This is a genomic window from Brachybacterium hainanense (genome assembly GCF_042434575.1).
GTDB lineage: Bacteria > Actinomycetota > Actinomycetes > Actinomycetales > Dermabacteraceae > Brachybacterium > Brachybacterium hainanense.
On record NZ_JBHLSV010000002.1, the window covers coordinates 56008 to 167173 of the forward strand.

Here is a 111166-nt window from a genome sequence, read left to right on the forward strand (position 1 = left end):
GCTCCGCCGGGGTCAGGCGCGAGAGGCGGTCCTCGCCCACGTGGGCGCGGATCCCGATCCGCCCCAGCGGCAGCATGTCGAGGTCCGCGAAGCCGCCCTCGTGGTCGACGGCGGCCCAGCGCGCGGCCCGCTGGAACTGCTCGCGCAGATCCGCCCACGTGTCCCACAGGTCATCGGAGACGCGCCAGGCATCGGCGGAGCGGGCGAGGAAGGGAGCGTGGACGGTCGAGAGCTCCTTGCCCGGGGAGAGGCTGAGCAGCATCGGCCGCCCGGAGCGGTCGATCGCGGTGCGCATCATGGCGATGTCGGCGCGCTGGATGGGCGGGTAGAGGACGTCGTCGACCTTCACGTAGTCCACTCCCCACTGCGCGAGCAGCGCGAACACCGAGTCGTACCAGGCCTGCGCGGCCGGGTGGTCGGTGCGCACGCCCTCGAAGTCGGGGTTCCAGGGGCAGCGGTTGCCGGGGTCGGCGAGGTCGCGGGCCGTGGCATCGGCTCCCAGGACCGGGGTGTCCAGCTCGACGGCGCGGCGAGGGATGCCGCGCATGAGGTGCACGCCGAAGCGCAGGCCCAGGGCATGGACGCGGGCGGCGAGCGGGGCGAAGCCGGCGCCGCCGGAGGCGGAGGGGAAGCGGCCCGGGGCCGGAAGGGGACGGCCGTGGGCGTCGACGACGGCGGCGGAGACCTCCGCGTAGTCGGAGCTGCCGGGCTCCGGCTCGTACCACTGGATGTCGACGACGACCGTGTCCCAGCCCTGCGGGAGGAGATGGCGGGCCATGTGCTCGGCGTTGTCGAGCACCTCCTGCTCGGTGACGCTCCCGCCGAAGCAGTCCCAGGAGTTCCAGCCGCGCGGTGGTGCCGAGGAGGGGGCGGGCAGGGACGGAGCGGTCATCGGGGTCCTCTCGAGGGGGTGGGGGCACCCGGCACGGCCCAGGCGGCCCGGTGCTCGGTGCGGTCGATCGCCGGCGGGGCCGGCAGGCTGCTGGGGCTGGGTAGGCCCACCTGCTCGAGGAAGCCCTCGAGGGCGAGCACGGCCATGCCGAGGCTCACGGACTCGCCGGCGGTCTCCGTGAACTCGAGGCTCACGCCGCTGCCGGGCCCAGGCAGGCATTCCTGCTGGATGCGGGTGCGGACACGCTCGCGCAGATCCGTCCCGGCATAGCGCGTGATCCAGCCGAGCACCGAGACGTGCTCGGGGTTCAGGAGGTTGATGAGGTTGCCGAGGCCGGCAGCCAGATGGTCTCCGGTGCGCTGGACGGCCTCCCGGGCCGCCGCATCGCCCGCGGCCTCGGCCCGCATGAGCTGCTCGATGAAGGCTCGGTGGTGGACAACCTCGAGGAGGGGATGATCGGACCGGATCTCCTCGAGCGTGCGGCGCATGCCCTCGACGCCGACGTAGGACTCGATGCATCCCTGTCGTCCGCAGCGGCAGGCGCGCCCCTGCCAGACGAGGGTCGTGTGGCCCCACTCCCCGGCGGAGTTGCCGCGGCCGCGCAGCAGCTGCCCGTCCAGGATGATCCCGGCGCCGACCCCGGTGCCGAGGTTCACGGCGATGAAGTCGCGGAAGCGACGGCCGGCGCCGAACCACAGCTCGCCCGTCGCGAGGGCCATCAGCGGGTTGTCGACGCGGACCCGACCGCCGACGGCCTCCTCGAGCACGTCGACGACGGGCACGTCGCGCCAGCCCCAGTTGGGGGCGAAGACGTCGACGCCGCGGGCGGTGTCGACCTGGCCGGGAAGCGAGGCCCCGGTGAACAGGATGTCGCGGTCGGCGAGGGCCTCCCGGCGGCGCAGCGCCGTCAGCGCCCCGCCGATGACCTCCCCGACCGAGGCGATGGTCTGCGCCCCCGGGGCGAGCTCGACCTGCTCCTGGTCGAGACGGGCCAGGGCGAGGTCGTACACGTCCAGCCGTACGTACGTCTCCGCCACGTCGATCGCGAGCAGCCTCCCCCGCTGCGGGTTGGCCTGGAAGGTGGAGGTGGGTCGACCGCCCTGGGAGGAGATGCGCCCGGCCTCACGCAGCACGCCCTCCTCGACGAGCTCCCCGACGAGAGTCGCGACGGTCGCGGGGCTCAGCCCCGTCTCCGTCGCGACCTGCGCCCGGGTCACGGTCCCGCCCGCGTAGACGGCGCGCAGGACCATGAACCGGGACTCGTTGCGGATGTCCCGGGACGTCTTCATGGCCATGGCTCCCCCTTCGGGCGTCGATGCGGTCGGGTCAGCTGATCGCGTCGGACCAGGACGCGCCCTCGAAGATACCGCCTTGCGGGGAGAGCGCCTCGACCAGGAGCTCCACGTGGGAGACGTCCTCGCCGAGGTAGGAGGCGGGGACCCAGGACCGGTGCGCGTCGCCGCCGGCGACGGCCGGGGAGCCCAGCACGTGCCGGGACACGGGCCGGCCCGCGGCCACCACCGTGACCTGGACGTCCGCTCCCATGAGCTGCAGCTGGACACCCACCGCGGGGCTGCGCGGGGTCCATGCCCGCACGTGCACGGGGCGTCCCGCGGCGATGCGCACGGGTGCGGTGGCCGCGACGAGGGGCGCAGGGTCCGCGATCTGCGCGGTGATCGCGCCGCGGTCCACGGTGCGCAGGCCACGCAGGGACGGGGGGACGGCAGCGAGCAGCTCGGCCCGGGAGACGAAGCCGTCCGGCACGTGGGGCGCCCGGATCGCGACCTCGACGGAGCCTCCGGCGCCCAGATCGAGGACCGGCGCCTCCGGGGACAGCAGGACCTCGGCCCCGCCGTCGAGGCTCACGTGCACCGGGCGGGTGAGGCCCACCAGACGAAGCAGCGCATTCCCCTCCTCCGGCCGGTCCAGGCGACGCACGTACACGGCGTCCTCTCCGAGCCGCGGGCTCGACCATCCGCCCAGCGGACGGATCGGCGGCTGCGCGCGGTCGCCCCGGGCGCCGCGGGCATCGGGGATCCGGCGCACCCGCCAGAGCTCGGTCACGTCCGTAGCCGCGGTGACGACGTGCACGGCGCCGAGACCGCGTCCGGCGCCGAGGGCGAGGGCGGGCCGACGGGCGTCGTCGAAGTTCGCCCTCCCCCAGGTCTCGGTGATGACCGTGACCTCGTGGGCGGTCGCCGGGCCGAGCGGCACGGACAGCGGGGCGCCGTGCGGGACCGCGGTGCCCTGCTCGGCCCCGTCGACGATCACCCGGACGAGGTCCGCGGCACCGAGCAGCAGCAGCTCCCGGGCGCCGGCCGGGATGGCGAGGTCCGCACGCAGGCGCCCGTCGCGCAGGCCCAGCGCCTCCGTGGCCGGTACGGCGCCGTCCGCGGGCAGGGGGTGCTCGGTGCCCGGAGCCTCGGTGGGCTCCGCAGCGGGGCCGACCTCGAGGGCCGCCCGGCACAGGACGGGCTCGGCGTCGGCCGCGCCCGCGGGGACGGGGCGCAGGACGATGCGCACTCCCCCGGCCTCGGCCTCGCCGTGGCCGTCCACGACGAGCTCCCCCTGCGCGGTCGCGAGCACGACGCGGGCATCGGCCGGGCCCTCGAGGAGGAGGGTGAGCGGGCCGCCGGCGGCCTCGGCGCGCACGACGTCCACGAGCTCCGCGGTCGCGAGGACGAGGGACGCCTCGGCGCCCCAGGGCTCGAGCGGCACCTGCACGGACCAGAAGGGACAGGTGCTCGCGGGCACCCGCGCCGCATGGGCGCCGATGCGGACCGTCGCGTCCGTGCCGTGGACCTCGGCCGGACCGATCACATGGCCGCCTCCGGGCAGGGCGAGCGCACCTCCTGCGTCGATCCCGGCCACCCCCGCCTCCGCGAGGGGGACGGGGCGAGCGGTCGCGAGGCGCTCGCCCCAGGCCTCGAGGGTGCGGGCGAGACGCACGGCCTCGTCGTACTCCGGCCGGCGACGCCCGTCCGGGGACATGTACCCGCCGAAGTCATAGTCATGGGTCATGAGGTTCCCCGGATCCCCCCAGTTCCCCGCCGAGGGCAGCAGGAGGTGGTTGAAGCCCGAGGTCTGCAGGTAGGGGGCCACCAGCCGCGCTCCCGCGAGGATCTCCCGACGCAGGGTCCGGTGCAGTCGATTGGTCTCGGTGACCAGCAGCGGCAGGCCCCGTGCGGCCAGCTCCTCGTACCCGGCGCGCGCCTCCTCGTCGAAGGCCGTCGAGGCGTCCGAGGGGTAGAGGTTCATGGTCGGCACCACGCCGGGCACGTCGCCGCCCGCCCCGGAGAGGTCGCCCTGGCCGGCGCAGGCGATGATCGGCACCTCGATCCCGTGCTCGCGCGCGGACGCGGCCAGATGCTCCTGGTAGGCCGTGGGATCCGGGCAGTCGAAGAAGTCGAGCTCGTTCTCGATCTGCACGAGCGCGACCGGGCCGCCGCGCGTGGTCTGGGCGGCGGCGAGGACGGGCAGAACGGCCGCGAACCAGCGGTCGACCGCGGCGAGGTACCCGGGGTCCGTGCTGCGCAGCGCGAGACCGCGTCCGTGCAGCCACCACGGCAGGCCGCCCCCGTCCGTCTCCGAGCAGATGTACGGCCCCGGGCGCGCCATCACCAGCAGATCCTCCGCGGCGGCGAGATCCAGGAAGCGGGCCAGGTCCCGATCCGGGGAGCTCAAGTCGATGCAGCCCTCGACCTCCTCGTGGAAGCCCCAGTGCACGTACAGGTCGACCATCCGGTATCCGCTCTCGCGGACACGGCGCAGACGGTGGGCCCATTGGTCCGCGGGGAGGCGGAAGGGGAAGACGGACGAGCACAGGAGGACCGCGGGTCGGCCGCCCAGCTCGAGGCTCCCGGGCGACAGGGTCAGCTCGGGCATCACTTCACCCCCGCGCTTCCGGCCGACAGGTTCATCTCGTACATGTACTTCTGGCCGAAGTAGTAGATGACGATCATCGGCAGGGACAGGAATATCGATCCGACCATGATGAGGTTCCATGGGGGCGTCTGCAGCTCCTGGCTCGTCGAGGTCAGGTACTGCACGCCGAGGGCCAGCGGCATCTTGTCCTCGCTGTTGATGTAGATGAGGGGACCCATGAAGTCGCCCCACATGGCGGTGAGCGTGAAGATCCCGATCGCGATGAGGATCGGCGTCATCATGGGCAGGACGAGGCGCGCATAGATCCCGAAGTATCCGAGCCCGTCGATCGAGGCGGCCTCGTCCATCTCGTAGGGGATGCGGGTGATGAACTGGCGGACCAGGAAGATGTTGAAGGCGTTCGAGAAGAACTGCGGGACGATGAGCGGAAGGAACGTGTCGACCCAGCCCAGCTCGCTGAAGATCCAGAACTGCGGGATCATCGTGATCTGCCCGGGGATCATCATCGTCGCGATCACCACGAGGAACAGCGCCTTCTTCCCCGGGGCGCGCAGCCGCGCGAAGGCGTAGCCGACCAGCGAGCTCGAGAGCACCTGCCCGATCGCGCTGGTCACGGAGATGATCACCGAGTTCACGAGGAAGCTGCCCACCGGCAGGCTGGTGCGGAAGATGTCCACGAAGTTCGCAAAGCGCCAGTCCCGCGGGAAGATGGTCAGCTGGCCCGTGGAGACGGTCGTGTCGCTCGCGAGCGCGATCGAGATGACGAAGACCAGCGGCACCATGAAGATCGCCGAGAGGATCACCAGCATGCCGTAGGTGAGCGGTCCGGCGCGGAAGGCGTGGAGGACGGGCCTGCGGGAGCTCATGAGCGCACCTCCGACTCGTAGAACACCCAGCGGCCCGAGGTCGCGAACGCGAGGGCGGTGAAGAGCATGATGACGACGAACAGGATCCACGCGATCGCCGATCCGTAGCCCATGTGGTAGAAGCGGAACGCCTCGTCGAACAGCATGGGCACCGCCATCTGGCTCGCGTTGTCGGGGCCGCCTCCGGTGAGGATGAAGACCTGCGCGAACACCTGGAACGAGCCGATGATCCCCATGATGAGGTTGAAGAAGATGACCGGCGTCAGCTGTGGGAACGTGACCGCCCAGAACTGGCGCATCGATGAGGCCCCGTCGATCTCCGCGGCCTCGTACAGCTCCTTCGGGATGCCGTTCATCCCGGCCAGAAGCAGGATCGTGCCGCCGCCCGCCTGCCACAGCGACATGAGGATCAGGGCCGGCTTGACCCAGGCCGCGTCCATGAGCCAGTGGGGTCCGGTGATGCCGAACAGGGCGAGGAACTGGTTCAGAGGTCCCGCCTCCGGGGCGAACACCATCTGGAAGATGAGCGCCACGGCGACGATCGGGATCAGGTGAGGGAGGTACACGAGCGTCCGGAACAGCTTGCGGAACCTCACCCGCTTGTTCAGAAGATTCGCGATGAACAGCGACACCACCATGCCGAGGGGGACGGAGATGATCGCGTAGTACGCGGTGTTCCCCATGACCTTCCAGAAGATGGGGTCATCGGTCAGCAGGGTGATGTAGTTCTGCAGCCCCACCCACTGCGGAGCGGTAAAGGAGTCCCATTCCGTGAACGAGAGGTAGATCGAGAACAGCATCGGCCCCAGCAGGAACACGAGGAATCCGATCACCCACGGCGAGATGAACAGATAGAAGAGCAGGGCCTCCCTGCGGCGGTGCGGCGGCATCGTCGCACGGGGCTGTCGGCCCCCCGGGGCGGGGATGCGCCCCGGTCCCGGCGGGGCAGCGGCGTCGAGGACGGTCATGATCGGATCACCCGGCCGGCTTGATGACCCGCTCGAGGCGACTCTGGAGGTCGTCGGCCGTGGTCTTCGCATCGGACTCGCCCAGCCAGAAGGAGGCCATGGCGTCGTCGATCGCCTTCTGCATCTCGTTCCACTCCGGGATGAACCTCGGGGTGAAGATCATCTCCGCGGAGTCGGGGAAGGCCTGCAGGGCGACATCGGCCTCGAGCCAATCCGGGTCGAGGAAGGCCTCGCTCTGCTGCAGCTCGAGGTTCGCCGGCACGTCCTGGCCCAGATCCGCGATCGGGGTCTGCCCCTCGGCAGAGGTGAGGAACTGGATGATCTCGAAGGAGGCCTTCGGGTTCTTCGCCGCGGTCGGGATCACGAGGGCGGAGCCGAAGGCGCTCACGGCGCTCTGCGCCCCGTGGAAGAACGGGGCTATGTCCCAGTTCAGCCCCTCGATGTCCGCATTTCCGCCCACGGCCCAGAAGCCGGTGGCGTTCATCGCGAAAAGCCCCTGCTGGAAGGCGCCGTCGGCCCCCATCTCCGGCCCCATGTTCGAGTAGTCCACGGCGGTCGGCGCGACCTTGTGGGTGAAGTAGAGGTCGTAGCACCACTGGAGGGCCTCGACGGCCTCCGGGGAGTTCACGCCCGGCGCCCCCGTCTCCGGGTCGATCACGTGCCCGCCGTTCTGCTCGACGAGGGAGAACCACTGCGGCCACCAGCCCACGCCGCCGAAGCCGAACTGCTTCTTCGCCGGATCGGTGAGGGCCTTGGCAGCCTCGAGGAAGTCATCCCAGCTCCAGTCGATGCTCGGGTACCCGATGCCCGCCGCGTCGAAGAGGTCCTTGTTGTAGTAGAGCACCATCGCGCCGGAGCGGTCGGGGATGCCGTAGACCCTGTCCTCCCAGACATAGTTCGCTCCGACCGGGCCGAAGGCCTTCTCGAGGTCGAGGCCGGATTCGGCGATGTAGTCGTCGAGGGCGACGAGCTGCCTCTTGGAGGAGTAGACGTTGACGTTCTCCGCGACCTGCATGATGTCCGGGCCGGTCTTCGACGAGATCATCGTCTGGACCTTCTGCTCGTAGTTCTCCGAGGGGATCAGCTGGAGCGTGATCGTGTAGTCGGGGAACTTCTCCTTCGCGAGGTCGATGCGGGCCTGGTACGCCTCCTTGTCGCTCTCGCCTCCCCAGACCGTCATGACGAGGTCCTTGTGGTTCTCATCGGACTCGGGCGTCGCACCGTCATCGGGTCCACCCGTGCAGGCAGCGAGTCCCAGTCCGGCGCCGGCGAGGCCCGCACCGGCGAGGATCCCACGCCGGGAGATACCGCGATCCGGATGCACCGGGCCGGGGCGAGACGGAAGCGAAAGGGTCGTGCGGCTCATCATCGTGCCTTTCGTCGGGCGCGACGTCCTGTCCCCGGCTGCTCCCGGGGCGGCGGGCTTCCCTGCCCGCCCGTCGCGACATGCCTTAACGTAACGGTTGCGATAAGGGGTGTCCAGCGTGAGGGGTCACAGAAGCGTCACAGCCCCGGTCCGGAACTGCCGGGGCCGGACCCGGGAGGCGCGCGGCGACGAGGCGACGGATCCGTGGCTCGGCACGGCCTCCCTGCACTCAGCACCCGGCAGGCATCCCACCCCTGTCAGGCAGAGCGCACCGCGCCGCCCCGCACCCCCGCGCACGCGGGGGGCACCCCCGCTCCCGTCTCACGCCGCCGGCGCGTGGCCGTCCGGAGCGATCCTCATCGCCTCGGCGGCGACCAGGGAGAGATCCAGGGCGCGATGCTCGTCCCCCGCCTCCCAGGACACCGCGAGCACTCCTGCACCCTCGGACCGGGCGTCGATGCGCAGGTGCGTCCCCAGACCGATCCCGCGCGCATCGAGATACCGCAGCAGCTCCGGATCACGGTCGGAGATCCGCACGACGAGGCCGCACCGTCCGCGCGCCAGATCGCTCAGGCGGTGCGACTCCGGCCGGGAGACCGAGCCGTCCGGACCCGGGATCGGGTCCCCATGCGGGTCCGCCGCCGGGTGCCCGAGGTCCGCGTCCATCCGCGCGAGCAGCCGGTCGGAGATCGCATGCTCGAGCTGATCGGCCTCCTCATGCACCTCGTCCCAGGTGTAGCCGAGCCGCTCGACGAGGAAGGCCTCCAGCAGCCGATGCCGCCGGACCATGCGCAGCGCCTCACAGCGTCCGGAATCGCTGAGCTCGATCGCGCCGTAGGGCTCGTACTCGATCAGCCCGTCCCGGGCCAGACGCTTGAGATTTCCGGAGACGGAGGAGGGGGCGACCCCGAGACGTTCCGCGATCGCGCTCGTCGAGATGGATCCGCCGTCCCACTCCTGGGCGCTCCAGATGACCTTGAGGTAGTCCTGGACCATGGCGCTGGGGCGATCGGCGGGCATGGGACCGATCGTACCCGCGCGGCCCGACCGGCCTCCGCCCCGGCTTTGCAGCGATGAAAACTGCGCATTCGCCCTCCCTTCGATCACGAGGAGGTCACGCGAGGGCAACACGATGCAACTTCTGCGGGCTCAGGCGGGGAAGGCGGTTACCTCGGAGCAGACACGGAGTCCGCGAACGTGCGGATCGACACGTCGGAAAGCGGTTGCTAGTCTCGGGCGCGCAGAAGAGCCCTGACGAGCACCCCGATTGTCCACCGGGCGCGAGGACGCGTCAGGGAACAACGAGAGGACCACCATGAAGCTGTCGCGCAGATCCATCCTCGCCGCCTCCGGCGCAGGAGCCATCGGACTCACCGCCGCCGCCTGCGGAAGCGGCGGCGGAGGGGACGAGGACGCCCCCATCGACCTCGACGCCGAGGCCACCGACCTCTCCGGCGAGATCACGCTGCTGACCCCCGACTTCGTGGGCGACCAGCGGCCCGTCCTGGACAACGACATCATCGCCCCCTTCGCGGAGGAGACGGGCGTCAAGGTCACCGTCGACCAGGTCGACTGGGACAAGCTCAACGAGAAGCTCACGACCTCGATCGCCGGGGGCGTCATCGCCGACGTCATCATGACGGGCGTGGGCTGGACCCCGCCCTTCGCCAACAAGGGCGTCTTCGCGCAGCTGCCCACCGACTACGTCGAGACCCTGAAGTTCGACGAGACGGTGCTCATCTCCGCGAAGTACGACGACGACTACTACTCGCTGCCCCAGGGGCTGGACCTCCGCTTCCTCTCCTACCACCCCGAGTTCTTCGAGGCCGCGGGGATCACCGAGCCCCCGGCCACCATCGAAGAGCTGGGCCAGGTCGCCGATGAGCTCACCAAGGACGGGGTCATCGGCTTCGACCTGTTCTCCACGACCCTCCGCCAGGCCTGGATCTTCCTGCTCTACGCGCACGGCGGCACCCTGTTCAGCGAGGACGGCCTCACGCCGAAGCTCCACGAGGAGCCGGGCCGCAAGGCGACCGAGTGGATCCTCGAGCGGATGAAGAACGGCTCGGTGGACTACAACCTCCAGGCCGCGGAGGGGCAGCCCACCCCGTTCCAGCAGAAGAAGTCCGCGATCGCGATCACCAGCACCGGCGTGTGGCCCAGCTGGCTGGACATGACCCCGGAGCTCACGAAGGAGGGCGCCGTGGGCACCTTCCTCATGCCGACCACCGACGGCGGCCAGCTCATGTTCCAGGGCGGCACCCTGATCTCGGTCTCCAAGCGCTCGCAGAACCAGGCGGCCGCGATCGCCCTGGTCAAGCACTTCATGAAGCCGGAGATCCTCGGCATCGCCAACGGCGCGACCGGCAAGGTGCCGCCGACGGCCGACATCCCCGACAACGAGGACATCAAGAGCAACCTGCTGGCCTCCTTCGCGCTCGAGAACCTCGACAAGGCCGGTGCGGCCGAGGGCGGCACCGCGGCGTGGATGGAGATCCGCGGCAACCTCCAGCCCCTCATCGAGGCCTGCCTCACCGGCAAGTCGACCGTCGACCAGATGCTCGACGAGATGAAGAAGCTCTGCGACGACGCCATCGGGCGGCTCTGACCTGATGTCGGCCACCGCATCTGCAGCGACCTCGCCTCCGGCGCCGGCCACGGCCGGCCCCGGGGGCGGGGGACGCCGTCATTCCCCGCGCGCAGCCGAGGCCCGATGGGGCACGATCCTGGCCGCGCCCGCGGCCCTGCACACGCTGATCTGGATCGGCATCCCCATCGTCGTCGCGATCGGCCTCAGCTTCACCAAGTACGACGTCATCAACGCCCCGGAGTTCATCGGGTTCGGGAACTACGCGACGATCTTCCAGGACGGGATCTTCTGGACGTCGGTCCTGCACAACGTGATCATCGCCGGGATCGGCATCCCGGTCTCGATGTTCCTCGCCCTGGTCTTCGCGGTGCTCCTGAACCGGGCGATCCCCGGACAGGGCATCTTCCGCACCATGGTGTTCCTCCCCCACATCACCGCGACCGTCGCCGTCGCCATGATCTGGCTGTGGATCTACAACCCCTCCGGCAGCGGACTGATGAACACCGTCCTCGGCCTGATCGGGATCGGCCCGCTGCCGTTCCTCACCTCCCCCAGCCTCGCCCTCGGCTCGGTCATCCTCGTGACCATCTGGCAGGGCATCGGTCTGAAGATGCTCATCTACCTGGCATCCCTCCAGGGCGTGGACACGCAGCTGTACGAGGCGGCGGACATCGACGGCGCGAACTTCGTCCAGAAGTTCTTCCGGATCACGGTCCCGATGCTGAAGCCCGCCACATTCTTCATCCTCGTGACCTCGCTGATCGCGAACTTCCAGACCTTCGACCTCATCTACATCCTCACCGAGGGCGGACCGGCGAACGCCACCTCCGTGGTGACCTACCGGATCTACCAGACCGCATTCCAGGAGTTCCGCATGGGCCTCGCGAGCGCCCAGAGCGTGATCCTGCTGCTCATGCTGGTGGGCCTGACCTTCCTGTCCCGCCGCATCGTGGGAGGCACCGATGGCGACTGACACCCGTGCGTCCTCGCACCGCAGCACCCGCAGCCTGCGCACCCAGAAGAAGGCCGCGAACGTCGCGATCTTTGTCTTCCTGCTGGTGGCGGCGATCATCATGGCCGCACCGTTCCTGTGGATGGCGCTGTCCTCGATCCGCGACCCCACGGAGCTCGCCCGGGTCCCGATGCCGTTCATCCCCGAGAAGGTCCGCCTCGAGAACTACTCGGAGGCGCTGTCCAAGGCACCCTTCGCGATCTACGCGCGCAACAGCCTCATCCTCGCGGCATCGGCGGCGATCCTCAACGTCATCTTCGCCTCCGCCTGCGGCTACGCCCTGGCGAAGCTCGACTTCCGGCTGCGGAAGTTCGTGTTCGGCTGGATCGTCGCCTGCATCATGATCCCGTTCTACGCGACCGTGATCCCCGTGTTCCTCATGGTCCGCCATGTGCCGCTCTTCGGCGGGAACTCGATCCTCGGCACCGGCGGCATCGGCTGGATCGACTCCTGGTGGGCGCTCATCGTCCCCGGCGCGGTCTCGCCCTTCATGGTCTTCCTGTTCCGCCAGTTCTACGTGGGCACCCCCACCGAGCTGATGGAGGCCGCCCGCCTGGACGGGCTGAGCGAGCTGGGGATCTTCACCCGGATCATGACGCCGCTGATCAAGCCCGGCATCCTCACCGTCGCGCTGCTCAGCTTCGAGGGCGGCTGGAACAACTTCCTGTGGCCGCTGCTGGTGACGACCTCGCAGAACCTGCGGGTCATCCAGGTGGGCATCTCCGTGTTCCGGCAGGAGGCGACCACCGACTGGCATCTGCTGATGGCCGGGACCACCCTGGCCGCGGTGCCGATGATCATCCTGTTCCTGATCTTCCAGCGCTACTTCGTCCAGGGCTTCGCCGCCTCGGGCATCAAGTGAGCCGGCAGGTCGTGCAGGAGACGATGCCCCGATGACCACGTCATCGGGCGACTACCGCCCCGGGGGCTGGCTGCGTGCCTTCGCCATCCCCGGGGCGGTCATCGCGTCCAACGCCGCCGCGCTGCTGGGGGCGCTCAGCATCATCGGCCTCGCCCCCGGCCTCTCCGGCAGCGCTCGCGTCCTGGGCTCCCTGGCCGAGCACGGCGACGAGGCCTTCCGCACCGTGCTGCGGCACCTGCGCGCCACCTGGCTGCGGGACCTGCCCGTGACCGCGGGGATCTGGCTGGTGCTCCTCGCCGTCGCGGGGAACATCCTCGTCCTCCCGGTCATGGATCCCTCGCTGCGCACCTTCGCCGTCGGTGCGATGCTCCCCCTCGGCTGGGTGCTCGTCGCCTTCGCGAGCGCGTACGTCACCCTCGCCGCGGATCCGGAGGCGGCCCGCGCGGACCTCGTGCTGGGCGCCGGCCGTCTGCTGGTGACCCGTCCGCTGCGGGCGCTGCTCGCCCCCGCTGCCGTGATCGCCCTGTCCCCGCTGTGGCTGCTGGCACCGCTGACGATCGCCTGCGGCCTCGCCGTGCCGCCGTACCTGCTGACGGCGCTGTGGGGCGGAGGACCATCCCCCGACCAGCCCGCCGATCCCGCCACCCGAACCGGAGATGACCCCCTCTGATGTCCGAACCCACCGCGTCCTCGCCCCCCGATCCCGCCTCGGAGCAGGAGGCCCGCAGGCCCTCGGCTCTGCTGGCCATGTCCGCGCAGCTGCCGCCGCTGCTGATGACACCCGCGCAGCGGTCCCGCCTCGAGGAGCTCGTGGACCTGCTCGTGCCCGAGCCCGTCCCCGACTGGGGCGCCGCTCGCGCCGAGGATCTCGCCCGCACGGAGGTGCTCGTCACCGGCTGGGGCGCTCCCCTCATCGACGAGGATGCGCTCGCCCGGATGCCGCGCCTGCGCGCCGTGATCCACACCGCCGGCACCGTGCAGCATCTCATCGGCCCGGCCGTCTGGGACCGGGGCGGAATCGTCGTGACGACCGCCGCGCAGGCCAACGCCGTGCCGGTGGCCGAGTTCTCCCTCGCCCAGATCCTTCTCGCCGGGAAGCGGACCCTCGCCCGCACCGCCGAGCATCGACGCGGCCGCGGCACGACGGCGGCCTGGCGCTCGGACGCCCCGGGAGGGAACTACGGGTCCGTGGTGGGGCTGATCGGCGCCTCCCGCATCGGCCGTCTGGTCGCGCAGATGCTCGCGCCCTTCGACGTGCACGTCCTGATCTCGGATCCCTTCCTGTCCGTCGCGGACGCCGACGGGCTCGGAGCGGAGAAGGTCGAGCTGCCGGAGCTGTTCTCCCGCTCCGACGTCGTGAGCCTCCACGCCCCGGACGTCCCCTCCACTCGTGGGATGATCACGGGCGAGCTGCTGGCGCTCATGGCCGACGGCACGACCTTCATCAACACGGCCCGGCCGGCCCTCGTCGACGAGGACGCGCTGCGGGCGGAGCTGCTGACCGGTCGGATCAGCGCCGTCCTGGACGTGCATGACCGTCTCGCGCCCGATGACCCGCTGTGGGAGGTGCCGACCGTCGAGATCACCCCGCACATCGCCGGCTCCCTCGGGAACGAGCTGCACCGCATGGCGCAGACGGCGCTCGAGGACCTCGAGCTCCTCCTCGCCGGCCGCCCGCCCCGCTACCCGGTGGACCCCTCGCTCGTGGCGATCACCGCCTGATCGGGCCCGCTCCGTCCGGAGGGATCGCGAGGAACGAGCGGCCCCGCAGGACGGTGCGGACCCGATCGGACAGACCAGCACCGCCTGATCGGGCCCGCGGCGGGCGGTCACCGGAATCTTCTGGAGCCGGAGAGCCATCTGGTGGAGAAGATGCCGCTTTCCGGCCGTGAGGCTCCGGATTCTTCCGATCCGCGGGGCGGGAGCGGGCTGACGGGCCCGAGGGTGACAGATCAGGACAGGTGGAAGTACTGCGGCAGGATCTCCTTGTCGCCGCCGGGGGTGCCGTCCGCAGCGGGGGCGAAGTACTCGGCCATCGCGGCCTCCCAGCGCGGAGCGATCGCCGCCTCCGCGATGGACCGTTGCGCGGCGTCGACGTCGTCGGCCTCGAAGTAGCCCACGACCAGGCCGTCCTCCGCCCGCAGGAACAGGGAGTAGTTGCGCCATCCGGCCTCGGTGAGAGCCTCGCGCATCTCCTCCCACACGTGCTGGTGCGCCTCGACGTACTCGGGAAGCTTCTCCGGCTTCACGTGGAGCAGGAAGCAGCAGCGTCCGGGACTGCGGGCATCGGTGCTCGCGAGCAGCTGGTCGAGATCGGGGGCGGTCATGGGGGTCTCCTTCGGGGCGGGAGCGGATCACCGCGGTATCGGGCAGAACGGAGGGCTCGGCGGCGGGTCGTCCGATGCCGGCAGTCTGGGCCGGCGTGCAGCTCGGATCGGCGATCCGCGACCGTCATCCCGCTGACACCACGTGCCACCCGTGCTACATTACGGGGCATTGAGTCGTTTCAACAACTCCGACATGCAGCGCTGCCGGTCGGCCACCCGTCGAAGGAGCATCCCATGCCCACTCCCGCCGTCCTGCCGGATCAGGTCGCCCGCGACCTGCGCGAGTTCTCGATCGAGGTGCCCAGCTGGGCGTACGGGAACTCCGGCACCCGCTTCAAGGTGTTCGGGACCCCGGGCACCCCGCGCGATCCCTTCGAGAAGATCGCCGACGCCGCGCAGACGCACGCGGTGACGGGCCTCGCCCCGCGCGTGTCCCTGCACTACCCCTGGGATCGGGTCGAGGACGTCGACGCACTGCGCGCGCACGCCGAGGACCTCGGCGTGCGCATCGGCATGATCAACTCGAACACCTTCCAGGACGACGAGTACAAGTGGGGGTCTCTCACCGCGGGCGACAAGACCGTGCGCCGCCGCGCGATCGACCACCACCTCGAGTGCCTGGACGTCATGCGCGCCACGGGCTCCAAGGAGCTGAAGATCTGGCTGGCCGATGGCACCAACTACGCCGGCCAGGACTCGATCCGCGCCCGCCAGGACCGTCTGGCCGAGTCCCTCGCGGAGGTCTACCAGGGCCTCGCCGATGATGAGCGCCTCGTGCTCGAGTACAAGTTCTTCGAGCCGGCGTTCTACCACACGGACGTCCCGGACTGGGGCACGAGCCTGCTGCACTGCCTGGCCCTCGGCGAGAAGGCACTGGTCGTCCTGGACACGGGCCATCACGCGCCCGGCACGAACATCGAGTTCATCGTCGCGCAGCTGCTGCGCCAGAACCGCCTGGGCGCCTTCGACTTCAACTCCCGCAACTACGCCGACGACGATCTCATCGTGGGACTGGCCGATCCGTTCCAGCTGTTCCGGATCCTCTTCGAGATCGTCCAGCAGGACGCGCACCGCCCCGCCTCCGGGGTGAACTTCATGCTCGACCAGTGCCACAACATCGAGTCGAAGATCCAGGGGCAGATCCGCTCCGTCCTGAACGTCCAGGAGACGCTCGCCAAGGCGCTGCTCGTGGACCGGGAGGCGCTTGCCGACGCCCAGGAGCGCAATGATGTGCTGGAGGCCAACGGCATCCTCATGGATGCCTTCTGGACCGATGTCCGCCCGGCGCTGGCCGCCTTCCGCGAGGAGCAGGGGCTGCCGGCGGACCCGTTCGAGGCCTTCCGCGCCTCGGGCTACGAGGAGAAGGTCGCCGCCGAGCGCGTCGGCGGGAACCAGATGGGATGGGGAGCCTGAGATGAGCACCGCTGAGGAGACGATCGCCGCGCTGCTGCGGCGCTCGAACGAGCTGGGCTCGGACCCGGTGAACACCAACTATGCCGGGGGCAACACCTCGGCGAAGGGCACCGCGACCGACCCGGTCACCGGGGCGGAGACGGAGCTGCTGTGGGTCAAGGGATCCGGCGGCGACCTCGGGACGCTGCAGGAGAAGGGCCTGGCGGTGCTGCGCCTGGACCGCGTGCGCGCCCTGCGGGACGTGTATCCGGGCGTCGAGCGCGAGGACGAGATGGTCGCCGCCTTCGACCACTGCCTGTTCGGCAAGGGCGGCGCCGCCCCCTCGATCGACACCGCCATGCACGCCCTGGTCGACGCCGCCCACGTGGACCACCTCCATCCCGACGCCGGGATCGCCCTCGCGACCGCGGCCGATGGCGAGCGCCTCACCCGCGAGGTCTTCGGCGACGCCGTCGTGTGGGTTCCGTGGCGCCGCCCCGGCTTCCAGCTGGGCCTGGACATCGCCGCGATCACGGAGGAGAACCCTCAGGCCATCGGCTGCATCCTGGGCGGACACGGGATCACCGCCTGGGGCGAGACATCGCAGCAGGCGCAGGAGAACTCCCTGCGGATCATCCGCGAGGCGCAGGCATATCTCGACGCGCACGGCTCCGCCGAGCCCTTCGGCGCCCACGACGCCGCCCGCGCCGCCCTGCCCGAGGCCGAGCGCCGCGCGAAGGCCTCCGCCCTGTTCCCCGTGATCCGCGGCCTCGCCTCCACCGACGCGCCGATGGTGGGCCACTGGACCGATTCCGAGGACGTCCACGAGTTCCTCGCCTCGCAGAAGCTCGCCGCGCTCGCGGAGCTGGGCACCTCCTGCCCCGACCACTTCCTGCGCACCAAGGTCAAGCCCCTCGTCCTGGACCTGCCCTCCGATGCCTCGGTCGAGGACTCCGTGGCCCGCCTGAAGGAGCTGCACGAGGCCTACCGCGCGGACTACACCGCCTACTACGACCGTCACGCCGACGCCGACTCCCCCGCGATCCGCGGGGCGGACCCGGCGATCGTCCTGGTCCCGGGCGTGGGCATGTTCTCCTTCGGCAAGGACAAGCAGACCGCGCGCGTGGCCGGGGAGTTCTACGTCAACGCCATCCACGTGATGCGCGGGGCGGAGTCCGTGTCCACGTACGCGCCCATCGACGAGGCGGAGAAGTTCCGCATCGAGTACTGGGCGCTGGAGGAGGCGAAGCTGCAGCGCATGCCGGCGGAGAAGCCCCTGGCCCGCCGCGTCGCCTTCGTCACCGGCGGCGGCTCCGGCATCGGGAAGGCCACCGCGCAGCGCCTGGTCGCCGAGGGCGCCCACGTCGTCATCGCCGACCTCAACCTCGAGAACGCGCAGAAGGTCGCCGAGGAGCTGGGCGGCCCGGACAAGGCCGCCGCGCTGCGCGCCGACGTCTCCGACGAGCAGGCCGTGATCGATGCGGTCCACGAGGCGGTGCTGTTCTTCGGGGGCCTGGACCTCATCGTCAACAACGCCGGGCTCTCGCTGTCCAAGCCGCTGCTGGAGACCACCGCGAAGGACTGGGACCTCCAGCACGACGTCATGGCCCGCGGCTCGTTCCTCGTCTCCCGCGAGACGGCCCGCGTCATGCTCGATCAGGACATGGGCGGGGACATCATCTACATCTCCTCGAAGAACTCCGTCTTCGCCGGGCCCAACAACATCGCCTACTCGGCGACCAAGGCCGATCAGGCCCACCAGGTGCGCCTGCTCGCCGCCGAGCTCGGCGGGCACCAGATCCGCGTCAACGGCATCAACCCCGACGGCGTGGTGCGCGGCTCGGGCATCTTCGCCGGCGGCTGGGGCGCCTCCCGGGCCAAGGTGTACGGGGTCGAGGAGGAGAAGCTGGGCGAGTTCTACGCGCAGCGCACCCTGCTGGGGCGCGAGGTGCTGCCCGAGAACGTCGCCAATGCCGTCTTCGCGCTGACCGCGGGGGACCTCTCCCACACCACGGGCCTGCACATCCCCGTGGATGCCGGCGTGGCCGCCGCCTTCCTGCGATGAGGAAGCAGATGAGCCCGGAGGCCGGCGGCGCGCCGGCGGGAGGCGACGGGTCGATCGCGGTCGCGGCGATCGACCTCGGCGCGACCTCGGGTCGGGTCATGCTCGGCATCGTCCACCCGGGCGCTCCGGCGCGGCTCGAGCTGCACGAGGCGCGGCGCTTCCCGAACGTCCTCGGCGAGCGCGAGGGGCACCTGAGCTGGGACGTCGACGCGCTGTGGGAGCACATCCGCGCAGGGCTGGTCGCCGCCGGCGAGCTCGCTCGGCAGATGGACCTGGAGGGCATCTCCTCGATCGGTATCGACTCCTGGGCGGTGGACTACGCCCTGGTGGGGCCGGACGGCACGCGCATCGGCGAGGTGATCGCCTACCGCGACGCCCGCACCGACGGCGTGGCCGACTCCGTGGCACGGACGGTGCCGCGCGAGCGCCAGTTCGCGCTCACCGGCATCGCCCAGCAGCCCTTCAACACGCTCTACCAGCTCGCGGCCGATGACCGCCTGGCGGGGCTCCCCGAGGGCTCGCACCTGCTGATGGTCCCCGACCTCGTCGCCTTCCTGCTCACCGGGCAGCGGTGCACCGAGATCACGAATGCCTCGAGCACCGGAATGCTCGAGGCCGCGGCCCCCGTCTGGTCCCCCGAGCTGCTCGCCGCCGCCCGGGTGCCGGAGAGGACGGCGCCCGATGCCGCGGCATCCGGGAACGCGGGCGGCTCCGGCGCGGCCGGGATCGACCCCTCGGTGCTGGCGCCGCTGGTCGCCCCGGGCGAGCAGATCGGCACGGTGCTGCCGGATCTCGCAGCGGAGCTCGGCATCGGCGAGGTCCCGGTGATCGCCGCGGCTTCGCACGACACGGCCTCGGCCGTGGTCGCGGTGCCGGCCCCGGAGGACGGCCCCGTCGCCTACATCTCCTCGGGCACGTGGTCGCTGATCGGCCTCGAGCTGTCCGCCCCGATCACCACGGAAGCCGCCCGCGAGGCGGGCTTCACGAGCGAGCGCGGCGTGGACGGGACCTTCCGCTTCCTCAAGAACGTCGCCGGGATGTGGCTGGTCAGCGAGTCGATCCGCCAGTGGGAGGAGGACGGTGCGCACGTCGAGCTGGACGGGCTGCTGGCCGCTGCGGCCGCGGTGCCCGGCGGACAGTTCCGCATCGACCCGACGGACCCGCAGTTCCTGGCACCGGGCCGGATGGCGGACCGCGTGGCGGCCGCGGCGGAGGTCCTCAGCGGCGACCAGGAGTTCCCGCGCACGCCCGCGCAGCTGGTGCGCTGCATCCTCGAGTCGCTCGCACAGACGTATCGGGACGAGCTCCACGCGGCCTGTCGCCTTGCACGGCAGCCGCTGCCGGAGCGTCTGCACGTGGTCGGCGGCGGCAGCCGCAACGCCCTGCTGAACCAGCTCACGGCCGATGCGCTGGGCATCGAGATGATCGCCGGCCCGATGGAGGCGACAGCGCTGGGCAACGTCGCGGTGCAGGCCCGCGCACTCGGGGCGATCGCCGACGTCCCGGGCGCGATGCGTGCCGCGGTGCGGGCGAGCGTCACGCTGGAGACGTTCGCGCCGACCCTCCCCTGAGCTGCCGAGCGCCGGTCTGCGGGGGAACGGTCAGGCGCCCTCGGCGTCCAGGGGATCCGCGGCATCGGGATCGGTCGAACGGCGGACCACGAGCTCGGGCCGGAAGGTGACGTGGCGGTGCACGTGGCCGCCGCCGTGGACGACCTCCTCCTCCAGCAGGGCATAGGCGGTCCGGCCCATCATCTCCGCGGCCTGCGAGACCGAGCTGAGGGGCACGATCGTGCTGCGGGAGAAGGCGATGTCGTCGTAGCCGATGAGCGCGATGTCCTCGGGCATGCGGATCCGGTCCTGGAAGGCGAAGGCCTGCATGGCCCCGGCGGCCATGAGGTCGTTGATGCAGAAGACGCCGTCGGGGCGCTTGCCCGCGGGCCGGGAGGCGATCCGGGAGCCGGCCGCACGGCCCGCGAGGACGGTGAGGTCGTCCGCCTCGATGATCTCGAGGCTGGCGCCGGGGACCTCGGCGACGGCGGCGCTCGCCCCGGCGATGCGCGCGGCGACCTGGCGCAGCTCGAGCTTCGCAGCGATCACGGCGATGCGGCGACGGCCCTGCTCGAGCAGGTGCGCGACGGCCATCCGGCCGCCCGCCGCGTCATCGGTCGAGACCGAGCAGAAGGACTCCACGTGCTCATCGGTCTCCATGAGGATGATGGGCGTGCCGCGGTCGTGGATCGCACGCACCAGCTCCTCGGTGCCGCCTCGCGAGGCCAGCAGGATTCCCCGCACCCGCTGCTCCTCGAAGAGGGACAGCTGGAGGCGCTCGCGGGAGGTCCGATGCCCCGAGTTCCCGGTCAGCACCCCGATCCCGGAGGCCTCCGCGGCGAGCTCCGCGCCGGCGGCGAGCTGGGCGTAGAAGGGGTTCGAGATGTCCAGCACGATGCATCCGACCGTGAGGGAGCGCCCCGCCTTCAGCTGCCGGGCCGCATCGTTGCGCACGTACCCGAGCTCCGCGATCGCGGTCTCCACGGCGCTGCGACGGGACGGCGAGACGATCTCCGGGCGGTTCAGGACGTTGGAGACGGTCCCGATGGAGACGCCCGCGGCGCGCGCGACGTCCTTGATGCTGGCCATGGGCGTCCTTCCCCTCGAGAGCTCCGGGACCCGATCCTACTCGGGCCCCCTCCTCACCTCCGGCAGCTACCCCTTGACCGACCCGGAGGTCATGCCCGCGACGATCTGCCGGTTGAAGAAGAGGAAGACCAGCAGCGGCGGGATCGTGATCAGCAGGATGTTCATGAACAGCAGGTTCCACTGCGTCGAGTACTGGCTCATGAAGTTGTACAGGGTCAGCTGGACGATCGCGTTCTCGTCCCCCGGCAGGAAGTACAGGGGGTTGGTGAAGTCGTTGAAGACGTTCACGGACTGCACCACGATGACGGTCACCACGGTCGGCTTCAGCAGCGGCAGGATCACCTGGAAGAACAGGCGCAGCGGCCCGCAGCCGTCGATGATCGCCGCCTCGTCGAGCTCCTTCGGGACGGTGCCCATGAACGCGCGGAACAGGATCACGCAGAAGGCGATGCCGTAGGCGACCTCCACGAGGATGAGGCCGGGCAGGGTCTTGAACAGCCCCAGGCTCTGCAGCACCCACACGGTCGGCACGACCGCGGGCGGGACGATGAGCCCCATCAGCACCATCGCGTTCACGAGGCCGTTGACCCGGCTTCGGCGGCGCTGGAGGGTGAAGCCGACCATCGCGGAGACGATCACCATCGCCGTCACGGACACGACCGTGAGGATCGTGGAGTTGATCATCGCGGTGATGAGCATGTAGTCCCGCGCCTCGAGGACCTCGAGGAAGTTCGAGGCGAATCGGAAGGTGGTGGGCCAGGAGAGGTCCAGCTTCGCGGACTCCTGACGGTCCTTCATCGCGTTGATCACGACCAGGGCGAAGGGGACGACGAAGACGAGGAGGAACAGGACGAACGTCAGCGCGCTGACGAGGGTGACGCGGATCTTCGACCTCATCGGTCCACCTCCGCCTTTCTCATGAGGACGTTGAGCGGGAGGACGATCGCCATCACGACCACGAACATGACGACGTTGCCGGCGGTCGACAGGCCGTAGAACCCGGCCTGGTACTGCTTGTAGACGACGGATGCGATCACGTCGGAGGCGAATCCGGGGCCTCCCTTGGTCATCGCCCAGATGAGGTCGAAGGACCGCAGGCCCCCGATGAGGGAGAGGAGGATGACCGTGAAGGTCGCGGGCCGGGCCAGCGGCAGCGTGATGTGCCAGAAGGAGCTGAACGCGCTGGACCCGTCGACGCGGGCGGCCTCGTAGTACTCGGTGGGGATCGCGGTGATGCCGGCCATGTAGATGACCGTCGCGAGACCCACGCCCTTCCAGATGTCGACGAAGGCGACGGAGATCAGCGCCAGCTGCGGGTTCGCGAGCCACTTCGGCCCCTCGATCCCGATGACCCCCAGGGTCGCGTTGATGAGCCCGTCGGTCGGATGCATCATCGTCGTGAACATGATCCCGACCCCGATCGTCGAGACGATCACGGGGAAGAACACCATCGAGCGCAGCAGGCCGCGGGCCCGGATCTGCGTGGTCAGCAGCAGCCCCAGCGCCATGCCGAGGACGACCTTCGCCCCGCTGGTGAGGACCGCGTACACGACGGTGTTGCGCAGGGAGCCGATCATCTGCGGCTCGGTGAGGAACTGGATGTAGTTGTCCAGCCCGATGAACTCCCAGTCGAACAGGCTCCACCGGGTGAGGCTGAAGAAGAACGAGGCGAGCGTCGGGACGACGAAGAAGACGAGGAACAGCACTCCGGCGGGGATGTAGTACCACAGCGGGTAGGTCCGATGGAGATAGCTGCGGCCGGGACGGCCGCGGGAGCGCCCCGCGGCCGGGGCCGCGGAGGACGGGGCGGTCAGCGCGGTCATCGGATCACCAGCCCTCCAGACCCAGCTGCTGGGCCTGCTTCTCGACGTCCTTGTCGTAGTTCTGCGCGGCGGTCTTCGCGTCGATGCTGCCGGTGCCCAGCTCGATGAGGATGTTCTCGAGGTTCGGGCCCTTGATGGGCGAGGAGAACTCGAGGGCTGGGGTGGTCGCGCCGTCCTTCTCGAAGTACGCCTGGAGATCCTTGACGGCGCCGGGCACCTCCGCGGGGAGCTCGACGTCGGAGACCATGTACGGGCCGGTGGGCTGGGAGACCGTCGCCATGGCGGCGAGCCCCTCCTTGCTGGTCACGAAGGCGACGAGGGCCTTGGCGGCCTCGACGTTCTCCGCGAAGGCCGGGACGTACATGCCGTCGGGGAGCCAGACGGTGAGGCCGTTGGTGGCCGCATCGTCGCCCGGCAGGGCGAAGAAGCCGACGTCCTCGATCGCGTCGGGATTCGAGGCCTGGATCTCGGTGACAGCGCTGGCGAAGATCGGGTAGTGCGCCCCGGCGCCGGTGGCGACGTAGCCGACGGCCTGCTGGTAGGTCGCGGAGACGTAGTCCTCGTTGATGAAGTCTGAGCTCGTGACCTGCTGATACCGCTCGAAGGCGCGGAAGGCGGTGGGGTCGTCGGCGAAGCCGATCTCGTGGGCCGTGTACTGCGCGGCGAAGTCAGGGTTCACGGCGGCGACGTTGTGGAAGTCGGCGAGGACGATGAACTGCGAGGTCCAGGTCTCCCCGTAGGACTGGATGATGCCGTCGATCCCCGATGCCTTCGCCGCCTCGCAGTTGGCCACGAAGTCGTCCCAGGTCAGCGGTACCTCGAGGCCGAGCTTCTCGTAGGTCGGGCGGTGGTAGAGGACGCCGCCGGCGTTGGAGCCGCCGTAGGGGGCGCCGTAGATCTTGTCCTCGGCCGTGACGGCGGGCTTGTAGGTGTCGACCACCCGGGAGACCCACTCCTGGTCGGAGAGGTCCGTGAGGTTCACGGCGGGGCTGATCGCCTGGAACAGCGAGCCGGAGTTGTAGTTGAAGGCGTCCGCGATGTCCTTCGTGCTCAGACGGGTCTTGATGAGATTGTCGCCCTCGGTGCCCCCGGGCCGGGAGTCGACTCTGAAGGTGAAGGCCTCCTGCGACTCGTTGAAGGCCTTCACGAGCGCCTCTGCCGCGGCGATGTTGTTGGGATCGTTGCCCGTGAGGAAGGTGACCTCGCCGCCTCCCCCGCCGCGGTTGCAGCCGGTGATCGCGAGGGCGGAGGCGGCGGCGCCGGCCGCGCCGAGGAATGAGCGACGAGAGAGGTCCATGGGTTCCACATCCACTTCGTTGTCCGGATGAGCCCCCGCACCATCGGCGGAGGAGCAGCGTTGTTGAAACGCTCCAAGCTGGAGCCGAGAGTAGGGCGCCCTCCCAGGGCATGTCAACGCCTCGATGTCGATTCGTGACCATCGGGCACAGTCGACGATTTTCTCGGCACGACCAGGGGAAACGCTTACCTGCAGGTCAGGCACCGGTTTTCATTGATGCGCTTCAAAGCCGCCGAGGCGTCCCTGCCGCACGACCCCTTGTCGCCCCCGAAGCGGCCGTGCTAGCGTCCGTTGAGTCGTTTCACGACCGGGAGGGCCATCGGGAAGGTCGGCGCCCCGCAGCACCGCGGCTGCACCCCGCACGCCGTCCTCGCTCGCGGACTCCGCCGCCCCGCCCGCCGCCGCTCCCACCCGCCCTCTGCCCCTCCCGCTCTCTGCTCGACGCAGCACCTGCCGCGCGCATCCCGGCACCGGGCCGCCGCCGAGCCCCCGACCACGAGGTGACCACGCCATGACCACCGCCCCCGCCCCGTCCCCCGCCCTCGACGCCGTCGGCCTCGACGTGCTCGACGGTGCCCTCGCCATCACCGCCCCCGACTCCCTCCCCCATGCGGTGACCGACGTGCACGCCCTGTCCCGGACCGTCACCCTCGACCAGGACGCCACGCAGATCGCCTCCGCACAGCTGCTCGCCACCGCTCACGGCGTCTACGAGCCCAGCATCGACGGCGAGCCGGCGACGACCTCGGTCCTGAACCCCGGCTGGACCGTGTACGAATCCCGCCTCCAGGTCCAGCGCTTCGACGTCACCGAGCTCGCCCGAGCGGCGGGCGCCGAGCTCACCCTGCGCGCCGACCTCGCCGGCGGCTGGTGGCGCGGCAACATGGGCTTCCGCGGCGGCGTCAACTACGGCGAGCGCACCGCCTTCCTCGCCGCACTCGTGCTCACCTACCGCGACGGCGCCGTCCAGACCGTCCTCACCGACGAGACCTGGACCGCGACCACCACCGCCGTCACGTTCGTCAGCATCTACCAGGGCCAGCACGAGGACCGTCGCCGCGAAGCCGGGGCCCCTCGCCCCGTCGCCGTCGCCGAGATCGACCGCGGAACCCTCATCGAGCAGTCCTCCCCGCTGATCGTCCGCCACGAGTCCCGGGCAGTCGAGCAGGTGATCACCACGGCGTCCGGGAAGACGATCCTCGACTTCGGCCAGAACCTCGTGGGCTGGCTGCGTTTCACCGTCACCGGACCCGCCGGCACCGAGATCACCCTGCGCCACGCCGAGGTGCTCGAGGACGGCGAGCTGGGCGTTCGGCCTCTGCGCAGCGCCGCCGCGACGGACCGCCTGATCCTCTCCGGCGACCCTGCGGGCGAGACCTTCGAGCCCACCTTCACCTTCCACGGCTTCCGCTACGCCGAGGTCACCGGCTGGCCCGGCCAGCTCGACCCGGCCGCGATCGAAGCCGTCGTCGTGCACTCCGACATCCATCGCACCGGCTGGTTCGAGAGCTCCCACGCCGGGGTGAACCAGCTGGTCTCCAACTCGGTCTGGTCCCAGCGCGGGAACTTCCTGGCCGTCCCGACCGACTGTCCGCAGCGGGACGAGCGGCTGGGCTGGACCGGAGACATCGCCGCCTACGCCGCGACCGCCGCCTACCAGTTCGACGTCGACGCCTTCCTGCACTCCTGGCTGCTGGACCTCGCCGCGGAGACCGCCGCGAACCCCCGGGGCTTCGTCCCGTTCGTCGTCCCCGACATCCTCAAGTTCTCCGAGGTCCCGAAGCAGGAGAACCCGGAGGACGAGTGGTCCGGAGCCACCGCCGTCTGGGGCGACGCCGCGGTCTGGGTCGCCGAGGCGCTGTGGACCGCATACGGCGACCTCGATCATCTGCGGGCCCAGTACCCCGGCATGGTCCTGCACCTCGAATCCGTGGAGCGCGCCCTGTCCGGATCGGGCCTCTGGGACCGGGGCTTCCAGTTCGGCGACTGGCTGGACCCCGATGCCTCCCCGCACGCCCCCGCCGATGCGAAGGCCGACAAGGGCGTGGTCGCGACCGCGTGCCTGATCCGCTCCGCCCGCTTCGCCGCCCGCGCCGCGGAGCTCATCGGCGAGGAGGACGGAGCCCGGCGCTGGCAGGAGCTCGCGGATCGGACCCGCGCCGCCTTCCTGGAGGCCTACGTCGAGCAGGACGGACGGATCCTCTCCGACTGCGCGACCGTCTACTCCCTCGCGATCGCCTTCGACCTGCTGCCGGAGGATCTGCGGGAGAAGTCCGCGGCCCGCCTCGCCGAGGTCGTCGCGGAGGCCGGGTACCGCGTCTCCACCGGTTTCGCCGGCACCCCCTTCGTCACCTGGGCGCTGTCGGAGACGGGACATGTCCAGGACGCCTACCGGCTGCTGCTCGAGAAGGGGAACCCCTCCTGGCTCTACCCGGTCTCGATGGGGGCGACCACGATCTGGGAGCGCTGGGACTCGATGCTCGAGGACGGCTCGATCAACCCGGGCGAGATGACGAGCTTCAACCACTACGCGCTGGGTGCCGTGGCGGACTGGATCTACCAGGTCGTGCTCGGGATCCGCCCGGCTGCGCCGGGCTACGCGGAGATCCTGATCCAGCCCGTCCCGGGCCCGGGGATCGACTGGGCCCGCGGCGCCTATGACTCGGTCGCAGGCCGCATCGAGGTCTCCTGGTCCGCTCCGGCCGAAGGCCCCTTCTCGCTCGAGACCACGATCCCGGAGGGCACCCGCGCCTCCGTCGTGCTCCCGGACGGGACGCGTCACGAGGTCGGCCCCGGCAGCCACCGGTTCTGAGGCGGAGGGCGCGCCGGGCGGCTCCGCCGCGGGTCTCCGCCCGGCGCGGATCAGGAGCGAATCCCTCGACCCCTCTCCCAGAGGCGGAATCGCTGCTTGATCGCACGTCCTCAGCAGGTCCATACTCGGCGATGAGAACCTCCCTCGACGAGGATCCTGAGGCCCGAAGGAGTCGTGGATGGCCGTCGCCGCCGATGCCGCCCCGCGCGGGGGCGTCCTCGACTGGGTCGAGAAGGTCGGGAACAAGGTTCCCGACCCGACCATCATGTTCGTGTACTTGATCGGAGTGATCGCGGTCCTCTCCGCGATCCTCTCGTGGGCGGGCGTCTCCGTCACCGACGAGGTCGTCACCCCCGTTCCACACGACGAGTTCCAGCAGGTGAACGAGCACTTCGGCGGAACCTGGGGGATCTACGACTCGACCACCGGAGCGCCGGCGTCGGTTCCCGACTACATCATCACCGAGCAGACCTTCGAGGTCCGCAACCTCCTCTCGATCGAGGGGCTGCGCTTCTTCTTCGAATCGTTCGTCGATAACTTCGCCGGCTTCGGAGTGGTCGCGGTGGTCCTCATCGCGATGGCCGGTGTGGGCGTCGCGGAGCATGCCGGTCTCATGGGCGCGCTGATCCGCAAGGTCGTCAAGGTCGCCCCGCCACGCTGGCTGGCGCTCATCCTGATCTTCGTGGGCGTGCTGTCGTCCGTCGCCACCGACGCCGGCTACCTGATCCTCGTGCCGCTCGCCGCGGCCGCATTCCTCACGGTCGGCCGGCACCCGCTGGCCGGTCTGGCAGGGGCCTTCGCCGCGGTGGGCGCGGTGTTCGGCGTGAACCTGCTGATCACACCGAGCGACTCGATGCTCACCGAGATCACCAACGAGGTCCTCACCTCCGCCGGCATGGCGCCCATCGAGGTCACGCAGAACTACTACTTCGCGATCGCCTCCTCGATCGTCCTGACGTTCGTGGTCCTCGGGGTGACCGTGCTGGTGACCGAGAAGCGTCTGGGCGCCTACGACCGCGCGGAGCTCGCGTCCGATGCCGCGGACGAGCCGGCGGTGGACGACGCCGCGGAGGCCCGCGGCCTGCGCTTCACGCTGTGGGCGCTGCTCGCCTTCATCGGACTCGTGGCCCTGCTCGTGGCACCGCCCGGGGCGCCGCTGCGCGACCCCGAGACCGGGGACATCATCGGCACGACCCCGTTCATGGCGAGCCTCGTGTTCCTCATCTCGCTCGCGTTCCTCGTGTGCGGCATGGCCTACGGCGCCGGGGCCCGGACCCTGCGCGGCGGCTCGGCAGCGGTCGGCGCGATCGCGAAGACCTTCGCGAGCCTCGGCGGGCTGCTCGTCATGTTCTTGATGATCGCGCAGTTCATCGCGCTGTTCTCCTGGACGAACCTGCCCACGATCGCCGCGGCGAGCGCTGCCGAGGCTCTCCAGCAGGCCCGTGTGCCCGCCATCGTCCTGCTCGTCGCGTTCATCCTGGTGATCGTCCTGCTGGACTTCATCCTCCCCGGCCTCGTGCCCAAGTGGGTCATCTTCGCCCCCGTGTTCATCCCGATCTTCGCGAGCCTCGACGTCGCACCGCAGACGCTGCTGGCCGCCTACCGGGTGGGCGACTCCCCGATCAACGTGCTCACCCCGCTCATGGTCTACCTGCCGTTCATGGTCACCGTCGCCCAGCGCTACAAGAAGGACGCGGGGATCGGCACGATCATCGCGCTCATGCTCCCGTACACGATCGCGATCCTGGTGATCTGGACCGTGCTGTACGTCGCCTGGTTCCTGCTCGGGATCCCCTGGGGCCCCGGCGCCCCCGTACAGATCGGCTGACCCGTCGCCGGGCACGGGCCGCGAGCTCCAGGGCAGGCCAGGGGCATGACAGGATGGCACCGATCGAGATCGGGACGGCGGAAGGCGGATCATCCATGGACGGCGCACCCCTGAGCGGAGTCCGGCTCATCGCGCTCTCCGCCGTGCTCGTGGTCGCCGCGCTGCTTCCGGTCGGAGCCGCCGCTCTCCTGGCGGGCGGCGGCTTCGCGATCGGCGTCTACCTCGGGATCGTCCTGACCACGGCGACCGTCCGCAGCCTCGAGCGCCGCGATCAGATCCTGGTCGCCGCGACCAGCGCCCTCACGGCCGGTGCGGGCGTCCTCGCGGCCGGGTCGCTGGTCGCCCAGCTGCTGGTCCTCGTGATCCTGTGCGCGGTCCAGGGATTCTTCGCGACCCGCAGCGCCCGGGCCGTCGCCGTGCTGCCCGCGATCTTCGTGCTCTACGCGACCGTCTCCCCGCAGGCGAGCCCCCTGCTCGCGGCTCTCGGCGTCGCCCTCGGGGCAGCATTCCTCATCGGCATCGCCGCGCTCGCGAAGGTCACCCCGCAGCCGGAGCCGGTCGCCGTCCCCGCCGCGGTCGTCCACGGCGTCGTCCTCGCCCTCGGCTGCTGCCTCCTGCTGGCGGTCTGCGAGGCATGGGACCTGCCGCGGGCGAAGTGGGCGGTGCTCGCCTTCTGCCTCATGAGCGTCCCGACCGGGCGCAGCTGGACGCGCCCCCTGCTCTACGTGGGCGCGACCGCGCTCGGCAGCGCGATCGCGGTCCTCATCAGCATGGTCGGGAGCCTGGGTCTGGACCTCGCCGCGCTCGCCGTCGCCGCGGTGGCGACCGTCGCCCTCAGCCTCGTGAAGAAGGAACCGTGGGCGGTCGCGTCGATCGCGACGGCGGTCGTGCTCATGGGGAGCCTGGGCTCCAGCGGCGAGATCGGCCTGGGCGCGGCCCGCACCGGGCAGGCGGTGCTCGCCCTGGTGGTCGCCCTCGTGCTCATGCTGCTGGGCCAGCGCCTCGAGCAGCTCCTCAGCGCCCGGTTCGCCCCCGGCGGGCCGCATCCCGGCGCCACAGCAGCATCGCGATGAGACCCAGCGCGAACGGACCCGCGACCGTGACCGTCCGCCAGACGATGGCCGCCGCGATCGACGGCTCGACCGTTCCCGGCCCCGCGGTCTGCGCGAGCGAGCCCAGCATCGCCGAATCCATGACGCCGAGCCCCTGCGCGGGGAACATCGTCAGCGGATACGCGAACAGGTAGGCGGCGGCGACCTCGACGAGCGGCGCCTCGCCTGCCCCCACCCCCAGCATTCGCAACGAGGCCGTGAAGATCAGCAGGTCCACCACGAGCACGCCGTATGTCGCGAGCATGGCCTGCGGGAAGCGGCGCTCCGCCCCCTCGGACAGATTGCCCTGGAACTCCTGCATCGTCCGCGCCCAGGCCTCCGGATCGGTGCGCCGGCGCACCAGGCGGACCGCCCGCCCCGCTCCCCGGCCCACGGCCGCGGCCCAGCCCTGGCCGCGCACGACCAGCAGGACGCCGGCGACCAGCAGCGCCGCGATCGCGATGCTCACCGCGTCCAGGAGCCGCAGCCCCGGGGGAACATGCAGGAGCGGCAGCAGCGCGAAGCCCAGGATGGGCGCCGAGAAGCGGCCGATGAAGAACGTGATCGCGTTCATCGTCGTCGCAGCGAGCGCCTGGTTCGGATCCATGCCCCAGGTGCGGAACATCGCCACGCGCAGCACCATGTCGCTGGGCGGCGGCGCGAAGGCGGAGGTCGTCGCCGCGGACAGGTCGTTGATGGTGCTCCGGTACAGGCCCGCCCCCGGCAGGAAGATCGCCAGCGGCGCCGCGTTGAGGACCTGCCGCACGACCAGCAGACCGATCAGCACCACGGGGCTCCACCAGGGCAGACGCCCCAGGGCGCCCGTGACCTGGTGCAGGTCGATCCGCCCGTGCAGGCGGACGACCATGACCACCACGAACACGGCGACGGCGAGCAGGAGGATCCGGGACTGCCAGGATCGGCGCCCGGTCCGGGCGACCGCGGCCTCGGGCTGCGGGAGGGCCGCAGAGGCGCGGGCGCTCATCGGAGGCGCCCCCGGAGGAACGGAGCGGCAGGAGCCGTCGGGACAACGGGATGCATGGGGCATACCGTACCGCCGCCTCGCGCACCGCTGATCCCATGGATCAGCGTTTGCGCAGGTCGATTCCGTGATGCGACGGGGGCGTCCCGCTGGACGCAGATCCTGAGGAGTGCAAGGATCGGACCATGATCACTCCCTTCGCCCTGCTCGGCGCGACCGTCCTCACCGGCGATGCCGCCGGCACCGCTCACGCCGACTGGACGGTGGTGGTCGACTCCTCCGGGACGATCGCCCAGGCCGGACCCGCCGATCAGGTCGAGATCCCCGCGGCCATGGCCCGGATCGACGCCTCCGGGCGCTACGTCATCCCCGGTCTCATCAACGCGCACGCGCACCTGTTCGCGGACGGAACCGTCCTCGCGCCGATCCTCACCAAGCCCGCCACCAAGAAGTACGTCGCCTGGTTCATGCGCTCCTTCGCCGGCAGCGCCCTGGTCCGCAAGCGCACCCGCACGAACCTCCGCACGCAGCTGCACACGGGAGTGACCACGCTGCGCAGCGTCGGCGACGTCGGCTACGAGGTCGTCGAGGCGGGAGCGGCCATCGAACGGGGCGAGCAGGTGGGCCCGCGGGTGCTCGCCTCCGGACCGCTCATGGCGATCACCGACGGCCACGGCGCCCCGCAGATCGCCCATATCTGCGACACGCCCGAGCAGGCCCGTGCCCACACGCAGGCCGCCGTGCGGGCCGGCGTCTCCGCCATCAAGATCGCGGCGACCGCCGGGGTCAGCGACGCCAAGGAGATCGGCTACGCCGGCAAGCCGGAGATGCCCGAGGCCTCGATGCGGGCGATCTGCGAGGTGGCGCATGAGGCCGGGATCCTCGTGGCCGCCCATGCCCAGTCCGCGGAGGGCGTGGCCGCCGCGCTGCGCGCCGGGGTCGATACGATCGAGCACGGCAGCGCGATGAGCGAGGAGATCATCCAGCTGTTCCTGGACAACCCCGCCTCCCTGCGCGGGAGCTCGGCCCTCATCCCCACGCTGCAGGCCTGCCTCCCGATCGTGAAGCTCCCGCTCGAGAAGAGCGGCGCGGATCCGGTCGTCAAGGCCAACGCGGAGATGATCCTCGAGGAGATGCTCTCCGGCATCCGCACCGCGGTCGAGCACGGGATCCGCGTCGGCGTCGGCACCGACTCCTCGGTCAGCTTCGTCACGCACTCGAACTACTGGCGCGAGATGGACCTCCTGCGGCGCTACGCCGACCTCTCGGCGGACGCCGTTCTCCATGCGGCGACGCAGGTCAACGCCCAGATCCTCGGCATCGACGCCGTGACCGGCTCGATCGAGCCGGGACGCAGCGCCGACCTCGTCGTCCTCGAGAAGGACCCCCGCAGCACGTTCCGCAACCTCGCGGAGCCATGGATGGTGGTCGCCCGCGGCGAGCGGATCATGCACCCGGAGATCCCGCGGATCACGAAGATCGACGAGCAGCTCGACACGCTCTGAACGGACGCCTGTGCTGACACCGCTGGTCTGGACCGCCGTCATCCTCGTGGCGGCGGTCATCGCCTTCCTCACCAACCGTCTGAACCCGGCGATCATCGCGCTCGGCGTGGCGCTCTCCCTCTACCTCACCGGGACCAACTCCCTGCAGGAGACCCTCGCCGGCTTCGGCGACCCGATCGTCATCTATCTCGCCGGGCTGTTCGTGGTCAGCGAGGCGCTCGATGCGACCGGGGTGACGGCCTGGGCGGGTCAGCAGCTGACCCGGAGGATCGGCGACGGCCGCGCGAAGGTGCTCGTGGCGCTGATGATCATGACGGCTCTGCTGACCGCGTTCATCAGCGTCAACGGCGCGGTCGCCGCTCTCGTCCCGGTCGGGGTCATGCTCGCCGCACGCACGCGCGTCTCCCCCTCGCAGATGCTCATGCCGCTGGCCTTCGCCGCGCACGCCGGGTCGATGCTGACCATGCTCGGCACCCCCGTGAACGTGCTCGTCTCCGAGCTGTCGGTCGAGACGGGATCGCGGCCCTTCGGCTTCTTCGAGTTCGCGATCGTCGGCGTGCCGATGCTCGTCGGAGTCATCCTCATCTGCGTGCTCCTGGGGCCGGTGCTGCTGCCCGCGCGCCATCCCGAGAACGCCCCCCGGGACCTGTCCGACTACGCGCGCGTGCTCGCGGCCGAGCACGGGCTGCGCAGCGGCGAGACGGACCTGACCTACGAGGAGGGCGTGGTGGAGATCGTCATCCCGCCGCGCTCCCCGTTCCTGGGCGACGAGGTCCATCGGGGCATGCGCACAGAGTCCGGGGACCTGATCGTCACCTCGTTCCGGCGTGGCGGCGAATCCATCGACCACGGGACGCTGCAGGTGGGCGACGTGCTGCTGATGCGCGGAGCCTGGGATGCGCTCGAGCGGAAGGCCGGGCACAGCGGCGTCCTCAGCGTCGATGATCCGGACCTGATCCGGCGGCAGTCGGTGCGGCTGGGGGCGCGCTCCTATGTCGCCGTCGCCGTGCTCGTGGTCATGTGCGTCGTGCTCGCGCTCGAGCTGCTGCCCCCGGCGATCGTGGTCATGATCGCCGCAGCCGTGCTCGTGGTCTCCCGCGTGCTGTCCTTCGCACAGGCGCAGCACTCCATCTCGCTGACCACCATCATCGTCGTGGCCGGGATGATCCCCCTGTCCACGGCGATCCAGACGAGCGGAGCCGCGGACCTCGTCTCGGACACGCTCGTGGCGACGTTCGGGGCGAGCTCGCCCCGTCTGCTGCTGGTGTGCATCGTGCTGATCGTGCTGGTGCTGGGCCAGTTCCTCAGCAACCTCGCGACCGTGCTGATCGTCGCCCCGGTCGCGGTCGTGGTCTCCGAGAACGCGGGGGTGTCCCCGCTGCCGATGATGATGGGCATCACCATCGCCGGTGCCGCCTCGTTCCTCACCCCGGTCGCGACACCCGGAAACCTCATGGTGCAGGATCCCGGGGCCTACCGCTTCGGCGACTACTGGAAGCTGGGGCTGCCGTGCATGGCCCTGTACTTCGTCATCGCGACCGTCCTCGTGCCGATCGTCTGGCCGTTCTGATCGGACCTGTGGTCCTGGCGAGCCCGGCCGGGCGGCCGGGATCCGGCCGCCGCAGGATCGCTCAGGCCCAGACCTGACGGCTCGTGCGCACCGTCCTCCCGGTCCGCGCGGATTCGAGGACGGCACCGGCCAGGTAGTGATCCTGGCACGCCTCGGCGAGGCCGTAGAAGCCGTGCCCGCCGCGGACGAGCTCCGTCATCCCCGCCAGGCACGAGGCGACCGCGATCTCGTCGTCGATCAGGGGCGCCGGGGCGAAGGGGTTCTCATAGATCCACTCCTCGCCGAGGACGAGTCCTCGCAGGTAGTGACCCTCGAAGTTCGTGAACTGGCCGGTGTCCACGCGCCGGATCGCGCACTGCATCGGCGTCCGGAAGTCCTGCAGGTAGCGCACCTCGAGCCCGTCGATCTCGCCGCGCTCCCCGCGTGCCAGGAGGTGGGTCCGCCGGATCCAGGAGCGGTTCTACGCGGGCGCCCAGTCGTAGACGCCGAAGCGGTCGCCGAAGTCGACGATGCCGAGCGTCAGCTCCGCCGAGAGCATCCGTTCCTCCTGCGGGTCGCCGCTGCGGCCGGGACCGCCGATCAGGGGCGCATCGAGACGATGGGCGGTGATGGTCGCGTCCTCGAAGCCGATCCCGAGCACGCGACGCATGATGCTGATCGCGTGGTACTCGTGGCTGATCGACACGCGCGCCTCGCGCACGGTTCCGACCTTCCCGGACCGGGCGATCGCGATCTGCGCGGCGATCAGCGGATGCCGATGGTACTGCTCGGCGACCTGCACGGGGGCGTCAGCACCCACGGCCCGGAACAGGGCGGTGAGGTCCGCGTCGGTGTCCGCGGGCGGGGTCTCGGTGAGGACCGGCAGGCCGGCGCGGACGGCTCGGACGATCAGGTCGGGAGCGGCCGTGCGCGGGACGGACAGGACGAGGAAGTCGGGGCGCCTGTGCGCGAGCAGCTCCTCGAGGGTGGCGAAGGCCGGCGCCCCGAACTCGGCGGACATGCGAGCGGCCTTCTGCGGGGTCCGCACCACCATTCCCGCGAGCTCGAAGCGTTCGGGCAGCGCGGCGATCACGCCGAGGATGAACTCGGCGCGCCATCCGGAGCCGATGAGGGCGACGCTCGCGGGAGCGGAGTCGACGACGGGGCTGTACGGGGGTCTCATGGCGGCATCCGTCCTCAGCGCGCCCGCAGCCGCGCGACCTCGTCGCGCAGGGTGCTGCGCAGCCAGGTGTCCTCGGGGAGGTCCTCGCCGAAGATCTCCTGCACGCCCAGGAGGTTCTCGACGATCACCCGGGGGTCGGTGCGGCCGCGGGCGAGGTCGGCGAGACGGGTCGCCATCGGGTCGTCCAGCGGGAGGTCCGAGGCGATGTATGCCATCCAGGCGGCGACGCCCACGGCGGCGGCGCGCGGCTCCGCGCCTCCCGCACGGCGATCGCGGAGCGTGCCGAGCAGACGCAGCGGCAGCTTCTGCGAGCCGTCCATCGCGATCTGCACGGTGCGGTGGGCCAGGGCCGGGTTCGCGAAGCGCTCGAGCACCGTCTCCCCGTAGGCCACGAGGTCGGTGCCGTCCGGCGCCGTGAGCGTCGGGATCACGTCCTCGGCGATGAGGTCCCGGGCCGCCTGGAGGACCTGGGGATCGCCGACGGCCGCCGAGATCGTCTCGTGCCCGCGCAGGGCGCCGAGGTAGGCGAGCGTCGAATGGGCGCCGTTCAGGGTGCGCAGCTTCATCAGCTCGAACGGGGCGACGTCCTGCGTGATCTGGGCCCCGCCCTGCTCCCAGGCGGGGCGGTCGGTCGCGAAGTCGCCCTCGATCACCCACTGGAGGAAGGGCTCCGCGACGACGAGGCCGGCATCCTCGAGGCCGAGGATCCCGCGGCCCTCGGCGCGGTCCGCCTCGGTGGTCGCGGGGACGATCCGGTCGACCATGGTCGAGGGGAAGCGGACGTGCGCGTCGAGATAGGCGGTGAGCTCCTCCGCCTCCGCGGCGGGGAGGGCCGCGGCGAAGTCCCGCACCAGGCGCGAGAGCACCTCGCCGTTCGCGGTGAGGTTGTCGCAGCACACGACGGTCAGCGGGGCGCCGCCTGCGCGGATCCGGCCCTGCATCCCGCGGGCCAGGCGGCCGACGGCGGAGACGGGAGCCGCCCCGCTCCCCCCGGCGATGTCCGCGGCCACCAGCGGATCCTCGAGGTCGAGACGTCCGTCCCCGCGGCGACGGTACCCCTTCTCGGTGACGGTGAGGGTGACGATGCGCAGGGCGGGATCGGCCAGGAGCGCGTCGAGGCGCTCCTGCTGCTCGGCCGGGAAGAGGACCTCCCGGACCGTGCCGATCACGTGGGCGCGGGATCCCTCCGGCGACTTCTCGAGCACCGTGTACAGCCCGTCCTGCGGCGCGAGCTGGTCGCGGACGGAGGCGGAGCGCTGCGTGACGCCCGTGATCCACCACGAGTCGTCTCCGGTCGCCTCGATCGCCCGCTGCGTGATCACCGCCTGGTGCGCCCGATGGAAGGCGCCGATGCCGAGGTGGACGATGCCGGAGGACGCGCCCTGCTCCGGCAGGTGCGCGGGCAGCACGAGGTCCGCCCGGGGGGCGAGGGTCGGGAAGGAGGTGCGGTCCAGTCGGGTCATGGCGTGTGCTGCTCCTGAGGATCGGTGCGGTCGGGCGGGGCGTCGACGCCGAGCCGGGATGCGTCGACGAGGGTCGGGGCGGGAGGGCGGGCGACGTCCACGGGGGAGCGCCCGGGGGCGCGGGCGGATCCGTGGGCCCGCGCCGTGCTGGCGCGCAGGACGAGCTCGGTGCCCAGGCGCCGGCTGGTGACGGAGTCGCCGCGCACGAGCGCGGCGAGGAGGTCCACGGCCGCGCAGCCCGCCTCACGGCGAGGTACCCGGATGGTCGAGAGGGCGGGGCGGGCCATCCCCGCGAACTCGATGTCGTCCCAGCCGACGACGCTGAGATCCGCGGGCACCGCGAGGCCGAATCCGCGCAGCCGGTCGATCATCCCGAGCGCCATCACGTCGTTGTAGGCGAGCACCGCATCGGGCCGCGCGAGGAGGACCTGCTCCGCGGCGGCGGCGCCGCCCGAGGCATCCGGGGTGTGGGAGCCGAGGTCCCGCAGCTCCAGCCCCAGCTCCCGGGCGGTCTCATGAAGGCTCGTCCGACGCAGGGCGTCGGCGCTCGAAGTCGCCGGCCCACCGGCGTAGCCGATGCGCAGGTGGCCCAGGGCGCGCAGATGACGCAGGGTCGCCGCCACCCCCGGTCCGGGGTCCAGCACGATCGAGGGGAGGGAGCCGTGCTCGCGGTTGACCAGGACGGTGCGGGCCAGGCCCGCCGCCGTGTCCAGGTCCTGCTCGTCCAGACGGCTCGAGCAGAGGATCACGCCGTCGACCTGCGGGGCGAGGGTCCTCACGAGGGGCAGCTCCGCCTGGGGGGATTCGTCGGTGTCCGCCAGGAGCAGCTGCATGCCCAGCTCGCGCGCCCGGGCCTGTGCCCCCTTCACGACGGCCGGGAAGAAGGGGTTCAGCAGGTCCGGGACGATGAGCCCGAGCGTCCCCGTGCGCCCTGTGCTCAGCGCCCGCGCGGTGCGGTTGGGGGTGTACTGGAGCTCCGCGGCGGCGGCCCGGACCTTCTCCCGGGTCGCCTCTCCGATGCGGTCCACGCCCTGCAGGGCGCGCGAGGCGGTCGCGACGGAGACGCCGGCGAGCGCGGCGACGTCCTTGAGCGTCGTGGGCATCGGACCTCCTCGTCGTCGGTCGCCGGCGGGTGGCGTGGCGGTACAGCCTACGGGATGGCAACCGTTTGCGCCCTCACCATCTTGCGCTCTCCTCCCCGGATGTGCAACCGTTTACGCATCGCCTCCTCCCGAGGCGTCGCCCCGTCGAAGGAGATGGCATGTCCCCGTCCCGTCCCGCCGCTGCGCCCTGGACCCTCCACCCGCATCGCGCCCTTCCGGCTGAGCCCGGAGTCCGCGAGATCGCGGTGCGGATCCACGAGCAGACGGCTCCGCTGCCGATCGTGGCGATGCACGGCCACGTCGAGGCCTCCGTCTTCGCCGACGACGAGCCCTTCGCGGACCCGGCGCAGCTGCTCATCGTCCCGGATCACTACGTCACCCGGATGATGGCCTCGCAGGGGATCCCGCTCGAGTCCCTCGGCGTGCCGCGGCGCGACGGCGGCCCCGTCGAGACGGACTCGCGGCAGATCTGGCGGACCTTCTGCGAGAACTGGCACCTGTACCGGGGCACTCCGTCCCGCTTCTGGCTCGAGCACGAGCTGGTCGAGGTCTTCGGCGTCACGGAGAAGCCCTCGTCCGAGTCCGCGGACCGCATCTACGACCAGATCGCCGCCGCGGTCGCCCGCCCCGAGTTCCGGCCCCGCGCGCTCCTGGACTCCTTCGGCATCGAGATCATCTCGACGACGGATCCGGCCTCCTCGGACCTCTCGGTGCATGCCCGTCTGGCGGCGGACGGCCTGGGCAGCCGGGTCGTGCCGACCTTCCGCCCCGACGGGGTCCTGCAGCTGGAGCGGTCCACATGGCGCGAGGAGATCGCGACGCTCGCGGAGGTCTCCGGCATCGACACCGACACCTACGCGGGCTTCCTCGAGGCGCTCCGCGAGCGCCGCCGCGCCTTCGTGGCCGCCGGCGCCCGGGCCACCGACCACGGGCACCTGTCCGCCGACACGCATCCGATGGACGAGGCGGAGGCCGCGGCCCTGTATGCCCGCGTGCTCGCCGGGGCGGAGCCCACCGCGGCGGAGGCCCAAGCCTTCGCCGCCCACATGCTGCTGCAGATGGCGGGCATGTCCTGCGAGGACGGCCTGGTCATGCAGATCCACCCGGGCGTGCTGCGCGACCACCAGAGCGAGATCCTCGCCCGGCACGGCCAGGACAAGGGCTACGACATCCCGGTGGCCACGGAGTACACCCGCGCATTGCGGCCGATGCTCGAGCGCCACGGTCTGGACCCCCGTTTCCGCTGCATCCTGTTCACGGTGGACGAGACCGTCTTCTCGCGGGAGCTGGCACCGCTCGCGGGCGCCTATCCGTCGGTGCGCCTGGGCGCCCCGTGGTGGTTCCTCGACTCCCCTGACGGCATGCGCCGCTTCCGCGAGACCGCGACGGAGACGGCGGGCTTCGCGAACATGTCCGGATTCGTCGACGACACGCGCGCCTACGCCTCGATCCCCGCGCGCCACGACCTGGCCCGTCGTATCGACGCCGGCTATCTCGCGCGCCTCGTCGCCGAGCACCGGCTCGAGGAGGACGAGGCGATCGAGACTGCGATCGACCTCGCCTACCGCCTTCCCCTCGCGTCCTACCCGGAACCGGTCACGGACCGGGCGACGGCATGAGCGCCGAGCAGATCGCCGCGCTGCGGCTCCTCCACGACGGGGACGATGTCGCGATCGCGCTGCGCGACGTCGCCGCCGGCGAGGAGCTCCCGGTGGGCGGCCGGTCCGTCCGGGTCGCCGTCGACGTCCCGCGGGGCCACAAGGTCGCGGTGCGTCCGAGGGCCGTCGGCGAGAGCCTGGGCAAGTACGGCCACGTCATCGGCACCGCGACGGCGCCGATCGCCCCCGGCGATCACGTCCATTCGCACAATCTGGAGTTCTCCGCCCATGCGGCGACGAGTGCGGCAGAGGCCGGAAGCTCCAGGCCGTGGAGCCCGCCTGCGCTCCCCGAGCGCCGCACCTTCCGCGGGATCCGCCGCGGCGACGGCCGGGTCGCGACCCGCAACCACATCGCGATCGTCGCCTCCGTGAACTGCTCGGCGACCGTCGTGCGGGCGATCGCGGACCGGGTCGAACGGGCCGGGATCCTCCCCGACACCGTCGACGGCGTCCTCCCTCTCGCCCATGACCTGGGCTGCGGCATGGCGCCGACCGGCGACGGCATGGACATCCTGCGCCGGACGATCCTCGGCTACGCCGACCACCCCAATGTGGGCGGGGTGCTCGCGATCGGGCTGGGCTGCGAGGTCAATCAGATGGAGCAGCTGTTCGCCGAGTTCGAGACCGGGCCGAACAAGCCCGCCCGCGATCTGCCGATGGTCCGCATGACCATCCAGGGCACCGGCGGCACCCGGGCCACGATCGAGGCCGGCATCGCTGCGATCGAGCAGATGCTCCCGCAGGTCGCGGACGTGACCCGCGAGGACGTGCCCGTCTCCGAACTCGTGCTGGGCCTGAACTGCGGGGGCTCCGACGGCTGGTCCGGCATCACCGCGAACCCGGCGCTCGGATACGCCTCGGACCTCATCGTCGCCCAGGGCGGCACGAGCGTCCTCGCGGAGACCCCGGAGATCTACGGAGCCGAGGACCTGCTCGTGGTCCGTGCGAAGAATCCGGAGGTCGCCCAGGATCTGCTGGATGTGATCGCCTGGTGGGAGAAGTACACCGAGACCACCGGCGCGAGCATGGACAACAACCCCTCCCCCGGGAACAAGGAGGGCGGGATCACCACGATCCTCGAGAAGTCCCTGGGCGCGGTCGCCAAGGGCGGGCACGCCCCGCTCGCAGCGGTGTACCGGTACGCGGAGAAGATCGGCACCCGCGGCTTCGGCTTCATGGACACCCCCGGCTACGACCCCGTCTCCGTCACGGGGCTGGTCGCCGGCGGCGCGAACCTCATCTGCTTCACGACCGGCCGCGGCTCGGCGCTCGGCAGCCGTCCCGCACCGACGCTGAAGGTCGCCACGAACTCGGACCTCTTCCGGCGGATGACCGACGACATGGACATCGATGCCGGCGAGATGGTCGAGCACGACGTGTCCATCGAGGAGAAGGGCCTGGAGATCTACCACGCCCTGCTCGACCTGGCCTCGGGGAGGAAGTCCGCGAGCGAAGAGCTGGGCTACGGTCTGGAGGAGTTCATCCCCTGGCACATCGGCGCCGTGATGTGACGACTGGGACCTGACATCCTGATACCAGATTGGTATCATCCGGATATGGCCATGACACTTCGCCTCAGCAACGACGATGAGAAGCGGCTCGCTCAACTCGCGGAGCAGTCCGGGACGAGCCGCCAGGGCGCCGTGATTCTCGCGATTCGCGAAGCCGTGGAACGACGGGACCATGCGTCCCGGGTGAGCGCGGCCTCGGAGCGTGCGCGTGACCGCTACGCCGATCTCCTGAGGCGACTCGGAGAGTGACCGCGTTCCTCACCCTGGAGGATCTTCTTGACCTGATTCTCGACCTGGGGGTCGGTCCCGTGCGCGACCTCGGACTCCTGGCATCGGCAGCTCATCGGCCTTCGACGACCCTCTTCGGCCGCGAGGCCTATGAGAGCCTCGACCTCAAGGCTGCAGTCCTCCTCGAGTCGGTCGTGCGGAACCATCCGCTCGTCGACGGGAACAGGAGACTCGGCTGGTTGGCTGTGGCGGTGTTCTACGACATCAATTCCACAGACCTCGACGCCCCTGACGATGACGCGTATGACCTGGTCATCGGTGTCGCGACCGGATCTGTCACCGCCCAGGAGTCAGCTGCTCGGCTGGCGTCGTGGCGACGCTGATCCACGGCGGCCCCATGCCCGGCACGGATCCACGCACAGGCGACAATCGGCACGAGGTCGCCGGCGCTGGGAAACCAGAGAGCTGACCACGACAGACTGCACAGCAGAACCGGGGACAGGAGCCCGCATGGAGCATCAGGAACGAGCCCTCGCCGCCTATGTCGAGCAGGTCGCCGCGGACCGGGCCGTCCTGGGCGTCGTGCTGGTCGGATCGCTGGCGCGCGGCACCGAGCGCGAGGACTCCGATGTCGACGTGTACCTGGTGCTCGACGCCGCACGGTTCGAGCAGCTGGGCCGGGAGGACCGCTGGGCATGGACCGATCGCACCGGCCTGGACTACCCCGGCTCGTACATCGACGTGAAGGCGGCGAGCCTCGGTTACCTGCGCGCCGCGGCACGTACCGGCGACGACCCGACGCGCGCCTCGTTCGCCGGTGCGCGCATCGCCTTCTCGCGCTGCGAGGAGCTGCCCACGCTCGTCTCCGCGATCCCGCTGCTGTCGAAGGACGCCTGGGCGGGGCGGGTCCGTTCCCATCTGGCGCAGGCCCATCTGCACGGCGGCTACTTCCTGCGCCAGGCCGAGCAGCGCGGCGACCCGTTCCTGCTGCAGCATGCCTCCACGCATCTCGCCCTCTCCGCGGCGCGCGCCGCCCTCGCCGCCGACCACCGCCTGATGCCGGGGGCGAAGTACATCCATCACCTGGTGCGCGAGGTCCCGAGCCCGGGCGGCTTCGTCGACACCTGGGACCGTCTGGTGAGCACCCCGTCCATCGAGACCGCCCGGGCGCTGGTGGAGATCCTCGACAGCTGGCTCGGCCCGGAGGGCGGGATGGGCGTGGACGAGTCGCTGTCCGTGTTCATCCGTGACAATGAGCTCGCCTGGCTGCGCGGGACGCTGCCCGCGGAGTACTTCTGAGCCGGGCGCCGCACCCCGCCACCGCTCGCCGGCGGCCTTCAGAGCGGAGGCGCGCACCGCGCGGGAGGCGTTCCCGCGGGAACACCTCCCGGCCGACGCCCTGCGCGCCTCATCCCTCCGTGCCGGTGCTCCACGCCTGGTAGCCGCCGTCGAGGTGGCGCAGGCGCCCTTCGCGCAGCGACCAGTCCGGGCGGAGCCGCTCGAGGGCGCGGGCCGAGCGCACGCCTCCCTGGCAGTACAGCACCACGTCGTCGCCGCGGGGCAGCGCCGCGGCGCCCTCGTCGAGCACCTGCTGCAGCGGCACGTTCACCGCGCCGTCGATCGCGCCGGCCGCGAACTCCCACGGCTCGCGCACGTCGACCACGGTGATCTCCCCGCGGACGGCGCCCTCGGCGCCTGCATCGGCATCCGCCGGGCCCAGCAGCGCGCGCAGCTGGGCGGCCTGCAGGGTCTCCTCCGGCGATGGTCCGCCGATCCGGCAGGCGGGATCGGCCGCGGCGGGGATCTCGACCCGGGTCGCCGGTGCGCGCCCGGGATCGGGGGCGATGCGCAGGGTGCGGGTGGTGCTGGTGGCCTCGTCCCACAGCAGCAGCTGCCCCACCAGCGGCGCCCCGGTTCCGGTGATGAGCTGGATGACCTGCGTGGACATGATCGTGCCGAGCAGTCCCGGCAGAGTCCCCAGCACCCCGGCCTCCGCGCAGGACGGCGCCTCGCCGGGGGCGGGCGGCTCGGGGAAGACATCGCGGTAGTGGGCGCCGCGCCCCGGCCAGAACACGCTGACCTGACCGTGGCTGCGCAGGATCGCACCCCAGACCACGGGCACGCCGGTGATCTCGCTGGCATCGGCCACGACGTAGCGGGTGGCGAAGTTGTCGGTGCCGTCCAGCACCACGTCGTAGCCGCCCAGGAGCTCCACGGCGTTGTCCGGGCCCATGCGTTCGCGGTGGATCCGCACGCGCACCTCGGGGTTGATCCGGGCGACGGCCGCGGCGGCGGAGTCGGCCTTGGGCCGGCCCAGGGCGTCCATGCCGTGCACGACCTGCCGGTGCAGGTTGGTGACGTCCACCAGGTCGTCGTCGACGATCCCGAGGGTGCCGATCCCGGCTCCGGCGAGGTACTGCAGGGCCGGGGAGCCGAGCCCGCCCGCCCCGACGACCAGGACCGAGGCGGCGTGCAGGCGGCGCTGCCCGAGGGTGCCGATCTGGGCGAGGGTGATCTGGCGGCGGTAGCGGGCGACCTGCTCGGGCGTCAGCTCGGGGCCGGGCGCGACCAGCGGCGGCAGCGCTCCGCCCGGGGCAGGGGCGTCCGCGGCAGATCCGGTCGGGCGGTCCGCCGCACCGGGTGCTCCCGCCGCATCTGTGCCGCTCACAGCGACTCCGCCTCACGGCTCGTGCCGGCGGTCTCGATGAGGCCGTCGAAGGACGAGGAGGCGAGCGCCAGCTGGCGGCGAGGGATGCGGCCTGCGCCGCGGGCGGCACGACCGGCCCGGACCGCGAGGTCCATGGCCCGCGCCATCGCCACCGGGTCCTGGGCTCTCGTGACGGCGCTCGCGACGAGCACGGCGGAGCAGCCCAGCTCCATCGCGAGCGCCGCATCGGAGGCGGTGCCGATCCCGGCGTCGAGGACGACGGGCACGCCGGCCCGCTCCGCGATGAGCGCGATGCTGTGCGGGTTCAGGATCCCCAGCCCCGTCCCGATCGGCGATCCCAGCGGCATGACGGCGGCCGCGCCCGCGTCCTCGAGCTGGCGGGCGAGAACCGGGTCGTCCGTCGTGTACGGCAGGACGGTGAAGCCGCGGCGGACCAGCTCCTCGGTCGCCTCGAGCAGCTGGACGCCATCGGGCAGGAGCGTGTCCTCATCGGCGATGACCTCGAGCTTGACCCAGTCGGTCTCGAGGGCCTCGCGGGCGAGCTCCGCGGTGAGGACCGCGTCGCGAGCCGTGTAGCAGCCCGCGGTGTTGGGCAGCGCCGTGATGCCCAGCCGCTGCAGCAGGGCGAAGATCGAGGTGCCGGAGTCCGCGGAGAACCGGCGCATCGCGACGGTGGTCAGATGCGTGCGTGAGGCGATCAGGGCCCGTTCGAGGGCGGCGAGGTCGGTGGCCCCTCCGGTGCCCATGATGAGCCGCGAGGACAGCTCGGTCCCGGCGATGACCAGCGGATCCGCGGCCCCGACGGCAGCGGCGGGATCGGTGCCGGTGGTGGTGGCGGCGCTCATGCTCATCCTCCCTGGACGGCGGTGACGAACTCGCAGCGCGCATCGGCCGCGAGGGGGGTGGTGGACCAGAGGCTGCGGGGGATCACGGCGTCGTCGAGGGCGACGGCCACGCCCAGCGACCGCCCGTCCAGGCTGCGACCGTCCTCCCCCACCGGGTGCCCGAGGCGTGCGGCGACGAGGTCGCGGACGGTGGATCCGGGTGGGACCTCGGCGGCCTCGCCGTTGACGGTCAGGGGGATGCTCATGCGGGCTCCTTCGTGAAGCGCTCGGGGCGGACGGCGGCGGGCAGGGCGTCCGCGGCTCCTTCGAGGTGGTCGGCGGTGCGCCGCGCCGCCCAGGCGGACAGCAGGATGCCGTGGCGGTGGTAGCCGGTGGAGACGATGATCCTCTCCGCGCCGGGGACCGGTCCCAGCAGCGGCAGGTCATCGGGGGTGCCGGGCCGGTCGCGGGCGAGGATCTCGACCAGCTCGGTCTCCCGGACGGCGGGAAGGATCTCCGCGGCGTCCTGCAGCAGCTGGAGGACACCGCCGGTCGAGGGTCCTTCGAGGGCGTCCTCGCGGCTGGTCGCGCCGAGGACGATGCCGCGGTCGTCGCGCGGCACGAGGTAGACGGGCCTGCCGCGCACGATCGCGCGGACGGTGCCGGACAGGAGGTGCTCCTCCCCCGGCATCAGCAGGGTCCCCGGGACGCGCAGGCGCAGGATGTCGCCGCGCACGGGCCGCAGGCGCAGGTCGAGTCCGCGGTGCGGACCGTCGATCCCGGGAACGCCGAGCCCTGCGGCGAGGACGATCCGGTCTGCTTCGATGCCCGCGAGCGTGTCGATCCGGCCGATGCGGACCGGCACGCCGCGCTCCTCGAGGATCCGACGGGCGGCGGCGGCCAGCCTCCGCGGGTCGACCTGGTGGTCCTGGGCGATGCGCACGGCCCCGGCGACGTGGCGGGCGAGGGCGGCCTCGTGACGGCGGGCCTCCCGCGCCGTCAGCTCCTGGACCTGCGCCCCGACGGCACGCTGATGGCGCAGCAGATCCTGGAGGGATCGGAGATCGGCGTGGTCGCGGGCGACGACGAGGGTCGGATCATCCCGGTACCCGGCCTCGCGGGCGGTGATCGGGGCGAGCTGAGGCAGGGCGGCGGCGAGCTCGCGGTGCGCATCGGCCGCCTCACGCATGATGTGCCACAGCGGCCCCTGCCCCACCTGCATCTCCGCGGCGGCGGCGAGCATGCCCGCGGCGGCATGGGTCGCACCGTCCGCCACCCCCGTGGAGCGGATCTCCACGCGATGGCCGCGCCGGTCCAGCTCGAGCGCGGTGAGCAGCCCGACGATCCCTGCGCCGATGACGACGACGTGCACGTGTGCATTCCTCCTGACGGCGGCATGACCCGCATCCAGTCGTAGTGGTCGGCACGGACGGCGCCCTCTCAGCCCGCGCATGCGGGCTCCCACGGAACGCGCAGCAGTCTACCTGTGCGAAGGTGGGCGCATGAGTGCTGATCATGCAACAGGCGCCGAGCGCCGCGCGCGTCTGGCCGATTCCCGTCTCTACGTATGCGTGGACCTCTCCCGCGGCCTTCCCGGACTGCTCGACTTCGCCGAGGCCTGCTTCGCCGGGGGTGTCGACATCCTGCAGGTGAGGGACAAGGCGGCGGAGGCGCGCGCGGAGGTCGAGGCGCTGCGGGCGCTGCGTCCGATCGCGGACCGCCACGGGGCCCTGCTGGCCGCGAACGACCGGGCCGATGTCGCCGTGCTCGCCGGCGCGGATGTGCTGCATCTGGGCCAGGGGGATCTGACCACGGCCGATGCCCGCTCCCTCGTGGGCCGAGGGATGCTGCTGGGACGCTCGACGCGCACCCGCGACCAGGTCCGGCAGGCGCTCGGCGATCCGGGGATCGACTACTTCTGCACCGGTCCGGTGTGGGAGACGCCGACGAAGCCGGGCCGGGCGGCCGTCGGCCTGGAGCTGCCTCGCGAGGCCGCGGAGCTGCGGTCCTCGGCCCGCCGGGTCGGGGCGGTGATGGGCATCGACGCGGGGCCCGGGAAGCCGTTCTTCGCGATCGGCGGGGTGGACCTGGAACGCGTGCCGGAGGTCCTCGCCGTCGGCGCGGATCGCATCGTCGTCGTGCGCGCGCTGACGGAGGCCCGGGATCCGGAGGCCGCCGCCCGCGCCCTGCGCGCGGCCGTCACCGCCGCCTGAGAATGGGCCCCGCGGATCGCGTCCCGTTCCCGCTGCTCGCGCAGGTGCCGCGGGAGCTGCGGGGGGTGATCCTCGACTTCCGCTGGGACCTCGCACGCCTGCATGCGCTCGACCTGCCGGCACGGGAGGTCGCGACCGAGGAGCTCGCCTGGCACCTCCCCCTGCCGTTCTGGGCAGCGGACGGGGCCCCGTTCCAGGTGTCACCGATGCAGGTTATGCGAGACCCGGCGCGGTATGCGGACCAGTGGCGGCGCACCCTGGACGCTGACCTCGACATCCCGCTCGACTGCCGGATCGGCCAGGGCGGCCGGCTGACGATCCTCGACGGCGTGCACCGGCTGCTGAAGGCCACGGCGTCGGGCCGGCGGACCGTCGAGGTCCGCGTGCTCTCCGATGCCGATCTCGACCGGATCGCCGTCCCGCGCGAGTCCTCGTGATCGCGCAGCCGGAGGAGCACGGGCCGCGCCCGGCCGGCGCTCTCAGACGAGGTGCCCGAGCACGAGCACGCCGACGGCGAGGGCGAGCATCCCCAGACAGTTGATCCACAGCTCGCGGCCCAGGAAGCGCGCCCGGACGTGCGCGGCGACCGCGGCGAGGAAGTAGCAGATCACGGCACACGTGGTGGCGAGGGCGATGCCGGGGACCCACAGTCCGGCGACGAGGCCCACGACGGCCGCGAGCTTGATGACCACGAGGATCCACCACCAGTCCCGCGGGAGGCCGACGCCGTCGAGGCAGCGCCGGATGAACTGCGGCGGGCGGAGGGAGAGGAGTGCGTCGCCGAGCAGGACGGCGGCCAGCAGCGCGCTCAGCCACCACGGATCCGGGAGGAGGGTCATCGCCGATCCTTCCCGACGGGGGCCTGATCGTCGACCGCGGAGAGGGTCGGGGCGAGGAGCGGTGGGAGGACGCGCCGCAGGTCCGCCTCCATGCCCGGGCCGGGATCGCCGCCGCGGGCGGCCCCGGCGAAGAGGACCCCGAGGTAGGTGAAGTACACGGCGTCGGCGAGATCCTCGACCGCGGCCGGGGCCGCGGCGGAGCCGTCATCGCCCGCGCGGAGGACCTCCCCCAGCTCCCGGCGCAGTGCCTCGCCCAGAGCCCCGAACACGTCCGAGCGATGCGCGGCCCCCATGAGTACGGCGCCGTACTCCCGCGCGAGAGGAGCGTGCGCGGAGAAGAGCTCGAGGAACGGTGCGAGCAGGTGCAGGATCTGCTCGAGGACGGGCCCGGTGGGAAGGGGCCGGCCGGCGCGGGCGTCCTGGATCTGCTGGATCTCGGCGTCGAGCACCGCCACGAGCAGGGCGCGCTTGTCGCCGACGGCCATGACGGAGCCGACGCTCATCCCGACATCCGCAGCGATCGCCCGGACCGTCGTCGCCTCGAAGCCGTCCCCGAGGAAGCGACGCCGCGCGGCCTCGAGGATCCGGGCACGGGTCTCCTCCCGCTGCCGAGCGCGGCTCATCGGAGGGCCCCGCAGAGCCACCTGTACTGAACATGTTCATCGAACATGTTCACACCATACTCGATGTGTGCCGCAGGAGCGAGGGGCGGTCGCCGGTGGGGCGGGAACGGCGGCGCGCCGGTCAGCGCTCGCGGAGACGACGGGCCATGCGGTCCATGCTCGCGTGCGCCTCGGCGAGGCCCACCTTGTTGAGATGGCCGTGGGGCACTCCGCGGCTGAGCACCAGCTCGACATCGACACCCGCGACCTCCAGCTGCTCGGCGTAGGCGCGGCCGCTGGGGCGGAGCCCGTCGAACTCGGCCACGTCCACGAGCGTCGGAGGCAGGTGGTCGTGCCGAGCGGCCAGGGCCGGGAACTCGTAGCCGGTCGCCTCGGCGCGGGGACGTCCGTTGTAGGCCTCCCCCATGCGGGCGACGGCCTCGAAGGGGAAGCCGCCCAGCGGTGCGCAGGCCGCGAGGGCTGCGGCCTCCTCCGCGGTCGCCTCCGGCATCTCGATGTGCGCGACCGGGTACATGAGGAAGGACTGCCACGGGGCGGCGCCCTCGTCGGCGAGGCGGATGCTCGCGCAGGCCGCGAGATCCCCGCCGGCGCTGGCCCCGCCGATCGCCACCCGCGCCGGGTCGACGCCCAGCTCCGCGGCATGCTCGCGCACCCACGTGTACGCGGCGTGCACGTCGTCCAGCGGGATCGGGGCGTGCAGGCCCGTCTCCCCGTCAGGGTTCGCGGCCGGGGTCCCGGAGGGCTCGTCCACCAGCCGATAGAAGACGGAGATCACCACCGCATCGGCCCGGCCGGCGACGCCGCGGGACACCTCGTGCGCCTCGGGCATGTCCAGGTCGCCATGCTGGAACGAGCCCCCATGGATCCATACCAGCGCGGGCCGCGGGGCGGAGGAGGGCGCGGCCGGGACGTAGATGCGCACGGGGATGCGGCCGTGCGGCCCGGGCAGATCCCGGTCGCTGATCTCCAGCTCCCAGGTCTCGGGCTCGCCGAAGGGGGCGCGCCAGGCGGCCTCGGCCTCCTCGGTCATCGCACCGCCGGGGACCAGACCCTCGAGCAGGTGGGCGCGGGCGGCGAGCTGCGGGGCCCAGGCGGCGGTGGCGGCGCTCATGCCGCGTCTCCCGTGCCGGAGGCGCCAGGGCCGGTCGCGTCCGCCGGAGGGGGCGACCAGGTGCGCACGGCCGCGGCATCGCCCCAGGGGGCGCCGACCTCCGCGAAGGGAGCGCCGGCTTCGAGGGCCGCGTGCATCCAGGTCTCGATGTCCTCGACGACCGGATGGGCGGCCGCGCCCTCCCCCACCCAGGTGACGTGCTCGGCGCCGATGGGTGCGGGGTCCGGCAGGGACTGGGTCGCGTCCAGCACCGCGGTGAAGGCGCTCGTGGACTCGAGCGGGCAGATCAGCGGCACGGAGGCATCGCGGGCGTGGCGCAGCAGGTTCTCCACGAGGGAGGCGCGCCCGTACTCCTCGCGGCGGGCGACGGCCCGGATATCGCCCGGGTCCACACCCGCGGGGACGATCTGCTCGGGCACCAGCGGGACAGGGGTGATCTCGGCACGATCCGCGGTGTAGTACAGGCGGGCGCGACCGCGGGTGGCGACGACCTCGATCCAGGCCTCCTCCTGCACGGGCGCGGTCGTGACGAGGGCGCAGTGCACGGGCGGGACGCCGGGCTCCACGGGGACGATGCCGAGGTAGGTGGTGTCGTCGGCCTCGATGTCGTGGGCGCGGCGCATCTCCGCGGTGACGGAGGCGATCTGGTCCGCCCGGTCGATCCCGGCGACGGTCAGGGCGGCGTGCACGGCATGGGCGAGGGGGTTGGTGGCCACCCCGTCGGCGACGCGCTCCCCGCCCAGGCGCCGCAGCCCGGCCCAGCGGCTGCGCGCGTAGTAGGCCCGGTCGCGCTGCCAGGCGCCGTGGGCGGTGACCCGCAGGACCTCGCCCAGCTCCCCGTCGCGGACGATGCCGCGCAGTCGGTCGATCCCGCCGCCGCCCCGCGCCTGGAAGCCGACCTGCACGGCCCTTCCCGCCTCGCGGGCGGCGCGCAGCAGCCGCCAGTGCTCGGCGAGCGAGCGCACGGGCGGCTTCTCGAGGGCGACATGGCAGCCGGCCGCGAGGGCCTCGAGCGCCATCGCCGTATGCGTGGTGATGGGGGTCGCGATGATGACGACCTCGGGCTTCCTCTCCTCCGGGAGGCCCGCCAGCAGCTCCGCGAGCGTCAGGAACCAGGGGGCGGTGATATCGGCCTCGGGCTCGGCGACGTCGACGACGCCGACGAGCTCTGCCCGGCCCTCGGCGATCAGCGGCCGCAGGTTCTGGACGTGGACGCGGCCGAAGCCGCGCGTGCCGACGAGGGCGAGGCGGACCGGGGCCGGGTTCTCGGGGCTCATGCCTGCTCCGCCGCGGCGCGCAGGTCGATGCCGAGGAAGTCCTCGACGTCCACGGGCATGCCCGTCGCGATCGACTCGTTGCCGCAGATCCCCACGGAGATGGCGCGCAGGCCGTCGGTCCAGTCCGCGGCACGGCCCAGAGGGTCTTCCTGCGGACCGCGGAAGACCTCGGAGAGCATGAGGGCGTCGCCGCCGCCGTGGCCGCCCGTGCCCTGGATGATCGGGACCTCGCGGGCGGGCTCGAAGTGGCGCTGGACCACGAGCCGCTCCCCCTCGGTGCGGACCTGCGCCCCGGAGGCGACGTCGACGACGCTGGGGTCGACGATCTTGGAGCCGTCGGTGCTCGCCGCGACCTCGGCGCGCTCGACGACCTCGAGCTCGGCGCGGCCCTCGGTGCCGTTGACGACGACCCGGTAGCCCTCCCAGGGGCTGTGCGCGTTCAGGGCGTAGGTGAGGACCGCCCCCGAGTCGAAGTCGACGATCGCGGTGAGGTTGTCCTCGGTGGTGATGCCCTCACCGAAGACGTCCTGGTCGCGGCGGTAGCCGTCGTGCTCCTCCTGGTCGAGGTAGAGCTCCTTCAGGCGATCGTCGCTGCGCAGGTCCAGCTCGAAGGGGCCGTGCTCGCCGTCGTGCGTGCCGCGCTCGGGTGCGGGCGCCAGACCCCGATCCACCGCGTTCCGGGCGCCGTAGAAGCGCAGCCCGCCGCGCGCGTAGACGCGGGTGGGGATCGCGTCCAGCCACCAGGAGGCGAGATCGACGTGGTGGCTGGCCTTGTGGATGAACAGGCCGCCGCCGTTGGCCTTGTCGCGGTGCCAACGGCGGAAGTAGTCGGCGCCGTGGGAGGTGTCCAGCACCCATTCGAAGAGCATCGAGACAGGCTTCCCGATCTGTCCGGAGGCGATGACCTCGCGCAGCGCGCTGTTGCGGGGGCTGTAGCGGTAGTTGAAGGTGACCACGACCTCGCGTCCCGTGCGCCGCACCGCCTCCTCGATGCGGCGGGCGCTCGGGGCGTCGATGGTCAGCGGCTTCTCGACGACGACATCGGCCCCGGCCTCGAGGGCGCGCACCACGTGCTCGGCGTGGAAGCGGTCGATCGAGGTGACGATCAGCCGGTCCACCTCCTGCTCGCGGATCACGGTCTCGAGGTCGTCGGGACCGGCGAGGACCACGTCCGCGAAGGCCTCCTGCTGATCGCGATGCCACTGCGCACGCCCGGGGTTGATGTCGAGGAGCGCGACGAGCCGGGCGTCCTCGGCGTGGGCCCCGGCGATCGCGCCGGTGTACATCTGGGCGCGGTGTCCGGTGCCGATGACGGCGTAGCGGGTGGTCATGAGGGGGAGCCTCCTGGGGCCGATGTCGTCGGGGGAAGACGGGGGACGAGGGACGAGGTCACTTGATGCCTGTCGTGGCGAAGCCCTTGATCAGGAATCGCTGTCCGAAGAGGAACACGAGGAACAGCGGGATCAGCGAGAGCACGGACATCGCGAACATCGCGCCCCAGTTCGAGGCGCCCTGCGAGTCGAGGAACGACTTGAGCGCGAGCGGCACCGTGTGGTTCTCCGGCTTCGTCAGGTAGATGAGGGAGCCGAAGAAGTCGTTCCACATCCACATGAAGGTGAAGATCGTCGTCGTGGCGAGCGCCGGCAGCATGAGCGGCAGGATCACCTGGAAGAAGATCCGGACGTGCCCGCAGCCGTCGATCCGCGCGGCCTCGTCGAGCTCCCGCGGGATGCCGCGGATGAACTGCACCATGAGGAAGACGAAGAATGCGTCGGTCGCGAGGAACTTGGGCAGCACGAGCGGGACCAGGGTGTTCACCCAGCCCGTCTGGCTGAAGATGATGTACTGCGGGACGATCACGACGTGGATCGGCAGCATGAGCGTCAGGAGCATGATCGCGAAGGCGACGTTCCGGCCCCAGAACCGCAGCCGCGCGAAGGCGTAGGCGGTCAGCGAACAGGCCAGCAGGTTCCCGATCACGCAGCCGATCACCAGCAGCGTCGAGTTCATGAGGTAGTGGGAGAACGGCTGCGCGAGGGCGTTCCAGCCGTCGACGTAGTTGGTGAAGTCCAGCGTCACCGGCCACAGGGACGAGTTCTTGAAGATCTCGTCATTGGGGCGCAGCGAGGAGACGACCATCCACAGCAGCGGGTAGATCATGAGCAGGCTGACCACGATCATGAGCACGTGCTTGAGGACGGAGCGCACGTAGCGCGGGCGCCGGACGCGGAGCTCGGGGCGAGCGGTCGAACCGGGGGCGAGGGCGGCGGTGGAATCAGTCATCGTAGAACACCCAGAACTTGGAGAGGACGAAGTTGATCGCGGTGAACGCGGCGACGATCAGCAGGAGCAGCCAGGCCATCGCGGAGGCGTAGCCCATGTCGAACTGCGCGAATCCCTTCTGGTACAGGTACAGCGTGTAGAAGAGCGTCGAGTCCGAGGGGCCGCCGGTCCCGCCCGAGACGACGAAGGCCTGGGTGAAGGACTGGAAGGCGCCGATGATCTGCAGGACCAGGTTGAAGAAGATGATCGGGGTCAGCAGCGGGAGCGTGATGTGCACGAACTGGTGCCACTTCGAGGCGCCGTCCATGGAGGCGGCCTCGTAGTACATGGTCGGGATCTGCCGCAGGCCGGCGAGGAAGATGATCATCGGGGAGCCGAAGGTCCACACGTGCAGCAGGATGATCGTCCACAGCGCCGTGTCGGGGTTCGAGACCCAGCCCGGGAGGTCGGTGAAGCCGATGGCTCCGAGCAGCTGGTTCACGAGGCCGCCCGCGCCGAAGATCTGGCGCCACAGGATCGCGATCGCGACCGAGCCGCCCAGCAGCGAGGGCAGGTAGAACACGGAGCGGTAGAAGGCCAGGCCCTTCATGCCCTGGTTCAGCAGGATCGCGAGGCCGAGTGCCGCGATGAGCTGCAGGGGCGTCCCCACGAACACGTAGGTGAAGGTCACCACGAGCGACTTGTGCAGCCGCCGGTCGTGGAGCATCTCGATCCAGTTGTCGAGGCCGTTGAACTTCGGGGCCGCGATGAGGCTGTAGTCCGTGAAGGACAGCGCGAAGGACGCGATCATGGGGATCACGGTGATCGCGAGCAGGCCGATCAGCCAGGGAGCCATGAAGATCAGGCCCGCCTTGTTGTCGGGATGTTTCTCGCGCGCACCGCCCTTCGTGCGGTGCGATGCCATCGAGGCGAGCTCTCCGAGAGCGCTCATGCGGTGCCTCCTTCGTGGTCGTGGGAACGGGTCCCGGTCATCTCAGGACAGGGCCGAGGTGAGGTCGTCGATGAGCTGCTGCGCACCGGCGGCGGTGTCGGTGCTGCCGAAGAGCACGTCCTGCTGGACGCGGGTGAGGATGGCCTCGAACTCGCCGCCGCCCTGGGGCGTGACGACGGGGGCGGCGCCCAGATCCGCCTCGATGGTCTCGAGGTAGGTGACGGCCTTCAGATTGGCCTCGTCGAGGTCCGGGGTGATGGCCTCGCGCACGTCGAGGTTGCCGGGGACCCCGCGCTCGACGGAGAGGACCTTGCCGGCCTCGGGCGAGTTGACCAGGAAGTCGACGAACTTCAGCGCCGCCTCCTTGTTCTGGGTCTTGGCCGAGACCGACCAGTACATGGACGCCTTGTACCACAGCTCGCCCTCGGCGGCGCTCCCGGCGAGCGACGGCGGGCGCAGCACCGTGACGCCGCCGTCGATCAGCGCGTCGTGGGCGACGACCTGGTTGGACCAGACCATCGTCATACCGACCTTGCCGGTCGCGAACAGCGACTGGTCCATCGCCTTGGAGGAGTCCTCGACGGAGACGGAGGCGTCGGGAGCAGCCTTCGTGTCCTGGAGGGTCAGGCTCCAGTCCAGCAGCTGCTTCGCGGCCGCGGCGTCGAAGCCGACCCCGTCGGCGCTGTACTGGTCCTGGCCCAGCTGGCGCATGAAGAGCTGGAAGACCGCCTGCACGCCGCCGATCTGCGCCATGCCGTAGGTGCCGTCCGGTGTCTTCTCGGTGATCTGCGCAGCGAGGTCGCGCATGGAGTCCCAGGTCCAGGTCGAGTCGTCGGGCAGCTCGACGCCCGCCTCCTCGAAGACGTGGGGGTTCACGATGATGCAGGCGGCGTTCAGGCCCGCGTTGATCGCGAGCAGCCCCTTGTCCGGGACCTCGCCGACCTCGACGGTGCCGGGGGCGAAGGCGCTCGTGTCCAGGCCGGCGGCGGCGAGGTCCAGCAGAGCACCGCGCCCGCCGTACTCGGAGAGGAACTTCTCGTCCATCTGGATGACGTCCGGCAGGTCGCCGGCAGCGGCCTGGGTCGCGAGCTTGTCCCAGTAGCCGCTCCACTCCCCCGGCTCCTCGGAGATGGAGATCGTGTCGTCGACGGCCGTGAACGCCTCGATCACCGCGGTGGTCTTCTCGTTGCGGGTGGGGTTGCCCCACCAGGTCAGACGGAGGCTCGAGGTGCCGTCGGCGTCCGCGCCCCCTCCGCCTCCGCCGGCGGCGTTGGGGCCGCAGGCGGCGAGGGCCGCGAGGCCGGGGACGGCGAGGCCGAGGGCGAGGGTCTGACGCCTGGTGAACATGCGATCTCCTGTGATCTGCAGGCTCTGCCCGAGGGGCGAGCTGGGTATGGGATCCGGCCGGCTGGTCCGTTCCGGGCGGGGGCGACGACTGCGGCGCCTCCGATCCGTATCGGAAGGGAACCACACGACGGGAGCGAACTCCGGAACGGTGACCGGATCGTGATGAAAGGTTTCATATCGACGTTCCGGCGGCGTGCGGCGACTGCATGTACGGCGACGCGGAGCCCCAGGGGTGCGAGGGTCCGGCGTGGCCGACAGCACTAGGAAAGCGCTTCACGAAGCTCTTGTCAAACATCACACGGCGTCCCACACTTGACCTGCAACGCTTCAACCAGCCTGCCGCTCCGGCGGCTCTCCACGGAGGCCGATGATGACCACCCGACGTACCGCCCTCTCCCTGCTCGCCGCCGCCGGAGCCCTCCCGGTGCTCGCCGCCTGCGGTCCCAACGCCGGGAACGGCTCCTCCCCCGGCGGGGGAGGCGACGCGGCGGGCCTGCGCGTCTACTGGTGGGGCGGCGACCTGCGCAACACCATGACCCGCGAGGCCCTCGACCTGTTCACGAAGGCGCACCCGGACGTCACCGTCGCTCCCGAGTACAGCGAGTGGTCCGGCTACTGGGACAAGCTCGCGACCCAGACCGCGGGCAGCACCATGCCCGATGTGCTCCAGATGGACGAGGCGTACATCGACTCCTACGGGACCCGCGACACGCTCCTGGACCTCGAGTCGATCTCGGATCAGCTGGACCTCTCCGGCATGGACGAGAACATGCTCGAGACCGGCCGCCTGGCCGACGGCACCCTCGTGGGCGCGCCGCTGGGCATCGGCATCTTCTCCGTGGGCGCGAACCTCGACATCCTCGAGAAGGCCGGCGTCGCCCTGCCGGACGACAAGACCTGGACCTGGGACGACCTCGCGGAGACCGCGAAGCAGGTCACCGACTGGGCGGGGAGCGCCGGCGAGGACGTCGTCGGCTTCGACGGGTTCGGCCGCGGCGGTGCGGAGCTCATCTACTGGGCGCGCCAGAGCGGCGAGGCCGTCTTCCCCCGCGAGGACGAGAAGCCCCTCACGGAGGGAACCGTCGTCGCGATCCTGGACTACGCGAAGAAGCTCATCGACACGGGAGCCGTGCCCGACGCCTCCACCCAGGTCGAGGACGCCGGTCTGGGCGTCGAGCAGAGCCGCTTCGGCACCGGCCGCTCGGCCTTCCACCTCCAGTTCCACACCCAGGTGCAGACCTTCATGGCCTCCTCCGGCGCGAAGATGACCCTGCTGCGGCTCCCGGCCCTCGAGAGCGGGAAGCCGCAGATGGCCAACAAGGCCTCCATGTACTGGTCGATCGCGGCGTCCACCGCCGATGCGAAGGGAGCGGGCACGCTCGTCGACTTCCTGCTGCGCGACCCCGAGGCCGCCAAGGTCCTCAAGATCGAGCGCGGCGTCACCGCCTTCCCCGACCTCCAGAAGGAGCTGGAGTCGGTCCTGGACGAGAACGAGATGGTCGCCCTCGACTTCGCCCGGGACATGCAGGCCGAGGTCACGAAGCCGCCGATGGTCACCCCCGCCTCCGGCGTCGGCTTCGCCGCGGAGTACACCCGTCTCGCGGAGGAGGCCCTCTTCGGCAACAGCGAGCCCGCCGCCGCCGCGAAGGAGATCCTCTCCACCCTCGCCGGGATGCAGCCGACCGCATGAGCATCTCCGACCCCGCCTCACCGCGGGTCGCGATCGTGGGCACGGGCGGCATCGCCCGTGCCCACGCCCGTGCTCTCGCCCAGCTCCCCGCCGTCTCCCTCGCCGCCTGCGTGGATCCCGTCGCAGACGCCCGGGAGGCCTTCGCCGCCGAGTTCGCGGTGCCCCGCCGGGTCCCTTCCCTGGCCGAGCTCCTCGAAGGCGGCGGCATCGACGTCGTGCACCTGTGCACCCCGCCCTCCACCCACGCCCCGCTCGCCCTCGAGGCCCTCGGGGCGGGGGTGCACGTGCTGTGCGAGAAGCCCTCCGCCCTGAGCCTGTCCGAGCTCGACGCGATCATCGCCGCCGAGCGCCGCAGCGGGGCCCGCTTCGCGACCGTCTTCCAGCACCGCTTCGGCCCCGGCGGTGCGCGGCTGATCGAGCTCGCCCGCTCGGGCCGGCTGGGCTCCGTGCGCACCGCGACCTGCGAGACGCTCTGGGACCGTCCTCCCGCCTACTTCGACCCGCCGTGGCGGGGGCGCTGGGGCACCGAGGGCGGCGGCCCGACCCTGGGCCACGGCATCCACCAGATCGACCTGCTGCTCGCCGCGCTCGGCCCCTTCACCCGGATCTGCGCGAGCGCCCGGCGGCAGGCGCTGCCCACGAACACGGAGGACGTGTCCGCCGCGGTCGTCGAGTTCGCCTCGGGAGCGGTCGCCACGATCATCAGCTCCCTGCTGTCGGTGCGCGAGTCCAGCCGCCTGCGCATCGACCTCGAGCTGGCCTCGATCGAGGTCGAGCACGTCTACGGCTACACCGACGCCGACTGGCGCTTCACCCCTCGGGCCGGAGCCCCGACGGACGTCCGCAGCGCCTGGGACCTCCCCGGGGACTCCCCGTCCTCGAGCCATCTCGACCAGTTCCGCGCCGTGTACGGCGCGCTCGCCGACGGCACCGCACCGGCGGGCCTGCCCGTGGACAGCGCCTCCGCACGCGAGACCCTGCTGCTGATCACCGCCCTGTACCAGTCCGCCTTCACCGGCACCTGGGTCACCCGGGAGGAGGCCGACGCCCCCGGGCCCTTCCACCGCGCTCTCGACGGCGGCGGCCGCGCGCCCTGGGACGACGTGAAGGAGGAGCACTGAGCATGGACTCCGCCCGCGACCTGCGAGAGCAGCCCTCCTCGGAGCCGCTGCCGGTCCTGCCCGGCGGCACCTCCTCGACCCGCCTGCGCGTCTATCCGTGGGAGGCGCCCGACGGCCTGCGCGGCGGGACCCCGCACGTCCATCTCGCCTCGACGGAGGCGTACACCGTCCTCGCCGGGAGCGGCCGCGTCCTCACCCTCACCGCGACCCAGGGCACCCGCTGGCACGAGCTGACGCCGGGGACCCAGCTGTGGTTCACCCCGGGGACGGTGCACCGGCTGGTCAACGACTCCGGCGACCTCGAGATCCTCGCGCTCATGGCCAACCGCGGCCTGCCCGAGTCGGGGGACGCGGTCATGACCTTCCCGCCGGAGCATCTCTCCTCCCCCGAGGCCTATGCCGCGGCCGCGGCCCTCCCCGCCCCGGGAACGGCCGATCCCACCGCCCGCGAGGCGGCCGTGCGGGCCCGGCGCGACCTCGCCCTGGACGGCCTCGTCCGGATCCAGGAGGACCCGGAGGCCTTCGACCGCTTCCTCGAGGCGGCCCTCGCCCTCGTGCACCATCGGGCCGAGGACTGGACGCGGATCGCGGAGGCGGGGCCCGCCGCCGACGCCGCCCGCACCCGCGAGGCCCTCGCCGCCCTCGCCGAGGGCTCGACACGCGTGCTGCGGGCGGCGCGCATCGGCCGCAGCACCCCGCAGGAGGCGCTCGGCATGTGCGGCCACCTCCAGCAGTGGCCGCCGGCCTGAGCGGCCACCGCCTCGCCGCGCTGGGACGGACCGCCCCGTCCCGGCGAGGCGATTCCCGCGTAGCGTGAGCCCCACCTCGCCCGATGACGACCAGGAGGACCCGTATGCGCGCCGAGCGCCTCACCGATTCGATCTGCTACCACGCCGAGGGCCCCTTCTGGTCCGCGAGCTGGAACGGGCTGCGCTGGGTCGACCTGCTGGCCGGGGACATCATGCAGCTGGCCGCGGACGGCAATGCCCACCGCACCGCGACCGGCTCGCCCGTCGTCGCCTGCGTGCGCCCTCGGCTCGGAGGCGGCGCCGTGCTCGCGGTCGAGAAGGGCTTCGCCCTGCAGGACCCGGACGGCTCGATCCACCTCCTGCCCGCGCTGTGGGACGCCCCGGTGCGCATGAACGAGGGCGCCATCGCCCCCGACGGCTCCTTCCTGTGCGGCTCCATGGCCTACGGCGCGACGCCCGGAGCCGCCGCCCTGTGGCGTCTGCACGCCGACGGGACGGCGACCCGGATCCTGGAGGACCTCACGATCTCCAACGGCCTCGCCTTCAGCGCCGACGGCACGCGCGCCTTCTACGTCGACACGCCCACCGGCCGCGTCGACCTGTTCGACTGGGACGCGGAGGCCGGGCTCGTGGAGCGCCGGCCCTTCGCCGATCTCGCGGCGCTGGGCGAGGCGGGACACCCCGACGGCCTCACGCTCGACGCCGAGGGCCACGTGTGGGTCGCGATGCACTCCGGGCACAGCGTGCTGGGCCTGGACGCCTCCGGGGCGGTCATCGAGCGGATCGAGGTGGGCGCACGACAGGTGACGGCCTGCGCCTTCGGCGGCGAGGACCTGCGGACCCTGTTCATCACCACCAGCCGCGAGGGCCTCGCCCCGGAGGACGACCCGCAGGCCGGCTCGCTGTTCGCGGTCGAGCCCGGCGTGCAGGGGGCGACCTCCGAACGGGCCTTCCCCGGGTGAGCACCCCCGTGCCGGGTCCTGACGCCGGGGACGGGCGCTCCGCGGACCTGGGCCGCTGGTTCTCGACCGCCCTGCCCGGGACCGCCCTCGGCGCCCTGGGGCGGCGCCGGGCCTGGGGACCGCTGGCATCCTCGGCCTACGGGCGGCGCAGCAGCCCGGCGGAGCTCGCCGACGGTCTGTCCCTGCTGCACGGAAAACCGGTCGCGGTGCTGACCGGGGCCGGCATCTCGACCGGCTCGGGTCTGCCCGACTACCGGGGGCCGCACGCGGTGCCGCGCTCCCCCATGACCTACCAGGAGTTCACGGGCTCGGACCTCGCGCGGCGACGGTACTGGGCGCGCTCGAGCGTGGGCTGGACCCGGTTCCGCGCCGCCCGGCCCAATCCCGGGCACATCGCGCTGGCCCGGCTGGGCCCGGCGCTGCCGATCCTCGGCGTGATCACCCAGAACGTGGACGACCTCCACCGGCGGGCGGGATCCGCGCCGGTCGTGGACCTGCACGGGCGGCTCGACCGGGTGCGGTGCCTGGGCTGCGATGCGCTGATCGGCCGGGAGGGGCTGCATCGGCGCCTGCTCGCGATGAACCCGGGCTTCGCGGCCCGCCTCGACCAGCTCGCCCGGGAGGCGGAGACGGCGCCCGACGGCGATGCGGAGGTGGACCGGACCCACGACTTCCGGTACCCGCCGTGCGCCCTGTGCGGAGGCGTGCTGAAGCCCGACGTCGTGTTCTTCGGCGAGTCCGCACGGCCCGGGACCGTCCACCGCGCGACCGCGCTCGTGGAGGCGGCGCAGGCGCTGCTCGTGCTGGGCTCGAGCCTCTCCGTGCAGTCGGGGCTGCGCCTCGTGCGTCGCGCCGAGGCGGCCGGGGCGGCCGTGGTCATCCTGGGCGACGGTCCGACCCGCGGCGACGACCGGGCCACGCTGCGGCTCCACGGCCTGCTCGATCCGGTCCTCACCGGCTGGGCGGAGCAGCTCGGCCGATGAGGCCGCGGACCCGGGCCGGGGCGGGGAGCCCGCCCGGGAGGGCCGCCCTCAGCCGCGGGCGGCCGGGGCGGCCTCGCGCGGCTCGTCGGTCTCCGCGGCCGCGGCCTCGAACTCCTCGAGCGCGGCGGCGGGCGGCGGCGGGGTGAGCATGCTGACGACCACGGCGAGCACCAGACAGGTCGCGAAGCCGGGGACGATCTCGTAGAGGCGCTCGTCCAGCAGCCCGAACAGGGTCCCCAGATCCGTCTTCCCCCAGGTGAAGGCGACGAGGGCACCGGAGACCATGCCGACCAGCGCGCCCGGGGCGGTCAGGCGCCGCCAGAACAGCGACAGCACCACGATCGGCCCGAAGGCGGAGCCGAACCCCGCCCAGGCGAAGCCGACCAGGTCGAGGATCGTGTCGTTGCGCTGGATCGCGAGCAGCAGCGCGACCACGGAGACGGCGAGCACGCCGATGCGCCCGTACCAGAGCTCGGCCCGCGCCGAGGAGCGCTTCCCGAAGATGCCGATCAGGTCCTCGACCAGGGCGGAGCTCGTGACGATGAGCTGGCTCGAGATGGTCGACATGATCGCGGCGAGCACTGCCGCCAGCAGGAACCCGGCGATCAGCGGATGGAACAGCAGCTGGGAGAGGTCCAGGAAGACGGACTCGCCGTTCTCCGCATCGGTGATCTGCGCGCTGGGGTTCTGATGGAAATAGGCCAGGCCCGCCATCGCGGTGAGGATCGCGCCGGCCACGCACAGCACCATCCAGCCGATGCCGACGGCCGCGCCGTACTTCGCGTCCCGCGAGGAGCGCAGCGCCATGAACCGGACGATGATGTGGGGCTGGCCGAAGTAGCCCAGTCCCCAGGCGAGGTTGGAGAGGACGGCGATCGCTCCGGCGCCGGCGACCATCGAGCCGAACTGCGGGTTCGCCTCCTGCACGGAGCGGAGCATCTCGCCGGGCCCGCCGACCACGGCGATCGCCACGACCGGCACCGCGATCAGGGAGACCAGCATGATCAGCCCCTGGACGACGTCCGTGTAGGAGGCGCCGAGGAAGCCGCCGAACAGGGTGTACACGATGGTCACACCCGCGACCAGGAACATGCCCAGCAGGTACGAGCCCCCGAAGGTCGACTGGAAGAAGAGACCGCCCGCGACCATGCCGGAGGAGACGTAGAAGGTGAAGAACACCAGGATGACCAGGCCCGCGGCGACGCGCAGCAGGCGGCTGCGGTCATGGAGGCGGTTCTCGAAGAAGCTCGGCACCGTGATCGAGTCCTTCGCCAGCTGCGTGTACCGGCGCAGGCGCGGCGCGACGAAGATCCAGTTCAGAGCCGCACCGACGGTGAGGCCCACCGCCATCCACGCCTCCACGAGGCCGGACACGTACAGGGCGCCGGGCAGGCCCATGAGCAGCCAGCCGGACATGTCCGATGCGCCCGCGGACAGCGCCGCGGTGAAGGGATGCAGGTCGCGGCCGCCGAGCATGTAGTCCTCGCCGTCGCTGGTCTTTCGATAGGCGTACAGGCCGATCGCGAGCATCACGAGGAAGTAGATCCCCACGGCGATGATCTTGAAGGTCAGATCCATGACTCCTCCAGAAGGGCTGGGAGCTCGGGCGCGGACCACGCTAACGCATCCCCGCCGTCGCGCTCGCCGATGAGGCAGGATCGGGGGGTGGACACGGACAACGGCACGGACTTCCGGATCGACCTGAACGCGGACCTGGGCGAGGGCTTCGGCGCGTGGAGCATGGGCGAGGACGCCGCCATGCTCGCGCTCGTCACCACGGCGAACATCGCCTGCGGCGGGCATGCCGGGGATCCCCGGACCATGCGTCGCTGCGCCGGCCTCGCGGCCGCGGCGGGGGTCGCGATCACCGCCCATGTCTCCTACCCGGATCTGCAGGGCTTCGGACGCCGCTTCCTGGACATGGAGGCCGATGACCTGCGGGATCTGGTGATCGCGCAGACGGGCGCGCTGCAGGCGGTGGCCCGTGCCGAAGGAGCCGCCGTGCGCGGGGTGAAGCCCCACGGGGCCCTGTACAACGCCCTCGCCCGCCATCCGGGACAGGCCGCGGCGGTGGTCGCGGCCATGGCGGACCTGGGCGGCGACCTCGCGCTGGTCGCGGCCCCCGGCTCGGAGGCGGCACGACGGGCGGAGAAGGCCGGGATCCCGGTGGTCCTCGAGGCCTTCGCGGACCGGGCCTACCGACCGGACGGGACGCTCGTGCCGCGCACCGCCCCGGGCGCCGTGCGCACCGATCAGGCGGAGGTCCTCGCCCAGGTCCTGCGGATCGCGCGCACGGGAGCTGTCCTCGCCGAGGACGGCACGACCGTGCGGCTCGACGCCGCGAGCATCTGCCTGCACGGCGACACGCCCGGCGCCGTCGACCTCGCCCGGGCGGTCCGCCGATCCCTCGAGGAGGCGGGGATCCGCCTCGCCCCGGCGCTGCCATGAGCGGGACGGACGGGAAGCGGGACGCGACCCGGGGCCCGCGGCATCGCACGGCACCGCTCGAGCCGGACCGGCCCGGCTCCGGCGCGCCCCTCGCCGTCCGTGCGGCCGGGACCCGGGCCGTCCTCGCCGATCTGCCGGACACCGCCGCGGTGCTCGCGGCCGCGAGGGCGCTGCGGGCCGACCCGCCGCCCGGGCTGGTGGACCTCGTGCCCGCGGAGCGGACCCTGCTGCTCGCGGCCGCGGATCCCCTGGATGTGCCGGGGCTGCGCCGTGCCCTGCGACAGCTGCGACCGGAGCTCGCCGACGAGGCCGAGGCTCCGGGCGCCCTGGTGGAGATCGATGTGGTCTACGACGGGGAGGATCTGGAGCCGCTCGCGCAGCAGCAGGGCATGAGCGCGCAGGCGCTGGTCGATGCGCACCGCGGCACCGAGTGGATCGCGGCCTTCGGCGGCTTCGCCCCCGGGTTCGCGTACCTGCTGCCCGCCGGACCGGCCACGACCGGGCGGACGGGCAGGGGCCTGCGGCGCAGCGGGACGGGAGAGGCCCGCCGCAGCCCGGCGGAGCTGATCGGCGAGGTGCCTCGGCACCGGGAGCCCCGGTCGGCGGTGCCGGCCGGATCGGTGGCGCTCGCCTCCCGCTACAGCGGCATCTATCCGCGCTCCTCGCCCGGAGGCTGGCAGCTCATCGGCCGGACCGGGGCGCGGCTGTGGGTCCCGGAGCGCGAGGACTCGCCCGCGCTGCTCGCACCCGGGACGCGGGTCCGCTTCCGAGCCGTCCGCGCCCGGGCCCGCACCGGGTCGTCGGAGGCCCCGCCCGCCGACGCCCCGGGCAGGCTGGCGGGCGCGGATCTCGTGGTCGGCGAGGACGGTGCGGATCGCGGGGATCACCCCGCGTCCGGGGCGCCCTCGGGGGCCGGGGCGGACGGGGCGCATCGGCCCGGGGCCGCGAGCTCCGGACTGCAGGTGCTGCGGCCAGGGCCGCTGCTGCTGGTGCAGGACGCCGGCCGGCCCGGCTTCGCGGACCTCGGGGTGAGCGGATCCGGCGCCGCCGACCGGGCCGCGCTCGTGCAGGCGAATCTGGCCGTGGGCAATCCGCCCCACGCCGCGGCGCTCGAACAGCTGCTGGGCTCCGCCCGCCTGCGCGCGCTCGGTCCCCTCGTGGTCGCGGCCTCGGGAGCGGCCGCGCCGCTGGACGTGCATCGCGCGGGAGCCGAGCAGCCGCTGCCCCTCCCCGCCGGGACCGCATGCGCGCTCGACGTCGGCGACGAGCTGGAGATCGGCCTGGTCCGGGAGGGGCTGCGCCTGGTGATCGCGGTGCGCGGCGGGATCGTGCCCGCGGACGCTCCGCTGCTGGGTTCGGTCGCGCGGGACACGCTCGCGGGGCTCGGACCCGAGCCGCTCGCGGCAGGCGCGGTGCTGGGCATCGGCCCGTCCCGGGGCCTCGCCGCTCCACCGCTGCCGCACCCCCCGCCGGAGGGCGGACCCGAGGAGGACCGCGGTCCCCGGGAGACGACGGGCCCCGAGCCCGCACCGGCCTCCGCTCTGCTGCTGCCGGTCGTGCCCGGTCCGCGCGACGAGCTGCTCGGCCCCCGCGCTCTCGCGGCGCTGCTCGAGCAGGAGTGGCAGGTCCGCAGCGACTCCGACCGGATCGGGGTGCGGCTGGACGGAGAGGCGCTGCCGGTGCCGGCCGATGCAGCGACGCTGCCGAGCGAGGCGATCGTCGCCGGTGCCGTGCAGGTGCCGCCCTCCGGGCTGCCGGTCGTCTTCGGCCGGGATCATCCCGCGACCGGCGGCTACCCGGTGATCGCGGTGGTGACGGAGGCGGGCCTGGACCTGCTCGCGCAGGCACCGCCCGGACGCCGCGTACGGTTCCGGACGGCGCCTGCGATGCCGGCGGGGAGCTGAGCCGCGCGGGGACGGGCGACGCATGCCCTCGACGAGCCGGGTGCCGCCGACGTGCCCCGGGCGACGTGCGGGAGACCGCGGGAGACGAGGTGCGGGATACGCATCACCCTCGGCTGTGATTCGTTTTACACTCCTCTCAGGCCGCGGATCCGACCAGCGGCCGATGCGCTCGGAGCACCGCCGCTGCCGATCGGCGACGGATGCCCCCGCGCCCCGTCCCCACCCCCAGGAGAGACCATGGCCACCACCACCGCCCGGCGACGCCTCCGCACGATCACGACCGCGCTCGGAGCCGCGCTGCTCGCCCCCGCCCTGATCACGGGCCCCGCCCAGGCCGCCGGCACCCAGGAGGAGCAGCCCTTCGGCGGCAACGTCAGCTACGCCTGGGAGATCCCCGGCGCCCCCGCATCCGGGATGACCAGCCTGACCATGCCGATGACCATCCACGAGGACTCGGCGCGCATCGACGGCACCTACGTCGCCGCCCAGTACAACTTCACCGGGCAGGAGCACGTGGGCTACATGGGGCTGCAGCCCCGCGAGGACACGCCGGACGGCACGCCCCGCCTGCACGGCGTGTTCTCGAGCTTCATCCCCGGCACCACCTCGACGGACCCGAACTGCAGCGACGGGGCCGACGGCGGGGCCGGCGTCAGCTGCGCCAACGACTTCGACGCCGTGCCCGGCCGGACGTACGAGGTCGAGGTCCGCCGGAGCGGCAAGGACACCTGGACCGGCACCGTGGTCGACCCGGTGCAGGGGAAGCGGTTCCACATCGGCACCTACACCCTGCCGGCCGGCAGCGGGAAGCTCGTGAACAAGCAGGTCGGGTTCGTCGAGAACTACTGGAACCACTCCCGCACCTGTGAGGGGATCCAGCGGATCGACACGACCGTCGGCCGCCCCCGCACCGGCGGCCTCCAGGGGCGCGCCGACTCCCCCCGCGAGTACGGCGAGTGCGTGGATCAGGCCGGGTACTCCGCCGCCGTCGTCGACGGCACGGTGCACATCACGCGCGGCTGGCTCTGACCCGGGCCCGGCCCGCCCTCAGCTCCCGCCGAAGCCGAACAGGTCCGCGCTCTCCTGCCCACGCAGCACCCGCAGGGCGGCGAGGGCGCGGCGCCTGCCCCAGGCGCTGAGCAGGCCCAGCTCCGCCTCGGGGACGAACCGCCACGCCTCAAGCTCCGATTCCTGCAGGACGATGCGCGCCTCGAGGTCGGCCGCGTCATGGACGCCGCCGTCGAAGACGAAGTGCACGCCCATCGGGCGACCGGACTCGGGCCGGGCCGGCAGCCAGTCCACGGTCAGCAGGCGACCGACCTCGAGGACGAGGCCCAGCTCCTCGCGCACCTCGCGGCGCGCGGTCTCCCGGACGTCCTCATCGGGATCGACGTGCCCTCCGGGAAGCAGCCAGTGGTCGCGGTAGGTCGGCTTCTCCACGAGCACCCGATCCTCCTGATCCCGCAGGATCACCGCCCCGGAGGCGTAGACCTTGGGCAGCGAGGCGAAGAAGACGGGATCGGGGAGCAGCTCGGCCATGCCGTCATGCTCGCACAGGTCCGCGCGCATGCGGGAGGCTCCGCCCGCCCAGGCCCACGAGCTCGTCGACGGAGCGCTCAGGCAGCGCGGACTCGCGCAGCGCGGCGGCATCGGCCCGCCCTGCGGCCAGCATGGCCTCCCCGAGGAGATCGATCAGCGCCTCCGGCCGCCCCGCGTACGCGAAGGCCCAGATCTTGCCGCCGCGCCCCGTGTCCGGCGGGGTGTCGAACAGGCTCGCGACGGAGAACGACCGCGTGCGGGCCGCGGCCGCCACCGGACCGTCCAGCAGCACGCCGCGGCGGGAGCCGCGCGGGCTGAACAGGGTCGAGCCGTAGCTGCGCCCCGTCGCCCGGGCGCAGCGCCCCACGTCCCGCACGCAGGCCACGCCGCGAGGATCGATCTCCGAGTAGCGGAGCCGATAGGGCGAGCAGCCCGGCAGGAGGCGGCCGATGAGCAGACCCCGCTCGCACACCACCAGGCGCACATCCCCGAGGACCTCCACGAGCAGCAGCACCAGCAGCCCCGCCCCCACGGCCGGCAGGAGCAGACCGGACAGCAGGTGGATCCCCAGACCGATCGCCGCCGCGATCCCGAGCTCCAGCACGAACGAGGGCAGGGGCCGCGCCATCCGATACACGCGGAGGACGCGCCCCAGGTCGTGGGCGCGTGCATGTCGAGCTGCGCTGCTCACCGTCACCTCCGTCGTGGAGCGGAGGACCGGGCGGGCGCCCGGACCGGGGGCAATGGTAGAGACTCCTGCCCGGTCGCGCCATGGGGACCTCTCCCCATGGCGCGACCGGGCAGGAGATGCCTCGCCGCCGAACGCGTCCGACCGTGCGGCGCCGGCTGCCCGATCGCCCGCGCACCGGCCCGGCCCCAGAGAGGCCTCGCGGCGGGGCGCGACCGATCAGGCGGCGGTGTACCCGCCGTCGATCGAGAGGATCGAGCCGGTCACATAGCTGCTCGCATCGGAGGCCAGGTAGACCGCCGCACCCGCGAGCTCCTCCGGGTTCCCGGGCCGATGCATCGGCGTCATGAGCATCCACTGGTCGATCTGGGCCCCGCCCTCCTCGAAGAAGCCGCGGGTCAGCTCCGTCTGCATGTAGCCGGGCGCGATCGCGTTCACGCGCACCCCGCGATCGGCCCACTCGAGAGCGGCGCTGCGGGTGAGGTTGTGCACCGCGGCCTTCGAGGCGTTGTAGGACGCCTGCGCCTGCGGCACGTTCGCGATGATGCCGCTCATCGAGCCGGTGTTCACGATGCTGCCCGAGCCGCGCTCGAGCATGTGGCGCCCCACCGCCTGCAGCACGTGGAAGACGCCGTCCAGATTCAGGCCCATGACTTTCCGCCAGGCCTGGGGCGTGACGTCCTCGAGGTTCTCGTGGATCACCATGCCGGCGTTGTTCACCAGGATGTGGATCCCGCCGAACTCGGCGACGACGCCGTCCACCAGCTCCTGCACCGCGGCGGGATCGGTGACATCGCCGCGGCGATAGGCGGTGCGACGGCCCGTCGCCTCGGCGAGCTCCTGGGCGGCGCGCGCGCCCGCCTCGTCGTCGATGTCGACGAGGACGACGTCCGCGCCGTGGTCGGCGAGGCCGCGGGCCATCGCCAGGCCCAGGCCGCGTGCGCCGCCCGTGACCAGCGCGGTGCGGCCGGTCAGATCGAACAGGGGGGAGATCGGGGTGCTCATCGGTGCGTCCTCTCAGGGATCCGGGAATCGGCAGGATCAGCCGGGTCTGCCGGGATGTCGCGCCCATGGACGCGGGGCTGATCGACCTTCAGGAAGAAGGTCATGACGAAGGCGCAGCCGTACAGGGCCACGAAGGCCCAGACCACGCCCAGGTCCCCGCCCCAGGGTCGCACCAGGGCGACCACCGCGGAGCCGAGGAAGGTCGCGCCGCCCGCTGCGGTCGTGTACATCGCCATCGCGGCGCCCTTGTGCTCCGGGGCGAGCGCCGGCATGATCGCGCCGAGCGGCACGAATCCGGCCAGCAGGATGCCGAAGACGGTGCCCGCGGCGACCGCGACGACGAAGCCCCAGTCGGAGCCCGCGGGGACCCAGTGCGGGACGTACCACCAGGCCAGCAGGCCCAGCGCGGAGCCGACGATCCCGAACCAGCGGACCGTCGTGACCCAGCCGATGCGGTCGCCGAGCGCACCGAATGCCGCGTTGAACAGGATGTTGCCGGCGAAGATCACGGAGGTCATGAGCAGCCAGCGGGACTGCCCCCAGCCCAGGGTCTGGGCAATCACCGTCGGCAGGATGATGAACATGCCGAACTGCGGGGCCGTGTTGATCAGCCGGGTCAGGAAGCCCAGCAGCACGCGACGGTTGCGGGCGGCGAGGGTGATGCCGGACAGGATGACGGCCCCCGAGCTCTCCCCCGCCGGCGCGAGGCGGCGCCCGCCATGCTCCTCGTGCACGCCCAGGCGCGCGATGAGGAAGCCGGCGACCACGATCGCCGTCGAGGCGACCATCGTCCAGCGCTCGCCCATGAGGCCGCCGCCCATCGCCGGGATCAGCACGATCGCGACGAGGGATCCGATGGTGGGCATGCCGCCGGTGAACATGACGTAGAACCAGCCGACGGCGGCGCCGCCCCGCTCCTTGTGCGCGACCGCGTTGATCCACACCAGGAAGGCGAAGGCGAACAGCGGGAACCCGAAGCCGCGCAGCGCATACGTCAGGAGCATCAGCGGCATCACGCCCGTCGCGAGGGCCCCGATGAAAGCGGCCTGGAACACGACCCAGACGAGGACGCCGAGGGTCATCACCTTCTTCGGGCCCCACAGATCCGAGAGCGCCCCGGCGAGATAGGAGCCGATGAGCGCGCACAGGCTGTAGATGGTGATGATCGTGGCGGCCAGGTTGATCTTGTCGTCCCCGCCGCCGAGGACCTCGGCCATATGAGGGGAGACGAAGTTCGTCTCGACGCCGTTGCCGGTCATGAACACGAGGACGCCGAGGAAACCCCAGCGCAGGGCGTGGGGGATGCCGAGCCGGTCCAGGAAGCTCTCACCGGCGGCGGAGGTCCCGCTCGCAGGCGGCGGGGAGGGGGCAGTGCGCATGGATGCGCTCCTTCGGAGGGAGGAGGGGCGGGGACGGGGAGGACGTCGCCGGATCAGAGGCCGGGGACGATCGAGACCTTCACGCTCGCACCGGAGGAGTCGCCCACCTGGTCGAGGGCCTGCTGGACGTCGGCGAGGCCGTACTGGTGGGTGCAGATCTCGTCCATGGGCAGCACGCCGGACTCGATGATGCCGATCGCCGCGGGCCAGCAGTGCGGGCCCAGGTGGGCGCCGAGGACGTCGAGCTCCTTGTCGTCGGAGATGATCGACCAGTCCACGGTGACCGGGTCCTTGAACACCGAGTACTCCACGAAGCGGCCCAGCTTGCGCAGCAGGTTCAGGCCCTGGGAGACGGCGCTCGGATGCCCGGTGCACTCGATGTACACATCGGCCCCGTACCCGCCGGTGAGCGCCTTGATCTCCGCCTCGACGTCGACCGTGCCGGGGTTCAGGGTCAGGTCCGCTCCGCACTTCTTCGCGAGCGCGAGCTTGTCGTCGTCGAAGTCGAGGGCGATGACCTGCTTCGGCGTCTTGTGGCTCGCACCGATCACCGCGCCGAGGCCGATGGGGCCGCAGCCGGCGATGACGACGACGTCGTCGAAGGTGAGCTGGGCGCGCTCGACGGCGTGCAGGGAGCAGGACAGCGGCTCGGAGAAGGCGGCGTGGTGGGCGGGGATGTCCTTGCTGACCCGGTGGGCGCGGGCGAGGGCCGGGACGATCATGTACTCGGCCATGGCGCCGTTGTAGTGCTTGAAGCCGAACATGTCGTGGGGTCCGCACATCCAGTACCAGCCGCGGGTGCAGTACATGCATTCGCCGCAGGGCACGATCTGCTCGCAGGCGATGCGGTCGCCGAAGGCCAGGCCATGGCGGGCCAGGGCCTCGTCGCTGCCGGCGACGACCTCGCCCACCAGCTCGTGACCGGGGGTGATGCCCTCCTGGACCCACCGGGGACGGTTCTCGTCGCCCCAGAACTTGGCAGCGCCGTGGTAGCACTTCAGATCGCTCGCGCAGACGCCGACGGCCTCGACGCGGATCAGCAGCTCATCGGCGGCGGGGGTCGGGACCGGCAGCTGCTCGAGGCGGTAGTCCTCGGGGCCATGCATGACGACGGCCTGCATGGTGGTGGGGATCGAGCTCGCGCTCATCGCGGTCATCTCCTTCGATGGGATCCGTCAGGGGTCGGGGTCCCGACCCTAGGCCCCGAGAAGCACATTCGTCAAGCACAAATGTTCCATCCGCGATCGCGCCACCTGCGGCCCACCCGCGGCCCGCAGGCCCCCAGGTCCGCGCTCCCCGGCCTGGGACTTGCGGCCGTGCGGCGAAACTGCGGGAATCCCGGCCGCAATCCCCCACTTTCACCGCACCCACGAGCGCCCAGCCTCCTCGCCGGCACCAGGGCGCCTCCCCCGACCCTCGCACGATCGCCACGAGACCCGGTGCGGCGAAGCTGCGGGAACCCCGGCCGCAATCGCGCACTTTCACCGCACCGACGAGCGCTGCAGTACCGGCACCTGCCTCGGCCTCCGGGTGTGACACCTCGCGGCCGGCACCCGATCCTCGAGCACAGGATCCGCGGGGCCGCCCCCTTGGAGCCCGCTGACCAGTGCATTGGGGACAACATCGACCACCGGGGCCGCGCACCTGGAGCATGGAGGCATGGCTCGTCGTCCCCCTCCGCTCCCGCCCGAGCTCCGCCGGGCGGTCCTCGCACGCTCCGAGCTGCTCGCCGCCGGGGTCTCCCTCTCCCGCCTGCGCTGCGCCGATCTGATGAGGATCCGGCGCGGCCTCTACGCGCGCCGCGGCGAGGAGGTCCACGAGGCCGATGTCGCGGCGGCGCTCCAGGCGGCGTTGCCCGGCCTCGTCGTCCTGGGCGTCTCCGCCGCTCGCCTGTTGGGGATCCCCCTCCCGGGGAAGCTGTCGCAGTGGTCGCTCGGGACGCCGGTGGAGATGGCGGTCGGCAGCCGCGGGAGCCGCGGCTCCTCCGACGGCGTCGTCCGCTTCCACGCCCTCGCGCTCCCGGCGGCCGACGTGCAGACCCTGCGCCTGCCGACCGCGGCCGCCGGCGAGCCGATCCGGCTGCGCACCACGGGCGCCGCGCGCATCTTCCGCGATCTCGCCGACGTGCTGGACCACGGGCAGCTGGTCGCCGCGGGCGACAGCCTGGTCCGCGTCCCCCGCCCGGGGTTCGAGAGACGGTCGACGCCGTGGACGACCATCGATGCGCTGGAGGCGCAGTGCACCGGCCCGCATGCGCGGAAGCTGCGCCGGGCCGTGGCCGATGTGCGCGTCGGCTCCGATTCCGTGAAGGAGACGGAGCTGCGCCTGGCGTTCTGTGCCGCCGGGCTCCCCGAACCGCTCATCAATCGACCGCTGGTAGGGCCGGACGGTCCGGTGGGCCACGACCCTGATTTCCTCTGGCCGCAGTTCCGACTCTGCGGCGAGTACGACGGCCGCACGCATTCGACGCCCGAGCAGATCGAGCGGGACGTGGCGCGGGCGGTCAAGGTCGAGCGCGCGCAGTTCACGGAGATCCGTTTCGCCGCGGCCGATGCGGCACACGGCTGTGCCCGCGCCGTGCGGCGCACACGGGACGCGCTGCGCGACCGTGGATGGAACGGGTGATGCACGTGGGATGAGACCTCCCCCGCATCGGGCCGGACCGCGAGCATCGGCCGGGGCCTGCGCCTCGGAACCCGGCCCCGGGCATCGGGCCGGACCGCGCGCACCCTGGCCACACGCACACCCCGGACGCCCCGGCGCGCCCCCGCGTTCCATCGTGCGGCGAAGATGCGGGAATCCGTCCGGGAAAGCCGCACTTTCACCGCACCGCCGACCCCTGCACGACCTCCCATCCGCCCGATGCGGCGGAACTGCGGGTATCCACCGCGGATAACCGCACTTTCCCCACACCGGCGAACCGCGACGAGTCAGGGGACCCGTGGCATGGGCCGGGATGAGGAGGGGGGGGAAGGGAAGTAGACGGGAAGGGACGTGGGCAGGGGTGGACGTAGGGGGATGGGACGGCCGGGTTGAGGAGGGGAAGGGACGCGGACGGGAGGGGGGCTGACGGGAAGGGACGTGGGCGGCGACGGCCGGGGACGAGGATCCGGGCGGGCTCGGCGCGGCCCGGGCGTCATCCGAGCACGGCCTCCGCGGTGGCGACGTCGGTGAGGAGGGACGTGAACAGGCCCGCACGGGCGCCCGCGCGGATCGAGGGGGCCTTCTCGCGACCCACGGCGAGGGCGATGCTGTGCGGGATCGCCCGCAGCTGCGCGAGCGAGGGGCGCACGAGGCGCTCCGCCCCCGGGAACGTGAGCGGCGCGCCGTGGTCGTCGAAGAAGTGCAGGCAGATGTCCCCCGCCGCGGCCTCGAGCGAGGACGCGTCCCGCGGGACGACGCTGGTCAGCGAATCGCGGATGCGATAGGGAGCGCCGACGCCGACGATCACCGCGCGCGCCCGCTCCCACAGGTCGGTGATCTCGAGGAAGCTGGGATCCGCCTGCAGGGACTCCCACAGGCTGGGGCTCGGCAGCGCCGGAGCGAAGATCGATCGGGCCTCCGCGCCCGTGCGGGACGCGAGACGGCGGGCGATGTCATTGGTCTGGAAGGCAGGGACCGGCTCCTGCAGCCCGCCCACGGTGGGAGCGATGATCACCCCGGGCAGGGGCGGGAGCAGCCGCATCCCGCTGACCGCGTGGACCGTATGGCCCGAGGACACCAGCAGCACGTCCCCGCGGTGCAGGCCGAGCTCGCGCAGCTCGAGCGCGAGCAGCTCCCCGATGCCCCGCAGCTCGCGCTGTGCCTGGTCACCCGGAGCGACCCGCACATCGGCGACGCCCAGCTCCTCCCGCAGGCGCTCCGCGAGCTCCGGGAGGTTCGGCGAGGGAACGTCGAGGACCTCGAAGCGCACCATGCCGATGCGCCGTGCCTCCGTGAGCAGCTTGCTGACCGTGGGGCGGGAGACGCCCAGGCGCTCCGCGATCTCCGCCTGGCGCAGCTCGTCGAGATAGTAGGCGGAGGCGGCGCGGTGGAGCAGCTGCAGGTCCATCGACGACTCGAGCATCCGTGCCTCCTCCCGGCTCAGGGCGATGCGCCCCGATCCTAGTGCGCGCGACGCCTCCCGCGCCTCCCCGACCCCCGGGCGGGCGGGTGTCCGTGCTGCCGGAGGGGTCGGTGCCGGCCCTGGAGGTCCGGTCCTCAGCATGCGGGACTCACCCTCGTGGCAGGATGGATCGGTCCGGCCGCCCCCGGCCTGCTCAGGAGGTGCATCGATGATCCCCGAGCCCGTGCTCCTCGGCCTCGACGTCGGCACCTCGAGCACCAAGGGCGTGCTCGTGAGGCCCGATGGGACCGTCCTCGCCGCCGCCGTGCGCGACCATTCGGTCTCGCGCCCCGCGCCCGGTCTCGCCGAGATGGATCCGCGGATCTGGTGGGAGGAGCTCCGCACGATCTCCCGGGAGCTGACCGGGCGGTGCGAGGTCCGCATCGAGGGGGTCGGGGTCTCCGGCATGGGACCGTGTGTCGCCCTCGTCGACGAGGACGACGAGCCGGTGCGGCCCGCGATCCTCTACGGCGTGGACTCCCGCGCCCAGGAGGAGATCGACCTGCTCGAGCAGGAGCTGGGCGCCGAGCGGATCCTGCACCGCAGCGGCTGCATGCTCACCGCCCAGGCGGCCGGACCGAAGGTCCTGTGGATCGCCCGGCACGAACCGGAGGCCTATGCCCGGGCCCGGCGCCTGCTCATGCCCGCCTCGTACCTCGTGCGGCGCCTGACCGGCGCGTACGTGCTCGACCATGCGAGCGCGGCGCAGACGGCCCCGCTGTACGACCTGCGGGCGCGCACCTGGCATCGGCCCTCCGCGGAACGCGCGGCCCCGGGGCTCGCGCTGCCGCGTCTGCTGTGGGCAGGGGAGGTCGCAGGGCGCATCGGCCCGGAGATCGCCGCGGAGCTGCCGGGGCTGCGCGCCGGAACCCCCGTGATCGCCGGGACGATCGATGCCTGGGCGGAGGCCAGCAGCATCGGGGTGGACGCTCCGGGCGACCTCATGCTCATGTACGGGACCACGACGTTCCTGCTGGGGATGACCTCGGGGCCGATCACGAGCCGGACCCTGTTCGCCGCTCCCGGTCTGAGCCCTGGGGCATGGACGCTGTCCGGCGGCATGGCGGCCTCCGGGGCGATCACGACCTGGCTGCGCGATCTGCTGGGCACCGCCGATGTGGCGCCCCTGGTCGCCGAGGCGGCGGCGAGCCCGCCCGGGGCCCGCGGTCTGCTCATGCTCCCGTACTTCTCCGGCGAGCGCTCCCCCATCGCCGATCCCTCGGCGCGCGGGGTCCTCGCGGGCCTGACCCTGTCGCACACGCGCGGGGACATGTACCGGGCCGTGCTCGAGGCCGCTGCCTTCGGGGCTCGCCACCATCTCGAGGAGCTCGCCGCGGCCGGCTGCCGCGTCGAGCGCGTCCGCGCCGTCGGCGGCGGGACCCGCACCGGGCTGTGGCCGCAGATCGTCTCCGATGCCACGGGACTCGTCCAGCAGCTGTCGCGCCACGGGACCGGCGCCGCCTACGGCGATGCGATGCTCGCCGCCCGCACCGTGCTGGGCGTGGACACGACGGGCTGGAACCCGGTGGAGGGCGAGGTCCGCCCGGACCCGGCGGCGCGCGACCGGTACGACGAGATGTACGGCCTGTTCCGAGAGCTGTACACGGCGACCGCCCCCATCGCCCACGCTCTCGCGCGGATCCAGGGGGCGGTTCCGGGGTGATCGCTCCGGCCGGAGCGCGGCCGATCAGGCGGTGGTGATGAACAGCAGCTGCGGGAAGAACGCCACGATCACCACGACCAGCATGCCGGCCCCGTAGAAGGGAAGCAGCGCCTTGGCCGTCTGCATCACCGGCACCCTGCCGATCGCGGCGGAGATGTACAGCGTCGTGCCGACCGGCGGCGTGTACAGGCCCATCGCCAGAGTGACGACCATGACCAGGCCCAAGTGGATCAGGCCCATGTCGATCGCAGAGGCGAGCGGCATCAGCACCGGGGTGAGCAGCAGGATCGCCGGGGCCATGTCGAGGAACATGCCGGTGACCAGGAGGATCACCACCATCGCGAGGACGACCATCCATTCCTGGCCGAAGGCGCCCGTGATCGTGCGGGCCAGGGCCTGGGGCGCCTCCTGGATCGTCAGCAGCCACGCGAGCGCCGAGGAGAACATGATCAGCAGCAGCACCACGGCGCTCGCGGCCGCGGACTCGACGAAGGCCCGCTTCATCTGCGCGAAGCTCAGGTCCCGGTACAGCAGCACCCGCACGGCGAGCGCGTACACCACCGCGAGGACGGACACCTCGGTCACCGTCGCGACGCCGGTGAACAGCACCACCCGGATCAGGATGATGGGGATGATGATCGCGGGGGTCGCGAACAGCAGGTCCACCAGCAGACGCTTCAGGGTGAAGGACGCCTTGACCCGGGGGAACCCGCCCTTGACGGCGACCGCCCAGCACAGCACGAGCAGGATGACCGCGGTGAAGATGCCCGGGCCGATGCCCGCGTTGAAGACCGCGGCGACCGAGGCCCCGGAGGCGGCCGCGTACAGGATCATCGGGATCGAGGGCGGGATGATGACGCCGAGGGTGGAGGCGGAGGCGTTCACGGCGGTCGCGTAGCCGCCCGAGTAGCCCAGGCGCCTGGTCCAGGGGATGACGACCTTGCCGATGCCGGTCGCATCGGCCACGGCCGATCCGGAGATGCCGGAGAACACGGCGTTGGTGAGCACCGTCGTCATGCCGACGCCTCCGCGGAAGCGGCCCACGACGCGGGTCGCCAGGCCGATCACCTGCGCGCCCAGCTTGCCGCTGAACAGCAGGTCGGCGGTGAGGATGAAGAAGGGAATGGCGAGCATCGAGTAGTCGCCGACGGGGCTGAAGGACTGCTGCGCGAGCGCCTCCATCGGCAGGGAGCCCACGGCGAACAGTCCCACGACCGCGCCCGCGATGATCGCGAAGGCGACGGGGATGCCCAGCAGGAGCAGGACGATGAAGACGGCGATGGCCAGGAGCGCCTCAAGCATCGGGGGCCTCATTCTTCTCGGGTGCGCCGTGGCGGAGGTAGTGGAGGGTGCGGGCGGCGGCCTGGAGCGTCATGACCGCGACCATGAGGATGAACGCGCCGAAGCTGCCCAGCTGCGGCCAGCCCATGATGGGCGTGGACTGCGCGGCCATCGGCGGGATCAGGTAGACGGCGAGGTAGGTGAGATAGCCCAGCAGCATCGCGCTGAACGCCCAGATCGCGATCTGGGCGCGGTCGTGGGCGCGGCCGCCCAGACGGCCCACGAGGACGTCCACGGCGATGTGTCCGCGAGTGGCCTGGGCCACGATGGCCCCGCCGGCGATCAGCCAGGGGAAGAGGTAGGTGGGGCCCTCGGAGGCGACGGGGAGCGAGGAGTTGAAGAAGTAGCGCAGCACGACCGCGACGGTCACGAGCACGACGATCACGGCGGTCGTGAGGATCGCGAGCGCGGCGCCCGCCTTCTCCGCGACGAGGTTGACGATCTCCTCGGGGCGGTCGAGGGTCTCGCCTCCCTCGGAGGTGTCGAGGGCGGCGAGGTCCTCCTCGGTGATGACGGGAGCGGACGCCGGTTCGGCGGTGCTCGGACGGCGGCTCATGCGCTCTCCTCCTCGTGATCGGCGCGGACGTCGTCCGCGGCGGCGGTGATCTGGTCGAAGAAGTCGGGGAACTCCGCCTGCCACCGCTCGTACACGGGATGGGTGGCCTCGCGGAACACGGTCCGATCGGGGTGGCTGACCTCGAGGGTCGCCTCGAACTCGGCGTAGATCTCGGTGGTCTGCTCGGTCATGAGGCGGCGCTGCTCGTCGACGGCCTCCGCGGCCGCCTCGGAGATCACCTGCTGCACGTCCGCGTCGAGGTTCTGCCAGCGCGTGGTGGACATGACGAAGGGGTTCATCTCGTACTTGTGCCCGGTCACGGCGAGGTGCTTCTGGACCTCTTGCAGGGAGGAGCTCTTGATGTTGACGACCGGGTTCTCCTGCCCGTCGACGGCGCCCTGGCGCAGCGCCAGGTACAGCTCGCCGAAGGCCATCGGGGTCGGGTTCGCGCCCAGCTGCCCGAAGATGTCGATCGTCATCGGGTCGTCGGGCGTGCGGATCTTCAGGCCTGCCACGTCGCCCGGAACCTCGATCGGGTGCTTGGAGTTGGTGATGTCGCGCATCCCGTTGTCCCAGAAGTTCAGGACGTGGAAGCCCTTCTCCTCCGCGTGGGCGGCGAGCTCGCCCTGGATGTCCCCATCGAGGACCGCGTAGGCGTGGGCGGAGCTCTCGAAGAGGAAGGGCAGGCCCACCAGGGCGGCCTCGGGCACGTAGGTGGAGAAGGGGCCCTGGGAGTTGATGCTCATGTCCAGGGTGCCGGCGGCCACCGACACCATCATCTCGGTGTCGTTGCCGACGGCCTCCTGGCCCAGGATCTGGATCTCGACATCGCCGCCCGACTTCTCGGCGACGAGCTTCTGGAAGGCGAGGGCGCCGTCGGAGCGCGGGTTGCCGGGGGCGGCGCCGTGCCCCAGGATGATGCGGACCGAATCGGTCCTGCGGGGGCCGTCGCCGCCGGCGCAGGCGGCGAGGGCGCCCGTGCCCAGGACCCCGCCGATCCCTGCCTGCAGCAGGGAGCGTCGGCGCAGGGTGCGGCGGCGCAGGGGCACGTCGTCGTGCATGGTCTCCTCCTTCGGAGAGCTGGGAAGAACAGGACAGAAGAGCAGGAAGGAATCGGTCAGCGCGGCAGGAGCGCGCGGATCAGGGCGAGGCTGCGGGCGAGGTCGGCCTCGCGGTCCTCCTCCTGCACGTCACGGGTCTCGAGCTCGAGGACGTAGCGCACTCCGGGCACGTGGCGCTCGAGCACCTGGATCACGGCGGGGAAGTCGACCTGTCCCGCGCCGATGGCGAGGTTCAGGTCCCCGGGGACGGCGTCGCGCAGGTGCACGCGCTCGATGCGCGAGGCCTGGCGGGCGGCCCATGCGGCGGGATCCTCCCCGGAGGCGACGACGTGGGAGACGTCCAGCAGCAGGCCGATCTCCTCGGGTCCGAGCTGCGCGAGCAGGGCGTCGGCCGCGGCGGTCGTGTGGATGTAGCGGCGGTGATGGAGCACCTCGACCAGGAGGCGGGTCCCGTGGTGGGAGCAGACCTCCGCGGCCAGCCGCAGGCGCCGCACGATGAGTGCGAGGTCCTCCTCGGGAGAGGAGAAGGGCTCCCAGTCGGCGCGCCCGGCGGGCACGATGAGGGCGCCGCCGCAGGCCGCGGCGAGGGCGGCGAGACCGTCGATCACGGCGGCGAAGGCGTCCTCGTCGAGGTCCGGGTCGTTGAGGTCGCCAGGATCGGCGTTGACGGCATCGGCCGCGAGCCCCGCCGCCGAGACCTGGGCCGCGACCGCGACGGGGTCCCCGGTGAAGGGCACGGGCACGTGGTCGGTGACGGCGGGGATCGCGCCCAGATCGATGCGGCTCGCCCCGGCCTCCGCGATGAGGCGGAGGGCCTCGGCGAGGCTACGGTGACGGAAGGTGATGGTGGAGACGCCCACGCGCTCCGCGGGGCTCAGGAGGTCGGCGCTGGGGGAGGCGGTCATGAGATGTAGGCGCCGCCGTTGATGGGCTGCGTGGTGCCGGTGATGTAGCCGGCGTCCTCGCTCGAGAGCCACAGCACGAGCGCCGCGATCTCCTCGGCGGAGGCCTGGCGGCCCATGGGGATCGAGGCGTTGATCGCGGCCTCGGCCTCCTCGGAGGTGCCGCCGGCGCGGATGTTGGTGTCCGCGGCGCCGGGGGAGATCGCGTTGACGGTGATGCCGTGGGGAGCGAGCTCGCGGGCGAGGGAGCGGGTCAGGCCCAGCACGCCGGCCTTCGCAGCCGAGTACGGGGTCTTGGAGAACACGCCGCCACCCTGCTGGGCGGACACGGAGGACATGTTGACCACGCGGCCGTAGCCGCCCTCGAGCATCTGCGGGACGAAGGCACGGGAGGTGTAGAAGGAGCCGGTGAGGTTCACGGCGATGATCCGGTCCCACAGCTCGTCGCTGACCTCGAGGAACGGCACCGGGGAGGGGATGCCGGCGATGTTCGCGAGCGCCCCGACGGCGGGCAGGTCCGAGGCGGCGACCGCGGCAGCCGCCGCATCGACATCCGCGGAGCTGGTGACGTCCACCCCGAAGGACAGGGTCGGCACGCCGTGCTGGGCGGCGATCTCCTCCGCGACCTCGCGGGCACCGGCCTCATCGCGATCCACGACCACGACGGCCCAGCCCTCGCGGGCGTAGCGGTGCGCGGTCGCGCGGCCGATGCTGCGCGGCGCCGCGCCGCCGGTGACGACGGCGGTGCGCTGTGCGGCGGGGGCGGTCTGGGTCCGGGGGTCTGCGCTCATCGCGAGGGTCCTCTCACATCGTCGTGGTGCGGCGCCGAGGCGGCGGCCGGGGCTGATCCCAGAAACCTAGGAGCAGCCTGGGAGGTCGACAATCGGTCGGACCACTGCTCGCCGAGCAGTGTCGGCATCGCCACAGGTCACAGCCTCGAACCCGCCTCACGATTGGTCCTGCCAATCTCATCCGGGGGGGGGTGGTCCGGCGCAGCTGCGGGCCCGATTCTGCGAGCGCGACGGGCCGGGTCAGGCAGTCGCGAGCGCCCCGTGCGAGCCTCTCCCTCCTGCTCCCCGCCCATCGCGCCTCTCCGATTGGTCGACCAATATCAGGTCCGCCTCCCCGGCTTCTGACCTGCACCATCACGGGGCGGAGACCGCGCACGGGGCGAGGGGACGCATTGCCGCGCGACGGACGTGCGTGGTTCGATCCCCTCGTCCTCACCACCGGTGTCGAAGGAGACCTGTCCGATGGAACCTGCCTCGCTCGAGTTCCTCGACACCCTCATGCGCGAAGGGGTCCGCACCCCGGAGGGGATCCGGCTGCCCACCGAGCGCCGCCTGGCGGAGATCAGCGGTCTGTCCCGCTCCCAGGTGCGCGAACGGCTCTCCGGTCTGCAGATGCTCGGCATGCTGCGGAAGGTCCAGGGGTCCGGGAACCTCCTCGTGGACCCGGCGGCTTCCGGCACCGGCAACGTCTTCACGCTCATGCTGCGCGCGGGACTCGTCTCGACCGGCCAGATCGCCCAGGCCCGCGAGATGCTCGAGATCGCGATCGCCCCGCGCATCCTCGAGCACGTCACCGAGACGCAGATCCTCGCGCTCGAGCAGACCGTGCACGACATGATCGATGCCTCCGCGCAGAAGGACTTCGCGGCCGGGCTGAGGGCCGATCACGACTTCCACCTGGCACTGTTCGACATCCTCGACAACCCGATCATGACGTATGTCGTGGGCAGCATGAACCAGGCCCTCCATGAGCTCCTGCTCGAACGGCGCCGCATCGTCATCAGCCGCGAGATCGCCACCAACGGCGGCGAGGTCCCCGAGATGTTCGTGACCGACGCCGTGCACTTCGAGATCACCCGAGCCCTGCGCTCCCGCAGGCCGGCCGCCGTGACCGCGGCGATGACCGAGCACTTCGACCTGTGGCGGCGCGTCTCCCGCTCCGCCGCCCCCACGAGAGGACGAGCATGACCATCTCCCCGCCCGATTCCCCGCCCGGCCTGGACCGCGAGCGCCTGCTCCGGCTCGAGGAGGCGGCCTTCCGGATCCGCCGCAACGCGCTCGTGCAGGCGGAGGTGCAGGGCCAGGGATACATCGGCCAGGCCCTCGACATCGCCGATGTGCTGGCGGTGCTCTTCGCCGACCAGCTGCGCCTGGACCCCCTGGATCCCGAGTCCGAGGACCGCGACCGCTTCCAGCTGTCCATCGGCCATTACGCGCTCGCGCTGTACGCGGCGCTCGCCGAGGCGAAGGTGCTCCCCCTCGAGGAGCTCGAGACCTACGCGGGGGACGACTCCCGCCTGCCCATGTCCGCGATGCGCACCTACACCCCGGGGGTCGAGATCTCCGGCGGCTCGCTGGGTCACGGCCTGGGGATCGCCTGCGGCGTGGCGATGGGGCTGCGACGCAAGGGCTCGGACCGGTTCGTGTACAACCTGCTCTCCGACGGGGAGCTGGGCGAGGGATCGACCTGGGAGGCCGCGGCCGTCGCCTCCCATCACGGGCTGTCGAACATCATCGCGGTCGTCGACTTCAACGATCAGCAGGCCGACGGGAAGTCGACGCACATGCTGTCGATGGAACCGGTCGCCGACAAGTTCGAGGCCTTCGGCTGGCTGGCCCGGCGCTGCGACGGCAACGACGTGGCCGCCCTGCTCGCAGCGCTGATCGAGCTGCGGGAGGCCGATGATCTGCGACCCCGGGTCCTCATCGCGGACACGAGGCTCGGCGCCGGCGTCGACTTCCTCGAGGCGCGGGAGAAGCTGCACTTCATGCGGGTCGATCAGGACGAATGGGCGCACGCCCACGAGAAGCTGGCGGAGCACCATGCCGCCCGGAAGGAGCAGCTGCGATGAGCACCCCCATCCCCGGCGGCACGACGAAGCCCCGCCTCACCTCCGGCGCCATGAGCGTCGACCTCGCCGCGGAGGGCCAGCGCTCCGTCGCCGCGCCGCTGGGCCAGGCCCTGCTCGAGGCCGCCCGGGCGGACCAGCGGATCGTGGGCCTGTCCGCGGACCTCGCGAAGTACACCGACCTGCACATCCTGCGCGATGCGATGCCCGAACGGTTCTACCAGATCGGCATGGCGGAGCAGGCGCTGCTGGGCGCCGCCACGGGGCTGGCGATGGAGGGCTTCATCCCCTTCGCCTCGACCTACTCGGTCTTCGCGACCCGCCGCGCCTACGACTTCCTGTGCCTGGACATCGCCGAGGCGAACCTGAACGTCAACATGGTCTGCGCCCTGCCGGGCCTGACCACCGGGTACGGCCCCTCGCATCAGGCGACGGAGGACGTCGCGATCCTGCGCGGGATGCCGAACCTGACGATCGTGGACCCCTGCGACGCGCTGGACATCCAGCAGGCCGTGCCGCAGCTGGCCGCCTCCGAGGGCCCCACCTACCTGCGGCTGCTGCGCGGCCGGGTGCCGCTCGTGCTCGACGAGTACGGCTACACCTTCGAGCTCGGGAGGGCGAAGCTGCTGCGGGACGGGGCCGATGTCCTCATCGTCTCGACCGGCCTCATGACCGAGCGCGCCCTCGCGGCCGCCGCGCAGCTCGAGGCCGACGGGGTGGGCGTCGCCGTTCTCCACTCCCCCACGCTCAAGCCCTTCGACGAGGCATCGCTGCTGGCGCAGCTCGGCAAGGGCCGCCTCGTCCTCACGGCGGAGAACCACTCCGTGGTGGGCGGCCTGTTCGACATCGTCTCGCGCGTCGTCGCCGGCGAGGGCCTGGGCGAGCGGATCACGCCGATCGGCCTGCCGGACGCCTTCCTCGACGCGGGCGCTCTGCCGACTCTCGAGGACCGCTACGGGGTGAGCACGGCGAAGATCGTCGAGACGGTGCGCGCCCTGCTGTGACGCGATCCTTCCGCGCCCCGACCTGACCGGGCCCCAGCCGTCCCCGCCGGGGGAGGCGGTCGGGGCCCGGTCGCGCCCGATGCTCAGATCAGCTCCAGCACGGGCCCCTCGTGGAGGGCGCGGTAGACGCGGTTGCGCAGAGCGTTGGCCTCGGCGGCCCACAGCGTGCAGTCGTAGGGTCGCAGCACGATGCGGATCAGGACGTTCTCCTGGCCCGGCAGGATCCCCAGCCGGTCCCGCGCCGCGGCCGGAAGCCGATCCGCCGGGGTGCGGGAGAGGATGGAGACGGATTCGAGCAGCTCGGCATCGTCTCCGAGGGCGGTGCGCACCCGGTCGCCGAGGGTCTCCTCGTCCTCCCCGCAGGGAAGGACGACGGACAGGTCGCGGCGGGCCGGCGGCTGCGAGGAGACCGGCCGCCAGGGTGCGAGGTCGCGCATCTGGTCGGCGATCCGTGCGTCCCGCGCCCGGAGCAGGCGGATGTCGGGGATCTGCTTGCGCAGCATGAGCGCCCGGTCCAGCCCCATGCCCAGCGCCAGACCCGACCATCTCCGGGGATCCAGGCCGGAACCCTCGAGCACCGCCGGGTGGATGCGACCGCATTCGGCGATCTCGAGCCACTGTCCGTCCAGGAGCACGTCGACCTGGCGGCCGCCGCGCGTGTAGGGGTGTGCGGCGGGCGTGAGGCGCCGCTGGGCCCCCGGCAGCACGGTGTCGACCACCGCGTCGATCATCGAGAGCATCTCGGCATCGGTGGTGTCCGGGCGATCGCGCAGGCGCCACAGGTCGACCTGGTGGGGCTCCCCGACGTGGCTGCGGTCCACCGCGTCGCGGCGGTAGACGAGCCCGGGGACGACGATCAGGTCATCGACCCCCGTTCCCTCCCGCCCGCGATACTCCTCGAGGACCGCGGGCAGCTGAGCGCTGGTGTGGCTGCGCAGCATCGTGGTCGGGGAGACGTACCGGGTGTAGCGGCGGGCTCGGGTGACGTCGTCCGGGGCGTAGCCCAGGCGGTCGTAGTTGTCGCGCACGGGCACGATGGGCGGGGTGCGCACGGTGCGGACCGTGCCCTCGCCCGCCGGGCGCACGGCGTCGGTGACGGCGGCGAGCAGCTGCTGCATGGCGTGCTCGCCCTGATCGGGATCGGTGAGGTCACGCAGCGTGAGGGCGTGAAGCAGCTGCTCCGGGGTGAGATGGGCGTCCGCCGCAGAGGCCGGGCGGGCGTGGACGGAGGCGGGATGAGGGGTCATGAGGGTCTCCTGCAGGAAGCGGTCCGATCGGGGCGGGTGCTCCCCCGGCCGTGCCTGCGCGGACCCGGCGCCTGCTCAGCGCAGCATCAGGACCCCGCGGCCGTGATCGGCCGGGGGCCCGCAAATCGCTGCATGCGCCTCATGGTCCGGAAGGGTAGCACCGCCCTGCGCCGGCTGGAAGGACCGGAGCGGGGCGGTGCAGTGCACCGGGCGGGCGCGTCGACACCCCCGCGGGGCCGATGGGCCGATGCTCAGCGGGAGAGCTGCCGATGGATCCCGAGATCGACGCGCCCGGGCAGCAGGTCCTCGCGCAGCGCGCGGGTCCCGCGGTAGTCGCCCTCGCGCAGGGACCGGAAGGGGACGGGCCGCTCGGCGTCGATCCCGTCGAGGCGCTCCCGCAGCCGGTCGACCTCGCGCGCCACGCCGTCGGCCCCGAGGGCGTCGGCATCGGTCACGAGGTGGATGTCCAGCACCTCGATGCCCACGTACCAGAGCGTGCCGTGGGTGAGCGGGAACAGCAGCGACTCGATGTCCCCACTGATGCCGCGCGGGCCGATGGAGGCGGGGTCCTCCCCCGCTGTGACCACCACCAGCGCCCGTCGGCCGGCGAGCCCGCCGTCCCCGTAGCGTCGCGGCACCGCCAGCTCCGGGTCCATGTCGCCGTAGGCGAAGCCCTCGGTGAGCACGCGATCCAGCCACCCCTTGAGGATGGCCGGCGTGCCGTACCACCACAGCGGGAACTGGAGGACCAGCAGCTCGGCGGCGGCGAGCTTGCGCTGCTCCTCGCGGACGGCCCCGGGGATCTGACCGTCGGCATGGGCCTGCGCGATCCGGGAGGCCAGGTTCCCGCGGTCGGCCGCGCGGTCGCCGGCGTCCTGCGTCCGCAGCACAGGGTCGAAGCCCTGCCGGTACAGGTCGCTGCGGAGCACCTCGCCGCGACGGGCGAGCGCCGCCGTGCCGGCGCGGAACAGCTGGTCGTTGAGGGATCCTTCCTGCGGGTGCGCATGAACCCACAGCGAGGTGCCGGGGGCCGGGGGATGCGCGAGGAGTGCCGGGACACGGCCAGGGGAGGAAGCGGAGCCGATGGTCGAGGGGTCGTTCGTCGTCGTCATGCTCCCCAGCCAACCAGCACGATGCGAGACGCTGAATATCGCAGGATCTCGCAGCGATGCGCGAGCGTCTACGCTGTGGGGCATGGACGCTCTGACCCGCCTGGTCGAGCGCATCCGCGCGTCGGGTGCGCTGCTGGGCACGAACCTGCTCAGCCCGCCGTGGCGGATCCGCCTGGACGAGGGGGCGACCATGACCGTGGTGACGATGCTGCGCGGCAGCGCCTGGCTCGAGAGCGGGGGCGGCCCACCGCTGCTCCTGGCCCCGCGGGACCTCGCCGTCGTGACCGGACCGCGCGCGTTCTCGGTGACCAGCGATCCGGACTCCCCCACCCCTCCTCGGTACGTGTGCCTGGCCGACGGATCGTGCACCGATGCGCACGGCGCGGTGCTGCCCGAGAGCGAGATCGGGCTGGGGACCCGCGCCTGCGGTGATCGCCTGGATGCCGAGCACGCCCTGTTCACGGGGTCGTTCGCTGCGACGGGGCGCCTCACGCGGCGCCTGCTGGGCGGCCTCCCGCGAATGCTGGTGGTCCCGGCGGAGCGGCAGAGCCGCGCGCCGATGGACCTGCTGGAGGAGGAGCTGCTCCGGGACGAGCCCGGGCAGCAGGCCGTGCTGGACCGGCTGCTGGACCTGGTGCTCATCGGAGCGCTGCGCGACGGACTCGCCCACCCGGAGGATGCGGCGGACGGCGCATCGGCACCGGCCTGGTTCTCCGCGGCGGCGGATCCGGTGGTCGGGCCTGCGCTGGAGGAGATCCACAGCAATCCGGAGCTGCCGCACACCGTGGCATCCCTGGCGGATCAGGCGCAGGTCTCCCGCGCGGCCTTCGCCCGCCGCTTCCGCGACCTGCTCGGGGAATCCCCCATCGCCTACCTCACCGGGTGGCGGCTGTGCCTGGCCGCGGACATGCTGCGCGAGAGCGAGGACACCCTCGAGACGATCGCCCGGCAGGTCGGCTATTCGAGCGCCTTCGCGCTGAGCACGGCGTTCCACCGGGAGCACGGCGTCCGGCCGAGCGCCTATCGGGCCGAGGCGATCAGCGCCTGACTGCCGCGGAATCGACCCGAACCGTCAGCAGGTCAGGCGCCGCGGCATCTGATGCGTGATCCCCGGGGGCGCGTACCGGGCTCTGAGACGCTCGTCCCTCGGGGATTGCCGCGGTGCGATACCTTTGGCGCATGCGTCTTTCCGGTTCCTCCTGGTGGCGGCTGCTCCTGCAGCCGTGACGCATTCATTCGCGGGCTGCGCGGCAGCCCGCGACCCCGTGGCGTCCTCTGTCCGTGCAGCTCACTTCCTTCGAAGGAGCATTCCATGGACTCATTCTCCGCGACCGTCGATCGCATGCCCGCCCTGCGGTCCTCGATCAGCAAGAACCCCGAGCGGTACCGCGTCCTGACCGGGGAGCGCCCTACCGGCCAGCTGCACCTCGGCCACTATGTCGGGACCATCCGCGAACGCGTCCGTCTGCAGGACGCAGGCGTCGAGACGTTCGTGATCCTCGCCGATTACCAGGTCATCACGGACCGTGACACGGCAGGCGCAGTTCGCGACCACGTGTACAGCGCAGCCCTGGATTACCTCGCCGCCGGGATCGATCCGGCATGCTCGACGATCTTCACCCACTCGGCCGTCCCGGAGCTCAATCAGCTCTTCCTCCCGTTCCTGAGCCTCGTCACGGAAGCAGAGCTCCATCGGAATCCGACCGTCAAGGCCGAGCAACTCAGCTCCGGGCGAGCGTTGAACGGGCTCCTGCTGACCTATCCCGTCCACCAGGCCGCCGACATCCTGTTCTGCAAGGGGAACCTGGTTCCTGTCGGCAAGGACAACCTGCCTCACGTCGAGGTCACCCGGACCATCGCACGCCGGTTCAATGAGAGATACGGCGAGGTCTTCCCCGAGCCCGAAGCCCTCATCACAGAGTCCCCGGAGCTCCCCGGGCTCGACGGGAGGAAGATGTCCAAGAGCTACGGCAACACGATCACCCTGGCCATGAGCGAGGATGAGACGGCCCGGAAGATCCGAAAGGCCCCGACGGATGCCGAGCGGACCATCACCTATGACCCCGACACCCGTCCCGGCGTGTCCGCCCTCCTCGAAACCGCCTCCGTCTGCCTGGGGCAGCCGCCCCAGGATATCGCCGACGAGATCGGTTCCACGGGCAGCGGCGCCCTGAAGAACCTGACTACGGAAGCGGTGAACGAGTTCTTGCGCGATCTGCGCCGGCGCCGCGCCGCCCTGGACATCGCCGATGCGGCCGAGGTACTCCGCGCCGGCAACTATGCCGCGCGTCGAATCGCGGCAGAGACCCTCCAGGAGACCCGCGCCGCGATGGGGATGCACTACTGATGACAGACCACGCCTCCGATTCTGGAAACTGGTCGACTATGTCTCGACCGAAGCCCTCGACTAGGTCGCATGGTGCGATCGACCGAGGGCGTTCTTCCGAGACTGCCCTGCCGGACGCGAGGGCGAGGGCACCCTCGAGACCATCGCTCGGCAGGTCGGCGACTCGACCGCCTCAGCGCTGAGCACGGCGTAGGACCGAGCGCCAACCGGGCCGAGGCCGTCGGCGCCCCGGGCGCGGCCGGCACCGGATCGGATCGGGGCCGACCGGCGACCACACTGACGGCCGCAGTCGGCACGCACACGAGAGCGTGCCGCACGGTAGTACGAGGGAGAGTATCGACGAGCGAGATCACGGACCTGGCCAGCATCGAGTGCGCCGACGCATAGAGCGCGACGCGGACCCGGCAGGACGACGCCGGCGGGCCGGTCCTGATCGTCGAGGTCGCCTCGCAGTGCGGCCCACGCCGCAGTATGCGCAGCTCGAGCAGCTGCAGCGCGACTACGGTCCGCGAGGGCTGACATGGTGCTGGGCTTCCCCTGCAACCAGTTCATGGGCCAGGAGCCCGGCACCATCGAGGAGATCCTCGAGTACTGCTCGACCACCTGGGGCGTCTCCTTCCCGATCCTCGACACGATCGAGGACGGCGGCGAGGGCGCGCACCCGCTCTATCGGGCGCTCACGCAGACGCCGGACGCCGGGGGCGAGGCCGGCCCGGTCGCGTAGAACGTCGAGACGTTCCTGGTCACGGCCGATGGTTCCGTAACACGGTTCCGCCTGAGCACCACGCCGGACGCCCCCGAGGTCATCGCCGCCATCGACGCCGCGCTCCCCTGCTGACCCGGCCTCGTCCTCGATGTCACTACTCTGGGCTGATGGGACGTGGCTGGGCACCGGATGCCACCTGGGAGATGATCGGCGCAGACGAAGGTGCTGCGACGCTCGGCGTCTGGCGAGCTCGACGCCACGACCGGGACTGGGTGGTCAAGCGGCTCCAGCCAGATCCCGAGCACCGCGATCCCAGCTCCTTCCGCTGGTGGCGGCGCGAGGTCGCACTCGTCGAATCGGGGATCGGCACGGAGTTCACCGGTCTCGTAGCGCCGGATTCCTTCGTCGAGGAGGACGAGGAGGGGGCGACCATCTGGGCAGAGTACATACGGCCGACTCCTATTCCGCCGGCGATCACCGCGCGGGCCCTGGGAACCTTCGCCGCTGTCGACCTCGAGGATCCGGGCTGGTTCGTCCGGGGCCGGTTGCGGGACCGCGTCAGGATGGCAGCCAGGCACGACCCGGTCCGTCTCCAGGTCGACGGCGTCCCCGCACGCGTCGTCGCCGATGCCGAGGAGGTCTGGCGCCTTCGCGAATCCATCCTGGACCGTCTGGATGCGATGCCGCACGTGCTGTCCCACGGAGATGCGATTCCGCGCAACCTGCTTCGGCACGACGGACCGACGGTCACGGCGATCGACTGGGATCAGCTGGGCTGCGCTCCCGTCGGCGCTGACCTCGCCTCCTTCGCCGCGTGGGTCGACGCCGATGAGGACCTGCTGCTCGCGAGCTACCTGGACGGCGCCGGCTCTCTCGATCTCGATGCCGGTGTGCTGCGCGACAGCATCGCGTTGACGAGCGCCCTGATCGCTGTCTCGCGGGTGATCAGAGCGGGGAAAGGTGCTCAGATGTTGAGTCCGCGGGAGCGGCTGCTGGGGGCGGAGCGTCATCTGGGGCGGGCGCTGGCGGCACGTCGGTGACTCCCCGCGCATCGCCAGCGTCCGAGGTCGTCTGCGAGGCAGACGCTAGACCTGCTCGGCCTGACGTCTCTCTGCGGCGGCGAAGGCGGGGACGATGACGTCCTCGCGCAGCGCGCGGCGCTCGGCCTCGGGACCGAAACCCGCATCGATACCGGCCAGGACCGTGCGGCCGACGTCCTCCAGGGTCCAGTCGAAGGCCTCGGCGAGCCGGGCGAGCTCGCGGCTGGTGCGGGTGCGGCTCATGAGGCGGTTGTCGGAGCTGATCGACAGCGGGATCCCGGCGCGCAGCAGGGCGCCGGCAGGATGGGCGGCCATCGAGTCCGCCGCGCCGGTCTGCAAGTTGGAGCTGGGGCAGACCTCGAGGCAGATCCCGTCCTCCCGCACGCGGGCCGCGATCGGGCCCGGTCGCCCGTCCGCCGAGAGGTCCTCGACCAGCCGCACGCCGTGCCCCAGACGCTCGGCGCCGCAGTCCAGGGCATCACGGATCGAGGTGAGGCCATCGGCCTCCCCTGCGTGGACGGTCACACGCAGCCCGGCCTCCCGGGCCCGATCGAACTGCTCCCGGAACGGGGCGGCGGGGAAGCCCAGCTCGGGCCCGGCGAGGTCCACGCCCCACACGCCCTGCTCGCGCCGGGCGGCGGCGACGTCGACGAGCTCCGGCATCGGCGCCAGGTGGCGCAGGAAGCACAGCAGCTGGCCGACGAGGATCGGCCGACCCGCGGCGCGCGCGGAGGCCATGCCCTCCTCGAGCCCGGCCTGGACCGCGTCGACCGCCTCGACGAGGGCGAGGCCGCCGGCGAGGTGCTGCATCGGCGCCCAGCGGGTCTCGGCGTAGACGACGCCGTCCGCGACCATGTCCTCCACGAACTCGCGGGCGATCCGCCGCAGCGCCGGAGCGGTCTGCATGAGCTCGAGGGTGCGGGAGAAGGTCTCGAGGTACAGCTCGAGGGAGCCGGAGTCGGCGGAGCCAGCGAACCATCGGGCCACGTCCTCGGCGCTTGCCCCGGATCCACCTGGCGGCTGGAGACCCTGCTCACGGCACAGGTCCAGCACCGTCTGCGGCCGCAGCCCGCCGTCGAGGTGGTCATGCAGGACGGCTTTGGGCAGGGCGCGCAGCAGCTCGGGGGTCAGCGGCATCGGGGCTCCTGGGATAGGCGGGCGGGGTGCGGAAGCCCAGTCTGGCACCGCCGCGCCGCCGGCTGTGCGACGCTGGGCCCATCTCGTCACCGGCCCGAGGAGCTCCCATGACCGACGCCCCCGCCCCGCTGCGCACCGCGATCCTGGGCTACGGCCTGTCCGGACGCATCTTCCACGGCGCCTTCCTGCGCCTGGACCCTTCCTACGAGGTCGTCCTCGTCGCGACCTCGAACGAGGAGCGCGCCGCCCAGGCCCGGGCCGACCATCCCGGAGCGCGCGTGATCGCCGATCCGCTCGAGGTCGCCCAGCACGCCGCGGACCTCGACCTCGTGATCGTGTGCACCCCGCCCGCCTCCCACGCCGAGCTCACCCGCACCGCCCTGGAGGCCGGCCTCGACGTCGTCGTGGACAAGCCCTTCGTCCCCACCAGCGCGGAGGGCGAGGCGCTCATCGCGCAGGCCCGGCAGCTGGGCCGGCGCCTGTCCGTCTACCAGAACCGCCGCTACGACGCCGATTTCCTGACCCTCAGGGGGCTCCTCGAGCAGGACGCACTGGGCGCCGTGCACACCCTCGAGTCCCGCTTCGAGACGTGGCGGCCCGGCGGCGGCCGCGGCTGGAAGGCCGGCGCCGGGCCGGCGGAGGGCGGCGGCGTCCTGTTCGACCTCGGGTCCCACCTCGTCGATCAGGCCCTGCTCCTGATGGGCCCGGTCACCGAGGTGCTCGCGGACATCCGCTCCATCCAGGGCGGCCCCGACGACATGGCGCATCTGGTCCTCACGCATGCGGCCGGCGGCACCTCCCTGCTGACCATGAGCCGGCTGTCCGCGATCCCCGGCCCCCGCTTCCTCGTCAGCGGCGACCGTGGGGCCTGGCGCACCGAGGGGCTGGATCCCCAGGAGGCATCGCTGCGCCAGGGCGTGCAGCCCGACGCCCCCGACTTCGGAGAGGAGCCTCCCTCCGACCGCGGCCTGCTCAGCGACGGCTCCGTCACGGTCATGACACCCGCCGGGACCGGCGACTACGGCCGCTACTACCGCGAGCTCGCGCACGCCCTGCGCTCCGGCGGCCCGCTCCCCGTGGACCCCGCCGATTCCGTGCAGGTCCTGCGGATCATCGAGGCCGCGCACGCCACGCACCGCACCGTGCTCGGACCGGCCTGAGGGGGCGGCGCCTGCGCGAGGCGCCCCGTGCCCGGCGACGGGATCCGCGGCGCATCAGTCCCCGGGGGCCCGATCCCGGCCCCGCCATGAGGGCGCGGGGCCGATGGATCCTCGCTCGAGCAGCCGCGCCTCGAGGTGCGGAGGCGGCAGCGGAGCCTCGCCCCGCATCTGCGCCAGCAGGAGCCGCGCCGCCGCGATCCCGGCGTCGAGGACCGGCTGGGACACGACCGTGAGCGGCGGCGAGACCAGGCCCGCCCACGGGGGATCGTCGAAGGTCGCCAGGGAGATGTCCCCCGGGACGGACAGCCCCAGCTCACGCAGCTCCTCGAGGGCGGCGGCGGCGATCAGGGAGTCGGAGGCGAGCAGGGCGGTGACCGGTTCCGCCCGGGTCGCCAGATCGCGGACGATGCGACGCACGTCGTCCGCGCCGCGGGCGCCCAGCCGGATCGTCTCCGGGTCCGCCTCGAGGCCCGCCTCCTGCAGTGCGGCGATCATCCCGTCGATGCGCCGGCCGACCGGGGTGTGGGAGATCCGCAGCTCGGGGGACCATCGGGAGGACCCGGCGCGCAAGGTCGAGACGAAGCCGAGGCGCCGATGCCCGGCCGCGACAAGGGTCCCGGTGAGCTGCTGCGAGGCGCGGGAGACGTCCACCAGGACGGTCGAGGCGTCCAGCCCCGGCACGGCGCGGTCGAACAGGACCAGCGGCCGCCCCGCGGCGGCGAGGCCCTCCAGGTGCGGCCAGGCGCCCGCGATGGCGGGCGCGACGACGAAGCCGTCCACGCGCTTGCGATCGAGGCTCCGGATCGCCTCGACCTCGAGCTGCGCCGACTCCCCCGTGTTCATGAGCAGCACGTCGTAGCCGGCCTCCCGGAAGGTGTCGGACATCCCGCGCATGCTGAGCCCGAAGAAGGGGTTCTCCACGTCGCCGATCACCACGCCGACCGACTGGGAGCGCCCGGTGGAGACGCTGCGCGCGAGCCCGTTGGCCCGGTAGCCGAGCTCCTCCGCGGCCGCGACGACGCGGGAGTGCACGGCGTCGCTGACCGCGCCGTATCCCCCCAGCGCACGGGCGGTCTGGGCGCGGGAGACCCCTGCGCGACGTGCGACATCGGCGATCGTGACATCGCGGCGGCTCGGGGGCATCGGCGGGGATTCCTTCCTTGACGCGCGGGTTGAACGGCCCTAGAGTACCGGAAAACCTCGATTGAGACCGCTCTCAACCTCGGAGACTGAGACCGGTCTCTGACGATCGAGAACCTGGTGACCGGCAACGCCGCCGGCACTCCCCCTGACGAAAGGCCCCCATGGCGACACGACGCACCGCGCTCGCCGCCCTCGCCGCGGGCGCTGCGGCCCTGGCCCTGCCCGGCTGCGGCGCGAGCCGCGCGGACGACTCCACCCTCACCGTCCTGCACAAGTGGCCCGAAGGCGATCACGCCGCGTTCTTCGAGCACGTCCGTGCCACCTTCGAAGCCGCGCACCCCGGCATCACCGTCGACCTGACCGCCGTGCAGGACGACCCCTACAAGGAACGGATCCGCGTGCTCACGGCCTCCCGGAAGCTCCCCGACGTCTACTTCCTGTGGCCCGGCGGCTACGGCGAGCAGTTCGCCGGCGCCGGTCTCACCCACGACCTCACCGAGGCGATGGCCGGGGCCTGGGAGCAGTCCCTGGCTCCGGTGTCGGTGGACGCCTACACCTACGAGGGGCGCCGCTACGCCGTGCCCATCAGCATGTCCGGCAAGTACATGATCGCCAACACCGCGATGCTCGAGCAGCGCGGCATGGCGATCCCGCAGACCTCCGCGGAGCTGCTGGAGATGTGCGACGCCTTCGCCGAGGAGGGGATCACGGCCATCGCCATGGGCAACCAAGCGATGTGGCCCGGCGTGCACTACCTGACCACGCTGGTCGCCAAGCACGTCCCCCAGGACGAGTTCACCCGCGACCTCGACCCGGACTCCGCCACGTTCGCCCACCCGGGCTACGCCCGCGCCCTCGCCGACCTGCACGAGCTGGCGACGCTCGGCTTCACGCCCTCCGCCAACGGCGTGAGCAACGACCGGGCGAAAGCCGCCTTCCTCAACGGCGAATCCCCGCTCATGTACAGCGAGTCCAACCAGTTCTCCACCCTGCGGGAGAAGAACGGCGCCCCGCCGGAGGTCGCCGAGAACTGGGACTTCTTCCCCTTCCCCTCGATCCCCGACGGCGCCGGCGACGACGCCTCCCTCACCGGCGCTCCCGACGGCTTCGCGATCAACCCGGCGAGCCCGAAGATCGACCTCGCACTCGAGTTCCTCCGCATGCTGACGTCCCGCGAGATGGCCGTCGCCATGCTGGAGATGAGGGACCGGCCATCGGTCGTGATCGGCGCCGAGACGTCGGTCGACGACGTCCAGCCGCAGCTGAGCCGTGCGCTCGAGCATCTCGACTCCGTCGAGCGCTTCGATATCTGGCTGGACATGGAGGCCACCCCGCAGGTCGCCCAGGCCTGGCTGACCGCCGGGCAGGCCGCGATCGACGGCTCCCGCACGCCCGAGCAGATCGTCCAGGACCTGAAGGAGGTCTCCGATGCGAGCCGCTGACCGCCCGCGCCCCGCGCCGTCCGACGGCCCCGCCCGAAGCAGGTGCATGCGATGACCCTCCGCTCCCGCCGCGGCGCCCTGCTGTGGGTCGCCCCCGCCCTGCTGCTCGTGCTCGTGCTGCTCTACGTGCCGCTGCTGCAGAACATCCGGCTGAGCTTCTACACCTGGAGCATCTTCGACCAGCAGATGAACTTCGTGGGCCTGGAGAACTTCCGCAAGGCCTTCTCCGACCCGTTCCTGGGCGTGGCCCTGCGCAACAACATCGCCTACGCCGCCATCTCGGTGATCGTGCAGGTGGGCTTCGGACTGGTGCTCGCCTCCCTGCTGGACCGCTTCGCGAAGGGCCGGCTCCAGGCGTTCCTGCGCAGCGTCTACTTCCTGCCGGCCACGATCTCGATGACCGTCACGGGCGTGCTGTTCACCTTCGTCTACGATCCGCAGGTCGGATTCCTCAACGCGGCCCTCGAGGCCGTGGGCCTGGGATCGCTGTCCCGGGCGTGGCTGGCCGAGCCCGGCACCGCCATGGGCGCCATCATCGCCATGAGCCAGTGGCAGTGGACGGGATACGTCACCGCGCTGCTGCTGGTGGCCATCCAGCGCATCCCCGGCGAGCTCTACGAGGCGGCCTCCCTGGACGGCGCCGGACCCGTGCGCCAGTTCCTCTCGGTGACCGTCCCGCTGACCCGTGAGATGGTCGCGATCCTCACGCTCGTCACCGTCTCCAACGCCCTGCTGCTGTTCAACGAGGTCATCGTCATGACGAACGGCGGTCCCAACAACTCCACCCAGGTGCTGGGCACGATCATCTACCAGAACGCTTTCGTCAACGACCGCATGGGCTATGCCGCGACCATGTCGACGCTCGTGCTGCTGCTGACGATGGCGCTGGGGGTCGGCCAGCTGCTGTGGACCCGTCGAAGGAGGGTCACCCTGTGACCGCCACCTCCCCCGCCCGAGCGTCCGCCCCGCCGCGCCCCGCGCGGCGCACGGGCCCGTCCCCTGCGGCGCGAGCCGCGCGCGTGCTGGTGTGGCTGCTGCTGGCCGCCATGGCCGTCGGCGTCCTGTACCCGCTGCTGTGGATGGTGATGTCGGCCTTCAAATCGAGCACCGAGATCTTCTCGAGCCCCTGGGCCCTGCCGACCTCGCTGGATCCCGCGGCCTTCGGCGTCGCGTGGGAGCGCGGAGTGCTCGGCTACTTCGTGAACTCGGTGCTCATCACCCTCGCCTCCCTGGTGCTGGTGCTGGCCCTGGGCACCGCCGCGGCCTTCGCGCTGACGAAGCTGCGGCTGCCCTTCTCCGGGGCGATCAGCCTCCTCATGCTCGGCGGCCTCATGGTCTCGCCCACCATGATCCTGGTGCCGCTGTTCCAGCTCATGATCGCCCTGCACCTGCACGACACCCTCGTCGGGCTGGTGATCGTCTACGTCGCCTATCGGCTCCCGTTCACGATCTTCCTCATCCGCGCATACATGCTCACCCTCCCCGACGAGGTGCTCGAGGCCGCCGTGATCGACGGCGCCTCCCTCACCCAGACCTTCTGGCGCATCGTGCTCCCGCTGTGCAAGCCGGTGCTGGTCAGCGCAGGGCTCGTCTATGTGCTCTTCGCCTGGAACGAGTTCCCCTTCGCCCTCGTGCTCGTCAACGACCCCGGGCTGAAGACGCTCCCCGTCGGACTGCTCGACTTCAAGAACGCCCTGCAGACGGACTGGTCGGTCCTGTTCGCCGGGCTGACCCTCGCCGCCGTGCCCATGATCGCCCTGTTCGTCGCGGCCCAGCGCGCCTTCGTCCGCGGTCTCGCCGACGGGATGGGCAAATGACCTCCAGGAGGACCTCCATGACCACCGCTTCCCCCGCCAGGGCCGCAGAGCCCGCAGGCGATGCGCCGATCCGCACCGCGATCCTCGGCTACGGCGTCGCGGGCCGCTTCTTCCACGGAGCTTTCCTGCAGGCGGACCCGGACTACGACGTGGCGATCATCGCGACCGGCGATCCGGGACGTGCCGAGCAGGCCCGGGCCGAGCATCCGGGCGTGCGCATCATCGCGGACCCGGCGGGCGTCGCGGACCATGCCGAGGACCTCGACCTCGTCATCGTCTGCACGCCGCCCGGCACCCATGCCGAGCTCGCCCGCACGGCCCTGCAGGCCGGGCTCGACGTCGTCGTCGACAAGCCCTTCACCCCCACCAGCGCCGAGGGCGAGGCCCTGATCGCCGAGGCCGCACGGCGGGGCCGATGCCTGTCCGTCTACCAGAACCGCCGGTACGACGCCGACTTCCTCACTCTGCAGGGGCTGCTGACCGAGGGCGCGCTGGGCACCGTCCACACCCTCGAGTCCCGCTTCGAGTGGTGGAAGCCGGACGGCGCCCGCGGCTGGAAGGGCCGCGCGGGCGCCGATGCGGGCGGCGGGATCCTCTTCGACCTCGGCACCCATCTGATCGACCAGGCCGTGCAGCTCCTCGGCCCGGTCACGGAGGTGCTGGCCGATGTCCGCTCGGTGCGGGGAGGCCCCGACGACACCGCCCACCTCGTGCTGACGCACGGCTCCGGTGCGACCTCCCGGCTGAGCATGTCGAGCCTCTCGGCCCTCGAGGGCGCCCGCTTCCACGTCAGCGGGGACCGGGCCGCATGGCGCAGCGCCGGCAAGGACCCGCAGGAGGAGATGCTGCGCACGGGCCGCCGCCCGGGCACGGCCGGGTTCGGGCAGGAGACCGAGGCGGAGCGCGGCGAGCTCAGCTCCGGCACCGGGACCATCCGCACCCCTGCCGGAACCGGCGACTACGGTCGCTACTACCGCGAGCTCGCCCACGCCCTGCGCTCCGGCGGCCCACCTCCCGTGGATCCGGCCGACGCCGTCGCCGTGCTGCGCGTCATCGAGGCGGCGCACGCCTCCCGCCGCACGAGCATCCCCTGACCCGCCCCGACGACCGATCCTCTGCCCGACACCGGAAGGACACCATGACCACGACGACCACCCCCCAGAACTCCTCGACCTCCCCGGCGTCCCCGCCCGCGAGCGCGATCGTGCTCGGCGGCGGAGCGATCGGCACCTCGATCGCGACCCACCTGGCGCGGGCCGGCCTCGCCACGACCCTCGCCACCGCGGGCGAGCTGTGCGACGGCGCCTCCGGGCGCTCCCTGTCCTGGCTGAACTCCGCGGGCGATCGCAGCCCCGAGTACCACGCGCTGCGGGTGCTGGGGGTCGACCGCTACCGCACCCTGTTCGCCGCCGACCCCTCCCGCGACTGGCTGCGCTTCCCCGGCGGCGTGTGGTGGACCGACGGTGCGGATGCGGACCGGGAGACCCGTGCCCGCCACGATCTCGAGGTCGATCGCGGCTACGAATCCCGTCTGCTGGGCCGCGAGGAGCTTCGTGCCGCGTTCCCGGGGCTGGACCCCGACGCGGCGGGCGATCCCGCGATCCTCAACCCGGGAGAGGGCTGGGTCTCGCTCCCCCATCTCGTGGAGCACCTGGCGGCGGAGCTGCGCGAACGCGGCGGCACGATCCGCACCGGCCTCGGCACCTGCGAGGTCCTGGTCGAGGGCGGCCGGGCCGTCGGCGTGCGCGATGCCACGGGCACCGAGCTGCGGGCCGATGCCGTCGTGGTGGCCTGCGGCGCGAGCACATCGGCCGTGATGGCACGCGCCGGGATCGGGATCCCCGACGGGTCGCCGCTGTCGATGCTGGTGACGACGGAGCCCGCAGGCGTCGATGCCCCCGTGCTGAACACCCCGCGCGCCGCGGTGCGCCCGAACCCCGGCGGCTCCTTCTGCGTGGACCACGACTGGTACGTCGACCGGATCCGCGAGCACGAGGACGGCCGCTGCACCGTCGACGAGTCGGTCGTCGAGGAGCTCCTGACGGAGGCCTCGCGGCTGCTGGCTCCGGGGACGCAGCTGCGCGCCGCCGGCTGGGCGGCCGGTCGCAAGCCGATCCCGGCCGATGGCGAGCCCGTCCTCGGCGCGGTCGGAGCCCTGCCCGGCTGCTTCGTCGCGTTCACGCACTCCGGGGCGACCCTCGCGCTCGTCGCCGGGGAGACGATCGCCCATGAGGTCACCACCGGCGGCCGCCACCCCCTGCTGGCGGCGTTCACCCCGGACCGGTTCGCCTCCGCGTGATGTTCGAGGGCCGGCCCGGGGAGGGAACGGCTCGGCCGTCCGGGCGGCGTCGTCGCGCCTCTCCGGCCGGGCCGCCCGCGCCATCCGGTCCGGCGAGCTCGGTCGGCTATCGCATCGGCCCCCACACGGTGTCGAGGCCGAGCACGCCCTCCCGCACCGAGCGCAGCACGAGCTCCTCATGCGGGACCACCGGTGCGGGCAGCTGCGCGAGCGGGAACCAGGCCAGGCCCGAGCACTTCTGCGGCTCCAGGATCCGGGGCGTGCCCTCCCAGCGGTCGGCGGCCCAGAACCAGTCGACCCGCTGCTCCACCGGATCGTCCGTGCCGTCGGTGCGCTGCATGACGGTGAGCAGCTGCAGATCCGCGGGATCGACCTGCACGCCCAGCTCCTCGCGCGCCTCCCGGACCGCGGCGGCGCGTGAGGTCTCGCCGCGCTCGATGTGCCCGGCCGCGCCCGCGGACCAGTGGCCGTCGCGGTAGCCGGTGTTCGCCCGCTGCTGCAGGAGCACCTCCGTCCTCCCCTCCGTCCCCTCCCGGCGCAGGAGGACGTAGGCGGCGGGGACGAGGGCGAAGGAGTGCGCGGTCATCCCGGAACCGTAGCGCGCCGACAGTGCGGGGAACGTGCGGCTTTCCGGTGCCGAATGCATCATCTTCACCGCACACGCGCGGCGCCGCCGACAGCAGTGCGACGTGTGTGCCGGTATCCAGAGCGGATACCGGCGCACACGTCGCACTCACGTCCCGGCAGCGCACGAACCTCCGGGGCGCCTCGTTCCTCGGCGCACCTCCGGTCCGAGCGCGCCCGATCAGGCGGTGGCCGCCTCGGTGTCGTCGTCGACCCAGTCGAAGGTGCGCTCGACGGCCTTCTTCCACAGGCGCAGGGACCGCGCGCGGGTCTCCTCGTCCATGTTCGGCTCCCAGCGCTTGCCCTCGGCCCAGTTGTCGATGACGTCCTGCTCGCCGGACCAGTAGCCCACCGCGATCCCCGCGGCGTAGGCGGCGCCGAGCGCCGTGGTCTCGATGACCTGGGGCCGCACGACCGGGACGCCCAGGATGTCCGCCTGGAACTGCATGAGCGTCTCGTTCATGACCATGCCGCCGTCGACCTTCAGCTCGGTGAGGTCCACGCCGGAGTCCGCGTTCATCGCCTCGAGCAGCTCGGCGGACTGGAAGGCGGTGGCCTCGAGCGTCGCCCGGGCGATGTGGTTCTTGGTGATGTAGCGGGTCAGGCCCACGATCGCGCCGCGCGCATCGGCCTTCCAGTAGGGCGCGAACAGGCCCGAGAACGCCGGCACCACGTAGCAGCCGCCGTTGTCCTCGACCTGCTTCGCCAGGTCCTCGATCTCCGGGGCGTCCTTGATGAGGCCCAGGTTGTCGCGCACCCACTGCACCAGCGAGCCGGTCACGGCCACCGAGCCCTCCAGCGCGTAGATCGGCTTGTTGTCGCCGATCTTGTAGGCGACCGTGGTCAGCAGACCGTTCTCGCTGCGCACCAGCTCCTCGCCGGTGTTGATGAGCATGAAGTTGCCGGTGCCGTAGGTGTTCTTCGCCTGGCCGATCTCGAAGCATGCCTGCCCGAAGGTGGCCGCCTGCTGATCGCCCAGGATGCCCGCGATCGGGGTGTCCACGAGGACGCCCTGCTTGCGGCCGTAGCCGTAGATCTCGGAGGAGGACCTGATCTCCGGGAGCATCGACAGCGGGATCCCCATGTCCGCGGCGATGTCCGCGTTCCAGTCGAGGGTGTCGATGTTCATGAGCATGGTCCGGGAGGCGTTGGTGACGTCGGTGACGTGGACGCCGCCGTTCACGCCGCCGGTCAGGTTCCACACGAGCCATGCGTCAGTGTTGCCGAACAGCAGGTCCCCGGCCTCGGCCCTCTCCCGGGCGCCCTCGACGTTCTGCAGGATCCAGGCCACCTTGGGGCCGGAGAAGTAGGTGGCCAGCGGCAGCCCCACCCGCTCCTTGTACTTGTCCGCGCCCTCGTCGCCGCCCAGCTCATCCGCGATCTTCTGCGTGCGGGTGTCCTGCCAGACGATCGCGTTGTAGACGGGCTCGCCGGTGTTCCTGTCCCACACGACGGCGGTCTCGCGCTGGTTGGTGATGCCGACGGCCGCGAGCTGGTGGCGGTTGATCTCCGCGGCGGTGAGGGCCTCGCCGATCACGCGGCGGGTGTTCTCCCAGATCTCCATCGGATCATGCTCGACCCAGCCGGACTTCGGGAAGATCTGCTCGTGCTCCCGTTGCCCGGAGGCGACGATCTGGCCGCCGTGGTCGAAGACGATCGCGCGGGTGGAGGTGGTTCCCTGGTCGATGGCGAGGATGTACTTCGTCTCGTCGTTCATCGGTGCTCCTTCGTTGGATGGTTCGATGTGCAGGTCAGGCGGTTCGGGTCAGCGTCTCAGAAGAAGGCCATCGAGGCCACGCCGGCGAGGACGCCGCCGACGATCGGGCCCGCGATCGGCACCCACGAGTATCCCCAGTCCGAGCTTCCCTTGTGCTGGATCGGCAGGATCGCGTGCGCGATGCGCGGGCCCAGGTCACGTGCCGGGTTGATGGCGTACCCCGTCGGGCCGCCGAGGCTCGCGCCGATCGCGAGGACGAGCAGCGCGACGGCGAGGGGGCCCAGTCCGCTGGGGGTGGCCCCGAACTGGATGATCACGAAGACGAGGACGAAGGTGGCGATGGCCTCGGTGACGAAGTTCCAGCCGTAGGAGCGGATCTCCGGCCCCGTGGAGAACGTCCCGAGGATCGTGCCCGGGTCCTCCTCCGCGTCGTAGTGCTTCTTGTAGGCCAGCCAGCAGACGATCGCGCCGAGGAAGGCGCCGATGAGCTCGGCGATCAGGTAGACGACCACGTTGCCGGCCGTGGTCGGGATCGCGGCGAGACCCAGGGCCTCGTTGCCGCCGAACAGGTCTCCGCCGCTGGCCGCGAGGCCGAGTGTCACAGCGGGGTTGAGGTGGGCGCCGGTCTGGTAGGCGACGTAGACACCGGTGAAGACGGCGAGGCCCCAGCCGAAGTTGATCAGGAGCCAGCCCCCGTCCTTGCCCTTGGTGCCCTTCAGGATCGCGTTCGCGACGACGCCGCCTCCCAGCAGCGTCAGCATCGCGGTTCCGGCGATCTCCGACAGGAGGATCGTGCCGATGGTTCCCATGTGTTCTCCTCATCGAGTGGTCTCCGCGGTCGGCGGAGGGGGAACGGTGGTTCTCGGACGTGCACGGAAGGTCGGACCTTCCGGAGGAATCGGACTCCGCAGGGTGCGGAAGCCCTCCAGGACGTGCAGGGTCGTGCCGAGCGGGGTCCCCGGGCCGCGCCCGGGGACCACGGGCGGTCAGCCTCGGAGGGGGACCTCCGGGGCGGCGGCGACGGCCGCGGCGGCAGCCGCGTCGTCGGCGGTCTGCTCGCCCGCGAGGCGGGCGGCGATGAAGTCCCGGTAGGTGCGCACCTCTCGCTCCTGGGCGGCGGAGTCCCAGCCGAGCTCCGCGGCGATCAGCGCAGCGACCTCCGCGGCGGCATCCGCGCCGCGGTCGCGGGTCTCGTAGTCGGTGCGGGTCCGGCGCTGGAGCACATCGGCCAGATGGCGGGCGCCCTCGGCCCGCACCGCGTAGAGGACCTCGGCCCGCAGATAGCGGGGGGCGTGCTCGAGAGGCGTCCCGAGCTCGGCGTCCTCGTCGATCAGGGCGAGCACCTCGGTCAGCAGCGCTCCATAGCGGAACAGGAGCCGGTCCATGCGGATCTCGTCGAAGCCGTAGCGGGCCGCGAGCGCCGCCTTGTCGCGGACCAGCGCCGCATAGCCCTGCGCTCCGATCACGGGGACGGTGCGGGTCAGGCTCGGCCGGTTCGGCTCGATATCCCGGATCGCGAAGTCGACGACGTCCTCCGCCATCACGCGGTAGGTCGTGAACTTGCCGCCCGCGATCGCGGACAGGCCCGGCTCGACCTCCATCACCGTGTGTTCGCGGGAGACCTTGCTGGACTTCTCGCCCTTCTTCTTCACCGGCTGAAGCAGCGGGCGCAGGCCCGTGTAGACGCCGATCACGTCCTCGCGGCCGAGGTCCTGGGCGAGGATCGCGTTCGCCTGCTCCAGCACGTAGTCGATGTCGCTGCTGGTCGCGGCAGGGTGGGCGACGTCCTGGTCCCACGGGGTGTCGGTCGTGCCGATCACCCAGTACTCGTCCCACGGGATGATGAACAGGACCGACTTCTCGGTCTGGGTGATGATGCCGGTGTCGGGGACGGCGGGGATCCGGTCGCGGGCGACCGTCACGTGGATGCCCTTGGAGGCGAGGACCTCCAGGCCGGCATCGGCCCCGGCGAGCTCCTGCTGCTCCTGCGTCCACACGCCGCCGGCGAGGATCGTCTCGCGAGCATGGACCTCGAACTCCTCGCCGGTCTCCTCGTCGCGGACCCGGGCGCCGACCACGCGCGGCCCCTCGTGGAGGTAGCCGACGACGCTCGTGTAGTTGGCGACGGCGGCGTCGTGCTGCGCGGCCGAGCGCACCAGCATCATCACGAAGCGGGCATCGTCCATCTGCGCGTCGTAGTACTCCAGGGCGCCGACGGCCTTGTCCCCGTCCAGCGCGGGGAACACCTCGAGCATCTTCGCGTGCAGCAGATGACGGTGGAAGGGGACGGCGCGCTTGCGGCCCACGGACTGCATCGCGTCGTACAGCATGACTCCGGAGCCGATGAAGCCGCGGTCGATGACCTTCTTGAAGAACGGGAAGACGAACTTGATGGGCTTGACCAGGTGCGGCGCGGTGCGCTCGATGAGCAGGTCGCGCTCCCGCAGCGCCTCCGCGACGAGCTTGAAGTCGAGCATCTGCAGGTAGCGCAGGCCGCCGTGCATGAGCTTGGAGGAACGGGAGGAGGTGCCGGAGGCCCAGTCGCGGGCTTCGACGAGGCCGACGGACAGACCGCGCGTCGCCGCATCGAAGGCGGCTCCCGCCCCGTTGACGCCGCCGCCCACGACGAGCACGTCCAGGGGCTCCTCCGCCGTGGCCGCGCGCAGACGTGCCAGATGCTCCGTGCGGGACGCGGGGGTCAGGGCGGATCGCTGCTGTGCAGGCTGTGCAGACACGGATGAGCTCCTTCGCTGGGTGTGCGGCGGCGCCGGTGGCCCTCCCTGCGGGACGACGCCTGCGGCGGTGCAGCCATCGTGGAACACCTGTGCATCGCGCCGCAAGGCCCGTGCACGAACGTGCAAGACTGGGAGAATGGCTCCCCCGAACCGCCTCGAGACGACGTTCCGCGCTGCACGGATGTACTACGAGGACGGCCACACGATGGAATCGATCGCGAGCACGCTCGACGTGTCCCGTTCCACGGTCTCGCGGATGCTGCGCGATGCCCGCGAGGAGGGCCTCGTCCAGATCTCCCTGCATCCGCCGGGTGCTCCGCGCCTCGAAGAGCTGCGCCGCACGATCTCCCACCGCTACCGCGTGCGTGCGCACGTCGTCGCCGTCCCCCCGGCGGCGGGAGAGCGCGAGCGACTCCAGTCCGTCGCCGCCGCCGGCGCCGCCGTGCTCGAGGACCTGCTCGAGCCGGGCATGACCGTCGGCATGGCCTGGGGGACGACGGTCTCCGCGCTCGTCGCCCAGCTGCGCCCCCGCCCGACGCCGGGCCTGCGGATCGTCCAGCTCAACGGAGCGATCGACACCGAGGGAGCGGGCCTGACCTACGTCTCCGCGATGCTGACCCGCGCCGCCGAGCTGTGGGACGCGACCGTGCACCACTTCCCTGTCCCCGCCTTCTTCGACTACGCCGACACGCGCGCCGCCATGTGGCGCGAGCGCTCGGTGCAGCGCGTGCTCGCGACCCAGCAGCAGTGCACGCTCGCGGTGTTCGGCGTGGGCGCCTTCGAGGCCGAGGTCCCCAGCCACGTGTACACCAACAACTATCTCGCCCCCGCCGACCTCGCCTCCCTGCGGGCGGACGGCGCCGTGGGCGATGTCTGCACCGTCTTCCTGCGAGCGGACGGCACGTACCGCGACATCGCGATGAACCAGCGCCGGTCCGGCCCGGACCCTTCGCAGCTGGCCGGCATCCCGCACCGGCTGCTCGTCGCCTCGGGCCGCTCGAAGTCCCTGCCGCTGCGGGCAGCCCTCCGCGCCGGGGTCGCCACCGACATCGTCGTCGACGAGGTCACCGCCGCCGGCCTCCTCGCCCTGCGCTGAGCAGCCTCGCGCCTCCCCCACCTGCCGGAGCTCCCCCCAGCTCCCCCACCTGCACGCCCCGGGGACCCCACCTGCACGATCCCGGGCCCCACCCGACCCGGCCGACCTGCCCGCCCCCCACCCGACCATCGTGGGTTCTCGTACCAGAATCGGCTGTCGAATGGTACGAGAACCCACGACCGAGGGCAGCTGTCACCTCAGAGCTGCTCCTCGGCGAGCCGCAACGACAGATCCCGTGACGGAAGGCTCGCGACGAAGGCGCGGATGCGCTCGTCGGACGGAACCTCGATGCCACGCCTTCGCAGCGCCTTCGCGACGCGCAGGAGGATCCGCAACGGCCTGAGCAGGTCGTCGCCGTTCGCCCGCACGATGTCCCACCCCAGCGCACGGAGCTCGTCGGCTCGGGTCTCGTCCTCGCGCCACCGGGCCTTCGTCCTGTGCACGTCCCCGTCGTACTCGAGCACGCGCATCGCACCCTCCCAGACCAGATCGAGGACGCGCAGCTGGCCGGTCTCCGGGTCCAGGACGGCAACGTTCACCCGGGGTTCCGGCAGGCCGGCATCGACGATCAGCATCCGCATCACCGATTCGCTCGGTGAGCGGACGTTCTCCCGCGACCGGTCCAGCGCCTCGCGGAGCCGCGCGATGCCCGGCCGCGCCCCCAGCACCGCGATGCGAGCCGCGATGTCCTCCCGCGTGACGCCGCGCACCGGCTGCCCGGCGCCGATGACCCCGTCGATCGCGGCAACCAGGTCGTACAGCGGAAGATCCGCCGCGAGCTCGCGCAGCACCTCGACCACCGAGGAGAGCCGCACCCGCCCCCGCTGGGCCGTCGGCCCCGACTCGAACCGGTGGATCACCATCCCCCGCCGACGCGTGACGGGAGTGCGCGGGTCCAGGCGCACATGGATGTTCGGAAGCTTCGCCCCGGTGCGCAGGGAAGCGCCCCTCCGGACGGATGGGACCGCGGGCATGGACGAGGCCGCATAGAGGTGCTCGTCCTCGAACCGCGGACGCAGGAGCGCGATGCCGTCCTCGAAAGCGGCCGGAAGCGCGATCCCGTGCAGCAGCGCGGCGGTCGCTCCGCAGATGACCGCATCGGGGAGGATCGCCCGCTGGAGGACCCAGCACATCGTGTTCAGCGAGGCCGGATGATCCGTGGGGGTCCAGTATCCCGTGAACACCCTCGTGTACGCGGGACCGGCGAGCGTCCGCGGGTGGACACCGAGGGCGCGCCAGACATGCCGGGCCATCAGCGCTCCGTCGTACGTCGCCAGGTCCCGTCTCATGGGCATGACCGTAGCTCCAGGCCCTCTCCCCTCCGGAGCCGATGTGGACAGGCGGGATTGGGGAGGAGCAGCGGTGCAGCGCCCGATCACCGGACCCCGGCTTCACGCCGATCGTGGGTCCGCATACCGTTTCGGGGCCGATATCGGTACGGGAACCCACGATCGCGGGTACAACGGACGCGGCGGTCGCGGGCCCACCGGGCGCGGGGGTCGCGGGCCCACCGGGCGCGGGGAACGATGCGCGGCGGGACGGAAGGGGACGGGATCGGCGGGGCGGGACACCCCCGACGGCTACTGCGCAGCGCTGAGGTCGATGCGCTCGGGGTGGGTGTACAGGTTCATCCGGCCGTCGCCGTCCTCGCCGCCGCGGACGAAGCCCGCCAGGGTCATGCCGACGGATTCGGCGGTCTCGACGGCGAGGGAGCTGGCGGCGCTGACGCACGCCAGCAGCGGGATCCCGGCGAGGTAGGCCTTCTGGACGATCTCGAAGCTCGCCCGCGAGGAGACCAGCAGCAGATGCCCGGACAGGGGCAGCAGGTCCTGCAGCAGCGCCCAGCCGATCACCTTGTCGACGGCGTTGTGGCGCCCCACGTCCTCGCGCTGGACGAGGATCTCCCCGGACGGGGTGACGAGCGCGGCGCCATGGATGCCGCCCGTGCGGCGGAAGACGGTCTGCTCGGCGTCGAAGGCCCGACCGGCGGTGAGGATCGCCTGGGGCGTGATCGTCCAGTCCCGGGCCAGGGCGTACCGGCCCTGCTGACGGACGTCGTCGATGCTCGCAGCCCCGCACACGCCGCAGGCGGAGGTCGTCACCGAGCTGCGCGGGAGGACCGGCAGCAGCTGCGGACGGCGCGTCGTGAAGTCCATGACATTGTAGGTGTTGCGGGCGTGGCCGGAGGCGTCCTCGATGACCGCGCCGTCGCAGTAGCGGGCCTCGGCGATGTCCTCACGGGTGCGGATGCGCCCCTCGGAATGCAGCAGGCCGTGGATCAGCTCGACGTCGTGGCCGGGGGTGCGCATCGTGACCGAGTGCGGCTGTCCGTTCAGGCGGATGTCCAGCGGCTCCTCGACCGCGAGGTGGTCCCCCTTGCGGCCGTGGAAGAGCCTGCCGTCCCGGATGCGCACGGTCTCGATGCGTCTGGCCTGCGTCACCCGTCCCATGCCCCGAGCGTAGCCCGGGAACGCCGGCTCGGGCCCCGCGCTCAGGCCTCCCCCGCCGCCCGGTCGCGCCGCTCGGCTTCGCGGGCGATCACGTCCAGGCGCCGATCCCAGCCCCTCGCGACGGCATCGAGCAGCTCGGCGAGGGTGCGCATGCTCTCGGGAACGGGCTGATGCACTCGGCGCCGGGCCTGCATCCGCGCCCGGACCAGGCCGGCGTCCTCGAGAACGCGCAGGTGCTTGGCGGCGGCCTGCCGGGTGATGCCGAGGTCCCGGCCGATGCTCCCCGCATCGGACGGGTCCTCGGCCGCACGCGCGAGGACGCGCCGCCGCATCGGCTCGGCGAGCGCGGCGAGGAGCGCATCGGCCTCCGGACCGATGAGCTGCGCCGACGCCCACCCCTGAGATGCGGAAGGGTCCGCGGCCCCGGCGCCGCGCGGGGTGCCGGCGGGTTCCGGGGCCGCGCCGGGCACGGTCCCGCGGGCGCCGAGCCGGCGGGCGGTCGAGGCGCGGGTGCTCACGCGGCGCGCTGCTCGGCCACGTCGCGGGCGATGCCGAGCTCGATCTCCCAGCCCTCGGTGTTCTCCTCGATGCGGCGCCGGCGGGCGAGGGAATCCTCATCGAGCGAGGCGAAGCCGCTCTCGCGCACCGTGAGGAGGGTGCCCTGGCCCTCCGCCACGAGGGTGAACTCGATGGTCGTCGTCGGGGCGCCCGCGAACTCCCCGGCATCGCCGCCGAGCCAGCGGAAGACGGCCCGGCGCGGCGGCTCGAGGACATCGGCAGCGATCACGAAGGCGCCATGGACGGGGTCGACGACGCGGAAGGTGCCGTCGCCGAGGTCGGTGATCTCATGCGGGACGTAGGCGCCCTCGTTGATGAACCATCCGGGCTCGCGGATCACGTCGAAGACGGTCTGCGGGCTGGCGGCGATGCGGACCGAACGGAGGATCTCGTCGGGTTCCGCAGCAGGGACGGGGTGGTCGGTCATGGTGCGCTCCTGGGTGGGATGGGCGGTGCATCCCGATCATGGCACCCTCGAACCCGAACTGCAACCCCCCAGTTGCACCAAGAGCGCTGAGGTGCCCACCCCTCGGGCACCCCCGCCCCGGCTCAGAGCGGAGCGGCCATCACCTCGGCGAGCGGGATCGGCGGACGCCCCAGCACCTCCTGGACATGTCCGGAGACCACGTCGAGCGCTCCCGAGGCGATCGCCGTGTAGGTGCTGATCCAGGCCTCGACCTGCCATTCCGGTGCCCCGTACGGCGCACGGGAGGCCCGCGCCTGCGCGAGCGTCTCGTCCACGAAGGCGAAGTCCTGCCCGCGCACCCGGCTCATGATCGCGGCGGCCTCCGCGAGGTCGAGGGCGTCGGGGCCGGTGAGGTCGAGGGCACGCCCCGTCCACGGCGCCGGATCCTGCAGGACGCGCGCTGCGACCGCGGCGACGTCCGCTCGGGCCACGAAGGCGCAGCGGCCCGTCCCGGCGGGGCCGCGGATCACACGGTCGGGGCCCGCGAAGTCGAGGAGGACGTCGGCGTAGAAGCTGTCCCGCAGGAAGGTCCAGCGGGGCCCTGCGGCGCGGAGCATGTCCTCGGTCGCGCCGTGGTCGCGGGCGAGGGTGAACTCGGCATCGGCCGCCGCCCCCAGGAACGACGTGTAGACGATGTGCCGCACGCCGGCGCGCGCCGCGGCGTCGATCACGCATGCGTGCTCCGCGAGGCGATCGGCCGATTCCGCGGCGGAGACGAGCAGCAGCGTCGCGACGCCCTCGAGCGCCGCAGCGCATGCGGCAGGGTCCGCGTAGCTCGCCTCCGCCACCGCGGCTCCGGGGATCCGCGGGGCTCGGGCGGCGTCCCGTGCGATGAGCCGCAGCCGCGAGGCGGGGACGTGCGCGGCGAGCAGCTCGCCGACCCGGCCGCCGATCCTGCCGCTCGCACCGGTCACGGCGATCACCCCGCGCGGGGCGGAGGCGGTCGTCCCGTTCATGCCGCGATCCCCTTCTCCGCGAGCCAGTCGCGGGCGATGTCCGCGGACTTCGCCTGCTCGTCGACGCTGCGGGTGTTCAGAGCGATGAGCTCCTCGGTGCTGAGCTGGTCCGTGACCTTCGCGATCGCGGCCGCGGCGGCGTCGTCGACCTTGGCCGAGACGATCGGCACCACGTTCTGCGGCAGGATCAGCGACGCCGGGTCCTCGAGGGTGACCAGCCCGTTCTTCGCGATCGCCGGATCCGCCGAATAGATGTCCGCGAGCTGCACGTCGCCATCGGTGAGCGCCTTGACGGTCAGGGGGCCGCCGGAGTCCTCCACGGGCACCAGGGTGATGTCCACGCCGTAGGCCTCCTTCACGCCCGCGGGCCCGTAGGGACGGGCCTCGAACTCGCTGTTGGCGGCGATCGACAGCGGGACGTCGACCTTCGCGAGATCCGCGATGGTCCTCAGCGAGTTCTGGGAGGCGAAGTCCCCGGTGGTCGTGTAGGAGTCCTGGTCGGTCGCCGCCGCGAAGGGCAGGGCGGCGAGCGCGCCCGGAAGCACCTCGGAGAGCGCCTGGGCGACCTCCTCCGGGCTCGCGGTCGCGGCGTCCTTGTCGTAGTACTGGAGCAGGTTCCCGGTGTACTCGGGCAGCACGTCGATCGCGCCGGACTCCAGCTCCGGCATGTACACCTCGCGCTGGCCGATCTGGTACTCGCGGCGCACGACGAGGCCGGCCGCCTCGAGCGCCTGGGCGAAGAGCTCGGCGATGATCTCGTTGGAGTAGTAGGCCTGGGAGCCGACGACCAGCTCGGCGGCGCCGGAGGCTCCGCCTCCGTCCGAGGCGCCGCCTCCGGGGGCATCGCTGTCGTCTGCGAGCGGGTCGCTGTTCGAGCAGGCCGCGGCGGTCGCGGCGAGGACACCGGCGCCGAGGACGGCGACGGCGCGGCGGCGGGTGGGGCACAGCGGTGCGGTCATGACGGTTCTCCTGTGGTCGGGGCGGATCGGGCGGGCAGGCCGGAGGTCGGAGGACGGAGAGCCGAGGGCGGCCCTCAGGAGCGGGTCAGCGCTCGGCGAGGCCTCGAGGGCGGGTGAGCGCCTGGACGAGCAGCAGCAGCGCGTCCAGGACGAGAGCGAGGGCGATGGTGAGCAGGGAGCCGGCGAGCATCTGCGGATAGTCCTGGGTCTTCAGCCCCAGGAAGATGAACCGGCCCAGCCCCCCGTTGCCGACGTAGGCGGCGAGCATGGCCGTCGCGATGACCTGCAGGGTGGCGCTGCGCAGGCCGGTGATCAGCAGCGGCATCCCCAGCGGCAGCTCGACGCGGGTGAGGATCTGCCACGCGGTCATGCCCTGGGCGCGGGCGGCGTCGGTCACCCGCGCGTCCACGGCCTCGCAGGCGGAGTACGCGCCCGCGAGCAGCGAGGGGATCGCCAGGAGCACGAAGGCGAGGGTCGGGGCGAGCAGGCCGATGCCCAGCAGCAGCGCGAACAGGGTCACGAGCCCCAGGGTGGGCAGGGCACGGGCGGCGCCGCTCACGGCGACGGCGAGGCCCCGCCCGCGGCCCGTGTGTCCCACGAAGAGGCCGATCGGGACGGCGATCACGGCGGCGATCACGACGCCGAGCACCGTGTAGCCGAGATGCTCGAGGAGGCGGGCGGTGATGCCGTTCGGCCCGCCGTAGCGGGCGGGGTCGGCGAGCCAGGCGAGGGCCTTCAGCAGCTGATTCATGCGCGGCCCCCGTCGTCGTCCGCGACACCGGCGACCGCCCGGCCCGGTCTGCCGGAGGCCCATGGCATGAGGGCTCGCCCGACGAGGACGAGCAGGGCGTCCAGCGCCAGGGCGAGGGCTGCGGTGAGCACGATGCCGCTGAGGATCTCCGCGGTGATCCCGCGCTGGAAGCCGTCCACGAACAGCATGCCGAGGCTCGGCACGCCGAGGACGCCGCCGACGGTCACGAGCGAGACGGTCGAGACCACGACGACCCGCAGGCCAGCCAGCAGCACGGGACCGGCGAGGGGCAGCTCGACCTGGAAGAAGCGGGCGGCGGGCCCGTAGCCCTGCGCGGTCGCGGAGCGCAGCACATCCGTGTCGACCGAGCGGTAGGCATCGATCGCGGCGGGGACCATGAGCGCGAGGCCGTACAGGGTGAGGGCGACGAC

The 111166-nt window shown here is 71.9% G+C and carries 101 protein-coding genes and 1 riboswitch (2 of these 102 running past the window's edge); of the genes, 44 read left to right on the forward strand and 57 right to left on the reverse strand.

The window, feature by feature from the left end:
- The 7 genes from ACFFF6_RS01760 to ACFFF6_RS01790 all read right to left on the reverse strand — a co-directional run.
- Positions 1–892: the 5' portion of an alpha-galactosidase gene (locus ACFFF6_RS01760; RefSeq protein ID WP_376977650.1), read on the reverse strand. It extends 383 nt beyond the left edge of the window; only the first 892 of its 1275 coding nucleotides appear in the window; it begins with the start codon at positions 890–892; the stop codon falls past the left edge of the window.
- Positions 889–2187: an ROK family transcriptional regulator gene (locus tag ACFFF6_RS01765; protein ID WP_376977652.1), complete on the reverse strand. Its 1299-nt coding sequence runs from the start codon at positions 2185–2187 to the stop codon at positions 889–891. The genes ACFFF6_RS01760 and ACFFF6_RS01765 overlap by 4 nt, the downstream gene beginning before the upstream one ends.
- Before the next feature lie 31 nt (positions 2188–2218).
- Entirely contained in the window at positions 2219–4777 is a 2559-nt protein-coding gene (locus ACFFF6_RS01770) for a beta-galactosidase (RefSeq protein ID WP_376977654.1), read from the reverse strand.
- On the reverse strand, positions 4777–5643 hold the full coding sequence (locus ACFFF6_RS01775) for a carbohydrate ABC transporter permease (protein ID WP_376977656.1): 867 nt from the start codon (positions 5641–5643) through the stop codon (positions 4777–4779). The genes ACFFF6_RS01770 and ACFFF6_RS01775 overlap by 1 nt, the downstream gene beginning before the upstream one ends.
- Positions 5640–6611 carry a carbohydrate ABC transporter permease gene (locus ACFFF6_RS01780; RefSeq protein WP_376977658.1) on the reverse strand — a complete coding sequence of 324 codons (972 nt, stop codon included), beginning with the start codon at positions 6609–6611 and terminating at the stop codon, positions 5640–5642. The genes ACFFF6_RS01775 and ACFFF6_RS01780 overlap by 4 nt, the downstream gene beginning before the upstream one ends.
- A gap of 7 nt (positions 6612–6618) precedes the next feature.
- Positions 6619–7791, reverse strand: a complete 1173-nt coding sequence (locus tag ACFFF6_RS01785; protein WP_376977660.1) for an ABC transporter substrate-binding protein — start codon at positions 7789–7791, stop codon at positions 6619–6621.
- Positions 7792–8298: 507 nt separating this feature from the next.
- Positions 8299–8997: a metal-dependent transcriptional regulator gene (locus tag ACFFF6_RS01790; RefSeq protein ID WP_376977662.1), complete on the reverse strand. Its 699-nt coding sequence runs from the start codon at positions 8995–8997 to the stop codon at positions 8299–8301.
- A gap of 295 nt (positions 8998–9292) precedes the next feature.
- Between ACFFF6_RS01790 and ACFFF6_RS01795 the strand changes: the two genes are divergently transcribed.
- The 5 genes from ACFFF6_RS01795 to ACFFF6_RS01815 are packed head-to-tail and all read left to right on the forward strand — an operon-like array spanning position 9293 to position 14163.
- Positions 9293–10585 (forward strand): extracellular solute-binding protein, encoded by a 1293-nt coding sequence (locus ACFFF6_RS01795; protein WP_376977664.1) that lies wholly within the window; start codon positions 9293–9295, stop codon positions 10583–10585.
- A 4-nt stretch (positions 10586–10589) separates the two neighbouring features.
- A complete protein-coding gene (locus tag ACFFF6_RS01800) occupies positions 10590–11540 on the forward strand; it encodes a carbohydrate ABC transporter permease (RefSeq protein ID WP_376977666.1) in 951 nt (316 codons plus the stop codon).
- Complete coding sequence (locus ACFFF6_RS01805; RefSeq protein WP_376977668.1) at positions 11530–12441, forward strand: carbohydrate ABC transporter permease; 912 nt, start codon at positions 11530–11532, stop codon at positions 12439–12441. Before ACFFF6_RS01800 ends, ACFFF6_RS01805 begins: the two co-directional genes overlap by 11 nt.
- A 31-nt stretch (positions 12442–12472) precedes the next feature.
- On the forward strand, positions 12473–13111 hold the full coding sequence (locus ACFFF6_RS01810; protein WP_376977670.1) for a hypothetical protein: 639 nt from the start codon (positions 12473–12475) through the stop codon (positions 13109–13111).
- Positions 13111–14163, forward strand: a complete 1053-nt coding sequence (locus ACFFF6_RS01815) for a hydroxyacid dehydrogenase (protein WP_376977672.1) — start codon at positions 13111–13113, stop codon at positions 14161–14163. Before ACFFF6_RS01810 ends, ACFFF6_RS01815 begins: the two co-directional genes overlap by 1 nt.
- 230 nt (positions 14164–14393) lie before the next feature.
- On the opposite strand, the gene ACFFF6_RS01820 is transcribed toward ACFFF6_RS01815, so the two are convergent.
- Positions 14394–14768, reverse strand: coding sequence for an L-rhamnose mutarotase (locus tag ACFFF6_RS01820; protein WP_376977674.1), 375 nt, complete (start codon positions 14766–14768; stop codon positions 14394–14396).
- A gap of 234 nt (positions 14769–15002) precedes the next feature.
- Between ACFFF6_RS01820 and rhaI the strand changes: the two genes are divergently transcribed.
- Genes rhaI through ACFFF6_RS01835 form a run of 3 tightly spaced genes read left to right on the forward strand, consistent with a single transcriptional unit; the run spans position 15003 to position 19796 of the window.
- The gene (rhaI, locus tag ACFFF6_RS01825; protein ID WP_376977675.1) at positions 15003–16181 is read left to right on the forward strand and encodes an L-rhamnose isomerase; all 1179 of its coding nucleotides are present in this window, start codon (positions 15003–15005) and stop codon (positions 16179–16181) included.
- 1 nt (position 16182) lies between these two features.
- On the forward strand, positions 16183–18225 hold the full coding sequence (locus ACFFF6_RS01830) for a bifunctional aldolase/short-chain dehydrogenase (protein WP_376977677.1): 2043 nt from the start codon (positions 16183–16185) through the stop codon (positions 18223–18225).
- Between the two features lie 8 nt (positions 18226–18233).
- Positions 18234–19796 carry a rhamnulokinase gene (locus ACFFF6_RS01835; RefSeq protein WP_376977679.1) on the forward strand — a complete coding sequence of 521 codons (1563 nt, stop codon included), beginning with the start codon at positions 18234–18236 and terminating at the stop codon, positions 19794–19796.
- Positions 19797–19826: 30 nt separating this feature from the next.
- Here the strand turns inward: ACFFF6_RS01835 and ACFFF6_RS01840 are convergent, their stop codons facing one another.
- The 4 genes from ACFFF6_RS01840 to ACFFF6_RS01855 all read right to left on the reverse strand — a co-directional run bounded on the left by ACFFF6_RS01840 (position 19827) and on the right by ACFFF6_RS01855 (position 23984).
- Positions 19827–20864: a LacI family DNA-binding transcriptional regulator gene (locus ACFFF6_RS01840; protein ID WP_376977681.1), complete on the reverse strand. Its 1038-nt coding sequence runs from the start codon at positions 20862–20864 to the stop codon at positions 19827–19829.
- A gap of 66 nt (positions 20865–20930) precedes the next feature.
- Positions 20931–21761: a carbohydrate ABC transporter permease gene (locus ACFFF6_RS01845; protein WP_376977682.1), complete on the reverse strand. Its 831-nt coding sequence runs from the start codon at positions 21759–21761 to the stop codon at positions 20931–20933.
- Complete coding sequence (locus ACFFF6_RS01850; protein ID WP_376977684.1) at positions 21758–22687, reverse strand: carbohydrate ABC transporter permease; 930 nt, start codon at positions 22685–22687, stop codon at positions 21758–21760. The genes ACFFF6_RS01845 and ACFFF6_RS01850 overlap by 4 nt, the downstream gene beginning before the upstream one ends.
- A gap of 4 nt (positions 22688–22691) precedes the next feature.
- Positions 22692–23984, reverse strand: coding sequence for an ABC transporter substrate-binding protein (locus ACFFF6_RS01855; RefSeq protein ID WP_376977686.1), 1293 nt, complete (start codon positions 23982–23984; stop codon positions 22692–22694).
- 511 nt (positions 23985–24495) lie between these two features.
- Between ACFFF6_RS01855 and ACFFF6_RS01860 the strand changes: the two genes are divergently transcribed.
- The 3 genes from ACFFF6_RS01860 (at position 24496) to ACFFF6_RS01870 (ending at position 29697) form a co-directional block, all read left to right on the forward strand.
- Positions 24496–26796: a family 78 glycoside hydrolase catalytic domain gene (locus tag ACFFF6_RS01860; RefSeq protein WP_376977688.1), complete on the forward strand. Its 2301-nt coding sequence runs from the start codon at positions 24496–24498 to the stop codon at positions 26794–26796.
- A gap of 178 nt (positions 26797–26974) precedes the next feature.
- Positions 26975–28624, forward strand: coding sequence for an AbgT family transporter (locus ACFFF6_RS01865; RefSeq protein WP_376977690.1), 1650 nt, complete (start codon positions 26975–26977; stop codon positions 28622–28624).
- A 95-nt stretch (positions 28625–28719) separates the two neighbouring features.
- Positions 28720–29697 (forward strand): FUSC family protein, encoded by a 978-nt coding sequence (locus tag ACFFF6_RS01870; RefSeq protein WP_376977692.1) that lies wholly within the window; start codon positions 28720–28722, stop codon positions 29695–29697.
- Here ACFFF6_RS01870 and ACFFF6_RS01875 read toward each other — a convergent pair.
- Positions 29639–30700 (reverse strand): hypothetical protein, encoded by a 1062-nt coding sequence (locus ACFFF6_RS01875; RefSeq protein ID WP_376977694.1) that lies wholly within the window; start codon positions 30698–30700, stop codon positions 29639–29641. The genes ACFFF6_RS01870 and ACFFF6_RS01875 overlap by 59 nt on opposite strands.
- A gap of 182 nt (positions 30701–30882) precedes the next feature.
- On the opposite strand from ACFFF6_RS01875, the gene ACFFF6_RS01880 reads away from it, so the two are divergent.
- Together ACFFF6_RS01880 and ACFFF6_RS01885 are read left to right on the forward strand one after the other, a co-directional pair.
- Positions 30883–32202: an amidohydrolase family protein gene (locus ACFFF6_RS01880; RefSeq protein ID WP_376977696.1), complete on the forward strand. Its 1320-nt coding sequence runs from the start codon at positions 30883–30885 to the stop codon at positions 32200–32202.
- Between the two features lie 10 nt (positions 32203–32212).
- On the forward strand, positions 32213–33772 hold the full coding sequence (locus tag ACFFF6_RS01885; RefSeq protein ID WP_376977697.1) for an SLC13 family permease: 1560 nt from the start codon (positions 32213–32215) through the stop codon (positions 33770–33772).
- A 61-nt stretch (positions 33773–33833) separates the two neighbouring features.
- Here ACFFF6_RS01885 and ACFFF6_RS01890 read toward each other — a convergent pair whose 3' ends face one another.
- The 4 genes from ACFFF6_RS01890 to ACFFF6_RS01905 all read right to left on the reverse strand — a co-directional run bounded on the left by ACFFF6_RS01890 (position 33834) and on the right by ACFFF6_RS01905 (position 37500).
- On the reverse strand, positions 33834–34163 hold the full coding sequence (locus ACFFF6_RS01890; RefSeq protein WP_376977699.1) for a hypothetical protein: 330 nt from the start codon (positions 34161–34163) through the stop codon (positions 33834–33836).
- Between the two features lie 69 nt (positions 34164–34232).
- Complete coding sequence (locus ACFFF6_RS01895; protein WP_376977702.1) at positions 34233–34934, reverse strand: Gfo/Idh/MocA family protein; 702 nt, start codon at positions 34932–34934, stop codon at positions 34233–34235.
- 14 nt (positions 34935–34948) lie between these two features.
- Complete coding sequence (locus ACFFF6_RS01900; protein WP_376977703.1) at positions 34949–36397, reverse strand: mannitol dehydrogenase family protein; 1449 nt, start codon at positions 36395–36397, stop codon at positions 34949–34951.
- Entirely contained in the window at positions 36394–37500 is a 1107-nt protein-coding gene (locus ACFFF6_RS01905) for a LacI family DNA-binding transcriptional regulator (RefSeq protein ID WP_376977705.1), read from the reverse strand. Before ACFFF6_RS01905 ends, ACFFF6_RS01900 begins: the two co-directional genes overlap by 4 nt.
- Before the next feature lie 158 nt (positions 37501–37658).
- Here ACFFF6_RS01905 and uxaC point away from each other — a divergent pair, with 158 nt between their 5' ends.
- The 5 genes from uxaC to ACFFF6_RS01930 all read left to right on the forward strand — a co-directional run bounded on the left by uxaC (position 37659) and on the right by ACFFF6_RS01930 (position 42196).
- Entirely contained in the window at positions 37659–39119 is a 1461-nt protein-coding gene (gene uxaC / locus ACFFF6_RS01910) for a glucuronate isomerase (protein ID WP_376977707.1), read from the forward strand.
- A complete protein-coding gene (locus tag ACFFF6_RS01915; RefSeq protein WP_376977709.1) occupies positions 39116–40669 on the forward strand; it encodes a UxaA family hydrolase in 1554 nt (517 codons plus the stop codon). Before uxaC ends, ACFFF6_RS01915 begins: the two co-directional genes overlap by 4 nt.
- Before the next feature lie 45 nt (positions 40670–40714).
- A complete protein-coding gene (locus ACFFF6_RS01920; RefSeq protein WP_376977710.1) occupies positions 40715–40918 on the forward strand; it encodes a CopG family transcriptional regulator in 204 nt (67 codons plus the stop codon).
- On the forward strand, positions 40915–41280 hold the full coding sequence (locus ACFFF6_RS01925; RefSeq protein WP_376977712.1) for a type II toxin-antitoxin system death-on-curing family toxin: 366 nt from the start codon (positions 40915–40917) through the stop codon (positions 41278–41280). The genes ACFFF6_RS01920 and ACFFF6_RS01925 overlap by 4 nt, the downstream gene beginning before the upstream one ends.
- Positions 41281–41407: 127 nt before the next feature.
- Positions 41408–42196 (forward strand): nucleotidyltransferase domain-containing protein, encoded by a 789-nt coding sequence (locus tag ACFFF6_RS01930; protein WP_376977713.1) that lies wholly within the window; start codon positions 41408–41410, stop codon positions 42194–42196.
- A gap of 109 nt (positions 42197–42305) precedes the next feature.
- Here ACFFF6_RS01930 and ACFFF6_RS01935 read toward each other — a convergent pair whose 3' ends face one another.
- From ACFFF6_RS01935 to thiO, 4 genes are all read right to left on the reverse strand, one after another.
- The gene (locus tag ACFFF6_RS01935) at positions 42306–43565 is read right to left on the reverse strand and encodes a ThiF family adenylyltransferase (protein ID WP_376977715.1); all 1260 of its coding nucleotides are present in this window, start codon (positions 43563–43565) and stop codon (positions 42306–42308) included.
- The gene (locus ACFFF6_RS01940; protein ID WP_376977717.1) at positions 43562–44410 is read right to left on the reverse strand and encodes a thiazole synthase; all 849 of its coding nucleotides are present in this window, start codon (positions 44408–44410) and stop codon (positions 43562–43564) included. The genes ACFFF6_RS01935 and ACFFF6_RS01940 overlap by 4 nt, the downstream gene beginning before the upstream one ends.
- A 2-nt stretch (positions 44411–44412) precedes the next feature.
- Entirely contained in the window at positions 44413–44655 is a 243-nt protein-coding gene (thiS, locus tag ACFFF6_RS01945; protein WP_376977718.1) for a sulfur carrier protein ThiS, read from the reverse strand.
- A complete protein-coding gene (thiO, locus tag ACFFF6_RS01950; RefSeq protein ID WP_376977720.1) occupies positions 44652–45761 on the reverse strand; it encodes a glycine oxidase ThiO in 1110 nt (369 codons plus the stop codon). The genes thiS and thiO overlap by 4 nt, the downstream gene beginning before the upstream one ends.
- A riboswitch (TPP riboswitch) is annotated at positions 45756–45864 on the reverse strand. It overlaps the preceding gene by 6 nt.
- 27 nt (positions 45865–45891) lie before the next feature.
- On the opposite strand from thiO, the gene thiE reads away from it, so the two are divergent.
- Both thiE and ACFFF6_RS01960 read left to right on the forward strand, forming a co-directional pair.
- On the forward strand, positions 45892–46602 hold the full coding sequence (gene thiE / locus ACFFF6_RS01955; RefSeq protein ID WP_376977722.1) for a thiamine phosphate synthase: 711 nt from the start codon (positions 45892–45894) through the stop codon (positions 46600–46602).
- A gap of 2 nt (positions 46603–46604) precedes the next feature.
- Positions 46605–47039, forward strand: a complete 435-nt coding sequence (locus ACFFF6_RS01960; RefSeq protein WP_376977723.1) for a hypothetical protein — start codon at positions 46605–46607, stop codon at positions 47037–47039.
- Between the two features lie 42 nt (positions 47040–47081).
- On the opposite strand, the gene ACFFF6_RS01965 is transcribed toward ACFFF6_RS01960, so the two are convergent.
- The 8 genes from ACFFF6_RS01965 to ACFFF6_RS02000 form a co-directional block, all read right to left on the reverse strand.
- The gene (locus tag ACFFF6_RS01965) at positions 47082–47441 is read right to left on the reverse strand and encodes a DoxX family protein (RefSeq protein ID WP_376977725.1); all 360 of its coding nucleotides are present in this window, start codon (positions 47439–47441) and stop codon (positions 47082–47084) included.
- Positions 47438–48064 (reverse strand): TetR/AcrR family transcriptional regulator, encoded by a 627-nt coding sequence (locus tag ACFFF6_RS01970; protein WP_376977727.1) that lies wholly within the window; start codon positions 48062–48064, stop codon positions 47438–47440. Before ACFFF6_RS01970 ends, ACFFF6_RS01965 begins: the two co-directional genes overlap by 4 nt.
- 121 nt (positions 48065–48185) lie before the next feature.
- Entirely contained in the window at positions 48186–49175 is a 990-nt protein-coding gene (locus tag ACFFF6_RS01975) for an alpha/beta hydrolase (protein WP_376977728.1), read from the reverse strand.
- Positions 49172–50452 carry a Gfo/Idh/MocA family protein gene (locus ACFFF6_RS01980; RefSeq protein ID WP_376977730.1) on the reverse strand — a complete coding sequence of 427 codons (1281 nt, stop codon included), beginning with the start codon at positions 50450–50452 and terminating at the stop codon, positions 49172–49174. Before ACFFF6_RS01980 ends, ACFFF6_RS01975 begins: the two co-directional genes overlap by 4 nt.
- A complete protein-coding gene (locus tag ACFFF6_RS01985; RefSeq protein WP_376977732.1) occupies positions 50449–51783 on the reverse strand; it encodes a Gfo/Idh/MocA family protein in 1335 nt (444 codons plus the stop codon). Before ACFFF6_RS01985 ends, ACFFF6_RS01980 begins: the two co-directional genes overlap by 4 nt.
- Before the next feature lie 58 nt (positions 51784–51841).
- Positions 51842–52735 carry a carbohydrate ABC transporter permease gene (locus ACFFF6_RS01990; RefSeq protein WP_376977733.1) on the reverse strand — a complete coding sequence of 298 codons (894 nt, stop codon included), beginning with the start codon at positions 52733–52735 and terminating at the stop codon, positions 51842–51844.
- Positions 52728–53666 carry a carbohydrate ABC transporter permease gene (locus tag ACFFF6_RS01995; RefSeq protein WP_376977734.1) on the reverse strand — a complete coding sequence of 313 codons (939 nt, stop codon included), beginning with the start codon at positions 53664–53666 and terminating at the stop codon, positions 52728–52730. Before ACFFF6_RS01995 ends, ACFFF6_RS01990 begins: the two co-directional genes overlap by 8 nt.
- A gap of 42 nt (positions 53667–53708) precedes the next feature.
- Entirely contained in the window at positions 53709–55013 is a 1305-nt protein-coding gene (locus ACFFF6_RS02000; protein WP_376977735.1) for an ABC transporter substrate-binding protein, read from the reverse strand.
- 370 nt (positions 55014–55383) lie between these two features.
- On the opposite strand from ACFFF6_RS02000, the gene ACFFF6_RS02005 reads away from it, so the two are divergent.
- The 5 genes from ACFFF6_RS02005 to ACFFF6_RS02025 all read left to right on the forward strand — a co-directional run bounded on the left by ACFFF6_RS02005 (position 55384) and on the right by ACFFF6_RS02025 (position 60518).
- Positions 55384–56703, forward strand: a complete 1320-nt coding sequence (locus ACFFF6_RS02005) for an ABC transporter substrate-binding protein (RefSeq protein WP_376977737.1) — start codon at positions 55384–55386, stop codon at positions 56701–56703.
- Positions 56700–57824, forward strand: coding sequence for a Gfo/Idh/MocA family protein (locus ACFFF6_RS02010; RefSeq protein ID WP_376977739.1), 1125 nt, complete (start codon positions 56700–56702; stop codon positions 57822–57824). The genes ACFFF6_RS02005 and ACFFF6_RS02010 overlap by 4 nt, the downstream gene beginning before the upstream one ends.
- A gap of 2 nt (positions 57825–57826) precedes the next feature.
- Entirely contained in the window at positions 57827–58573 is a 747-nt protein-coding gene (locus tag ACFFF6_RS02015; RefSeq protein ID WP_376977740.1) for a cupin domain-containing protein, read from the forward strand.
- Between the two features lie 104 nt (positions 58574–58677).
- On the forward strand, positions 58678–59535 hold the full coding sequence (locus tag ACFFF6_RS02020; protein WP_376977742.1) for an SMP-30/gluconolactonase/LRE family protein: 858 nt from the start codon (positions 58678–58680) through the stop codon (positions 59533–59535).
- Positions 59536–59543: 8 nt separating this feature from the next.
- Positions 59544–60518: a Sir2 family NAD-dependent protein deacetylase gene (locus ACFFF6_RS02025; RefSeq protein ID WP_376977743.1), complete on the forward strand. Its 975-nt coding sequence runs from the start codon at positions 59544–59546 to the stop codon at positions 60516–60518.
- A 48-nt stretch (positions 60519–60566) separates the two neighbouring features.
- On the opposite strand, the gene putP is transcribed toward ACFFF6_RS02025, so the two are convergent.
- The gene (gene putP / locus ACFFF6_RS02030) at positions 60567–62096 is read right to left on the reverse strand and encodes a sodium/proline symporter PutP (RefSeq protein WP_376977745.1); all 1530 of its coding nucleotides are present in this window, start codon (positions 62094–62096) and stop codon (positions 60567–60569) included.
- Positions 62097–62183: 87 nt separating this feature from the next.
- Between putP and ACFFF6_RS02035 the strand changes: the two genes are divergently transcribed.
- The 3 genes from ACFFF6_RS02035 to ACFFF6_RS02045 all read left to right on the forward strand — a co-directional run bounded on the left by ACFFF6_RS02035 (position 62184) and on the right by ACFFF6_RS02045 (position 65899).
- Entirely contained in the window at positions 62184–62966 is a 783-nt protein-coding gene (locus ACFFF6_RS02035) for a LamB/YcsF family protein (RefSeq protein ID WP_376977746.1), read from the forward strand.
- Positions 62963–64870: a 5-oxoprolinase subunit B/C family protein gene (locus ACFFF6_RS02040; RefSeq protein ID WP_376977747.1), complete on the forward strand. Its 1908-nt coding sequence runs from the start codon at positions 62963–62965 to the stop codon at positions 64868–64870. The genes ACFFF6_RS02035 and ACFFF6_RS02040 overlap by 4 nt, the downstream gene beginning before the upstream one ends.
- Before the next feature lie 237 nt (positions 64871–65107).
- Positions 65108–65899, forward strand: a complete 792-nt coding sequence (locus tag ACFFF6_RS02045) for a DUF3472 domain-containing protein (protein ID WP_376977748.1) — start codon at positions 65108–65110, stop codon at positions 65897–65899.
- Positions 65900–65917: 18 nt separating this feature from the next.
- On the opposite strand, the gene ACFFF6_RS02050 is transcribed toward ACFFF6_RS02045, so the two are convergent.
- From ACFFF6_RS02050 to ACFFF6_RS02070, 5 genes are all read right to left on the reverse strand, one after another.
- On the reverse strand, positions 65918–66409 hold the full coding sequence (locus ACFFF6_RS02050) for an NUDIX domain-containing protein (RefSeq protein WP_376977750.1): 492 nt from the start codon (positions 66407–66409) through the stop codon (positions 65918–65920).
- A gap of 4 nt (positions 66410–66413) precedes the next feature.
- Entirely contained in the window at positions 66414–67100 is a 687-nt protein-coding gene (locus ACFFF6_RS02055; protein WP_376977752.1) for a hypothetical protein, read from the reverse strand.
- 216 nt (positions 67101–67316) lie between these two features.
- Complete coding sequence (locus ACFFF6_RS02060) at positions 67317–68102, reverse strand: glucose 1-dehydrogenase (RefSeq protein WP_376977754.1); 786 nt, start codon at positions 68100–68102, stop codon at positions 67317–67319.
- Complete coding sequence (locus ACFFF6_RS02065; RefSeq protein ID WP_376977756.1) at positions 68099–69481, reverse strand: MFS transporter; 1383 nt, start codon at positions 69479–69481, stop codon at positions 68099–68101. Before ACFFF6_RS02065 ends, ACFFF6_RS02060 begins: the two co-directional genes overlap by 4 nt.
- A gap of 53 nt (positions 69482–69534) precedes the next feature.
- On the reverse strand, positions 69535–70629 hold the full coding sequence (locus tag ACFFF6_RS02070) for a zinc-binding dehydrogenase (RefSeq protein WP_376977758.1): 1095 nt from the start codon (positions 70627–70629) through the stop codon (positions 69535–69537).
- 511 nt (positions 70630–71140) lie between these two features.
- On the opposite strand from ACFFF6_RS02070, the gene ACFFF6_RS02075 reads away from it, so the two are divergent.
- The gene (locus ACFFF6_RS02075; protein ID WP_376977759.1) at positions 71141–72106 is read left to right on the forward strand and encodes a putative endonuclease domain-containing protein; all 966 of its coding nucleotides are present in this window, start codon (positions 71141–71143) and stop codon (positions 72104–72106) included.
- A 511-nt stretch (positions 72107–72617) separates the two neighbouring features.
- Here the strand turns inward: ACFFF6_RS02075 and ACFFF6_RS02080 are convergent.
- The gene (locus tag ACFFF6_RS02080; RefSeq protein ID WP_376977761.1) at positions 72618–73547 is read right to left on the reverse strand and encodes a sugar-binding transcriptional regulator; all 930 of its coding nucleotides are present in this window, start codon (positions 73545–73547) and stop codon (positions 72618–72620) included.
- Positions 73548–73755: 208 nt separating this feature from the next.
- On the opposite strand from ACFFF6_RS02080, the gene ACFFF6_RS02085 reads away from it, so the two are divergent.
- Positions 73756–75249 (forward strand): FGGY-family carbohydrate kinase, encoded by a 1494-nt coding sequence (locus tag ACFFF6_RS02085; RefSeq protein WP_376977763.1) that lies wholly within the window; start codon positions 73756–73758, stop codon positions 75247–75249.
- Between the two features lie 24 nt (positions 75250–75273).
- Here ACFFF6_RS02085 and ACFFF6_RS02090 read toward each other — a convergent pair whose 3' ends face one another.
- The 5 genes from ACFFF6_RS02090 to ACFFF6_RS02110 are packed head-to-tail and all read right to left on the reverse strand — an operon-like array spanning position 75274 to position 79900.
- A complete protein-coding gene (locus ACFFF6_RS02090) occupies positions 75274–76551 on the reverse strand; it encodes a TRAP transporter large permease (RefSeq protein WP_376977765.1) in 1278 nt (425 codons plus the stop codon).
- A complete protein-coding gene (locus tag ACFFF6_RS02095; RefSeq protein ID WP_376977767.1) occupies positions 76544–77146 on the reverse strand; it encodes a TRAP transporter small permease in 603 nt (200 codons plus the stop codon). Before ACFFF6_RS02095 ends, ACFFF6_RS02090 begins: the two co-directional genes overlap by 8 nt.
- On the reverse strand, positions 77143–78207 hold the full coding sequence (locus ACFFF6_RS02100; protein ID WP_376977769.1) for a TRAP transporter substrate-binding protein: 1065 nt from the start codon (positions 78205–78207) through the stop codon (positions 77143–77145). The genes ACFFF6_RS02095 and ACFFF6_RS02100 overlap by 4 nt, the downstream gene beginning before the upstream one ends.
- A 56-nt stretch (positions 78208–78263) precedes the next feature.
- Positions 78264–79112: a sugar phosphate isomerase/epimerase family protein gene (locus tag ACFFF6_RS02105; protein ID WP_376977771.1), complete on the reverse strand. Its 849-nt coding sequence runs from the start codon at positions 79110–79112 to the stop codon at positions 78264–78266.
- On the reverse strand, positions 79109–79900 hold the full coding sequence (locus ACFFF6_RS02110) for an SDR family NAD(P)-dependent oxidoreductase (RefSeq protein WP_376977773.1): 792 nt from the start codon (positions 79898–79900) through the stop codon (positions 79109–79111). The genes ACFFF6_RS02105 and ACFFF6_RS02110 overlap by 4 nt, the downstream gene beginning before the upstream one ends.
- A 462-nt stretch (positions 79901–80362) precedes the next feature.
- Here ACFFF6_RS02110 and ACFFF6_RS02115 point away from each other — a divergent pair, with 462 nt between their 5' ends.
- Genes ACFFF6_RS02115 through ACFFF6_RS02125 form a run of 3 tightly spaced genes read left to right on the forward strand, consistent with a single transcriptional unit; the run spans position 80363 to position 82973 of the window.
- Positions 80363–81088, forward strand: a complete 726-nt coding sequence (locus ACFFF6_RS02115; protein WP_376977775.1) for a FadR/GntR family transcriptional regulator — start codon at positions 80363–80365, stop codon at positions 81086–81088.
- Positions 81085–81972, forward strand: a complete 888-nt coding sequence (locus tag ACFFF6_RS02120) for a transketolase (protein ID WP_376977777.1) — start codon at positions 81085–81087, stop codon at positions 81970–81972. The genes ACFFF6_RS02115 and ACFFF6_RS02120 overlap by 4 nt, the downstream gene beginning before the upstream one ends.
- Entirely contained in the window at positions 81969–82973 is a 1005-nt protein-coding gene (locus ACFFF6_RS02125) for a transketolase family protein (RefSeq protein WP_376977779.1), read from the forward strand. Before ACFFF6_RS02120 ends, ACFFF6_RS02125 begins: the two co-directional genes overlap by 4 nt.
- Positions 82974–83056: 83 nt before the next feature.
- Here ACFFF6_RS02125 and srmL read toward each other — a convergent pair whose 3' ends face one another.
- Both srmL and ACFFF6_RS02135 read right to left on the reverse strand, forming a co-directional pair.
- Positions 83057–84220, reverse strand: coding sequence for a PheS-related mystery ligase SrmL (gene srmL, locus ACFFF6_RS02130; protein WP_376977780.1), 1164 nt, complete (start codon positions 84218–84220; stop codon positions 83057–83059).
- A 251-nt stretch (positions 84221–84471) separates the two neighbouring features.
- Positions 84472–85332, reverse strand: coding sequence for an NAD(P)H-dependent oxidoreductase (locus ACFFF6_RS02135; RefSeq protein WP_376977782.1), 861 nt, complete (start codon positions 85330–85332; stop codon positions 84472–84474).
- Between the two features lie 82 nt (positions 85333–85414).
- On the opposite strand from ACFFF6_RS02135, the gene ACFFF6_RS02140 reads away from it, so the two are divergent.
- The 4 genes from ACFFF6_RS02140 to ACFFF6_RS02155 all read left to right on the forward strand — a co-directional run bounded on the left by ACFFF6_RS02140 (position 85415) and on the right by ACFFF6_RS02155 (position 89425).
- Positions 85415–86380, forward strand: a complete 966-nt coding sequence (locus ACFFF6_RS02140) for a cupin domain-containing protein (RefSeq protein ID WP_376977784.1) — start codon at positions 85415–85417, stop codon at positions 86378–86380.
- A gap of 264 nt (positions 86381–86644) precedes the next feature.
- Positions 86645–87679: a tryptophan--tRNA ligase gene (gene trpS, locus ACFFF6_RS02145; RefSeq protein WP_376977786.1), complete on the forward strand. Its 1035-nt coding sequence runs from the start codon at positions 86645–86647 to the stop codon at positions 87677–87679.
- A gap of 520 nt (positions 87680–88199) precedes the next feature.
- Positions 88200–88403, forward strand: a complete 204-nt coding sequence (locus ACFFF6_RS02150; protein ID WP_376977788.1) for a hypothetical protein — start codon at positions 88200–88202, stop codon at positions 88401–88403.
- Between the two features lie 149 nt (positions 88404–88552).
- The gene (locus tag ACFFF6_RS02155) at positions 88553–89425 is read left to right on the forward strand and encodes a phosphotransferase (RefSeq protein ID WP_376977790.1); all 873 of its coding nucleotides are present in this window, start codon (positions 88553–88555) and stop codon (positions 89423–89425) included.
- A 45-nt stretch (positions 89426–89470) separates the two neighbouring features.
- Here the strand turns inward: ACFFF6_RS02155 and ACFFF6_RS02160 are convergent, their stop codons facing one another.
- Complete coding sequence (locus ACFFF6_RS02160; protein WP_376977791.1) at positions 89471–90562, reverse strand: adenosine deaminase; 1092 nt, start codon at positions 90560–90562, stop codon at positions 89471–89473.
- 107 nt (positions 90563–90669) lie between these two features.
- On the opposite strand from ACFFF6_RS02160, the gene ACFFF6_RS02165 reads away from it, so the two are divergent.
- Positions 90670–91722 (forward strand): Gfo/Idh/MocA family oxidoreductase, encoded by a 1053-nt coding sequence (locus ACFFF6_RS02165; RefSeq protein ID WP_376977794.1) that lies wholly within the window; start codon positions 90670–90672, stop codon positions 91720–91722.
- 54 nt (positions 91723–91776) lie between these two features.
- Here the strand turns inward: ACFFF6_RS02165 and ACFFF6_RS02170 are convergent, their stop codons facing one another.
- Positions 91777–92865, reverse strand: a complete 1089-nt coding sequence (locus ACFFF6_RS02170) for a LacI family DNA-binding transcriptional regulator (RefSeq protein ID WP_376977796.1) — start codon at positions 92863–92865, stop codon at positions 91777–91779.
- Between the two features lie 161 nt (positions 92866–93026).
- Here ACFFF6_RS02170 and ACFFF6_RS02175 point away from each other — a divergent pair, with 161 nt between their 5' ends.
- The 5 genes from ACFFF6_RS02175 to ACFFF6_RS02195 are packed head-to-tail and all read left to right on the forward strand — an operon-like array spanning position 93027 to position 98423.
- Positions 93027–94307, forward strand: coding sequence for an ABC transporter substrate-binding protein (locus ACFFF6_RS02175; RefSeq protein WP_376977797.1), 1281 nt, complete (start codon positions 93027–93029; stop codon positions 94305–94307).
- A 51-nt stretch (positions 94308–94358) separates the two neighbouring features.
- The gene (locus tag ACFFF6_RS02180; protein WP_376977798.1) at positions 94359–95243 is read left to right on the forward strand and encodes a carbohydrate ABC transporter permease; all 885 of its coding nucleotides are present in this window, start codon (positions 94359–94361) and stop codon (positions 95241–95243) included.
- Complete coding sequence (locus tag ACFFF6_RS02185) at positions 95240–96124, forward strand: carbohydrate ABC transporter permease (RefSeq protein ID WP_376977800.1); 885 nt, start codon at positions 95240–95242, stop codon at positions 96122–96124. The genes ACFFF6_RS02180 and ACFFF6_RS02185 overlap by 4 nt, the downstream gene beginning before the upstream one ends.
- Positions 96125–96141: 17 nt before the next feature.
- Positions 96142–97218, forward strand: a complete 1077-nt coding sequence (locus ACFFF6_RS02190; RefSeq protein WP_376977802.1) for a Gfo/Idh/MocA family protein — start codon at positions 96142–96144, stop codon at positions 97216–97218.
- A gap of 44 nt (positions 97219–97262) precedes the next feature.
- Entirely contained in the window at positions 97263–98423 is a 1161-nt protein-coding gene (locus ACFFF6_RS02195) for an NAD(P)/FAD-dependent oxidoreductase (protein WP_376977804.1), read from the forward strand.
- 106 nt (positions 98424–98529) lie between these two features.
- On the opposite strand, the gene ACFFF6_RS02200 is transcribed toward ACFFF6_RS02195, so the two are convergent.
- From ACFFF6_RS02200 to ACFFF6_RS02215, 4 genes are all read right to left on the reverse strand, one after another.
- Positions 98530–99009, reverse strand: a complete 480-nt coding sequence (locus ACFFF6_RS02200; RefSeq protein ID WP_376977806.1) for an NUDIX hydrolase — start codon at positions 99007–99009, stop codon at positions 98530–98532.
- 219 nt (positions 99010–99228) lie between these two features.
- Complete coding sequence (gene glpK, locus ACFFF6_RS02205; RefSeq protein WP_376977808.1) at positions 99229–100764, reverse strand: glycerol kinase GlpK; 1536 nt, start codon at positions 100762–100764, stop codon at positions 99229–99231.
- Positions 100765–100820: 56 nt separating this feature from the next.
- Complete coding sequence (locus ACFFF6_RS02210; RefSeq protein WP_376977809.1) at positions 100821–101573, reverse strand: MIP/aquaporin family protein; 753 nt, start codon at positions 101571–101573, stop codon at positions 100821–100823.
- A 177-nt stretch (positions 101574–101750) separates the two neighbouring features.
- Positions 101751–103499, reverse strand: a complete 1749-nt coding sequence (locus ACFFF6_RS02215) for a glycerol-3-phosphate dehydrogenase/oxidase (protein WP_376977811.1) — start codon at positions 103497–103499, stop codon at positions 101751–101753.
- A 136-nt stretch (positions 103500–103635) separates the two neighbouring features.
- On the opposite strand from ACFFF6_RS02215, the gene ACFFF6_RS02220 reads away from it, so the two are divergent.
- Positions 103636–104595 carry a sugar-binding transcriptional regulator gene (locus ACFFF6_RS02220; RefSeq protein ID WP_376977813.1) on the forward strand — a complete coding sequence of 320 codons (960 nt, stop codon included), beginning with the start codon at positions 103636–103638 and terminating at the stop codon, positions 104593–104595.
- A gap of 197 nt (positions 104596–104792) precedes the next feature.
- Here ACFFF6_RS02220 and ACFFF6_RS02225 read toward each other — a convergent pair whose 3' ends face one another.
- From ACFFF6_RS02225 to ACFFF6_RS02260, 8 genes are all read right to left on the reverse strand, one after another.
- Entirely contained in the window at positions 104793–105884 is a 1092-nt protein-coding gene (locus ACFFF6_RS02225) for a putative endonuclease domain-containing protein (RefSeq protein WP_376977815.1), read from the reverse strand.
- A gap of 291 nt (positions 105885–106175) precedes the next feature.
- The gene (gene fdhD, locus ACFFF6_RS02230) at positions 106176–107045 is read right to left on the reverse strand and encodes a formate dehydrogenase accessory sulfurtransferase FdhD (RefSeq protein ID WP_376977816.1); all 870 of its coding nucleotides are present in this window, start codon (positions 107043–107045) and stop codon (positions 106176–106178) included.
- A 41-nt stretch (positions 107046–107086) separates the two neighbouring features.
- Positions 107087–107563 (reverse strand): ArsR/SmtB family transcription factor, encoded by a 477-nt coding sequence (locus tag ACFFF6_RS02235; protein WP_376977818.1) that lies wholly within the window; start codon positions 107561–107563, stop codon positions 107087–107089.
- Positions 107560–108030 (reverse strand): SRPBCC domain-containing protein, encoded by a 471-nt coding sequence (locus ACFFF6_RS02240; RefSeq protein ID WP_376977820.1) that lies wholly within the window; start codon positions 108028–108030, stop codon positions 107560–107562. The genes ACFFF6_RS02235 and ACFFF6_RS02240 overlap by 4 nt, the downstream gene beginning before the upstream one ends.
- A gap of 122 nt (positions 108031–108152) precedes the next feature.
- Entirely contained in the window at positions 108153–109025 is an 873-nt protein-coding gene (locus ACFFF6_RS02245) for an NAD(P)H-binding protein (protein ID WP_376977822.1), read from the reverse strand.
- Complete coding sequence (locus ACFFF6_RS02250; protein WP_376977824.1) at positions 109022–109984, reverse strand: ABC transporter substrate-binding protein; 963 nt, start codon at positions 109982–109984, stop codon at positions 109022–109024. Before ACFFF6_RS02250 ends, ACFFF6_RS02245 begins: the two co-directional genes overlap by 4 nt.
- 85 nt (positions 109985–110069) lie before the next feature.
- Complete coding sequence (locus ACFFF6_RS02255) at positions 110070–110735, reverse strand: ABC transporter permease (protein WP_376977825.1); 666 nt, start codon at positions 110733–110735, stop codon at positions 110070–110072.
- Positions 110732–111166: the 3' portion of an ABC transporter permease gene (locus ACFFF6_RS02260; protein ID WP_376977827.1), read on the reverse strand. It continues 249 nt past the right edge of the window; only the last 435 of its 684 coding nucleotides appear in the window; the start codon falls outside the window, past its right edge — the gene reads right to left on this strand; the stop codon is at positions 110732–110734. Before ACFFF6_RS02260 ends, ACFFF6_RS02255 begins: the two co-directional genes overlap by 4 nt.

What these genes read in the sequence shown, in the direction of transcription:
- ACFFF6_RS02015 (WP_376977740.1), top strand. Translation starts at nt 57,827, where the DNA reads ATGGACTCCGCCCGCGACCTGCGAGAGCAGCCCTCCTCGGAGCCGCTG.
- ACFFF6_RS02090 (WP_376977765.1), bottom strand. Translation starts at nt 76,551, where the DNA reads ATGCTTGAGGCGCTCCTGGCCATCGCCGTCTTCATCGTCCTGCTCCTG.
- ACFFF6_RS01820 (WP_376977674.1), bottom strand. Translation starts at nt 14,768, where the DNA reads ATGACCGCCCCCGATCTCGACCAGCTGCTCGCGAGCACCGATGCCCGC.
- ACFFF6_RS01815 (WP_376977672.1), top strand. Translation starts at nt 13,111, where the DNA reads ATGTCCGAACCCACCGCGTCCTCGCCCCCCGATCCCGCCTCGGAGCAG.
- ACFFF6_RS01940 (WP_376977717.1), bottom strand. Translation starts at nt 44,410, where the DNA reads ATGAGCGCCGCCACCACCACCGGCACCGATCCCGCCGCTGCCGTCGGG.
- ACFFF6_RS01920 (WP_376977710.1), top strand. Translation starts at nt 40,715, where the DNA reads ATGGCCATGACACTTCGCCTCAGCAACGACGATGAGAAGCGGCTCGCT.
- ACFFF6_RS02100 (WP_376977769.1), bottom strand. Translation starts at nt 78,207, where the DNA reads ATGCACGACGACGTGCCCCTGCGCCGCCGCACCCTGCGCCGACGCTCC.
- ACFFF6_RS01875 (WP_376977694.1), bottom strand. Translation starts at nt 30,700, where the DNA reads ATGAGCGCCCGCGCCTCTGCGGCCCTCCCGCAGCCCGAGGCCGCGGTC.
- ACFFF6_RS02180 (WP_376977798.1), top strand. Translation starts at nt 94,359, where the DNA reads ATGACCCTCCGCTCCCGCCGCGGCGCCCTGCTGTGGGTCGCCCCCGCC.
- ACFFF6_RS01980 (WP_376977730.1), bottom strand. Translation starts at nt 50,452, where the DNA reads ATGAGCCCCGAGAACCCGGCCCCGGTCCGCCTCGCCCTCGTCGGCACG.
- ACFFF6_RS02255 (WP_376977825.1), bottom strand. Translation starts at nt 110,735, where the DNA reads ATGAATCAGCTGCTGAAGGCCCTCGCCTGGCTCGCCGACCCCGCCCGC.
- thiE (WP_376977722.1), top strand. Translation starts at nt 45,892, where the DNA reads ATGAGTGCTGATCATGCAACAGGCGCCGAGCGCCGCGCGCGTCTGGCC.
- ACFFF6_RS02110 (WP_376977773.1), bottom strand. Translation starts at nt 79,900, where the DNA reads ATGAGCGCAGACCCCCGGACCCAGACCGCCCCCGCCGCACAGCGCACC.
- ACFFF6_RS01930 (WP_376977713.1), top strand. Translation starts at nt 41,408, where the DNA reads ATGGAGCATCAGGAACGAGCCCTCGCCGCCTATGTCGAGCAGGTCGCC.
- ACFFF6_RS01990 (WP_376977733.1), bottom strand. Translation starts at nt 52,735, where the DNA reads ATGACTGATTCCACCGCCGCCCTCGCCCCCGGTTCGACCGCTCGCCCC.
- srmL (WP_376977780.1), bottom strand. Translation starts at nt 84,220, where the DNA reads ATGACCCCTCATCCCGCCTCCGTCCACGCCCGCCCGGCCTCTGCGGCG.
- ACFFF6_RS02135 (WP_376977782.1), bottom strand. Translation starts at nt 85,332, where the DNA reads ATGACGACGACGAACGACCCCTCGACCATCGGCTCCGCTTCCTCCCCT.
- ACFFF6_RS02095 (WP_376977767.1), bottom strand. Translation starts at nt 77,146, where the DNA reads ATGAGCCGCCGTCCGAGCACCGCCGAACCGGCGTCCGCTCCCGTCATC.
- ACFFF6_RS02045 (WP_376977748.1), top strand. Translation starts at nt 65,108, where the DNA reads ATGGCCACCACCACCGCCCGGCGACGCCTCCGCACGATCACGACCGCG.
- thiS (WP_376977718.1), bottom strand. Translation starts at nt 44,655, where the DNA reads ATGAGCATCCCCCTGACCGTCAACGGCGAGGCCGCCGAGGTCCCACCC.
- ACFFF6_RS02250 (WP_376977824.1), bottom strand. Translation starts at nt 109,984, where the DNA reads ATGACCGCACCGCTGTGCCCCACCCGCCGCCGCGCCGTCGCCGTCCTC.
- ACFFF6_RS02065 (WP_376977756.1), bottom strand. Translation starts at nt 69,481, where the DNA reads ATGCGCACTGCCCCCTCCCCGCCGCCTGCGAGCGGGACCTCCGCCGCC.
- ACFFF6_RS01850 (WP_376977684.1), bottom strand. Translation starts at nt 22,687, where the DNA reads ATGACCGCGCTGACCGCCCCGTCCTCCGCGGCCCCGGCCGCGGGGCGC.
- ACFFF6_RS01765 (WP_376977652.1), bottom strand. Translation starts at nt 2,187, where the DNA reads ATGGCCATGAAGACGTCCCGGGACATCCGCAACGAGTCCCGGTTCATG.
- ACFFF6_RS02240 (WP_376977820.1), bottom strand. Translation starts at nt 108,030, where the DNA reads ATGACCGACCACCCCGTCCCTGCTGCGGAACCCGACGAGATCCTCCGT.
- ACFFF6_RS01840 (WP_376977681.1), bottom strand. Translation starts at nt 20,864, where the DNA reads ATGGCCAGCATCAAGGACGTCGCGCGCGCCGCGGGCGTCTCCATCGGG.
- ACFFF6_RS02165 (WP_376977794.1), top strand. Translation starts at nt 90,670, where the DNA reads ATGACCGACGCCCCCGCCCCGCTGCGCACCGCGATCCTGGGCTACGGC.
- ACFFF6_RS02060 (WP_376977754.1), bottom strand. Translation starts at nt 68,102, where the DNA reads ATGAGCACCCCGATCTCCCCCCTGTTCGATCTGACCGGCCGCACCGCG.
- trpS (WP_376977786.1), top strand. Translation starts at nt 86,645, where the DNA reads ATGGACTCATTCTCCGCGACCGTCGATCGCATGCCCGCCCTGCGGTCC.
- ACFFF6_RS02105 (WP_376977771.1), bottom strand. Translation starts at nt 79,112, where the DNA reads ATGACCGCCTCCCCCAGCGCCGACCTCCTGAGCCCCGCGGAGCGCGTG.
- ACFFF6_RS02050 (WP_376977750.1), bottom strand. Translation starts at nt 66,409, where the DNA reads ATGGCCGAGCTGCTCCCCGATCCCGTCTTCTTCGCCTCGCTGCCCAAG.
- ACFFF6_RS01985 (WP_376977732.1), bottom strand. Translation starts at nt 51,783, where the DNA reads ATGACCACCCGCTACGCCGTCATCGGCACCGGACACCGCGCCCAGATG.
- ACFFF6_RS02120 (WP_376977777.1), top strand. Translation starts at nt 81,085, where the DNA reads ATGACCATCTCCCCGCCCGATTCCCCGCCCGGCCTGGACCGCGAGCGC.
- ACFFF6_RS01810 (WP_376977670.1), top strand. Translation starts at nt 12,473, where the DNA reads ATGACCACGTCATCGGGCGACTACCGCCCCGGGGGCTGGCTGCGTGCC.
- ACFFF6_RS01995 (WP_376977734.1), bottom strand. Translation starts at nt 53,666, where the DNA reads ATGAGCGCTCTCGGAGAGCTCGCCTCGATGGCATCGCACCGCACGAAG.
- ACFFF6_RS01805 (WP_376977668.1), top strand. Translation starts at nt 11,530, where the DNA reads ATGGCGACTGACACCCGTGCGTCCTCGCACCGCAGCACCCGCAGCCTG.
- ACFFF6_RS01800 (WP_376977666.1), top strand. Translation starts at nt 10,590, where the DNA reads ATGTCGGCCACCGCATCTGCAGCGACCTCGCCTCCGGCGCCGGCCACG.
- uxaC (WP_376977707.1), top strand. Translation starts at nt 37,659, where the DNA reads ATGTCCCCGTCCCGTCCCGCCGCTGCGCCCTGGACCCTCCACCCGCAT.
- ACFFF6_RS02245 (WP_376977822.1), bottom strand. Translation starts at nt 109,025, where the DNA reads ATGAACGGGACGACCGCCTCCGCCCCGCGCGGGGTGATCGCCGTGACC.
- ACFFF6_RS02160 (WP_376977791.1), bottom strand. Translation starts at nt 90,562, where the DNA reads ATGCCGCTGACCCCCGAGCTGCTGCGCGCCCTGCCCAAAGCCGTCCTG.
- ACFFF6_RS01780 (WP_376977658.1), bottom strand. Translation starts at nt 6,611, where the DNA reads ATGACCGTCCTCGACGCCGCTGCCCCGCCGGGACCGGGGCGCATCCCC.
- ACFFF6_RS02010 (WP_376977739.1), top strand. Translation starts at nt 56,700, where the DNA reads ATGAGCATCTCCGACCCCGCCTCACCGCGGGTCGCGATCGTGGGCACG.
- fdhD (WP_376977816.1), bottom strand. Translation starts at nt 107,045, where the DNA reads ATGGGACGGGTGACGCAGGCCAGACGCATCGAGACCGTGCGCATCCGG.
- ACFFF6_RS02150 (WP_376977788.1), top strand. Translation starts at nt 88,200, where the DNA reads ATGGTGCTGGGCTTCCCCTGCAACCAGTTCATGGGCCAGGAGCCCGGC.
- putP (WP_376977745.1), bottom strand. Translation starts at nt 62,096, where the DNA reads ATGGATCTGACCTTCAAGATCATCGCCGTGGGGATCTACTTCCTCGTG.
- ACFFF6_RS02170 (WP_376977796.1), bottom strand. Translation starts at nt 92,865, where the DNA reads ATGCCCCCGAGCCGCCGCGATGTCACGATCGCCGATGTCGCACGTCGC.
- ACFFF6_RS02125 (WP_376977779.1), top strand. Translation starts at nt 81,969, where the DNA reads ATGAGCACCCCCATCCCCGGCGGCACGACGAAGCCCCGCCTCACCTCC.
- ACFFF6_RS01835 (WP_376977679.1), top strand. Translation starts at nt 18,234, where the DNA reads ATGAGCCCGGAGGCCGGCGGCGCGCCGGCGGGAGGCGACGGGTCGATC.
- ACFFF6_RS02075 (WP_376977759.1), top strand. Translation starts at nt 71,141, where the DNA reads ATGGCTCGTCGTCCCCCTCCGCTCCCGCCCGAGCTCCGCCGGGCGGTC.
- ACFFF6_RS02115 (WP_376977775.1), top strand. Translation starts at nt 80,363, where the DNA reads ATGGAACCTGCCTCGCTCGAGTTCCTCGACACCCTCATGCGCGAAGGG.
- ACFFF6_RS01915 (WP_376977709.1), top strand. Translation starts at nt 39,116, where the DNA reads ATGAGCGCCGAGCAGATCGCCGCGCTGCGGCTCCTCCACGACGGGGAC.
- ACFFF6_RS01960 (WP_376977723.1), top strand. Translation starts at nt 46,605, where the DNA reads ATGGGCCCCGCGGATCGCGTCCCGTTCCCGCTGCTCGCGCAGGTGCCG.
- ACFFF6_RS02210 (WP_376977809.1), bottom strand. Translation starts at nt 101,573, where the DNA reads ATGGGAACCATCGGCACGATCCTCCTGTCGGAGATCGCCGGAACCGCG.
- ACFFF6_RS01860 (WP_376977688.1), top strand. Translation starts at nt 24,496, where the DNA reads ATGACCACCGCCCCCGCCCCGTCCCCCGCCCTCGACGCCGTCGGCCTC.
- ACFFF6_RS02140 (WP_376977784.1), top strand. Translation starts at nt 85,415, where the DNA reads ATGGACGCTCTGACCCGCCTGGTCGAGCGCATCCGCGCGTCGGGTGCG.
- ACFFF6_RS02080 (WP_376977761.1), bottom strand. Translation starts at nt 73,547, where the DNA reads ATGCTCGAGTCGTCGATGGACCTGCAGCTGCTCCACCGCGCCGCCTCC.
- ACFFF6_RS01775 (WP_376977656.1), bottom strand. Translation starts at nt 5,643, where the DNA reads ATGAGCTCCCGCAGGCCCGTCCTCCACGCCTTCCGCGCCGGACCGCTC.
- ACFFF6_RS02020 (WP_376977742.1), top strand. Translation starts at nt 58,678, where the DNA reads ATGCGCGCCGAGCGCCTCACCGATTCGATCTGCTACCACGCCGAGGGC.
- ACFFF6_RS02005 (WP_376977737.1), top strand. Translation starts at nt 55,384, where the DNA reads ATGACCACCCGACGTACCGCCCTCTCCCTGCTCGCCGCCGCCGGAGCC.
- ACFFF6_RS02195 (WP_376977804.1), top strand. Translation starts at nt 97,263, where the DNA reads ATGACCACGACGACCACCCCCCAGAACTCCTCGACCTCCCCGGCGTCC.
- glpK (WP_376977808.1), bottom strand. Translation starts at nt 100,764, where the DNA reads ATGAACGACGAGACGAAGTACATCCTCGCCATCGACCAGGGAACCACC.
- ACFFF6_RS02070 (WP_376977758.1), bottom strand. Translation starts at nt 70,629, where the DNA reads ATGAGCGCGAGCTCGATCCCCACCACCATGCAGGCCGTCGTCATGCAT.
- ACFFF6_RS02200 (WP_376977806.1), bottom strand. Translation starts at nt 99,009, where the DNA reads ATGACCGCGCACTCCTTCGCCCTCGTCCCCGCCGCCTACGTCCTCCTG.
- ACFFF6_RS01830 (WP_376977677.1), top strand. Translation starts at nt 16,183, where the DNA reads ATGAGCACCGCTGAGGAGACGATCGCCGCGCTGCTGCGGCGCTCGAAC.
- ACFFF6_RS02225 (WP_376977815.1), bottom strand. Translation starts at nt 105,884, where the DNA reads ATGAGACGGGACCTGGCGACGTACGACGGAGCGCTGATGGCCCGGCAT.
- ACFFF6_RS01970 (WP_376977727.1), bottom strand. Translation starts at nt 48,064, where the DNA reads ATGAGCCGCGCTCGGCAGCGGGAGGAGACCCGTGCCCGGATCCTCGAG.
- ACFFF6_RS02155 (WP_376977790.1), top strand. Translation starts at nt 88,553, where the DNA reads ATGGGACGTGGCTGGGCACCGGATGCCACCTGGGAGATGATCGGCGCA.
- rhaI (WP_376977675.1), top strand. Translation starts at nt 15,003, where the DNA reads ATGCCCACTCCCGCCGTCCTGCCGGATCAGGTCGCCCGCGACCTGCGC.
- ACFFF6_RS01845 (WP_376977682.1), bottom strand. Translation starts at nt 21,761, where the DNA reads ATGAGGTCGAAGATCCGCGTCACCCTCGTCAGCGCGCTGACGTTCGTC.
- ACFFF6_RS01900 (WP_376977703.1), bottom strand. Translation starts at nt 36,397, where the DNA reads ATGACCCGACTGGACCGCACCTCCTTCCCGACCCTCGCCCCCCGGGCG.
- ACFFF6_RS01905 (WP_376977705.1), bottom strand. Translation starts at nt 37,500, where the DNA reads ATGCCCACGACGCTCAAGGACGTCGCCGCGCTCGCCGGCGTCTCCGTC.
- ACFFF6_RS02085 (WP_376977763.1), top strand. Translation starts at nt 73,756, where the DNA reads ATGATCCCCGAGCCCGTGCTCCTCGGCCTCGACGTCGGCACCTCGAGC.
- ACFFF6_RS02040 (WP_376977747.1), top strand. Translation starts at nt 62,963, where the DNA reads ATGAGCGGGACGGACGGGAAGCGGGACGCGACCCGGGGCCCGCGGCAT.
- ACFFF6_RS01790 (WP_376977662.1), bottom strand. Translation starts at nt 8,997, where the DNA reads ATGCCCGCCGATCGCCCCAGCGCCATGGTCCAGGACTACCTCAAGGTC.
- ACFFF6_RS01895 (WP_376977702.1), bottom strand. Translation starts at nt 34,934, where the DNA reads ATGAGACCCCCGTACAGCCCCGTCGTCGACTCCGCTCCCGCGAGCGTC.
- ACFFF6_RS01770 (WP_376977654.1), bottom strand. Translation starts at nt 4,777, where the DNA reads ATGCCCGAGCTGACCCTGTCGCCCGGGAGCCTCGAGCTGGGCGGCCGA.
- ACFFF6_RS01870 (WP_376977692.1), top strand. Translation starts at nt 28,720, where the DNA reads ATGGACGGCGCACCCCTGAGCGGAGTCCGGCTCATCGCGCTCTCCGCC.
- ACFFF6_RS02000 (WP_376977735.1), bottom strand. Translation starts at nt 55,013, where the DNA reads ATGTTCACCAGGCGTCAGACCCTCGCCCTCGGCCTCGCCGTCCCCGGC.
- ACFFF6_RS02190 (WP_376977802.1), top strand. Translation starts at nt 96,142, where the DNA reads ATGACCACCGCTTCCCCCGCCAGGGCCGCAGAGCCCGCAGGCGATGCG.
- ACFFF6_RS01880 (WP_376977696.1), top strand. Translation starts at nt 30,883, where the DNA reads ATGATCACTCCCTTCGCCCTGCTCGGCGCGACCGTCCTCACCGGCGAT.
- ACFFF6_RS01865 (WP_376977690.1), top strand. Translation starts at nt 26,975, where the DNA reads ATGGCCGTCGCCGCCGATGCCGCCCCGCGCGGGGGCGTCCTCGACTGG.
- ACFFF6_RS01975 (WP_376977728.1), bottom strand. Translation starts at nt 49,175, where the DNA reads ATGAGCGCCGCCACCGCCGCCTGGGCCCCGCAGCTCGCCGCCCGCGCC.
- ACFFF6_RS01795 (WP_376977664.1), top strand. Translation starts at nt 9,293, where the DNA reads ATGAAGCTGTCGCGCAGATCCATCCTCGCCGCCTCCGGCGCAGGAGCC.
- ACFFF6_RS01785 (WP_376977660.1), bottom strand. Translation starts at nt 7,791, where the DNA reads ATGACGGTCTGGGGAGGCGAGAGCGACAAGGAGGCGTACCAGGCCCGC.
- ACFFF6_RS01855 (WP_376977686.1), bottom strand. Translation starts at nt 23,984, where the DNA reads ATGGACCTCTCTCGTCGCTCATTCCTCGGCGCGGCCGGCGCCGCCGCC.
- ACFFF6_RS01965 (WP_376977725.1), bottom strand. Translation starts at nt 47,441, where the DNA reads ATGACCCTCCTCCCGGATCCGTGGTGGCTGAGCGCGCTGCTGGCCGCC.
- ACFFF6_RS02220 (WP_376977813.1), top strand. Translation starts at nt 103,636, where the DNA reads ATGGCTCCCCCGAACCGCCTCGAGACGACGTTCCGCGCTGCACGGATG.
- ACFFF6_RS02175 (WP_376977797.1), top strand. Translation starts at nt 93,027, where the DNA reads ATGGCGACACGACGCACCGCGCTCGCCGCCCTCGCCGCGGGCGCTGCG.